We start from the raw sequence: 115343 nt of genomic DNA, 5'->3' as shown, positions 1-115343 counted from the left end.
ATAACCCAAAATGGATTCAGTCGTTAAAATTAATGGCTTTAAACGAAAGTTAATACTATGTTGATAATTAATGCAATACTGCTTTTTTTACTAGATTTTTATATTTTTTTCGCGCTCCGCGCTACAAAAATCCAGTTCGTAAAAACAAAATGGTTCACCTTTATCTGGTGGGGATACTCTATTTCCTTGCTGGTGGGTTTATTTATTTCAGCAAAATTTGATATTCCATTAATTATCCGTTCGGTCATTCTCGTTGCCTTTTTCATGACGGCGGTCTGTAAATTTATTTACGTCATTATTTTATTGATCGATGATGTCCGCCGGGGCGGCATTTGGGTTTCGCGTTTATTTAAACCTAAAAAAGAAGTCGAAACCATCGAAGAACATATTGAAGAATTGGAAGCGCCACTTCCTGAAGTGCCCAAAAAAGGGATTTCCCGTTCTGAATTTTTATTGCGGTCTGGAGTTGTTGTAGCTTCTTTGCCCTTATTGCCATTGGCTTGGGGCGTTATTTCAAGCGCATATGATTACCGTATCCGCCGCCAGAAATTAATCTTGCCTAATCTTCCATCTTCGTTTCATGGAATGACGATTGGTCAGATTTCCGATGTGCATTCAGGTTCATTTTACAACCACAAAGCCGTTTTGGGAGGTGTTGAAATGTTATTAGCCGAAAAGCCAGATGTAATTTTTTTCACCGGTGACTTAGTCAATAATGTGGCTAGCGAAATGTATGATTACCAAGATATTTTTGCGAAAGTGAATGCGCCATTGGGTGTTTATTCGACTTTGGGGAATCATGATTATGGCGATTATTACTACGGTGCAACAGATTCGCCCGAGAAACGCAAAAACTTGGAAGATCTCATAAAAACCCACAAAGCCATGGGCTGGGATTTGTTAATGGATGAAAATCGCATTTTAAAAGTTAACAATGAAGAGTTGGCGATTGTTGGTGTACAAAACTGGGGCGCAGGCCGCTTTCCTAAAAAAGGCGATTTGAAGAAGGCCCTAGTTGGTACAGAAGATCAGTCTGTGAAATTATTATTGTCGCACGACCCGACCCACTGGCGCGAACAAGTCTTAGCTACGGATGTGGATGTGATGTTCGCAGGCCACACGCATGGAATGCAATTCGGGGTTCGTGGTGAGAATTTTCAATGGAGTCCAGCTAAATTTATCTATAAGGAATGGGCTGGATTGTATGAAGAAGGAGATCAAAAACTATATGTCAACACTGGATACGGTTTTCTTGGATATCCGGGACGTGTGGGTATTCTACCTGAAATCACCATTTTCGAGTTGGTTAAGGGTTAATTCGATTTCGATTTTTCCTGAAATTCCACAGGCGTCATTCCAAATTGTTTCTGAAAATTACGGTTGAAATGCGTGGCAGAGCTGTAGCCCACGCTGTCCGAAATTTGATAGATTTTATAATCTGTTTCCAATAGAAGTGCTGCGGCTTTTTTCAGCCTCGTAATATTGATTAAATCGTTCGGTGATAAATTCGAAATGGATTTGATTTTCCGATAAAGCGTAGGCCGGCTCATGTGCAGGAGTTCAGCCAGCTTATCCACATTTAAATTCGAATTCTGGATATTTGCTAGGATTAGCTGATCGAGTTTTTCCAAAAAAGCTTGGTCAGAAGTATTTTGACCAATGCTGAGCACATGTGAAATCGGCGAATTCAAGAAATAATTCCGAACGTTTTGCCGGTTCTTTAATAGGCTGTTGATTTGCACAAGCAAAAATTCAGGAGAAAATGGTTTTTCGACGTAGGCATCTGCTCCATTTTCAATTCCTTCAATTTTAGCTTCCAAAGTATTTTTGGCCGTCAATAGAATGATCGGAATATGCGAATGTTCTAAATCAGATTTCAGCGCAGCGCAGAGCGCATAACCATCGATTTCGGGCATCATAATGTCACTGATAATCAGGTCAACCTGATGATCATTAAGCAATTCGATTACCTGCTTGCCATTTCTTGCTTTTAAAATTTCAAAATTTTCTGAAAGATCATCAGTCAAAAACTGCAATAATTCTTCATTGTCGTCTGCAATAATTAATGTGGGCTTCGATAAAGCTGTCATTTTAGTTTTTTAAGTGGAATGGTTAAGTAAAAAATATTTAAATGATTCTGACTTTCCAATAATTCTAATTTACCATTATGCAATTCGGTCAGTGATTTCGCCAATGAAAGACCCAAACCAGTTCCTTGAATATGTATATTTTGTTTCAATCTAAAAAACGGAGCAAATAAATTATTCCTCTCCGAATAAGGAATAATCAATCCGTCATTTTTTACTAAAATAATAAAATGGCTCTTTTCTTCATTTAATTTAATCACAATAGTAACTTCTTTTTGCGCATATTTGACAGCATTGGAAATTAAGTTCGTGCATATTTTATCTAAAGAATCTTCGTCGATTTCTGCAACGATTTGCTGTTCTTGTTTAAATGTCAAACGGATGCCTTTTTCTTCTGCAAGCAGTTCAAAATTTCTAATGATGTTTGAAAGAATCTGGTTGATGTTCTTCTGTTCGAAATGAAGGCCAAAACCATGAACTTCCAGCTTTGTGATATCCAGCAATTGATTGGTGAGCTCGACCAGTTTATTGGTGTTGTTGTCCATCGTGTTTAGCAATTTGCTCACACTTGGGTCTTCGCCGACACGCTGAATAACTCGTTCCAGCGGTGCTTTTATCAAGGTCAGTGGCGTTTTGATTTCATGGGTAATGTTCGTAAAAAAATCGATTTTCGCACGGTGCAATTCCTTTTCTTTCTTCTCATTGATAAGAATGATTTTTTGCCGATTTCTTGCTTTTATTTTGCGGACATAAGATTTATAAATGTAGGAAATTGCTAAAACCACTAAAAGGCAATAGACAAAGTAGGCAAATTTGCTTTTCCAAAATGGCGGGTGAATTTCTATTTCAATACGTCTTTCTACATTTTCGCCAAACTCATTTCCGGCAATTTTAACGAGGAAAGTATATTTTCCTGGCGGAACTTTTGTGAAATACGCTTTTCGGTTTGTTTTTACCTGCGTCCAGTCCTTATCAAAACCCTCCAATTTGTAAGCGTATTCAATGGATTGCGAAGCATAAAAATTTAACGCGGCAAAATCGATGCTAAAGGACGATTGATTATGGTTTAAACTGATTTTATCCGTAAAAATTATGGAGCTGTCGAGTTGAGGCGAAGATTCATGCGAAGTGCTGCTTTCGTTGTAAATTTGAAATCCCGTGATGTAAAGCGGTGTTTTAATAGAAGATTGTGCGCTGTTCAAATTTTTAGGAAGAAAACGAATCAAGCCTTTCGAAGATCCAAAGTACAGATAGCCTTCTGCATCTTTAAAAGCAGAATTGTAATTGAATTGAGTCGTCAGTAATCCATTTTCAGTGCCAAATGTTCGGGTTTGATAGGTATCGATACTCATTCTGACCAAGCCTTTAGAGGTCGTAATCCATAAGTTTTTTTGGTCATCTTCCAACATCGCCAAAGCAAAATTATTTGGAAACCCATCTTTTTTGCCGAAGCGCTTAAATTGTCCATTCGCCAACAATTGACATAAGCCACCATCCGTCGCGACCCAAATGTTTTTCTTCGAATCTTCAAATACTCGGTTCACGCGATTGCTGCTAATGCTGCCACTAAGATTAGCCTCATGTCGATATACTTTAGAAGAATTGTCTTTTTGAGAATAGCTGATCAAGCCATCTCGCCAAGTGCCTAACCAGATATTTTCATTGGAATCTTCAAAAATAGAAGTGTAAAAAATATAATCTGGCACGACGCTTAACAAGGCAAATTTGCTCGTTTTCGGAAAGTATTCGTACAAGCCACGGCCAGTCGCAATCAGGATTTTATTCTTTCGAGTTCTGTAAATGTGATAAATAAAATCACTGTGCAAAGTCGTGTTTGGGGCTTCGGAATCAAAATGTTTGATGACTTTATCTGAACCAATGGAAAGGAAATCCAAGCCACTCTGGAATGTTCCGACCAATAACGTATCACCGACAGCCAGCAAACCGTGAATGTTCGTATGCGATAATTTTGAGTTATTGTCCGAAGGATAATAATTGCTGAATTGGTTTTTCTTCGTGTTCCATTTTGTCAAACCGGCATCCTCGGTTCCGATCCAAATGTCTCCATTTTTATCTTGCGTAATCTCTCGGACAGCTGAACCTTTAATCGAATTGGTCGTATTTCGATGAAAAATCTTCTCGAAATACCCGTTCTTCGGACTGTAATAATTGACTCCTCCGAAGTAACTTCCTATCCAGATTCCGTTGTTATTGTCTTTGCAAATCGTGTACAATGCGTTATCAGAAATGCCAAAAGGATTATCTTCCTCCTTCTGGATATTCTTCACTTGGCTCGTTGATCGGTTGTAAATGTATAATCCAGATTCTGTCGCAAACCAATATTCATCGGGCGATTGCTGATTGATATCGCGGACAAAAATCGGAAAGTGATTTTTATCGTGGCTAAATAAGATTTCCGTTTTCTTAGACTGCAGGTTATGCAGCAGTACGCCAGAATTTGTTGTTCCTAAAAAAAGCTCGTCCTTTCCATTCGCATATACTTTTTCTATTGAAAGATGTCTGTTGATATTTTCGACCAGCGTGTCGCGCCTAATCAGTGTGCTTTTAGAAAATTGAAGGATTTCTTTATTTGTGGTCGTAAAAAAAACCTGCTGATTTATGACATTGCTGAGTGCTGTAACATGTTTGTTGTTTACCTCGAGCTCGGTGATTTTTTTGTTTTCTAGCGAATAATAATAGGCTGTGAGGTTTGAAATAAACCAAATATTTCCCTGAGCATCGCCTTGAATTTCTAGAATTTCTCCAAGAATCTGATCCGAAAAAATGGAGAAACTTTCGGTGAACGGATTAAAAATAAAAATGCCTTGATCGGTTCCGATCCAAATATTCTTGTTTTTATCCTCATACAAATCCCGGATCATGTTTGTCGTCAATCCATTATTCAGTTCTGGATCACTTTGAAAAGTTTTGAAAAAATAGCCGTCAAAACGGTTTAAGCCCTCTTTTGTGCCGAACCACATAAATCCACGGCTGTCCTGCATGCTGCAAAGAATGGTATTATTGGATAAACCTTGTTCTACATGATACTGATTGAAATAGTACTCTTGAGCAAAGAGAACCTGAACAGAAAGAAAGAAAAATAGACTTATAATTTTTTTGCTCGACATCTTTTTAAGGTAATGGTTAACCTATGGTTTATTTGGATTTTGATACAAAATAATAATTTATTGATACAAAATGATAATCGAATCAGAAAAAACGATTGTGATATTTGAGATGTGATACACATCTGTGCATCGCAATCAGATTTATAAACTTAAAACCACTAAAAATGAATGATGTAAGTAACTGGTGCTCACTATTGGGCTATTTTTAATTTTCATGATTTTTCGACCATTTAAATTTTGATATCCGAAATCCGATTTTCGGAACTAACTGAATAATTATAAACTCACAAACCAATAATTATGGCTTTTAAAAGAAAAAATATCGTAATCGATAGAATTCCTTTTTTGATCATACCATTAAGTTTCATTCTTTCCGTGAATACTTCATTCGCAAGAGAAACTTTCTCGGTTGTAAAAGTTGAGTCTGCACAAAATGTAATTCGAGGGAAAGTTGTCAATGCTGCTGGAGTTCCAATTTCTGGAATTACAGTGACTATTAAAGGCAGCAGCACTTCCACGGCTACAGATGATAGCGGACAATTCGAACTTACGCTTGCCCAAGCTAGTTCAATCCTTGTTTTTTCAAACATTGGATATACTACTCAAGAAATAACAGTAACAAATCAGCAATCTATTACCGTTACTTTACAGGAAAAAACAGAAGATTTAGATGAAGTTGTTGTCATCGGATATGGATCTGTCAAAAAGAAAGATTTGACAGGCGCTATTTCCGTTGTCGATCCTAAAGAAATGGCAAAAACTGGTTCTACGACAATCGGTCAATCGCTGCAAGGTCTTGCAACGGGTGTGAATGTTCGCAATACCGGCGTTGCGGGTGGCGATGCCTCAATCGAAATTCGCGGAATCGGTAGTCTAACGAATAACAATCCTTTATGGGTTGTCGATGGGTTAATTACTTCTGCAGGCGTTGATTTTAATCCAGCGGATGTAGAATCTGTTCAGATTTTAAAAGATGCTTCGGCGGCAGCGATTTATGGCTCGCGAGCAGCAAATGGAGTAATCATTGTGACAACAAAAAAAGGAAAAGAAGGCCCAGCGAAAATTGATGTCAACATCCGTGAATCCTTTGACTGGTCGCCTCGATACGATTTGATGAACGCTCAGGAATTTATCAAATACAACGACATGGCTTACCGAGAAGGAATCAAGGATGGCACATGGACTGGCGGTTTGCAAGATCATCTTGATTACGACACCGATTGGCAAGAAGAGACCATGAAAACTGCTTTGGTGCAGGATTATAATGTCGGAATTTCAGGAGGTAGTGCAAACGGAAATTATTATCTATCCGGAGGCTATCATAACAACGATGGCATTATGTATGGAAACTCGTTCAAACGCTACTCATTTCGTGTAAATACGGAAGGTAAAAAAGGTATCTTTTCTTTCGGAGAAAACATCAGTATTGCCCATACCGATAGAGATCCACTACAGACATCTTCCTACATTGATGTAATCCGTATGTTACCAACCATTCCTGTATATAACGAAAATAATCCAGGAGGTTTTGGATATGGAAATGCGAGCAATGCCCGTACGTTCGGAACAAATCCGATTGCGAAAGAAAATCTGGAACAAGCAAATACAAAAATCTACAGATTAAGGGGTAATTTTTGGGGAGAAATCAAAATCACGGATTTCTTGAAATACCGCCTTAATGCGGGTGTAGATTATATTTTTGATGAATACAGTTATTTCAGAAAAGAAGGTAACTGGTCGATGAACCAAGAATTCAGAGATGCTACCGGAAGTAAAAACAGGATTAAGGATGCCAATCATTTGATTGAAAATACCATTGACTTCAATAAAGATTTTGGACTTCATCGCATCGATGCGGTATTGGGAATGACTTATCAAGAACAGTATTGGGAAGATGTGGGCGCTCAGCGCTTGAAATTTCCGTATTTGGGAGGGGAATACATTACGGTCTTAAATGCGGGGCAAACCAATCAAACGAACTGGAATAGCATCGGTCAATATGGATTGATTTCTTATTTAGGAAGAGCGAACTACAATTACGACGATCGCTATTTGGCAACAGCTACGTTTAGACGTGATGGTACATCCAAATTGGCAGAAGCAAATCGTTGGGATAACTTTTATTCCATCTCGGGAGCGTGGAGAATCAGTAAAGAAAAATTCTTCAAAAGCACTTGGGTAAATGACTTGAAAATACGTGCGAATTATGGACAATTGGGTAATGCGGCAATTGGAAACTGGGATTATCTAGGCACAATCAATCCGAATATCATTACCATTTTTGGTCCGGATCAATCCATTGTGAACGGTGCTACGCAAGTAAGAATCGTTAACGAAGATTTGCGCTGGGAAAAAACAGAACAGATCAATGTCGGTGTAGATGCGGTAATGCTTAATAATCGACTGAGACTTGTTGGGGAATATTACCGTTCTACCACCAGCGATGTGCTTGCAGCGATGCAAATCTCGATGACCACCGGAAATCAAGGAGGTGCGCCCTTAGCAAATGTCGCAAGTTTACGAAATACGGGTATTGAGATTTCTGCAAATTGGAGAGACAACATCAATGATCTCGGATATAACATCGGTGCGAATTTCACAACAGTTCGAAATAAAATTTTGGAGTTGGGTTACGGAAATGACGTGTATTACACAGGTCAGACACGCAGTGAAGTCGGTCGTTCTTTGGGAGAATACTATTTGATCAAAACAGACGGACTATTCAGAACACAACAAGATATTGATAATTACCTAACGTCTACTGGCCAACCCATTTTTATTGATGGAAAACGCCCTCAACTTGGCGATATGCGTTACATCGATACAGACGACAACGGACAGATCAATCCAAATGACAGACAGATTTTAGGAAATCCTTGGCCTGACTTTTTATTGTCGCTTAATGTCGGTCTAAATTATAAAAACTTCGATTTCTCCATGCTTTGGAGCGGACAATTTGGAAATGATGTCTTGAATGGTGCCATGCGCCAAGGGCGTTTGTTTTCAGATAATTCAAATTACATCCGTTTTGAAAGTGGGCAAGAACCTTATCAAGAAAACCCGAATAGCGATTTCCCAAGAATCATTTATGGGGATACAAGAAACACCAAAGGCGATAGCGACATGTGGCTTGAGGATGGGTCGTATTTTCGGTTGAGAAATTTCCAATTGGGTTATACTGTTAATAGCGATTTGGTAAAGCGGTTATTTATCAACAGTGTGCGTATTTATGTGACGGGAAATAATTTGTTGACTTTTACGAAATACAAAGGCTTAGATCCTGATTTTATCAATACGAATGTATGGGACAAAGGAACAGACAATATGGCTTTTCCAAATACGCGTACCATTATGGCCGGATTACAGTTTAACTTTTAACCGTATTTATTATGAAAAGATATAGTTTAAGCATAGCCCTTGTATCGTTATTTGCGTTAATGGGTTGCAATAAAGATTTATTAAATGTCGAAAATCCAAATGAGCCAACGACTGAAACATTTTGGGTGACAGAATCCGATGCGGAAAAAGGATTGAATGCTGTGTACAGCCGTTTCTATAAAGAAGGAACTTGGATGCGCTGGTTGTCATTTCGTTATGATCTTGCATCAGACGAAGGATGGAGCAGCAGTCCCTGGACAGAATTAGCCGACTGGACAAAATTCAATTATTTCAATTATAATTTTTGGGAAGGAAACAACGTGCATTGGGAAGATGCTTATGTAAGTATTTTTAGAGCTAATCAGGTATTGAAATTTGTTCCTGAAATTCCATTCGCTGACGAGAATAAAAAGAATCAAGTCATTGGACAAGCAGAATTTTTACGTGCATTGTGGTATTTTCAAATTGTCACCTTATGGGAAAAAGCTGCTTTAGTTTTAGAGCCTGGAGATCCTGGATTTAAGCCAAGTGATGCTTCTGAAGAACAGATTTGGGCACAAATTGAAACGGACTTAAAAAGTGCAATCGATAAGCTTCCTGAAAGCTGGTCAAATGCAGATTTAGGCAGAGCTACAAAAGGAGCGGCGAAAGCATTCCTTGCAAAATCTTACATGCAACAAGGTAAATTTGACTTAGCAAAAGTTGAGTTGGACTGGTTGATTGAGAAAGAAGGTACTTTGTATGGCCTGATGGATAATTATTTAGACAACTTCACCCACCTAAACGAAAACAACAAAGAAAGTGTTTTTGAGATTCAATTTAGTGATGAAAATAAAGGCGGAACAGGAAATGATGCATCGATGGCAACAGGTTTCCAAAGAACGCAATTTTATGCACCTGACGGAATTGGATGGCAAGATGGAAAAGCGAGAAGCTGGCTGATCAACGAATACAAGAAAGAGAAAAATACAGCCGGAGATAATGATGAACGTCTGTATTACAACCTTTTTTATGCAGGAAGCGGTGCAGATTTTCCTAGCCGAGATGCCTTAGTTTACGGAAGAACTTGGCAAGCTTCTTGGGGCGATCAAGTGTACATTAGAAAATACTCAACTACTTATTTCCGTAACTATGAAGATTATTTTGCTCCAAATAATTATAGGATTATCCGTTACGCTGATATCCTTTTGATGTATGCTGAATGTATTCTAGAAACGGGCGGATCGACTACCGATGCGGCAGTTTACGTAAATAAAGTTAGACAACGATCTTCTGTAGGATTGACATCTCTTCAGAACAGTATTTACGCAAGCAGCCTAAACTCGAAAGATGCATTTATGAAAAGATTGCAAATGGAAAGAACGCTTGAACTTTGTTTCGAAGGCTGGAGATGGATTGATTTAAAAAGATGGGGTTTGCTGGATAATGCGGCAGGAATTGATGAGTTAAAATCAAGGGATGTTGACTTCAATAACTTTGTGATCGGTAAACACAACAGGCTTCCGATTCCACAAATTGAGGTGGATAACAGCGCTGGACAATTGACACAAAATCCACAGTACTAATTTAAGCGTATGAAATTGCACAGCATGGTATACCTAATCTTTATCCTCCTGCTTTCGAACTGCGGTTCGGAAGCGGGTACTGATCAACCCATCGAAGTAAAAGACACAATAAAAACCGATGTGTTTTTTGGCGATCCTTTTATTCTATTGCATGAAAATACCTATTATGCCTATGGAACAGCTGCGGAAGATGGCATAGAAGTGTTGACTTCGACTGACCTAATCAATTGGGAAAGGCCGAATACAAAATTGGCATTGAGCAAAAATGATGTTTGGGGCGATAAATGGTTTTGGGCGCCAGAAGTTTACTTTCAAAAAGGAAAATTCTACATGTATTACACAGCCGAAGAGCGGATTTGCGTAGCAACAAGTGATTCTCCTTTAGGGCCGTTCAAGCAAGAGGTTAAGGAGCCTATGATTGCGAATGAGCAATGCATTGACAATTCGCTATTTATTGACAGCGACGGAAAACCGTATCTATATTACGATCGATTTAACGATGGGTTGAATATTTGGGTCGCAGAATTGGAAGAAGATTTGGTGACCATTAAAAAAGGAACGGAAAAGAAATGCATTCACGTTTCTCAGCCTTGGGAAGAGGTTTGGCCACGCGTCAATGAAGGTTCATTTGTGATCAAGCAGGGAAATACCTACTACATGACCTATTCTGCCAATAGCTATGAAAGCCAGTCGTACGGAATAGGATTTGCGACAGCAGACCACCCGACTGGCCCATGGACTAAGTTTGAAGGAAACCCTATCTATCAAAATGTCAAAAATCTAGTGGGTGTGGGACATAGTGCTATCTTTAAAGATAAAGCCGGAAACCTGAAGAAAGTTTTTCACGCGCACAACAGCAGCACCAATATTCACCCTAGAAAAATGTATATTACTTCGGTTTCTTTTGTCAAAGAAGGCGAAAAGGAAATTATGAAGATTGATGAAAATTTCATCAGCCCGAAATTACTAATTTATTAAAAACATGATTACTTATATTGTCGCCTTCGCGCTCTGTTCGATTTCTTTATTTACTAATTGCAGTAAAAGCGCCGCTCCAGATCAACACGTTCCGGACACTTTATCTACCTTGCTTTATAAAAACCCCGTTTTTCAACCTGTGCTGGCGGATCCATCTGTTGTATTTGATGCAAAGAGCTCAAATTTCTATGCATATGGAACGCAAGACAACTGGGCAGACGGACAAGGAAGCCGCATGGTTCCGATTTTGGAATCTAAAAATTTGGTTGACTGGAAAGTGGTAGGAAGCGCTTTCAACAAAAGACCAGATTGGAAAAAAGATGGAGGAATTTGGGCTCCCGATATCAATTATGTCAATGGTGAATATTATTTGTATTATTCGCTATCGACTTGGGGTGATCCAGATCCTGCAGTAGGATTGGCGATTGCTAAAACACCGCTTGGACCATTCGAAGATCAGGGAAAATTGTTCAGCAGTCTGGAGGTCAATGTGCCTAACTCAATCGATCCTTTTTATTATGCCGAAAACAATAAACAGTATATTTTTTGGGGAAGTTTTAGCTCAGCACCAGAACAAGGCACATTTGCTATTGAATTAAATTCGGATGGCAAATCTGTAAAAAACATAAACGAAAAGACTAAAATTGCAGCTGGCGATTTCGAGGCGGTGATGATTCATAAGCGCGATGACTTTTACTATTTCTTTGGATCTAAAGGAAGCTGCTGTGAAGGTGCAAATAGCAAATACCACGTGCTGGTTGCCCGTTCGGAGAATTTATTAGGCCCTTATTTGGATAAATCGGGTAAAGATATTCGCGAACGAGGAGCCGGAACAGCATTTTTAAAAGGAAATTCTGTATTCGTGGGCACTGGTCATAATGCGAGCATTGTCACGGATAAAAATAACAAAGATTGGTTATTGTACCACGGAATCGATAAAAACCAAGGCACCTTATCGAATGGAACTTCAAGGAGAGTGCTGCTATTGGACGAAGTCCGTTGGGAAAATGGATGGCCAATTATACAAAATGGAACTTCAAGTACAGAGGCGGTTCAACGACCTGTTTTCTAATCTATTAATAAATCAATATGAAATATCTTATTAGCAACATTGTTTTTATGCTCTTGTTTAGCTCGATGTCCATCGCGCAAACGTATAAGAACCCGCTTGACATCAGTTTTGGCGACCCTTACATTTTAAAAACATCCTCTGGAAAATACTACATGTACGGAACCGGTGGAGTGAAGAATGGATTTCTTGTGTATTCTTCATCCGATTTGAAAGAATGGAAAGCTGAGGGTACTGCCTATAGCAATGAGCAGAAAAATGCTTGGGGCGAACATTCTTTTTGGGCTCCAGAAGTCTATGAAAAAGACAATAAATTTTACATGTTTTACAGTGCCCAATGGAAAGTAAATCCAACAAATGAATTGGAAAAATTTAACATTGGTGTTGCCGTTTCAGATTCGCCGACTGGTCCTTTTATCGATGTGAGCGGTGAGCCAATCTTCGATCCAGGATATCCGATTATTGACGCGAATGTATTTTGGGACAATGGCAAAGTGTATCTATATTATTCAAGATGTTGCTACAAAAATCCGGTGAAAAGCGAGATTGCAGATTGGGCAAAATGGAAAGGCATTTTCGAAGAAGTCGAAGAGAGCTGGGTCTATGTTGTTGAATTGAAAAAAGATTTTTCGGGAGTGATTGGCAAGCCGATCTTGCTATTGCAACCACCGACTCAGATGAATACAGATGAATGGGAAAGCCGTTCGGTGACTAGCAAAGAAGTTGGTCGTCGCTGGACAGAAGGTTCAGTTATTTTCAAAAAGAACGATATCTACTACATGATGTATTCGGCAAATAATTTTGATGGACAGAATTATGCAATTGGCTACGCGACTTCGTCAAGTCCTTTAGGTCCGTTTAAAAAATCAGTACACAACCCGATTTTGCAAAAAGAAGGTTTGGTTACGGGAACTGGACATAACAGCATTACGTACGATGTAGCGAATGAAAAAATGCTCTGCGTTTATCATGGAAGAACGGAAAAAACTGGACATGACCGCATGGTATTTATCGATGAAATGGAAGTTTTAGAAGATGGACGTCTGATTATTCACGGACCAAGCCATGCTGAATAAGAAGATTAAAAAAAGCAGAACATAAATTGAATTGAAATTAATGCTAAGGCTTTTATGTTCTTCTCAAAATCATTCTTATATTTATTTTAATTATCAATAATAGGCCGCACAAAAAAAATGAATAATACCTTTGATTTTACATCAAATCCCCATACACGAATAAATAGTTTAACAGGAGAAAAAATCTTAGTTTCTCCTCATCGAAATAAGCGGCCATGGCAAGGTCAGACCGAAGAAATTTCTTCCGAAGATCGCCCAGCCTATGACGAGAAATGCTATTTGTGTCCCGGAAATACAAGAGCAGATGGAACTCAAAATCCGGATTACAAAGAAAGCTTCGTTTTCGTAAATGACTTTTCAGCTTTGCTGAATGATACTAAAATCGAACATTTTGAAGAAGATGATTTATTATCTGCAACAGCAGAAAGAGGGATTTGCAAAGTAATCTCATTTACGCCTAGACACGATTTGACTCTGCCGGAAATGTCAACAGAAGCCATCAAAGCGGTGGTTGATCTTTGGCAGCAAGAATTTACAGAGTTGGCTCAAAAGGAATGGATAAAATACATTCAGATTTTTGAGAATAAAGGAAGCATCATGGGCTGCAGCAATCCGCATCCGCATGGTCAGATTTGGGCACAAAGCAGTCTTCCTGTCGAAATCGAAAAGGAAATTGCGCAGCAAGAAAATTATTTTAAAAAACACGGAACTACTTTGCTGACTGCATATTGGAAGAAAGAAGTAGAAAAGCAAGAACGTGTAGTCATTGACAACGAGCATTTCTTTGCCGTTGTTCCATTTTGGGCTAGCTGGCCTTATGAAACGCTGGTTATTTCCAAACGAGCGGTTCAGGATATCCGTCAGTTTTCGGAAGAAGAGAAGATCGATTTAGCCAAAACATTACAAGAATTAACAATCCGTTACGACAATATTTTCAAAACGTCTTTCCCTTATTCAGCCGGAATGCATCAAGCTCCGATTAATTCAGGAGATTTTTCGTCATTCCATTGGCACATGCATTTTTATCCACCGCTGTTGCGTTCTGCTTCAGTGAAAAAATTTATGGTTGGATATGAAATGCTGGCAAATCCGCAACGCGACATTACGCCGGAATTTGCGGCAGACGTACTGAGAAAGCAATCGACAACGCATTACAAAAAGGGATAATTTTACATGATTACTAAACAAAAAATCGATTCTAGGTTTCAGGAGTTATTTAATGAACAAGCAGCGCTTGTTGCTAAATCTCCAGGAAGAATCAATCTAATCGGAGAACATACAGATTACAACGAAGGTTTTGTGTTGCCTACGGCAATTGATAAAGCAATTTATGTTGGAGTTTCTAAGCGAAATGACAACCGAATTTCGCTATTTGCTGAAGACTTCAATGAAGCGCATGAAATTTCAATCGACGAATTGGCTCCAAGCGAAAAAGGCTGGCCGAATTATATTTTAGGAGTCGTCAATCAATTTGCGATTCGAGATTTGCCGATATCGGGTTTCAGCCTTTATTTGGATGGCGATGTTCCGTTGGGAGCAGGGCTGTCTTCTTCCGCTGCGGTGGAATGTGCTGTTGGATTTGCATTGAATGAATTGTTCGAACTGGGCTTAAACCGTGTAGAACTAGCGAAGATCGGTCAATTGACGGAACATACGTATGTCGGCGTGAATTGCGGTATTATGGATCAGTTTGCTTCTATCATGAGCAAATCAGGGCACGTACTGAAATTGGATTGTCGTTCGTTAGAAGTGGAATATGTTCCTTTAGAATTAGGAGAACATGAAATCGTTCTGTTGAACACCAATGTGAAGCATTCGCTAGCAGATTCGGCTTACAATAAACGCCGTGCTTCATGCGAAAAAGGCGTGGCTTTGGTCAAAGAAAAATATCCAGAGGTGAATAGTTTGAGAGATGTTTCAGTCGCACAGTTGGATGAATTGGTCGCTAAAGTTGATGCAGACGTTTACACAAAATGCAAGTTTGTCATTGAAGAAAATGAGCGTTTGATTAAAGCTTGTGATGCCTTAAAAAATGGCAACATTGACGAATTGGGCAAACAGTTGTTCGCCGCTCATGCAGCGATCAGTTCAGAATATGAAGTAAGCTGTAAGGAGCTGGACTTCTTGGTTGATTTTGCTAAGAATTTCGATGGAGTAGTTGGTGCAAGAATGATGGGTGGCGGATTCGGTGGATGCACCATTAATATTGTGAAGAAAACGGCGCTTGAGGAATACGTTAAAAGCATTGCGATAGCCTATAAAAATAAATTTGGATTCGAATTAACACCTATTTTCATTCAAGTAGGAAATGGAACAGAATTAATATAAAAACCAGTAAACCAATGATAAAAACAGCAATCAATCTTTTCTCTGTGGTTTTGATAGGCATGATGTCTTCATGTCAGAACACGGAAAAAAAACAGCAGACCAGCACGCAGGACTCTATAAGTTCAGTTAGCGCATTAGATTCAGCATCTTTTTCGGAAACAATCGATGGAAAAGCCGCAAATTTATATACCATCAAAAATTCTTCAGGAGCCGAAGTGCATTTGACAAATTTCGGTGCACGAATTGTCGGACTTCTTGTTCCGGATAAAGACGGAAAATTAACCGATGTTGTATTGGGATTTAACAAAGCTTCTTCGTACAACAATCCGGAAGAGCCATATTTCGGAACCATCGTCGGTCCTTTTGGAAATAGGATTGCCAAAGGAAAATTTACCTTGGATGGAAAAACGTATACCTTGCCAACTAACAATGGCGTAAACACATTGCATGGAGGTTTCAAAGGTGTGCATTTTGCAAACTGGGAAGCGAAAGAAGTGACTCCTCAAAAAGTAACTTTTGCGTATACTTTGCCTGACGGAAATGAAGGTTATCCAGGGAATATTTCGATGGAAGTAACGTATTCGTTCAATGACAAAAATGAATTGACGATTGATTACAAAGCGACATCGGATAAAAACACACATTTAAATTTAACAAATCATGCGTATTTCAATTTGAATGGCGAAGGCAGCGGAACAATCCTTAACCATGAGTTGAAATTATTTGCAAATGAATATACGCCTGTAGACAGTACGTTGATTCCGACAGGCGAACTTGCTCCAGTCAAAGGAACACCTTTTGATTTCACAAAAGCAAAAACAATAGGGTTGAATATTGATGATCAAGATCAACAATTAACTTATGGAAAAGGATATGACCATAATTTCGTTTTGGACAAAACGGTTGTCGAAGGTTTGAACCATGCCGTAACGATTTCAGGTGACAAATCTGGGATTGTCATGGATATTTACACTGCAGAACCAGGTATCCAATTTTACAGCGGTAATTTTATGGGCGACAAAGTAACACTTAAAAATGGGGTGAAGGATAGTTTCCGCACAGGATTCTGTTTAGAGCCTCAGCATTTTCCAGATACGCCTAACCAAACGAAATTCCCGTCTACTTTAGTGAAAGCAGGCGATACGTATTCAACAAAAAGCGTTTACAAATTTTCTGTTAAATAACCATGGAAACTAAAGATTACATTGTTTTTCTATTTTATTTTTTAATCGTAGCGGGCTACGGAATTTACATTTATTATAGAAAAAAAGCGGCGATTGTCGGATCTAAAGATTATTTCTTGGCAGAAGGATCTTTGACTTGGTGGGCTATCGGCGCATCATTAATTGCATCCAATATTTCCGCGGAGCAGTTTATCGGAATGAGCGGATCCGGCTTTAAGATTGGATTGGCCATTGCGGCTTATGAATGGATGGCTGCCGCCACATTGATTGTCGTCGCGGTCTTTTTCTTGCCGGTCTACCTGAAGAATAAAATCTTCACCATGCCCCAGTTCTTGAATGAGCGATATAACAGCACCGTTTCGTTGATTATGGCTGTTTTTTGGCTGTTGCTGTACATCGTTGTCAACTTGACTTCCATTTTATTCTTGGGTGCTTTGGCGGTGTCCAGTGTGTCAGGTCTAGATTTCCAAGTCTGTATGTTTGGTTTGGCCATTTTTGCGATCATCATTACCTTAGGCGGAATGAAAGTTATTGGATATACCGATGTTATTCAGGTGTTCTTCTTGATTTTAGGCGGTTTAGCAACGACTTATTTGGCATTGAATATGGTTTCAGACCATTTTGGTGGAGCCGGGATTTTTGATGGATTTTCTATAGTACAAGATAAAGCGTCCGATCATTTTCAGATGATTTTAAAACCTGATAATCCAAATTACATTGATTTGCCAGGCTTAAGTGTGCTCATCGGTGGTATGTGGGTTATCAATTTAAGTTATTGGGGATGTAACCAATACATCACGCAACGTGCCTTGGGAGCTGATTTAAATACGGCAAGAAGCGGTTTGCTATTTGCAGCATTTTTGAAGTTATTAATGCCAATCATTGTGGTTTTGCCAGGTATCGCAGCTTTTGTGTTGTACAATGATGGGTTGTTCCAGCAAGAAATGTTGCAGAATGGAGAACTAAATCCAGATAGAGCTTATCCGGTTTTATTAAACTTATTGCCTACTGGATTGAAAGGATTGTCATTTGCGGCGTTGACTGCAGCTGTTGTTGCTTCTTTAGCGGGTAAAGCAAATAGTGTGGCGACCATTTTTACGTTAGATATTTACAAGAAGATATTTAACACTGGGGCTTCCGAAAAAAATCAAGTCAATGTTGGTAAAATCACCATTATTGTTTCCATGATTTTGGCAGTACTAATTGCTCCTCACTTAGGTATTGATAAAAAAGGAGGTTTCCAATACATTCAAGAATATACTGGTTTCGTTTCGCCAGGAATTTTCGCCATGTTTTTACTTGGGTTCTTCTGGAAAAAAACAACTTCCAATGCGGCCTTGTTCGCAACGATCGGTGGTTTCTTGATGTCGATAATCTTTAAATTCTTACCTGGTTTTGTGGATTTATCATTTTTAGCACCTTACGGATTCTCTGTTTTAGGAAGCGAAGGTGTGTATGAGATTCCATTTATCGATCGCGTAGGTATTGTATTCTTATTATGTTTGATTGGGATGTATTTCATCAGTTTATATGACAACAAAAGAGGGGTTGTGCCTAAAGGATTGGAAATTGATGCGAAAATGTTCAAAACAACGACCAGCTTTGCGGTTGTTGCCTTATTAATTTTAGGAATTATAGCGGCATTGTACACCATTTATTGGTAGGCCACTTTTTTTATGCTTTTGAAAAGCCGATAAGCATTAGTTTATCGGCTTTTTTGGCTTTTATCTAGGGGTAATTTGCGGATGGTTTAATTTTCTTAGTGATTCTTGTAAAATTTAAAATGATTTAATCGTTTTTTATATTTAATATTGTTTTACAAGGAACCATTTTATTAAAATATAGTAATTATTCGTTTACGAAAAATCAAACTTTACTATTAATTTTATTATCATTCATCTCATTTTCTTCAATAGCGCAACAAACTATCACAGGTAAAGTAGTGGACGTTAATAATAATCCAATCGCGGGCGTGTCCGTATTGGTAAAAGGAACTAATATCGCAAGTTCAACATCCGACAAAGGAGATTTCAGAATCAGCTCTCCACAGTCAAATCAACTATTGGTGTTTTCTGCAGTCGGTTATCAGACGCAAGAAGTTGCGGCTTCGCAATCCGAGCTAAATATTGTCCTGCAAATAGCAGACAATGACCTAGAGGAAGTTATTGTTGTTGGTTTCGGAACAAGCATTAAAAAGGATTTGACGGGAAATATCGCTCGAGTAAAGGGCGATGATGTCGAGGGAATGCCTGTCGTCAACCTTACTTCTGCATTGCAAGGGAGAGCAGCGGGGGTGATGGTCGAGTCAAACAACGGAAAAGTTGGTGAAGGAGTGAAAGTGAGGGTTCGGGGCTCTGGATCATTGACAGCGTCTAGTTCACCACTCTACGTGATCGATGGAATCCCTATTGCTGATGATGGAATTTCTTCGAACGCATTAGCGGATATTAATTTCAATGATGTAGAAAGTTTTGATATTTTAAAAGATGCTTCTGCGGCAGCGATCTATGGATCGCGTGCAGCAAATGGAGTTGTTTTAATTACGACGAGAAAGGGAAGTTCGGGCAAGACAAAATTCAACTTTAGTTCCCAATTCGGTAAAAATTCTCCAACACGTCATCGAGAATTTTTGAATGCTGAACAGTATGTTAACGTGAGTTCGGTTTAAGCAGCAAGGAATAATTGTTTATCTTGTTGCTCAAACTGAATATTTAAAGAAGGCTTTTTAGGGAAAAAAGAGTATGCCGCTAAAGCTCCTAAAATATTCAACAAGAAGTTGTTTACCGAGCGATGTCTTGTGTGCTGCAATTTGCAAATATTCTTAAGTTCATCATTCACGCACTCGATGATCGCTCTTTTTCTGAGCATAATTTTATCAGTTTGGCTTAGGTTCATTCCCTTCATATTTTTTCTTGGCTTTGTTACCATTTGGACCCCATTTCCCCAAAGGATATCTGCCATTGCTTTAGAAATATAGCCTTTGTCTCCATACAGTTTTCCGAAAATATCTTTGGTCATATCCATCATATGTTTTAGATTTCTGTCGTCTACATTGCCCTTAGTAAGGTAAAATGAAAGAATATCCCCTTTGTCATTGATTATCAAATGAAGCTTGAAGCCATAAAACCAACCAATTGAACATTGTCCACGCTCGGCTACATCTTTAAAAACTTTATGCTGATGGATCCTTCTGTTATGGCACACTTTGATGTGCGTTGAATCAATGAAATTGATGCCATTGCTTTTTCCCAAACAGCGCATTTTTACAAATAACATAAACAGCATGGCACATCGGGGCTGCAGTTCTACAAAACGGTTATAAGAAGTTAGGCCGGGAAACAGATCTTTCATATGCGGCAAAGCATAATGTACATAAAAAGACTTCAGATTGGTGAACTGACCGTTATGGAACAGTACCATAAGGCTGATCATTTCGCTTTGACAAAGTCCAGTTTTACGGTTGCGCATACCTAATTTTTTGTCCTCGATTCGCTTTTCTTCCAAAATTGGCTGAATTTCTTTACAGAAATCATCCACCTTAACGAAAATTTCAATAACTTTATCTCTAAGCATGGGCTTGATTTATAATTGTAATAATTTGGTTGTCAACTAATTATATACAAAAATCAAGCCTTTTTTGTCTAAAATCCCAACTATTTTAAACTTTTTCTTATCCCGAACTCACGTTATGTTACATTAATCCGCGAGGCGGCAATAAATTCTGACCATATTGACGGAATCGATCCCACCGATCCAACGGATTACGAAGATTCTTGGTTGAAATATGTCGAAGATGAATTAACGACACTTTCAGGACATACAGATTGGCAAACCTTAGAAACAAATACAGATTGGGAATCCTTGGCCTATAACAAAGATGCTCAAACAAAAATCTTTGATTTAAATATTTCTGGAGGGAATGATAAAACACCGTTTTATACGAGTGGAAATTACACCAATCAGGACGGAATCCTAATCGGGAATTTCTATGAGCGATACAGCGGAAGATTGAATTTGGATCATCAGATTAGCGACCGATTGACGCTAGGGGTTAATTTTGGGATAAGCAAAAGCAAAGTGAAACGCTTAGGTGAAGACAATGCATTTACCACACCAATGCAGCTTGTCGCTTTAGCTCCAATATCTCCTGTCAGAGATCCGGACGGAAATCTGTACAACACCCCTGTAACTTCCTACTACAATGGACTTATTGAATTGGAAGAGGTCGATCGAGCGACTGAAAGTTTGCGGAATTTTGGAAATGCGTTTTTAGACTATAAGATTATTAAGAACTTAACTTTTCGTACGGAACTAGGAATGGATATCCAGAATCAAACGATGAATTATTGGGCAAGTCCGCTTTCTGAGTCTGGAGCGGGAATCAATGGCTACGGAGAATCCCAGTGGTATAAATCCATGAACTACAACACGAATAATTATTTTACTTATAAAAATATTTTCAACGGAGTGCATGATTTTAATGCAACATTGGGAATGTCTTTCCAAGAATACACGGAAGAGTATGTTTATGTTGCAGGACAAGACTTTCCGTCTTCATCCTTACATAATTTAGCAAGTGCTGGAGAGATAACCGATGGGGAAACAACCGCCGACAAATACAATTATCTTTCTTATTTCGCTCGGGTAAATTACAAATACAAAGATCGCTATCTTTTTAATTTAAGCGGTCGGATTGACGGTTCATCTCGCTTTGGGGTCGATAGCAAATACGGATTTTTCCCAGCGGTTTCTGCGGGATGGATTCTAAGTGAAGAAGATTTTTGGAACAGCAATTCTACATTTAGCTTTTTGAAACTTAGAGGTAGTTGGGGTTTGACAGGAAACGCTGACGGTTTCGGGAATCATGCGCATTTGGGCTTATATGAAGGTGCAAAATACAATAGCCAATCGGTACTTGTTCCTAATCAATTAGCTAATCCAGATTTAAGATGGGAGAAATCTAATCAGATCGATATAGGTATTGACTTTGGATTTTTAAATAATCGATTGACAGGAGAGCTGGATTATTATAACCGGAAAACGAAGGATTTGATCTATGATGTGCCAGTTCCGGGGACATCGGGATACGATATTCAAACCGTGAACATCGGATCAATGTCGAACGAGGGTGTCGAATTAGTTTTGAATTCGAATAACATTTCTAAAGGCTCGTTCAGGTGGTCTTCAAGTTTTAACTTGGCATACAATAAAAACAAACTAACGAAACTAGACGGTGCTACCAGTATGATTCCTGGGAATGACGGCCGGTTTATGAACTCTTTAATTTTGGGTGAGTCGATTGGGGTTTTTTATGGACCTGAGTATGCTGGGGTCGATCCTGAAAACGGCGATGCTTTATTTTACAAAGAAGATCGGACAACGACAAATGACATGGATGAAGCGGGTAATTTTATAGTGGGGGATCCAAATCCAGACTTTATCGGAGGATTCAATAATACATTTGCTTACAAAGGATTTGATTTGTCGATTTTATTACAAGGCGTTTTTGGGAACCAAATTTTGAATGGCGCTGGTGCATTTATGTCTTCAGGAAGCGATTGGTTTGACAATCAAACCATAGACCAACTAGATCGCTGGCAAGAACCTGGTGATGTAACTGATATCCCTCAATTAAGATTTTATTATGGAAATAGCGCAAGCGCTTCAAGTCGTCATATTCAAAACGGAGACTATGTCCGATTGAAGAACATTACGTTTGGATATACTTTACCGACAAAAACACTACAGAAATTAAGAATTGATAATGCTCGAATTTTTGTGTCTGGAGTGAATTTATTGACTTTTACAAAATATACTGGCTGGGATCCTGAAGTCAACTCAGATTTCAGGGATTCGAATATCAATCAAGGATCGGATTTCTATTCTGCTCCTCAGATCAAATCGTGGACAGTAGGTGTTAATATTGGATTTTAATTTTAAAGGAAAGAAATCATGAATACGAAATATATAAAAATCGCAAGTATTTTATTGCTGCTAAGCTTCTTAGCAGGCTGTGATAATAAACTCAATGTTGAACCAGAGCAAGCAATCTCTGAACCAGTAGCTTTAGATTCCGACGAAAATGTCAAAAAGGTTTTGCTGGGTGGATATGATGTTATGAGTGGTGAATTTTTCTATGGAGGGGTTTATCAGCTATTTTCGGAACTCCTGGGGCCAGCAACTGAAATTCGCTGGGAAGGCACATATAACCAGCCAAGGGAGGTCTACAACAAATCTATATTGTCCACCAATAGTTTTGTTTCGTCCTTATGGTTGACTGGCTATAAAGCGATTAATATTGCAAATAACGTTTTGAGTGCATTGGATGTAGTCAATGAGGACGATCGGACAAATATCGAAGGCCAAGCGCTATATATCCGTGGACTAATGCCTTTTGAAATGGTCAAGCTGTTCGGTAAACCCTATAGTGCGGGAAATGTATCCAGTAATTTGGGAGTGCCTATTGTCTTAAATCCAACACGGGAAATTAATGAACAAAGTTATGTTCCAAGAAGTACGGTAGAACAAGTGTATGCACAGGTTGTTCAGGATTTAACAGATGCCGAGGAAATGTTAGATAACACCAACGAGTTTGCAATAGCTCAGAAATCGGCCGCTGCAGCAATGTTGTCCCGGGTTTATTTGCAAATGGAAGATTATGAAAATGCTAGAGACGCCGCGGATCGTGCAATAGAATATGATCAGTTTCGTGTAGAAAGTTCCTATGCAAGAACATTTAATAATGGGAAAACTTCTCCTTCTGATCCAGATGTCGTCACGACTGATGGGATTTTTCAGATGCCGGTGACTGCTCAAGATGGTTCGAATTTCATGCAGATTTACTGGTCCATCACTATTTATGGAGCTCGTGCTGGCGACGTAGCTGTATTGCCTGCACATTTAAGTTTATACGATCAATCAGTCGATGCGAATGAAAATTATTTGGATAGCCGTTTAGCATTATTTTACCAAGGTGATGGGAATGAGGTCGGAAGCGGAAATTGGAGAAGTGGAAAATGGCGCTATTTATATAGCAATTTATCGATCGTTCGATTATCCGAAATGTACTTGACAAGAGCTGAATGCAATATGAGATTGAATACGTCTGTAGGAGCTGCTCCCTTAGTTGATGTTAATTATGTACGTACACAACATACTCAATCGCCTGCATTTACATCGATTACTCTTGCGCAGATTTTATTGGAAAGAAAACTGGAATTGGCGCATGAAGGCCAAGGTATTCATGACATAAAACGACAAAAGATATCCGTAGATGGTATTGCTTTCGATCATGTCAACTTGTTGCTTCCAATTCCAGAGCGAGAAATTAATGCATCGAATGGCGTGCTAGTTCAAAATTAATTATATTTAAAGCATTATTATCTTTAAATGAGGTTTATCAGCATTCTCCTATTTCTATTTGTGCAGAGTTTTTGCTTTGCGCAAGTCCAGTCTCCAGAACAGTTTCTCGGATATAAAGTTGGACAAAAAGTGACTCCAAATTGGAGAGTCCTTGACTATTACGCATACATAGCCAAGTCCTTTCCGAAAAATGTGAAAATGGAGCAATATGGTACCTCGTATGAAGGAAGACCGCTTTATGTATTTTTCATTTCTTCAGAAAAGAACATCACGGATCTGGAAAATATTCGGCTGAATAACCTTCGTTTGGCGCAGTCGCTTAAAGATCAACAGCCAAAATTGGAAGCTCCAGCTATTGTCTGGATGAGCAATAATGTGCATGGCAATGAAACTTCATCGACAGAATCTTCCATGCTGACCATCTATGCGTTGTTAAATCCTTCGGTTTCCGAAACAAAAGGTTTATTGGAAAATGTGGTTTTAGTAATGGATCCCTGTCTAAATCCTGACGGAACCGAGCGCTATAACAATTGGTACAACGGCGTAGTTGGCAAACATCCAAATTCGGTTACTTTTGCGCGTGAGCATGACGAGCCTTGGCCGGGAGGGCGATACAACCATTATTATTTTGACTTAAATAGAGATTGGGCTTGGCAAACGCAAAAAGAGAGCGAACAGCGTGTCGCATTATACAATAAATGGCTACCCCAGATTCATGTCGATTTTCACGAACAGGGAATCAATCAGCCTTATTATTTTCCACCAGCAGCAGAACCGCTTCATGAAATAATTACGCCTTGGCAACGTTCGCTTCAAACAGAAATCGGAAAGCACAACGCCGCTTATTTTGATAAGCAAGGCTGGCTTTATTTCACTGGCGAGCGCTTTGATCTGTTTTATCCTTCCTATGGAGATACTTATCCAATGTATAACGGAGCGATTGGCATGACCTATGAACAGGCTGGTAATACTTCTGCGGGTTTGAGCATTATCAAAGCTGATTTGGATACATTAACGTTGGTTGATCGTTCAATTCATCATCATGCTAGCGCAGTGAATGTTCTTGCGTATACGTCGCAACATGTTCCGAAGATTATATCAGAATTCAAAAAGTTTTTTGATGATGCTTCGGCAGGAAAACTTGCTGCCTATCAAACTTATGTTGTCAAATACAATGAAAATGACCGTTCTAAAATCATTGCGCTAAAGCAACTGTTGGATAAAAATGGCATACTTTCTTATTCTGGAAGTGGGTCAATAAAAGGGTTTGATTATGCGAGCAAAAAGGAAGTTTCTTATGCTTACACTGAAAATGATGTCTTGATTCCAGGAAATCAATCGAAAGCTTCGTTAATCAGTGTGCTCTTTGAACCAGAATCAAAATTGACAGATTCGGTTACCTACGACATTACCGCTTGGTCGCTTCCTTATGTGTATGGTCTAGATGCCATTGCATCAAAAACAAAAATTGCTTCCGATAAGCCTTACAATTTAACAAAAATCACAAATCAGGTAGCGGACAACTTTGGTTACGCATTTAAATGGAATGGGTTTTCATCCGCACAGTTAACGGCTGCTTTACTAAAAAATAAAATTGCCGTAAAATTTTCTGAAGAGCCGTTTACGATTGCTGGAGTTGAATTTCCTCGCGGTTCAATCCATGTTTTGCCAAAGGCAAATACAAGAGAAAAGGACAATAAAAAAATCATGGCGATAGCTGATTCACTGCAAGTGCAGCTATATCCGATCCGTTCTGGAATACCAGACAAAGGAAGCGATTTGGGAAGTCCAAAAGTATCAAGTATCAAAGCGCCAAACGTAGTTTTATTCACAGGAGAAACTACCCGAGCGACGAATATCGGCGAAGTTTGGCATTACTTTGATGAACAATTAAATTATCCGATAACTTTAGTGAACGTAGCTGATTTCAATCAGGTGGAATGGCCGAAAGTGGATGTCGTTATTTTGGCGAATGGCTCGTATTCTTTTTTGAAGGATTCGACGCTTTCGCAACAGTTTCAATCTTGGGTAATTGCAGGAGGAAAAGTCATTGCGATGCAAAATGCTGTTGACCAGCTGGCTTCTCAAAAATGGAGCACATTGAAAGTGGTAAAGGCAGATACGGCGAAAGTCGAGCAGAACAAAAAGTTGCTTAAATACGGCGACAGGGAACGATTGGCTTTAGTCGATTACACGGCTGGCGCAATTTTTAAACTGACATTTGACAATACGCATCCCTTGATGTTCGGTTATGAATCGTATTATACCTTGAAACAAGATGATGAACTGTATTCCTATTTCGATAAAGGAAAAGGATGGAATGTGGGTTATCTGCAAGCCAATTCAAAAGTGAGCGGTTTTGTCGGCGAGAAACTATCAAAACGCTTAAACAACGGATTGGTCTTCGCTGTGCAAGATTTAGGACGAGGGCATATAATTTATCTGAGGGATAATGTGCTGTTCAGAAATTTCTGGGAAAATGGGAAGCTGATTATGGCAAACGCTGTTTTTTTGAATTAGAGGATAGGTTTGAGACTATAGAATTAGATTTGAGAGGCTAGACTTTAGGATTATTAAAATACTAAGCCACCATGCTTTTTGAATTTTTACTTTTGAATTAACTCGAAACTGCCTGCTCAAAATCACCTATTAGATCATCGATGTGTTCGATTCCAATGGAAATCCGCAACATGCCTTTGGTAATTCCGGAAATTTGTTTCTGCTGCGCAGAATGATGGGAACCCCACATGCTCGCTGGATGAACGATCAAAGATTCTACACCGCCCAAACTAGCTGCGTTCGCAAATATTTTTAGATTCTTCAAAATGGATTGTGCCTTTTCAAATCCTTCGTTTTCTGAACCGGCCAACTCTATGCAGATCATTCCTGTGAATCCTTTCATCTGTTTTTGCGCCAAAGAATGCTGGGGATGGGATGGAAGTCCGACGTAAATAACAGATTTGACAAAGGCTTGTTGTTCTAGCCAAGTGGCAAATTGCAAAGCATTCTCATTAATCTGACGAACTCTTAGCGATAAAGTGCGTAGGCCGCGCAACAATAGCCACGAATCAAAAGGGCTTAATGAAGCGCCCAACACCAAAGATTTGCGCCATACTTTGTGGATAAAATCCTTTGTTCCGCAAACAATTCCGGCAGTCAGGTCAGAATGGCCTCCTAAATATTTTGTCGCGCTGTGAACGATTACATCAATTCCAAAATCAGCGGGATTTTGATTAATCGGAGAAGCAAAGGTGTTATCGACCATCGTGATTATAGCCTTCTCTTTCCCGAGTTTTCCGATAAATTCGAGGTCCGTCAATTCCAGATTCGGATTTGAGGGAGTTTCTATATAAATCAGTTTCGTGTTCTTCTGAATTGCTTTTTCAAAACTTTCGTTATCAACCTGATCGACAAATGAAATAGTGATGCCGTAATTAATCAGAAATTCATTGAAAAACAATTTTGCTCCTGAATAATGGGCATGCTGCGCAACAATATGGTCGCCAGCTTTCACAACGGATAAAATCGCTGCACTGATAGCTGCCATACCCGTTGCCAAAACAAGTGCATCTTCCGTCTTTTCTAAATCAGCAACTACGCTAGCGACTTGGCTGTTTGTCGGGTTTCCATGACGATGGTAAAATTCAGGAAATTTAGTTTCTGTCGCCGCTTTGATGTATTCGTCCAAATCATCCGATGCAAAATAAGTCGCGGTTTGAAAAATTGGAGTAACTACAGATTTTGTTTCATTAAATTCCTTGCCTTGGTGTATCAAGTTCGTTTCTACTTTCGCCATGTTTTTAGATTGATTTTCAAATGTAATAAATAATCTATCAATTTGGTAGATTTTTTATTGATTGATGAGCCTTTATAATTTGTGAACGGATAGTTTTTTGGCTAATAAAATTTCAATACCTTAGTAATGACAAGATTATTGACTACAATAATAAACTTTTTACTAAATTTAATCAAATCATGGAATTCTCTCGCAGAAATTTTATCCGCCTCGGCGCATTGTCTTCATTATCTTCAATTCTGTTTACAAAAGCGAGTGCGGAGTCGTTTATACAAAAAGATTCATTTAATTCAGAAAAAGATGCATTCAAACTTGGGATGGCTGGATACAGTTTTGTGAACTTTAATCTCGACGATTCTTTGAAAATGATGAAAAGAATGGATATCCGCTACTTATGCATAAAAGATTTCCATTTGCCACTAAATTCAACTGCAGAACAAGTTGCAGCATTTCATCAGAAGTTGTCTGGCGCAAATGTGACGGGCTATGCCGTGGGTCCTATTTACATGACCAAAAGCAAGACAGAAATTGATAATGCATTTGATTATGCAAAGCTTGTGGGTGTGGATTTAATTGTTGGAATTCCTAATAAAGAAGATTTGGAATACATTTCTAAAAAAACAGAAGAATACAACATTCGATATGCTTTGCACAACCACGGTCCGGAAGATAAATTATATCCAAATGCAAAGTCCATTTATGATCTGATAAACCATCTTTCTCCAAAAATGGGGATTTGTTTTGATATGGGGCACAACATGCGCGACGGGCGAGAACCTTCCGCTGATTTAAAATCTTACCACAAAAGAATTTTCGATATCCATTTGAAGAACGTCACCGAAGCGACCGAAAAGGGATCGACTTGCGAATTGGGCAGGGGAATTATCGATGTTCCGAAATTTGTTAAAACTTTACGGTCAGTAGGTTATGCAGGGAAATGCAGTTTGGAATTTGAAAAAGATATGAAAGACCCATTGGCTGGAATAGCCGAGTCAAAAGGTTATTTTCAGGGTGTCTGCGACGCAGTAAAATAAATTATAAAGGGGATACATTCATGATTTTGAAAATATCCCTTTGAAAAATCCAACCGTTAAACCATTTCTTTCAACAAATTCAGTGCATAAGTAATGCTATTTACGTTGCTTAAAGCAATGCGCAATTGTCCTTTTACCTCTTTTATATTTGAAATGGACGGATGTTTAGCAACGAATTCAAGCACTTTTCCAAACTGGTCGGATTCGTAATAGCTTGATTTGGGATTGTTCACAAAATAGCCTTTCAGCGTTTTGTTTTTGTAGGATATTTTTTCCAAACCAATCTCTTTCCCAAACCACTGCAACTTCAAGGTGTTAAACAATTCAAAAACCGGAGCTGGAATCGGTCCAAATCGATCTTGCAATGATTGCTGAAATTGTGCCAAATCCGATTCGTTCTCAAGCTTCGCAATGTCATTGTACAAATTGTAACGCTCCGAAATATTGGTGACGTATTCATCAGGAATCATCACTTCTAAATCGGTGTCAATCTGCGTAAATGAAACGTATTTTCGATTTTCATCATCTGCAAACAGCTCTCCAAATTCATCGTCTTTTAATTCTTGCACCGCCTCGTCGAGAATTTTATTGTACATTTCAAAACCTATTTCTGCGATAAATCCGGACTGCTCAGCACCTAATAAATTTCCAGAACCTCGAATATCCAAATCGCGCATAGCTACATTAAACCCTGCGCCAAGCTCTGAGAATTCTTCGATGGCCGAAAGTCTTTTGTAGGCTTCGTTCGTCAATGTAGAAAGTGGCGGACTCAACAAATAACAAAACGCTTTTTTGTTCGATCGCCCAACACGTCCGCGCATTTGATGCAAATCGCTCAAACCAAACATATGCGCATGGTTGATAATGATGGTGTTGGCGTTAGGAATATCTAGTCCTGCCTCGATAATAGTCGTAGCGACCAAGACGTCATAATCATGATTGATGAATTTGAGCATCACATCTTCAAGGTCATCACCTTCCAGTTGTCCGTGCGCAACGCCTACGCGTGCATTCGGAACTAATTTATGTATCATCGCGCCTAATTGCTCCAAATCGGCAATTCGGTTATGGATAAAGAAAACCTGTCCTCCGCGGTCGAGTTCATAACTTACGGCCTCTTGAATCAGTGTTTCGTTGAATACATGTAGCTCCGTTTGTACAGGCTGGCGATTTGGTGGAGGAGTCGAAATAATACTTAAATCTCTTGCGCCCATTAACGAGAAATGTAGCGTTCTTGGAATCGGAGTAGCCGTTAATGTTAGCGAGTCGATGTTTGCGCGCATGGCTTTCAGCTTCTCTTTGACCGTCACGCCAAATTTTTGCTCCTCATCAATAATCATCAATCCCAGATCCTTGAATTTCACATCTTTGCTGACCAAGCGGTGGGTTCCGATAATAATATCTACTTTGCCTTCGGCGAGATTTTTTAACGATTCTTTGATTTGCTTGCTGCTCTTAAATCGATTGATGTAATCCACGTTGGCAGGCAAACCTTTTAGGCGCTCGCTAAAGGTGCGGTAATGTTGTGAAGCCAAAATCGTAGTCGGCACGAGAACCGCAACTTGCTTGCTGTCAGCAACTGCTTTGAAGGCTGCGCGAATGGCAACTTCTGTTTTTCCAAAACCAACATCTCCGCAGACCAAACGATCCATCGGATGCGGCGATTCCATGTCTTTCTTGACATCATTCGTTGCTTTTTCCTGATCTGGAGTGTCTTCATAAATAAAAGAAGCTTCAAGTTCTGTCTGCAAATAGCTGTCTGGCGAAAACGAATTTCCAGTTTGCGCTTTGCGCTTCGCATACAATTTGATTAGATCGCGAGCAATATCTTTGACTTTCTTTTTGGTTGTTTTCTTTAGCTTATCCCAAGTATCTGTTCCTAATTTATTCATTTTCGGAACAGTTCCTTCCTTGCCAGAATATTTGGAAATTCGGTTCAAGGAATTGATATTGACATACAGCAAATCATTGTCTGCATAAATCAGACGAATCATTTCTTGCGTTTTCCCATTCACCTCAATCTTTTCCAAACCGGCATATTTTCCAACACCATGATCGATATGGGTTATAAAATCACCAGGCTTTAGGTCACGTAATTCTTTTAAAGTGATCGCCTGAGAGCGTTCGTAACCTTTCTTGCGTTTATATTTATAATAACGGTCGAAAATCTGATGGTCGGTGTAACAAGCTAATTTGAGTGCATCATCTCTAAACCCTTCGCGAAGCGCTCGATAAATCGGCGTAAAGGTGACGCTCTTGTCCAAATCTTCGAGAATGGTATAAATCCGTTCAATCTGTTTATTAGAATCCGAGAAAATCAGATTTTGGATCTGATTTTTTTCGTTCTCTTTAAAATTGTGGATCAGTAAATTAAAATCTTTGTTGAATGAAGGCTGCGGATGGGTGTCGAATGTAAAAACGTGATCCGCTTTGTAGAAAAATTGCTTTCCAAATTCGATAACTGGAAAATCAAAAAGCATAGCGCTTAAATTTTTGTCATCAACAAATGTAAAGCGCGGATCGATCCATTCGGGATTGTTCTTTAGTTCTTTTTCAGAAAGTGCTTTCCAAAACGTACTTGATTTTTTATAGCCCTCATTGACAATATCCAATGTGAATTGCACATCTTTAATAAAAATAACCGCATTTTTATCGCTGTATTCAAGCAACGATATGTGATTATTGCTTAAAAATTTTGCTTGAACATTTGGAACAATCGTTACGGTATGGATTTTCTTAACCGAAAGCTGGCTTTCTATTTCAAAGGTTCGAATACTTTCTATATCGTCTCCGAAAAATTCGATTCGGTAGGGAAGATCATTTGAAAACGAAAAAATATCAACGATTCCGCCACGGATAGCGAACTGTCCTGGTTCATAGACAAAATCCACCCGATCAAAATCATATTCATACAGAAATTCATTGATGAACTCAATGCTTAATTTCGTGCTCTCCGTAATTTCTAATGTGTTATTAGCTAAGTCTGTCCGATTGATTACTTTCTCAGCCAAGGCTTCTGGATAAGTAATGACAATCTTTGGAATTTCAGAGGTATGATTTAATGAGCTTAATGTTTCTGCGCGTTGCAGCACATGTGCGCTGTCCAACTGTGTAAAATCAAATGCTTTGCGATACGATGTAGGGAAAAATAAAATCTGCTTGTCTAAAATACTTTCCAAGTCACTTAGAAAATAAGAGGCATCTTCATGCGTTGGCATCACAATGATGTAAGGCCTTTCTTGCTTTTCATACAAAGCAGCCGTCAACAGTGCATCTGAAGAACCAATAAGTCCCTTTAAATGAATTTTAGGATTTTTATTGTTTAGGGTTGTTTCTAGCGCAGTGAGGTTTTTGCTTTGTTTGTATTTCTCTAGTATTTCTTGTATGCTAATCAATCCGAATTTTCTTTCTGCAAAGTTAATGAAATCTCAGATAATTCTATTGACAAGTTTGGATACTAATCAATTAACTTTTTTGATTCTGGGTGCTGTTTAATCATAATTTTCCTTAGCTCAATTACTGATCTTTGGCAAGCAAAGCCAGTTCTCTACTGTATTTCTACCCAATGAGTAAAAATTAATCAAAATTTTTTCCTTTTTGAACGTCTCTTGACTAGCAATTAATATCTTTGTTTAATTATTTGCCTCGGTAAACTTATTCTACTTATAACGAATATCAAATTGAAACTCTTTTTGCTAGTCATCATAGTTATTTTGTCTTTCGCAGAACTCTCTGCTCAAGGTATGCTTTTGCAACCAACAGAAAAACAAAAAGTCCGTTTTGAAACTGCCTTAAAGAATGAAAAGAATTTTGAAAAGGATACCACAGCATTAAGAAATTACCTGAAATCATTGATTTCCTATTCCAAGCAATATAAAGATCCTTCCTTATTGGTTGCATATCATTCCCTTTTGGGAAATGGATTTTCTAGTTTTTACGATCGGCTGAATAGACAAAGTGCAGATCATTACCTTCAGGCCATTGACCTCGCTAAAAGAAACAAGCTAAAGGAAATTCATGCTTGGACATTAATAAACTACGCCTATTATTTGTATTCTTATCGGCAAACTACGTTGGCTTTACCCGTGTTTTTGGAAGCAGCAGAAGCTTTAAATCAAATTTCGCCAGAGAATATGGTTTTTAAGGACGAAGCGTACAAGCGAATGGGCTATTTCTTTGGAACGATTGGCGATAATTCTGAAGCAATAAATTATTTAGAAATAGCGCAGAAGTATGCTGAACCCAAATCGAGCCAACTTGCCGCAATTCATGATAACATTGGTGCTTATTATCTTGAAAATAAAGACACGGTTCATGCCGTCGAATATTTTGAGCGAGCACGTGCGATTGCCGTAGAAATCAAGGATTACTTAAGGTTAGGAAAAGTGTTGGGCAATTTAGCGTTGGTTCATGAGGGCAGGGGCGAAATCGATCGAGCCTTGGTACTGGTCGAGCAAGATTTGGCTTATTCAGAAAGGTATAGTAGTGACAACAATACAATGTTTGCTCAGATTATTCAAGCGAGATTACTTGTAAAGAAAAACAGATTGGCGGACGCAAAAAAAGTTCTTCTAAAAGCAGAAGAATTTGCCGAGTCAAAAGATTATTTAGTACGGTATGTCAAAGAAATAGAGGAAATTAAATTACAGATTGCCATTAAAACCCAATCTTCAGAAGAGGAATTGCATGCCCGAAGAAAAATAAGCTTGTTGAATGATAGTTTGATTCATTTGGATGGGGATGAGGTGTTGCAACAGACAAAATGGTTAGCAGACAAAGAGAAATACAACCATTCGTTGGAACTCATGAATCAAAAATACAATCGCGAGCAAGCATTGAAAAGAGCATATGCAATTGTTGTAATTTTGTTGATTTTGATCGTGCTTTATGCCGTTTTGAATTTTAAACGGAAAATGAAAATCAGGCAACACCGCTATGAGAAAAAAGTCCTGCAGTTCCAGCTTGATAAAATAAAATCGGATGTTAAATTGGCTGAAAAAAGCGATAAGATTCTTTCTTATAAAACTTATTTATCCGAAAAAAATACGCAGATCGATGAGCTGAATAAATCGATCGAACAGATTAAATCGTCTTCTTCATTTTATATAGAAGAACAAAAAGGAGAATTGAATGCGTTGCTGACTTCGCATCTAATGACGGATGAAAACTGGATTAGTTTTAAACGTGCTTTTGAAAAAGGATATGCGCCATTTTATCATTCGCTGCTGAAAAATTATCCCGATTTAACGGAGTCAAATTTGCGGATGATAATTTTAACTAAGCTTGGTTTGTCGTCGAAAGAAATTTCCAATTTATTGGGAATTACCGCCGATGCGATTAAAAAATCCAGACAAAGGCTGAAGAAAAAAATGGGCGAAAAATGGGATTCCGTAGTAGAGCCTTTTCATCCTGAAGCTGAAGGAAAAATATAAATTTAACTTCGCAATTTGTTGTGATCTGCAAAATCAAGAATGTAATCCATAATTTCTTGATAATCAAATTGTATATCCTCGTGTAGCTTTTCGAATTTCATGACCAAATTCTTAATCCTTCCCGTCATGTATATTTTCAATTTTTCAGCAGCAAGAGAACTGTCAGGCTGAAATAATTTCGGAAATAAACTGATGCTCGTTTTGATCAGCAAAAGACGGCTTTCAAACTCTCCAATCTTGTCTTTGGTTACTTTCTCATGTTCGTTGATCACGCCGCTCGCATGACGCAAAACATAATTTAATTCTTTGAAATTAGCATAAGTCGGCGTGTTGCTTATCGTCTTTTTGGAGATATCGATCACCTTTGCCAAATACGCTTTGAGTTCTTTGACCCGATTTTCTAAATCGTATTCATCTTCTAAAAGCTGAAAATGCAATTGCTTTAATAAAAGCTTGTCCTTTCCAATCAGACGAACAAGTAATTTGTCTTTTTCTTTTTGGCTTAAGTTCAGAACTGCTTTTTTTAATTCCGGATTTTGATGTAATGACATTTTTATTTCTCGTATAATTGCTTAATGTACACAATGAAAACAAGTTTGACGAATAAATGTTCGACTTAAATATTGAGTCGAATTTTAGTTGTTAACTAAATTGAAAATATCTTAAGTTTAAGAATGTACATTAATGGAATTCGGCTAAAAATGTGCTGATTTTTTATAAATTCGACAATAAACTAAATATTGGTTAATAAACTATATGCAAAAAAAATAGGGTAAACAACTGTTAGCCATGTGCTTTCGGTCAAATCGTTTTTTGGATTTCCTGAACAAATTTCGCCTTTTTTGGTTTCGAATAAGTAAAAAATACCATTAATCATTTTAATAATACCACTGCACGAGGTAGGAATGAATTATCTTTGTATTGATGAATACGAAAATTCCCATAGTTGATTATTGTTCTTTATCCTTGGATAAAAAAGCTGTCTTTTTAGCGGAAGGATTGAACAGTTACTTGCTTCGGAATAACGATTTGGTATTTCCTCACCGGCATAATTTTTACCAGTTTGTGCTGTTTACCGGAGGCCAGGGAAATCACAGCATCGATTTCGAACATTTCGAAATTGAGTCTTGGCAAATTTATTTTATGATTCCTGGACAGATCCATACTTGGAATTTTGAAACGGATATGCAAGGATATATTTTTAATTTTAATGCAGAGCTTTTCGATACTTTTCTTTTGCGTCCAGATTATTTAACACAATTCAATTTCTTTTCGGGGGATAGCAGTAAATCCGTTTTCACGGTAAAAGAACAATTCCGATCGCAGATTCAATCAATTCTCGAACAAATCATTTTGAACAAAGACGATGCTGATTTTGCTAAAATAGCTTTGCTCTACGTTTTTTCTTTGTTGAACAAACAATTCGTTCCGAATGACGACTCGGTTTCTTCGGGTTATAGGTATACCATTTTAAAAAATTTTAATTCATTGATTGAATTAAACTACAAATCGTTGAAACTGCCAAAGGAATACGCGGAATTGTTATACATTACGCCCAATCATTTAAATGCATTGACAAAGGAGCATTTGGGCATGCCGGCCGGCGAGATTATCCGCAACAGAATTTTGCTGGAAGCGAAACGCATGCTGGTGATTAAAGAATATACGATCAGTGAAATCGCTTATGAGCTGAACTTTAATGACAACTCGTATTTCAGCAAGTTCTTTAAAAAATTAACAGGTTTTACACCCGAAGAATTTCGGAAAAATTATATAAAATAATGAAAAGTGATAATTTATTTCTCAGCGAATCTCAAGCTGCTTGGCAAGGTAAATGTCCGCGTTGCCGTACAGGAGCTATGTTTACAGGTTCAATGTATGCATTGAAATCACAAAAAATGAATGTAAAATGTCCTCATTGTTCTTACAAATACGAAAAGGAGCCCGGATATTTTTATGTGGCGATGTTTGTGAGTTACGCATTAAATGTTGCGGAATTAATTACGGTATCTGTTGCAACTTATCTATTGACCGGAAATCTTGATTCTCCTTGGCTGTACTTAATCGTCTGTCTTGTAACAGCTTTTCTGCTTGCTCCGTTTAACTATCGGTATTCAAGAATCATTTTGATGTATTGGCTCACTCCAGGATTAAGTTTTAATCCAAAATATGCGCAGGAGCGAATGTAGGATAAGAAAAGGGCAGCTGCAAAATTAACTCAGCTGCCATTTTAAATTCTTAAGAGATTGGATTTTTATCCAAATATTGCTCCCACTTCCAAGAGCTTAACATCATTTCATCAAGGCCCAATGTTGCTTTCCAGCCAAGCTGTTCAGAAGATTTTGTGACATCTCCCCAAACTTGAATAACATCCCCTTCACGTCGCGGTCCGAACTCATAATTTAATTTTTTTCCGGATGCATTTTCAAACGCCTTAATCGCTTCCAAAACCGAATAGCCATTTCCAGTTCCAACATTGAACACATCGTAATTGCCGTTCGGATTTCCTTTTTCCAACAATTGAATAGCTGCTACGTGCGCTTTTGCTAAATCCACGACATGGATGTAATCGCGAACGCATGAACCGTCAACTGTATCATAATCATTTCCAAAAACCGTCAATTTTTCGCGTTTGCCGATTGCTGTCTGCGTGATAAAAGGCAATAAATTTTGAGGAACACCAATCGGCAATTCGCCAATCAATGCCGTTTCATGTGCGCCGACTGGGTTGAAGTAGCGCAAAGCGATGATGTTATAATTTTTCGCAACAGCAGCTGTTTCTTCTAAAATTTCTTCCGCAATTTGTTTGGTATTGCCATAGGGCGAAGTCGCTTTTTTTACGGGCGCAGATTCCGAAACCGGAAGCACATCTGGTTCTCCATACACTGTACAGCTTGAAGAAAAGACAAAGTTTACGGCTTTTTCTTTATAGGCATCCAACAGATTGATCAATGAGAAGAAATTATTCCGATAATATTTAAGCGGTTTTTGAACTGATTCACCCACGGCTTTCGAAGCTGCGAAATGGATGACGCCAGTAACATCGCTGTTGTTCTTTACGAATTCATTGACTTTCTCTTCATCACAAAGATCGAATTGATGGAATTCTGGTTTAACCCCAATTATTTTTTCGATCTGATCTAAGATCCCAATCGAAGAATTGGATAGGTTATCAATAATAACAGGTGTGTAACCTGCATTGTGAAGTTCAACGACTGTATGCGAGCCGATATATCCTGTTCCTCCGGTAACTACTATTTTGCTCATTATGATTCTTTGAAATGTGTTTTCTCTGCGTTAATTAATTTTTCTAAAGGAAGCGTTTCGAAATAGGCGATTGTTTTTTCCAACCCTTCTTTTCTCGAAACTTTTGGTTCCCAATTTAGTATTTCTTGTGCCCTGCTGATCGATGGCCTTCGTTGTTTCGGATCATCCACGGGTAGATTTTTATACACTATTTTCGAACGGCTATTTGTTAAATGCAAGATTTCTTTAGCCAATTCTTCAATGGTCATCTCATCTGGATTTCCAATGTTTATCGGCAGATGATAGTCCGTGTGCAGTAACTTGAACAGACCTTCAATCTGATCATCTACATAGCAGAATGAACGGGTCTGCGAGCCATTGCCAAAAATGGTTATGTCTTCTTGCATTAAGGCTTGCCCAACAAATGTCGGTAAGGCTCTGCCGTCAAAAAGCCGCATTTTAGGGCCATAAGTGTTGAAAATCCGAGCGATTCGAGTGTCAAGCTTATGGTAAGTATGGTAAGCCATCGTAATGGCTTCTTGAAAGCGTTTCGCCTCATCATACACGCCACGAGGACCTACTGGATTTACATTTCCCCAATAATCTTCATCTTGCGGAGAAACCAATGGATCGCCATACACTTCCGAAGTCGAAGCGACTAATATGCGAGCTTGTTTATCTTTCGCCAGTCCAAGAAGATTATGTGTTCCTAATGAGCCTACTTTTAATGTTTGAATCGGGATTTTTAGGTAATCTATTGGGCTTGCCGGCGAAGCAAAATGTAAAATATAATCTAAATCATTGCTGACATGAACGAATTTTGAAACATCGTGATTATAAAACTCAAAATTTTCTTTTCCGAAGAGATGTTCGATGTTCTCTAACTGCCCGGTTATCAGATTGTCCATCGCTAATACATGATATCCTTCGGAAATAAATCGATTACAGAGGTGTGAGCCAAGAAAGCCTGCCGCTCCAGTAATTAAGATTCTTTTTTTCGTCAGAATATTCACTTTTGATGCTAATGGATAAAGTTTAATATCTTTGACGAATATAAGGATAATTTGCCAACATGCGTTTAATCTATGACTTAGGAATATTACTTTACGGCATCATTTTAAGGATGATTTCCCCATTTCACCGCAAAGCGAAGTTATGGGTGACAGGCCGGAAAAATGTATTTGACCAGATAGAACAAACGATTCCAAAAGGCGATAAACCGATTTGGTTTCATTTTGCATCCCTTGGTGAATTTGAACAGGGACGTTCCGTCATCGAGCTAATAAAAGAGAAATATCCCCAAGAAAAAATTTTACTTACTTTTTTCTCGCCATCGGGATATGAGATCAGGAAGAACTTTGCGCTGGCAGATTATGTTTTTTATTTGCCCGAGGACACGCAGAAGAATGCTCAAAAATTTATAGAATTTATCGAGCCTAGGTTTGTAGTTTTTACGAAATACGAATACTGGTATCATTATTTCAATCAATTGAAAAAATCGGGAATCCCGTTGTTAATGATTTCTGCGATTTTCAGAAACGACCAAGTTTTCTTTAAGTCGTATGGAGGTTTTTTTAGAAAGATTTTGAAAAATGTTACCTATTTCTTCATCCAGAATAACCACAGCACATATCTGCTAAAATCTATCGATATCCTGAATGCTGGCTTAGCTGGCGATACTCGATTTGATCGGGTCGCTGCATTATCAAAAAAACAGCCGAATCTGATTGTTGTCCAAAAATTCATAGGAAAGCAGCAGGTTCTTGTCGGGGGAAGCACCTGGCCTAAAGATGAAGAATTTATAAAATCCATCAGTGAGCGATATAGTTTATGGAAATTTATTCTCGCACCGCATGAAATCGATGTGGAACATATCGAATCTATCACAAGACTTTTTCCGAAGAGCATTCAATATTCTAAAATAATGGATTATTCGGATGAAGAAATCCGCGCAGCTCAGGTATTGATTATTGATAGCATTGGATTGTTGTCTTCGCTGTATTATTATGCAGATCTGACTTATATCGGAGGCGGATTTGGTGCAGGAATACACAATACGTTGGAAGCGGCTACTTATGGAAAACCCATTTTATTTGGGCCGAAGTATGAAAAATTTCAAGAAGCTATCGATTTGGTCGAGTTAGGTGCAGGTTTCCCATTCACAAAAGAAAAGGAGCTTATGGAAATCGTGCAGGCACTTCAAGATCAAGAAAAGAGAAAAATCGCTGGCGATTCTGCGGCAGATTATGTGCAACAACGGAGAGGGGCGACTCAAATCATCATGAAATACATCGAGACCGAAAATCTAATTTAGTCGTTGATGATTATTTGTCAAATAGTTTTTGAATCGATTTTTGGTTAAGCCTGGTCGTTTTTACCGATAAACCAACTGTAGGTCCATCAAAGTAATGAATGGTAACGCCTTTCCCTCCGATCAAAGAATCAAATTCAAGAAATAATTTTCCTGTAGTAATGTCTACCATGATGCCTTCTCTTGGCATTTTTTCAAATCCTTTTTGAATGATAGCGTATAAATTTTCAACATCATCTTTTGAGTTTAAATAGAACATGCCTCTATCCATCGTTTCATTTTCTGACCTTGGTACTTCATAAAGAAACTTAAACCGGCCATTTTCTAATTCGAATAGCTCGATAAATGCTCTTCCTAATGTGCCGGATCGCCCAACACTCCGTGACACCTGATCAATTTCCCTAACCTGACTGTAAGCGGCGGAACTAATGGAAAGTAGAAATAAAAGAAAAATTAGGTTTCTCATAAAATGAAAATTTACTAAACCTAAAAATATGAATTTAAAGCGATAGGAGGTTTTGTGAAAGGAAATTTTTTGGAATTAAAAGTAAAAAAATAAGCAAGAACGTTGGGTTCTTGCTTATTTAAAAATTGCCGTTTATTGTTTATCTATCGAGGAAGAAGGTTCCTGCTTCCGCTAGACCAGGCTGTTTTTGGTTATCGTGGCCTGCTTTAGGTATTATTTTAAAATATCGGAACGATATCGGATCCGCTAAATCAAAATATTGATACACGCGGTCAACGGCTACAGGGCCGAAAAGACCAGCAGTTCGCCAAGTCACATTGTCATCGCTCACTTGAACTTCCAGTTCCCGTATTTTACGATCTCCATTTTTCTGGGCGAACATAAAGCCGTTTACTTTTAACATCTCCTTCATGTCAATGGTGACCCAATGATTCGGGTAGTCCGTTGCGTTGTTCGAAAAGCGAGCAATCCAAAATGTAGCATCATTGTTGTCAATTAGCGAGATTGCAGATCGGTTATTGTTTGGTTCTTCAGAACTGAATCCAGCAATTGACCAAGTTGTTCTAGGGTATAGCGTACGGACTTCGATGTAATCCAAAGGATCAAGTTCAACTTCGGTAGCAAAAAAGGTATCTATCGCCAACGAACTCGGTCTGTATTGGGTTCTGTATTTTAAGGTGCTTCCTTCTTTAAAATTTGGAATTGGCGTCTCATTGATGTTTGCATTCGTGAAAACCTGAGCAGAATCGCCAGCTACTGTTAGATACGATACAACAGTACCTAACAATGTGGAATCTGCTGATTCAGCAAACCAGTTTAATACAATTTGATTATTCGCGTCACGACTAACGTTATTGAGTATACGGTTGTTTAAATTCGCACTATAGTTGGCGCCATAAACCCGTCCGAATATTTCTGAGCGCATGGACTGGCTTCCTTGTGCATCAAACGTGCGTATTTCAAAGGTATAGATGCCTTCGTCAATATTCGGAATGATTACTTCTTTGTAATTAGCAATATCCTCTGACGAAATGTTAGCTTCGAAACTCTTGTCTGCCCCCCAAGAGATGCGCATCTTAACTACACGAGAATCTGTGCTGATCAGTGCGCGAATGGCGGCGCGATTATGTCCGGGTTTGAATGAGATGGAATCTGCTCTTCCTGGATAAATCTTCTCTGCATTTTCCAAGTAGTCTCGATAATGATGGTCAATTGCTGTACAGCTAGCTACGAGCATGACCGTCAACATCAATAGAACTACGGATATGTTTTTCCTGTTAAATTTCATGTTTATAGTGATATAGTGATCATAATAATGTTAAATGCCTCTAGTCGACTTTAATTTGGACTACCAAAGAAAGTCAGTTCTCCAAGGGCAACATCCGAATTTCCGCCCCAAGTATCCAATGTTCTCCAGCGCCAATATCTGTAAGGCTCTTCTTGGTATTCCACATTGAATTCTTCACCAGCCCGGGCATAATTTATGTCGTCAGAGGTAAATTCATTCAATGGCAATCCGGAAGGCTTGATGGATGTGTACGTTCCAAGTTGCGTCCATGACTCCCAGCTTCCGTCAGGATTTGGTGAGTTGGAACCCCATAATTCAAACACTTTCGGATGGTTAAATCGATATTCATGGTTTAATCTTGAGTACATTACAAATCGGCTTAACGTAGCTGCTACGCCCATGTCAAATGTAAAATGTTGCGGTATTCCTGTTCCTGGAGCCGTATGAAAAATTGTTGCAGATACACGATCGTTGCCATCCCAAAGAACTGGCGTTGAGTGATAGCCGGTGTGTGCTAAATAGGTGTCTGTTGGCAGATTGTATGCTTTAAACAAAGATTTGGTCATCATCACTTCGAATATGGGCAGAAACGTACGAACCAATGTGTCCGAACGGTTATTCCATCGGTCTGTAATGTATATGCCAAACTCCCTTTCTTCTGCAGGAAATCCTCTAACATTAAAAGCCCCAGCAGATAAACGGGTGTAATAATCGCGAGCCATTTCCCAGTTCCCTTGATCATTTTTCGCTAATACGTGAATGACGATAGGAGCTTCAGTTTCATTTTCAAAGCGCAGCTGAATGCCTCCGAACGTTGAGCTTAGATTTTCATCCGCCATTAATGTTTCTAGGGTTTTTAAATAGGGCGGCGTTAAAGCAGTAATTGTGATGCTTTTAGGGTCGGATTCTACTTCGCCAACACCAACTGCAATAAGATCCACTTTATATTCACCTGCTGTGGCAAAGCCATCTACTGTGATGGTGTTTTTATAGATTGAGGCCTTGTTTTCGCGAACACTTCCATCGCCTAATGTGTAGACTGCTTTGATGTACCTAAGATCGCTGCTATTTGGAAGTTCATAGGTAATAATTGCTCCCCCGGCAATACTTTTTACTTCATAGGCCGTAAGTGGATTCGGCTTCTCGCCCGATCTCGAAGGTGCGGGTTGCAGATCATCAGAACAGCTAAAGAGCAGTAAGCAGACGATGCTCCAGCTCATTGCGTGTATATATGTTTTTAAAGAATTCATAAAAAATGTCGTTTATGTGTTAAATTAGAATTACATTGATTTACCATAATGGAGATTGCAATAACTTATCATTTCTGCGCAATTCATTAATGCTAATTGGCCAAAAATAATCGCGTAAAGTAAATGTCCGGTTATACATCACCACGCGGCGATAATAGGTTTGAGGCGTTGATTGCCTGAAATCCCATCCATAAATCGGAGTGTTTAATTCTACTTGTGCGGTTTTCCATCTTCTCAAATCCCAAAAACGTTGTGATTCAAAAGCCATTTCAATCGTACGTTCACGACGAATAATATCTCTTAAGCCTTCTTGCGTATTTGGTTTGTCGGGAAAAATCGAATAGTCAGACCAAGATTCGATAACACCTTTTAAACCGCTTCTGGCACGGATCGCATCTAAATAGAAGAAAATCTCATCGCCAGGGCCAAATAGCTCATTTAAAGCTTCAGCATACAGTAGGTATAAGTTTCCTAAGCGCATCATGCTATACGGATAGTTGTATGAAGTGAAATTATTTGCCTCACCTACCAAATTGTAATAACTCACTAGTTTTTTAGGTGTATATCCAGTCCCTGAATAGCGTGTAGGAGAATTCGTCGCAGCAGCATTTCCGCCTGGTCTAGCATTTATATTGAAGGCTAAATTATCGTTATTATGGCTGCTCATAAAATATCGGCCGCCATCAAATGATAACGATGCATAAAAGCGATCTTCGCGATCGAAATGCAAGCCAACTGTCGTATGGCCCGGAATCAAGTTGTACTGGTATGGAGATTCGCCTAAAGGCACGTCGCGAAGGTCAAATCGTTTCGAATAATCCCAGCTAAAATCCTCCTCTATTGGCACCCCATTCTTAGAGTAAAATTTCAAGGCCATATTTAATGTCGGAGCCATGTACCCTCCCATAGATTGATTCGAGATACGTGCTGGATCAATACTTCTAGGCATAAAGGCCAGTCCTTGATGCGATTGATTTGCTGTACTTCTGTTGTTGATCCAGATTGCTTCAGAATTATTTGTCCTTTCTGTGATTGCTTGACGTAGGCTCATCTGGAAAATCGTGCTTTGTTGCGGAGCAACAATCATCGTAGTGGATGGGTTCCATTTGTACAATGATTTTCCTGCAGCGTGCGCCACATCGATAGCCTCTTTACAAGCATCCGCCGCCAATTGCCATTTTTGAACACTGAACGTTGCGTTGAATAATGGCTGTCCGGTCGCATTGTTGTATCCCGGATAGTCTGTGTTTCCGTTGAACAATGGACTCGCTGCGGCGATTAGAATTTCCGCTTTCATGGCTTTCGCTACAATTTGCGTAATGCGTCCATTCTCTTGAGCCGGAAGCATGACGTCTTCCATCAATGCTGGAATTGCTTCGTCTATTTTGCCAACGATGTAGGCAAAAACATCGTCAATAGGCTGTCTTTCATAATTTACGTTATCGGGATCCTCAAAAATAGGAATGTTTTCTTCCACGATTGGAATAGGTCCATACATGCGCATTAAATAATAATGATAATACGCCTTTAAGAATTTAACTTCCGCTGCCCAACGATCTTTTTCTATTTGATCCATGTCAGGAACTCGTTGTATATTTTCTAAAAAGATGTTACACTCGCGAATACCCCTCCATAGTTGTGTACCTCCAGCATTCCCATCCCAATAATTAAGCAGTGGACTGTTCGCATTTTGACTGCCCATTGCGATGTACCAGTTTGGGAAATCTCCTTGCGAAAAATTGGTAGTCGAATTCAGCCAAAACTCATCTCCTGCTAACAACGCAGGGTTCGCCTCCATGACATTTCCGCCAGGAATCCAGCTGTAGCAGGTGAACAGAAAACGTTCTGCCATCGTTCGCATTGAAAATGCCTGATCTAATTCGGCCACATTATCTGGAACGATATCCATAAATTTATTGCAGCCAGAAAAAAATAGCACTCCTGTTAAAATCACTGTATTTATAATCTTTTTCATTTCAATATCTTTTTGTGTAATCAGTGTTTTGTCAATTAAAGGGTCATTAGAATACCAAGATTAAATACCTTTTGTAATGGGTACCTTAATCCCGCACCGCCCATTTCGGGATCCCACAAATCGAAAGAGCTGAAATTGAATAAATTGCTTCCAGTGGCATAGATTCTAAACCTTTCGATTTTAAATCTGCGTGTGAAATTGTCGTTCAATGTGTAGGCAAGCTCGACTTGTTTAAGTCTTAAAAATGCGCCGTTTCGCATCCAATACGTACTTGTTTGGGTATTGTTTTCGAGCGGGTTTTGGCTTAAACGTGGCCACATCGCATAAATGTCGCGGTTGTCTTCTGACCAATGGCTATCCGCCCAGGCCTGCAAAACTGCATTTGGCGCTGTCATGCTCCCAAAAGGAGCAGAGCCACTGTTGAGAGCATCGCCAGCCGTTGCATTGATGTGCATCGACGTTCTCGACATGCCACTGAAAAAGAATGAAAAATCAAATTGTTTAATCCCTGTAGTTAGTCCGAATCCGAAATTGATTTGAGGTGTTGTTGGATAACCGATAGGGACGATGTCATTTGCGTTCACAACTCCATCACCATTGACATCCAAGTACTTGATGTCTCCGCCCATAAGCACTCCAGCAAAGGATTGCTGCGGGCTATTGAATACTTCTTCATCATCAATAAACAGTCTTTCTGCGATATACCCTCTGCGTTGCGTAGCATCAAGACCGATAAGGCTTAAATATTCATGATCATAATTAGGCTCTTCGAAATACAAGTATTCACCTTTGGCAAATGTGAATGTTCCTCTTCCTTGAAACCATAAATTGCTGTTTACAGTATGCATGTACGTTAACTCACCATCAAATCCCTGGCTCTTGTATTTACCAAGATTGGCGTGAACTGGTGCGGCCAATCCCATTGTAGATGGCAGCGATGCCCTGGATTGTACAACATTGCTACGGATCTGTCTGAAAACATCACCCGTAAAACTCAGCCTTCCGTTGAATAATCCGAGGTCAACTCCTAGGTTGGTTTGCTGAGAAATTTCCCAGGATACATACGGATTTGCATATCGATTAATCGAAATACCATTTCTTTCATAGTTTTCACTTCCTGTACTCACCCCGAAATTAAATCTCCGATTATTGTCGCTCAGGTTAACTTCTGATAAGTAGAAGAAACGCGTTCCGTGGATGTTGTCATTTCCAACTAAACCGTGAGTCAAGCGCAACCTCGCTGTGCTTAAGACATCTTTGATCGGTTCCATAAACTTTTCATTGTGAATTGTCCATGCAACACCAGCAGAAGGGAAGAATCCCCAACGGTGGTTTTCAGCAAAAACTTCTGAACCATTGTACCCAAAAGTAAATTGGGCATGGTAGCGATTGTCATACACATAGGTGAAGTTTCCTGAGAAACTGGCATTTCTATACGGCAATGTTGATAGCAAGGAACTTGATTGACCTGTCGGCAAGGTGATTCGGTTTCTTATCGTCGAAATCAACATACCTGTAACGGAATGTTTATCATTGAAAGTCCTATTGTAATTTATGGCATTCTCCATGTAAAACAGCGATTCTTGACCACGTCCATTATCGCTATAATCCAAATATTCTGTACCGCCCAATGGATTTAGATTCAAAAAGGAATAACTTCCGGTGGCAGGATCGATGGATCCAGGCGTGTAGTAGAATGGATTGTATTGTCTTCTGTACTCCATGTATGCGTTGCGGGAAGCATTCGCCAATCCGCGATAGCTAAAGCCTTCTACCCACTTAGAAAAATCTTGCTTAAGCTCAACCTGAACTTGCATATTGCTTTGCGACCATTCGGAATATCCTCTAACAATTTGTGCATATGGATTTAAGAAAAGATTTCCGCTTCCATCATCATAATTTCCGAACATCGGATGGCTGATGTACGATTGTTGTGGTCCCGGTTGGTAAATCGGCTGGAACAATGCAGGATTTGCACGTAATGCATTTCGGAAAGATGAACTTCCTCCTTCTGGCGGGCCGCTGTAGTTTCGGTAATTTGCAACGGTACGAACCATCAACTGTGTAGAATTAGTTACATTGATGTTGATGTTGCTTCGAAGGTTATATACTTTAAAGTCAACGTTGTTGTTGAAATTGTTGATTGGATTGACACGGATCAAACCGTCATCTTGCGTTAAGTTTCCACTGACGAGGTAGTTTGCAACCTGACCGCCACCTGAAATATTCAAGTTATAGTTTTGTGTATGCGTATTTGGTTTGGTAACCTCGTTTAACCAGTTCACCGATGGGTACATAATCGGATCCGTTCCGGCCGCTGTCATCGCTATTTTTTCTTCAGAATATAAGGTCAATGCCAAAGGGTCGCGAGTCAAAATGGCTTCGTTGTGCATTTTCATAAAAGTCACAGGATCTGCGATTTTCGGCATTTGTGTCGGCGTCGATATCCGTTGTTCTGCTCTGAACGTAATTTTCGGACGTCCGTCTTTTCCCATTTTAGTTGTTACTAAGATAACGCCATTCGCTCCGCGAGATCCATATACAGCTGAAGCCGTCGCATCTCTCAAAATGGAAAAACTAGCAATATCATCGACAGGAATCCGTGCTAAATCATCGGATGTTACTTCCATGTTATCGATCAAGATCAATGGTCTGCTGTTGACACCGAACGTTCCAATTCCACGGATGAAAAAGTCTGCATTATCTAGTCCAGGTTCTCCACTACGTTGAAAAGAAATTACGCCGGCAACTCTTCCTTGCAATGCACCAGTAAGGTTACTGCTTGGCAAACGAAGTTCTTCCGGATTAATAGAAGATACAGATCCAATCAAATCTGTTTTACGTTGTCGTTGTCCAAATGCAGTTACTACAGTTTCTTCTACTAAATTTTCGGATTCGACCAATACGACATCAATAACTTCTTGAGTCGAAACTGTGATTTCCTGGCTTAAATATCCTACCAAACTAAATACGAGTGTAGAATTCGCGGGAACTCTCAGTATATAACGGCCATTTAAATCGGTCGCAGTTCCTATGGTTGACTTCCCTTTTACGGTGACGGAAGCGCCTGTTAATATGTTTCCTTTGTCGTCTTTGATTATACCTCTGACTTCACGATCTTGTTGTAAAATAATATTCTTTAATGCATACGCGGTTGATGCGGAGGCATTCACTTGGTAGGCGCAACATATTGTGAAGAATAATAGAAGATGAATTATTTTCCACAGAAATGAATTCTTGTCAACATGTGCGCTATTCTGTATCGAACTATAGGTTTTATACATTGAATCTAATTTGTTATGGTTTAAAATTGGTTTGTTGAGTGGCTTACCCAATGTAATCCAACATGTACCTTGGGCTGGTTATTCCCTTGGATTTTGTTTATCTAGTAAGTGTGTAAATTTTATAGCATGATCATAATTCCTTTCATGGTGTGTTGATTTTGTTGTTTGCTTACAGTCTGAAAAAAGGAAAACGGGTCGGTATTACTGCTATAGCAAGATGTTCTATTTGTAAAACTTTGTGCTTAGCGGGACTAGAGAGTTACTCCAAAGAGGGTCTAATCCGATCGGTTCACCGGGTTAACTTATTTAGCTGTTAGACTTGCGTCTAGCCGGCTATTTTCCGTTTAATATTTTTGAATTACTGTAGGTTATTTTGTTTATAATATAGTTTTTACATAATCCTGACATCAAATTTCTTTATTGTACTTAAGAAAAAAATACACGTATGTTTCAATAAGTTGCAAAATCGTATCAATTATGGGCGTTTTTCGTGCAAAATGGAAAATTTGAGCTCGGATTGAAAATTTCTAAACGCTTTTTTTGGATTATTTTATTTTTAATCATTAAGATAAAATCATGCTTTAATATTTTGAATTTAACCCTCATTTAATCATTAATAAATAAGCCTATCTTGGTCAAATTGGAAGTTTTTGAATGATTTGAACTATTTTTGGTATTTTTTGAACAAATTTTGAAATTAATTTCAAATTAATTTAACTATACGAAAACGATGTAATTTTACCCAAAAAATAAGGTTTCTGAAAAGCAAATTTGAGCGAATTTTAAGGCCTTTTTTTACCTAAAATTAGAGTTGTTTTTACTCCTGTCGACCTGTTGTTTGGGAGGCTCAGGTTGAGGATCTTATAACGTTTTGTTTTCTATGCTATCCGCATATTCTTTTGGGCTGATTCCAAATTGTTTTTGGAAATTTCTTGTGAAGTGCGATGATGAATTAAAACCCACTAAAGCTGAAATTTCATAAATCTTAAATTCGCGGTCAATCAATAGTTCGGTTGCTCTTTTTAAGCGGGTGATATTAATTAATTCGTTTGGCGAAAGATTTGAAATTGCTTTTATCTTGCGGTACAAAGTAGGTCGGCTCATGTGCATGCTGTCAGCCAGCATATCCACACATAAACCTTGCTCCGATAAATTATCCATAATCAAGCTATTTAGTTTTTGAAGAAAAACCTGATCAGCTTTATTGAAAGCCATGCTTTGCAAAGGAGTTTCTGGTGATTTGCTGTAGTGTTCGCGCACATGATGGCGGTTGCGAAGCAGGCTGCTAATTTGAGCCTGCAAGTAGGTTGGAGAAAATGGTTTTTCTATATACGCGTCTGCACCATGGTTTAATCCCTCAATCTTATATTGCAGATTGATTTTAGCCGTCAGTAGAATAAAGGGAATATGGCAGTGGCTCACACTCTCTTTTAGCCGAGCGCAAAGCTCATAGCCATCGACATAAGGCATCATGACATCACTGACAATTAAGTCAACCATGTTCTCCTGTAGATAATCGATCGCTTCTTGGCCGTTTGTAACCTTGATAACCTCATAGTTTTCGCTTAAATCATCAGCAAGTAAATCAAGTATTTCCTGATTGTCATCAGCAACGAGTACGGTGGGATGTTTTTCCGGAGAATTATTCATGCTTAGCTTAGGTGTTGATAAAGTAGTATTGGAAAACGTATGGATTCCAAAGGTAATTTAATAAAGCAAAATAAAAATAATTTTACTTGATACAAAATAACTGTAAATTGAGATAATTTAACGACATTATTTTCAACTAAGACTTTAATTTAGCGTATCTGATTTAGATCCAGTTAAATTCTGTTCAAATAAATAAACCGCAAAAATGATTTATAAAATCGGCCTACTCTGTTTGCTTAGCATTTTCTTTACTGATGTCAATGGACAAGATAAGAAGAGATTGAATGTCTTATTCGTATTAGTGGATGATTTAAGACCTTCTATTGGTGCATTTGGAGACAGCCTTTCGGTCACACCAAACCTCGATCAACTAGCGAAGAGTTCACATGTTTTCGAACGGGCTTATACGAATCAAGCTGTCTGCGTAGCTTCCAGATATAATTTGCTGCTAGGAGCAAGGTCTACATCCACTGGCTTATATGATTTTGGAAGGGCATTTAGGGATTTTTATCCACAAGCTACAACACTTCCGGAGTATTTCAAAAAGGAAGGCTATCATACGGAAGCGATTGGAAAGGTGTTTCATGTAGGGCATAACACCTACAACGATGAACAGTCTTGGTCAGTACCGCATTTTCATGAAAAGGTTATTGAATATGCCGATAAATCAACACATTCTTCTACCCGTGAAGAAGCTTTGTTTGCGAATGTCTCTTGGGCAGAAGCAAATCAGTTGCCTAAAGGTGCGGCTTATGAATCGCCAGATGTTTCAGATGATACTTACGCAGACGGACGGGTCGCTAATCGAGCGATGCAGCGGTTAGAAGAATTAAAAAATACAGGTGAATCTTTTTTTATGGCCGTAGGCTTTGCTAGGCCACATCTCCCGTTTTCGGTTCCGAAGAAGTATTGGGATTTGTACAATGAGCAAGATTTTGACAATGTCGATAGGACAACGAACCCAGATTTGGCGCCAAAATTTGCAACAAAGCGCGATGAGGAAATTTCACAATATGCAGGAATTCCATTGTCAGCAACTGTCGATCCTTTTCCGGACTCGTTGGCGATGAAATTAAGGCATGGCTATTATGCCGGTGTCTCTTATGTTGATGCGCAGATCGGAAAAGTAATCCAAAAACTGCAAGAAACAGGCTTGGACAGCAATACCATCGTGGTTCTTTGGGGAGATCACGGTTATTTGTTGGGAGAAATGGGCATGTGGACAAAGCACGTGAACTACGAGATAGCCAACCGGATTCCATTGATCATTCATCATCCTGATCATAACAATGGTGTTAAGACAAAGGAATTTATTGAAACAGTCGATTTGTTTCCAACCTTGGCGGCGCTATGCGGCTTAAAAACTCCAGAAGTTCAACAGCCTTTAGACGGCGTGAGTTTTGAACCTATGTTTTCTTCTGGAAAACAGGATATCCGAGAATATGTTTATCATTGTTTTCCTCGCGGAGGAATGCTTGGAGAGGCCATTCGTGACAAAAACTTTCGTATGGTTCGCTGGACGCCAATGCGAGCTGATAGAGAAGTGGTTTATGAGCTGTATGAATACAGCAACGGACTAGTTGAAACAAAGAATATTTGGAGCGAAGACCATCCTGAATTTATCCGCCTAAAGGCCATCTTAGAAAGCCATCCAGCGGCAGCCTCGATGCGGCCTGAGAGTAAGCCGCGAAAAGCAAGCTTATAGGTTTTGGTATAAATTAAAAGTCCATTTTGTCAACTAGAAAGAGTTCTGAAGCTACATGATCGGCAACTAATTTGCCTTGCTGAGTTAGTATAATATGCTGATTGGATTTTTCTGCGTCTCCTTTTTCGATAAAAGGCTGAATTTCTTTTTCCAAATAATCTTTAGTGTGCGATCCAAATTCTGCCTGTACTTTATCTAAATCAATGCCCCACATCGTTCTTAGCGAAGTCATAATGTATTCGTTAATGCGGTCTTCCGTTGACAAAGCTTCTGTTTCGATGTTCAATGATTTCTCTTCGACACCCGCTATGTATTTGGCATTATTGGCTACATTCCAAGATCTGGAAGTCCCATTAAAGGAATGTGCAGAAGGGCCTATGCCTAAATAATGTTTCCCTCTCCAATAATTGGTATTATGTTTCGCGTACATGCCAGGTTTGGCGAAGTTGGATATTTCATAATGTTGGAATCCATTCGCTATCAGCTTCTCCATTAATAGCGTAAATTGATCCGCGCTCTGCAGTTCATCCATTGCGGGCGTTTTTCCTTTTTTTATAAATTGATCCAAAGCGGTTTTGCTTTCGACCGTCATTGCATAGGACGAAATGTGGGGGATTTGAAAGTCAATCAATTTCTGGATATTCGACAGCCATTTTTCGTCGGTCAATAAAGGAAATCCATAAATCAAATCGCTTGTAATGTTTTCAAATCCCGCATCCTGCACACGTTTTATCGCGGCATCTGCTTCTTGCGCATCATGAGCACGATTCATCCAGCGTAGATCTTCTTCAAAAAACGATTGTATGCCAATACTGAACCGATTGATTTCAGTGCCTTTTAAATCAGCGACTTTTTGTTTTGTCAAATCGTCTGGATTTGCTTCGATTGTTATTTCTGCATCGCTGGCGATTTCGTAGTGCTGTTCAACTTGACCGATTAACCTGGCAATTTCGCTTGCGCTAAGCAATGATGGCGTTCCGCCGCCAAAATAAATGGAACGAACGGTTTTGTCTTCTAAATAGGAAGCCCTGACTTTCAGCTCATTTTCCAAAGCGACAAGCATTTCATCTTTATATTTCAACGAAGTTGAAAAATGAAAATCACAATAGTGACAAGCTTGTTTGCAAAAAGGAATATGGAAATAAAGCATGGGTGCAAATATAACTATAGATAAATTATGATAGATATAATAAGATTGATAATAAAATACTGTTGCAAGTAATTTAATTTGATTATCAATTGGGTATTGTGTTAGCTACTCTAATGAAAAATTTTGGAAAAAATCGAATGCAAACTCTGAAAGAGCAAAAGGAAATACTCCAAGGTATTATAAGTTTGAAGGTCGATTGAATCATTCGATTTCAAATTCAAAAATCTCTGTCTATTGTACAGAATTGAAGGAGTATAATGCTGTAATTAATAAGAAAGGATTTTTCTTAAAAAATATTTGTTGATTTTTTTTTGGATTGCTGTTAATATTCTAACAATCGTCCAAGCTCAGGATGCTTTAGATGCGTTGGGTGACCACCACAATGTCGAAATAGAATTTCATGCGAATCGATTGATTGGGATTAGCCAGAGCCTCAATGGGAATTTTGAACAGGCCATAGCCTATTCGAAAAAAATCTACAAAATTGCCGATAGCATCAACAATAAGGCTTATTTACATTCTGCATTGATTAATTTGGATGCTTCTCAGGCCAATATTTTTGATAACACTAGATCCGAAAAAGATAAACTCCTATCGGAAGGCTACTTAGCAGAATTGCTGGATTTGGCGAAATTCCACAGCAAAGAAATTGGTTACTATAAATTAGCAATCATCTATATCAATGCCTCTGACTATTATTCCTACTATAATCCACAAGCTCCAAATGCAGATTCTCTGGCAATGCATTACCTTAATTTGGCTTATGAAACCGTTGAACATTTGGCAGAGAAAAATCATATACTAGCACATATTTATTCTGTCCACACCAATATTCTTCGAGATAAAAATCCTGCCGAAGCGGAAAAAATCCTAAAAAAATCAATTGAACTGCTGAAGAATGTAAAGCCCGCAAATAATAAGTTACTGAGCAATTCTTACCGTCGGTTGGCAAGATTTTACGCTGGCCGGGGGGATTTTAAAGGTGCGTACGATCTGATGCAGGAATGCCTTACACAGCTTTTAACGGGTTTTAATGAGGAATCCAAACAAGAGATTTTGAATCTTACAGCGATTTATGAGATTGGTAAGAAAAACGAAGACATAAAAGTTTTAGAAGAGAAAACGGCTTTGCAAAGAAACAGAAATGTCATCTTGTCGATAGCAATTGGGTTTGCGATCGCAACGGCTTTGTTTATTTACTTTTACTATAAGAGCAAACGCGATAATCTTGAATTGGAGAAGCGTAACATTGCGCAGCAACTTCATCTGAAAAATGAAGAAAATGAAAAGATGCTCTTGCAGAAAGAAGTCTTAGAATTGAAGCAAGAGAAAGCGCATAACATCAATTTGATGCATATTATGCAGCTGAATCATAAAGATCAGCTCTTGCAAGAGATTTCGAGCAAGATTGAACCTGAAGAAGCCAAAAAGTTTAACAACTTGCTAAAAAACAATAACCAGGTCGACAAGCAATTTGATGAGGCAAAAAATGCAATCGAAAAAGTCCACCCTTCCTTCTATAAATATTTGATGAAAATGTCGAATTACGAACTGACAGAAATCGATCTGAAATACTGTTCATACATTTACTTAAAGTTTGATAGTGCTGAAATTTCTTCTCATCTGAATGTAGAACGCAAGTCAGTCCGTATGGCAAAATATAGAATAAAGAAAAAATTAGGGTTGGATAAGGAAGTCGATCTAACGGAATTTTTACGAAACCTTAAGTTTTAAGGTGCTATTGAAAATTAGATGCTGAATAAGTTATGTGTTACTTATTCAGAATCCAATTTTTTAAGTTCATCATAATTTACGTTCAGCTTCTTTAAAAGCCGAACGTAAATTAAACGGTAAATATATTTTGCGAACATGATGAACAGCACTGCAATAATGGCGAATGCAATGAACATGCAAACCTCTTTAAAAACGAGGAAGGAAGTTACTTCTTTGGCTTTCTGTATATCCATGCTGATTTCTTCAACAGATACAATAAAGAAAACAACTGCAAAATAGTAAATGTTAAACTTAATATAAGCCTCTACATTTTTTCTTGTTCTAATAATATTCTCTAATAATACTTTTGTTGAATCAGTGTTTTTTATCGCAAGATAACTCTTGAAAAACTGATAGATAAAAAAGATAACTACAGGGTAAAAAACTAGCAGTGAAGCTAATTCAAAATTTAAAAAGAAATTGGAATACTCCTTCTCGGGGGAGGGTAAAAGATTTAACGATAAGCCAAAAGCCAATTCGATTAAACTGATTATAAATATCCATTTTACGATAGAAGACGAACTTTTGTGAGACATTTTCTTAATCTCCTCGCTATTCACCTTCGGAAAATCGCTGTTCTTTTGCCAGTGTTTTTTTAACAAATCTAACTCGTCCATTATGCTTCTCCTTTCTGACTTAACATGACTTTTAATTTCGTTTTAATCCGGTTCATCTTTACCCGTGCATTCACTTCGCTGATTCCTAGTGTTTCGGCAATTTCACCATAATCTTTATCTTCCAAGTACATATACACCAGGGCTTTTTCAATATCATTTAGGTTTCTGACAGCAGCATACAAGCTTTTTAGTTGCTCTTCTTCATGCATGTCATATTCTTCATAACGCAACCGCTCAAAAGATTCATTCCAATCAACGGTTGAAATTTTTCTCTTTTTAGTTCTGAAGAGAGAAATCGCCGTATTTAACGAAACTCGATACGCCCAAGTTGAAAATTTTGAATCTCCTTTGAATTTAGGGAATGAATGCCATAATTGAATGACCATTTCCTGAAACATGTCTTTATGTGTTTCTTCATCCTTCGCATACAGCTTGCAGATTTTGTGGAGAATGTTTTGATTCTCCTCCAGTAAAAACACAAATTCTTGTTCCAGCTTTTGGTGCATTGTTTAATTAGTCGAACACAAAGGTAATTTGTTACAGGCAGAATTCTATTTTTTTAAAATGGTTTGAAGACAATTTTAGTAAATTCGTGCAATGGCAAAATCAAAATCAGCTTACTTCTGTCAAAATTGTGGCTATGAATCGCCGAAGTGGCTCGGACAATGTCCTTCCTGCAAACAATGGAATACTTTTGTTGAAGAAGTCGTCGAGAAAGTGAGTTCGAAAGTGCCCGAATGGCGAAGCTCAACAACGACCACAACTAAGCGCGCCAACAAAGCGGCCGTCATTCATGAAATTGTCTATCAAGATGAACAGCGATTGGCAACGCCCGACGCAGAATTCAATCGCGTTTTAGGCGGCGGAATTGTTCCTGGTTCATTGGTGTTAATCGGCGGAGAACCTGGTATTGGAAAATCAACCTTAATGTTGCAGTTGGCTTTGACCATTCCAAAAATTAGAACATTATATATTTCCGGGGAGGAAAGCGAGCAGCAACTGAAAATGCGTGCAGAAAGGTTGGTTCAAAATTCAAACGCCAATTGTTTTATTTTAACTGAAACATCCACGCAAAATATATTTAAACAACTGGAAGTTATCCAGCCTGACTTGGTAATTATCGATTCTATCCAAACTTTGCATTCGGCACAGATCGAATCGGCTCCCGGTTCTGTTTCGCAAGTTAGAGAATGTACCGCCGAATTATTGCGCTTCGCGAAAGAAACAAGCACACCTGTTTTTATCGTGGGCCATATAACCAAAGACGGCGCAATAGCTGGCCCCAAAGTATTGGAACATATGGTCGATACTGTTATGCAGTTCGAAGGCGACCGTCATCATGTCTACCGTATTTTGCGTGCCGTGAAAAACCGTTTTGGTTCTTCTTCGGAATTAGGAATTTATGAAATGCAGGGGTCTGGACTTCGCGAAGTATCGAATCCTTCTGAAATCATGCTGTCACAGCGCGATGAGCCTGTTAGTGGCGTTGCCATCGCATCGATGCTGGAAGGTGTTCGTCCCTTAATGATTGAAGTGCAGGCATTGGTCAGCAATTCAGCTTTTGGAACTCCGCAACGTACTTCCACAGGTTTTGATACAAAACGGTTAAGCATGTTATTGGCGGTTTTGGAAAAACGATTTGGCTTTCGCTTGAGTGCGCAAGACGTGTTTTTAAATATTGCGGGTGGCTTGCGGGTTGAGGATCCTGCAATTGATTTAGCCGTTGTTGCGGCCATAATTTCTTCTCAGCAAGATATTCCTTTGCCAAATACCTATACCTTTGCTGGAGAAGTCGGTCTTTCGGGAGAAATTCGGGCGGTAAACCGCATTGACCAACGCATTGCCGAAGCTGAAAAGCTAGGTTTCCAATCCATCTTTATTTCCAAATACAACACAAAAGGTCTTGATGTTAAAAAGTATGACATTGCGATACGGCCTGTAGCTAAATTGGAAGATTTATTTTCTGCGCTATTTGGATAAAAAAAACCCTTAAACTCTAAACCCAATACAATGAATTTTTCTACACTGAAAGAAATTTTTACTAAACTATTTTTGTGCAGCATCTGCATCCTGTCGTTTGGATATAGCCAAGCGCAACAGTTAACGGAGAAAGTGAATGTTTTCCTTGGCTCTTCTGGAGACCACGGTCAGTTGTCGCCAGCGGCTTCTTCGCCTTTTCATCAATTGAGCATTGCGCCGCAGACTTATCCAAATTTGCACATGGGCTATGAGCATTATGCGAAAGAAATTTTAGGCTTTACGCATAACCGTTTTGAAGGTGTAGGATGTCAGGGAAGCGGAGGGTTAATTTTCGTAAAACCTTATTTAACAAATCCAGAAGAAAAATTAGTTAAAGAAACAGAAATAGCCGGTCCAGGATTTTATGAAATTGGATTGAGAGAAAACATGCAGGCAAAATTTGCTGTGGACGGCAATTTCGGGACGCATGAATATTTTTTTCCAAAAGGTAAAAAAGGTTTGTTGATTGATTTCGAACATTCGTTCAACCGTGCATTCGTGTCGAATGAATACGAGATTTCTCCTGACGGAATCATTTTGGGAAAGATTAGGTCAAAAACCACATGCCATGTTGGTGTGTACACCATTTATTATGCAATCTCAATTCCAAATGCCGAGCTGAAAAAATCAGGAAATCGGATTGAAGTTATCCTGTCGGAAAATCAAGAGAAAGCCGAGCTAAAAATCGCATTCTCTTCAGTAGATAAATCCTACGCATTAGCAACGCTCACTGAAAATTCAAAACTTGACTATGCTCAGGTGAAATCGAAATCAACGCTTATTTGGGAAAATTTCTTGTCCCATATTGTCGTTAAAGGCGATCCTGAGCGCGAAAATCTATTTTACTCCTTGCTTTATCGAACTTTGCAATCACCGTATCAGACTTCAGAACCAGACGGCAATTACCGTGGCACGGATGGACAGATTCATCAAACCAAGGGAAAACGCTATCATGGATGGGCGATTTGGGATAACTATAAAACGCAGCTTCCCTTATTGGAACTAGCCTATCCTTCGCTCTATCAAGATGTGGTTTCTTCCATTTCTGATTTGTATAAGTATGGCAAATATGATTTCGCGGGACAGAATGAGCCTGCAAATTCAGTACGAACCGAACATGCTGCGGTCGTTTTGCTGGACGCAAAGAAGAAAGGATACGATATCGATTTTAAGTCCATCCGTGATTCATTGATAAGAGATACAGCAAGATTTGACTGGGCGAAGCCCGATAAATATTTGGAAGCAGCTTACGATATGTGGGCGATGGGAAATTTATTTCCTGCCGGAGAATCCGAAAATTATTTTTCTAAATCAAAGACCTATGCTTCGATTTGGAACAAAGAATTTAAAGACCTTACGCGTTCTGATGTTGATCGAATGTCTGCCAGAAATATGTACCAGGGAACCATTAGGCAATATCGCTGGAATGTCCCATTTGATATGGAAGGGTTGCGAAATTTGATTGGCGGCAAAGATGCGCTGAGCGAACAATTGGATGAGTTTTTTGATAAGCAGTATTTTAACCGTGCGAATGAGCCTGATATTCAATCGCCGGTGCTTTATTATGCAAGTTCAAAACCTTGGCGATACCAATCCTTAGTTCAGGAATTGGCGGTCGATACGGTGATTCAATATTATTTTAATGACAACAGTAGGGGAATCGGTCCGCATATCGACCGAATTTATAAAAACGAACCGAAAGCATTTGTTCGGACAATGGATGATGATGCTGGCGCAATGTCGGCTTGGTTTATCCTTACCTCAATAGGCTTGCATCAGCCTTTAATCGGCGAGCCGATTTATTACCTGAATGTTCCTCTCTTTGAAGAGATTACCATTCAATACGAAAAGAAGCCATTGCACATTGTCGTTAAGAATTTTGACTCACAGCACCGCTACATAAAAAGTGTGAAATGGAATGGAAAAGATTTACGGCGGGTTTGGATGAAGCGCGAAGAGCTCGCAAAAGGTGGAGAATTAATTATTGAAGCTTCTCCGCAACCGACAGATTATGGGGCTGACTCCATCTGGATTTCATCCATGAAGTAAAATCCGAATTTATGAGACAAAGAAAATGGGGCAGAAATTAATTGTGCCCAATTTTCTTTGTCCTTTATTTTTTCTCCTATAAAAGCTCTCGCAGCTTGGCTCTTAATTCTTCGCCATGTACATTTCGCGCGACGATAATGCCCTTAGGATCGACCAAAATATTTTGTGGAATTGATTTTACACCGTAAACTTGACCGGCTGCATTTCCCCAGCTCTGCAAATCAGAGATGTGCTTCCAATCTAATTTATAATTCTTAACTGCTTTTTCCCAAGGAGCAAATTCTCTGTCGAAGGAAACACCTAAAATATCAAAGTTTTTATCTTTAAATTCATTGTATGTCACAAGCAGATCTGGAATCGCTCGAATACAGTCTGGACACCAGCTCGCCCAAAAATCAATCAGCACATATTTTCCTTGTAAATCTGAAAGTGAATAGGGCTCGCCCTTCAAATCAAACTGTGTAATGCCAGGCGCTTTTTTACCTACTGAAGTTCTTTCTAACGTCTTGATGTATCGTTCGAACACTTTCCCTTCGTCCGATTTTCGAACAGATTTATCCAGCCCTTTAAACAAGCTATTCAATTCTTTGTAATCGGGCGTGTAGCCCCCGACTTTCTGAATGATTTTTAATGTTTCGGTTTTATCTGGATTCGCTTTCACCTGCTTGATTAATTCCTCTTTTGTTTGAGCAAATAATAAGATAGGGAGTAGAAATAACGTTGCTAAAAATATTTTTTTCATGTAATTACAAATTAATCTAGTCAAAGATAAAATAACCTATTATTTTAGTAGACTTAAAAAACGCAAAATGACAAATGTATTTCAAAAGTTACGCATTTTCTCCAAACTTCCCGACACGCAGGCAAGCATATTCTCCATTATGTCTGAATGCGCGGCAAAAGAAAATGCAATCAATTTGTCACAAGGATTTCCTGATTTTGATTGCGATCCAAAATTAATCAGTTTCGTCAATCAATACATGACGGCTGGGAATAATCAATATGCTCCAATGGCCGGCCTCTTATCATTGAGAGAAACCATTGCAGAAAAAGTTAATTTTCTCTATCAAAAGCCAATCAATCCGGATTTAGAGATTACGATTACCGCTGGTGGAACTCAAGCAATATTTACGACCATTGCGGCAGTAATTCAAACGGGAGATGAAGTCATTATTTTCGAACCCGCTTACGATTCCTATCGTCCAACCATTGAGCTGTTTGGAGGAAAAGTTGTTGCCGTGAAACTTAAAAGCCCTGAATTTAAGATTGATTGGGAGGAAGTAAAATCGCTGTTTTCTGAAAGAACAAAGTTGATGATTATTAACAATCCCAATAACCCTTCCGGGAAATGTTTGACTAAAGAAGATGTTTTGAAATTAGAAGATTTGGTAGAACAGTCCAATTGCTTGATTTTAAGCGATGAAGTCTATGAACATTTAGTTTTTGATGGAAGAAAACACCTTTCCCTGCTATCATCCACACGATTGGCCCATCGCACTTTCGTGATTGCTTCGTTCGGTAAATTGATTCATGCGACTGGCTGGAAAATCGGTTATGTTATCGCGCCAACAGAATTGATGATCGAATTTAGGAAAGTACATCAATTTTTGGTTTTTAGTGTAAATACCCCAATTCAATACGCGATAAATGATTATCTAAAAGATAGAAATGTATATCTGCAATTAAATGATTTTTTTCAAAAGAAAAGAGATTTTCTGTTAGAAGGTTTAAGCGGTTCACGATTGAAAGCAATCGTTCCCGAGGGCACTTATTTCTTGCTTGCTGATTACTCTGATTTGAGCGAGGAAAAAGAATTAACTTTCGCTAAAAGAATAACTTCTGAATACAAAGTAGCAACGATTCCGGTTTCAGCATTTTATAAGGACAGCCTTGACCAACAGGTAGTACGATTGTGTTTTGCCAAAAAACAAGAAACGTTGGAAAAGGCGATAGAAAACCTGATTAGAATCAAATAAAAAGTTGAATATGCAAACGATTGAGTGAATGAATCCTGAATTTAATTGATTTTAATCACTTGAAAATTGAAAAAGCATAGCTTTTATTTCTAAATTTGTTTCTCACTTTTTAATCAATAATCAAATTATCCTACCAATGGCAAGATTAAATTTATTGGAAGAAACTCGTTTCGAGAAGATACCGGTACAAGTTTATCCCAATCAAGAAGTCGCTTCAATCGGTGTTGCAAAAAGAATAGCGAATGTTATTAGAGAAAAGCAAGAGAAAGGCGAAACCGCAGTTCTTGGTTTAGCAACAGGCGCGACTCCTGTAAAGGTGTACAAAGAATTGGTTCGTCTGCACAAAGAAGAGAACCTGAGTTTTCGGAATGTGGTAACTTTTAATTTGGATGAGTATTATCCGATGTTGCCAACTGCCGACCAAAGTTATGTCACTTTTATGAACAAGCACTTGTTCGATATGATTGACATTCCTAAAGAAAATATCAATATTCCTGACGGGACTGTTCCCGTCGAAAAAGTGCAGGAATATTGTGAAGGCTATGAGCAAAAAATTTCGAATCTTGGCGGCTTAGACATTCAGATCTTGGGAATTGGACGTACGGGACACATCGGTTTCAATGAGCCGGGTTCTGCTCCAAATTCAGGGACGCGTCTAGTTACCCTAGATGACTTGACTCGTCGAGATGCGTCACGTGATTTCGGTGGTAAAGAAAATGTGCCGACAAAAGCCCTAACAATGGGTGTGGGGACTATTTTCAAAGCCAAAGAAATTATTTTAATGGCATGGAATGAGAAGAAGGCGGAAATTGTAAAAAAGGCTGTAGAAGGTGAAATATCTTCAGATATCCCGGCTACGTATCTACAATTATCAGACCGTGCCGAATTCATTTTAGATCAAGACGCCGCTTCGGCATTAACACGATATAATACGCCTTGGCTCGCTAAGGATGTTGTCTGGACGGATGATTTAGCTAAAAAAGCAGTAGTTTGGTTGTCTTTGGAATTGCAGAAAGCGATTTTGAAATTAACTGATGACGACTACAACAACCACGGTATGGCTCAGTTGGTAACAGAGAAGGGGCCTGCTTATGGTATCAATATTCGAGTTTTCAATGAATTGCAGCGTACGATTACAGGCTGGCCAGGTGGAAAGCCGAATGTAGACGACTCAAACAGACCTGAAAGAGCCGAGCCTGCACGCAAAGATGTAATTTTGTTTTCTCCACATCCGGATGATGATGTCATCTCGATGGGCGGAACATTTATTCGCTTAGCGGATCAAGGCCATAATGTGCACGTTGCTTACCAGACCTCAGGAAATACAGCCGTTTGGGATGATGATGTATTAAGGTATTTAGAATTTGTTGGAGATTTCGCGGTTGCGATCGATGACGATAAAGGTTTGGTTAGAAAAGTTTACTCAGAGGCGCGTGAGTTTTTCAAAACCAAAAAACCAAATCAAGTAGATCCAGAAATCGTTCGCACTATAAAAGGTCTAATTCGAAAAGGAGAAGCTATTGCAGGAGCGAGATTCGTAGGTTTGCCAGATGAAAACATTCATTTCCAAAATTTGCCTTTCTATGATCGCGGTAAATTCTCGAAAGATGTAAGCTATGAAGATGATATTCTTCAAACTATGGAATTGTTGCGCGCTGTAAAACCACAGCAAGTTTTTGCTGCAGGAGATTTTGCAGATCCGCACGGAACACATAAAGTATGTTTTGATATTATTCTAAGTGCTTTATTGCGTTTGAGAGAAACTGACGAATGGACAAAAGATTGCTGGTTATGGTTGTATCGCGGTGCATGGCACGAATATCCAATTCATGAAATTGAAATGGCAGTGCCACTTTCACCACAGGAAGTAAAACGTAAACGTTTGGCTATTTTCAAGCACCAGTCTCAAAAAGATCTTCCGGTTTTCCCAGGAGATGATCCAAGAGAATTCTGGGTAAGAGCTGAAGACCGTACGAGCGATACCGCTGCCTTGTACCATAAATTGGGGTTAGCCAATTACGAAGCTATTGAAGCTTTCGTACGCTGGAAATTTTAAGTAATTTAATACACTCTTATAAAAATCCATCTAGAGAAATTTAGATGGATTTTTTCGTTTTTAACATTCCTAATAGTTAAATGATGAAATTTTATTAAAATTAGATTGCTGTTTGTTTATTTTGTATATTTATCTAAAGAATAGACCTTTAATTCATTTTATAAACTAAATATAACACCATGAGAACATCATCCAAAAATGTTCTGATTCGTGTAATTTTTCTAGCTCTAGGGATTTTACTCGCTAATCAGGAGGCCTTTGCACAGCAAATTGTGTTATCGGGCAAAGTTTTAAATGAAGCATCACAGCCTCTCGCTGGAGCTTCTATCTTACTAAAAAATACTACGCAATCTACATCGTCGAACGAACAAGGAGAGTTCGAATTCAGAAATTTACAGCCAGGTAATTATATTGTCCAAGTGACTTACGTTGGCTATTTAACTCAAGAAAAATCAATTGTCTTGACCAGCGCCTCCGAAAGAATTTCCTTCAGTCTAGTTCCAGATGATGAAGCAATTGAGGAAGTGGTTATTATTGGTTATGCAGGTGTTAAGTCTAAAGATTTAACAGGGGCGGTAACCAAATTAAATGCAGAAGATTTTAATCGAGGAAATTACACATCACCTGATCAATTGATTCAAGGTAAAGTCTCTGGCGTCCAAATGTTAAATAATTCAGGACAGCCTGGCGGAGCAACAACTGTACAGATTCGTGGTAATTCTGCCATTACAGGTTCTGGACAGCCTTTATATGTAGTCGACGGGGTTGCTTTGGACGGCAATACTGCTCGACCATCCTCCAGTGGCGGGATTGGTACTAGTCCTTCAGGAAATCCCTTGACTTTCCTAAATCCGAATGATATTGAATCGATGGAAGTACTGAAAGATGCTTCTGCGACAGCAATCTACGGATCAAGAGCGGCTTATGGAGTAGTTTTGATTACGACGAAGAGAGGAAAATCAGGTGATTTGAAACTTGACGTTAATTTATCTTCAGGACTTGCCTCCATTATGAAAAGAGTCGACGTCCTAAATGCGGATCAATACAGAGAAATGTTGAATCGATATTCATTGACAGCAGGCGATTTCGGCACAAGCGTCGATGCGCTAGGTGAAATTCTTCAAGTAGCTCCAAGTATAAATGCGGATCTAGCGTTTTCCGGGGGAAATGAAAATGCTAGATACCGAGCATCTGCTGGCTATCAAAATCAAGATGGAATCATAAAACAGACCAACTTCGAAAAATTTGCTGGATCTTTTAACGGAAATTTTAAAATGCTGGAAAGTAAAAGATTAGGTTTGGATATTGGATTAATAGGAACCCAAACCAAAGAGGACATTGCTCCGATAACTACTGATGCAGGATTTACAGGAAGTTTAATAGGGCAAGCTCTTATGTGGAATCCAACCGAACAGATGTATAATTCAGATGGGTCGCCTTATGTGTTAGCTGGGTCAACTATCATTAATCCAGTAGCTATGTTGGAAGCCTATGATGACAAAGCTACAGTGAGTACTTTGTTAGCTAATTTATCACCTTATTATAAGTTTAACGATTGGCTAGAATATCGTTTCTTAGGTTCCGTAAAATATAGCAATGGTGTTCGAAGAGCTTCAACTAGAAGCTGGTTGAATTTAGACGGTATTCAAGCTAAACCTGAAGAGGGAACAAAAGGTGGCTACGCTAGTTATGCAAATAACGAAACAGTCACTTCTCAATTGACGCATACCCTGACTTTTGATAAAGAAATTGCCTCTGGTCTAAATTTAAATGCCGTGGTTGGTTTTGAGTACATGAGCTTTAGCAATAAAGGGATGTTATATACTGGACGGAATTACGGTGATATTGACTTAGATTATACAGATGTGTTGGAGGCGGGAGACGTATCTACAAGAACTATTTCGTCATTCAATGATCCAACGACCGAATTGCAATCCTATTTTTTAAGGGCGATATTCAATTACCAATCCAAGTATTTGTTAACTGCTACTTTTCGCCGAGATGGATCGACTAAGTTTGGAGAGAACAACAAATACGGAAATTTTCCATCGTTCTCAGCAGCGTGGAATATCTCGGACGAAAGCTTTTTGAGCGATAATTCAATTATTAGCAATTTAAAATTGAGAGCTGGCTGGGGTATTACAGGTAACCAAGAATTTCCAGCAGGGGCATCATATGATCAATATAGTATAGGAACAGACGGTGCACTAACAGCGATTAGCAATGCCAATCCAAATTTGAAATGGCAAAGCGATCAACAAACAAACATCGGTCTTGACTTCGGTTTTTTTAACGATAGGCTTACAGGAACAGTCGATTATTTTCATAAGAGAACAACAGATTTGCTATACCCAGTCATTCCATATTATCCGAATGCGCCAGGTTCGTCAGTTATTTGGATGAATTTAGATGGGGAGATAGAAAATAAGGGTGTAGAAATTGCCTTAAATGGCAAGTTGATTCAGCGCGAGAATTTGAGATGGAATGCTGGAGTTAATTTTACATTCTTGGACAACATGGTCACAAAATTGGCAGGGATTTATAAGACTGGCGTGCTAAGCGGTCAAGGGATGTCAAATTCGAACGTAGAAATTATTCAAGAGGGATTGCCGATGTTTGCTATGGTTACCCGCGAATTTTTAGGTTTTGATGATGAAGGGTTTTCTATGTATACAGATGATGGATATACCCTTTATTATTTAGGAAATCCAAATCCAGATGCGATTTATGGATTCAATACTGATTTAAGCTATAAAAAATTCAGCTTTGTCGCAAATTTTAATGGGATGCTTGGCAGAGATATTTATAATAACACAGCCAATTCTGTAACTCCAATTACGAACCTTGGCTCAAGGAACATTTCTCTGGCGCTATATGAGAGTTCAGAAATGGAGTCTTTAAGCAATCCAATAACCTCTTCTTCACGTTACATTGAAGATGGTTCTTATTTGAAATTGGCAAATGCAAGCATTAGCTATCGATTAGGTAATGTAGGAAAAAACATTAAAAATTTGAATGTGTCATTGACGGGAACAAATCTATTTGTGATTACAAAATATACAGGTTTTGATCCTGAAATAAACACCGAGAGAGGATTGGGAGAATTGCCATCGTTGGGTATTGATTACATTGGTTATCCATCATCTAGGACATTCAGTTTAGGTTTTAACTTTTCATTATAAACTAGAAATCATGAAAAATTATATAATAAAGTATGTATTGATCGCAAGCATTCTGTTTGCAGGGTGTTCGGATTTAGTAGAAGAGCTTAAAGGAGAGACAAGCCGCGGATCAATTGGCGAAAGTGATATGGACGCTTTAATGGAAGGGATGTATGTTACATTGAGGTCTCCATATCAAGGTATGGGCGCTTGGTGGGCATTGCAACAAGCGACTTCGGACGAAACTATCACCCCAACCCGAGCTGGGGACTGGGATGATAATGGAGCATGGAGAGCGTTGTTTTTGCACAAATGGCAAATTGATCATGGTACTATAGAGAACGTATATAAAGTATTAAATTCGGTTAGTTACGCCGCCACGGATATTTTGGGTTATTCGCCTACCACACAACAAGAAGCAGAAGCTCGCTTCGTTAGAGCATTTGTACAATTTGATATTTTAGATGGATGGGGGCAAGTACCTTATCGAGATGCTGGCGAGGACATCACCTTGATGTCTCGGGTAAGACAAGCGCCTGAACAAATTGATTACCTGATTGCTGAATTAGATGAGATTACATCAAATCTGCCAACTAATTCAAATAAATTAGCTAATCAAGATGCAGCAAAAATGCTAAAAATGAAAATTTATTTAAATAAGGGTGCTATTCTAAGCCGTGACAATCCAACATTCGATAATGGGGACATGGCTCAAGTAATTACCCTTGCTAATGAGATTATTGCCACAAATAAATACAGTTTGGAAGCCAACTATTTTGATAATTTCGCGGTTGATAATGGGTCATCTTCAGAATTGATTTTTGTCTCAGATAATGTTGGTGGAACAAATGCGGGAAGTTTACAAAGCATGTGGAGAGTTACCACGCACTATAATATGAATCCCTCCGGATGGAATGGATTTGCGACTTTGTCTGATTTTTATGATAAGTTTGAAAGCACAGACCAGAGACGTGGCGGTCCTTATCCCGGCATGACAGAAGTCGGAGGGGTGAATATGGGCTTCTTAATCGGTCAGCAATATGATCAAAATGGGGTAGCTTTAAAGGATAGAAGGGGAAATAATTTAAGTTTCACCCGAGAGGTAAGTTTAATAGAACGCGGAAATAATTTAGAAGTTACCGGCATTCGAGTCATGAAATACGAGCCAGATTATGTGAATCTTAGCAATGAATTGCCAGATAATGAATGGGTATTCTATCGATATTCGGATGTGTTGTTGATGAAGGCCGAAGCTTTATTGCGTCAAGGAAACGCGGCCGAAGCTTTAATTTTAGTAAATCAAGTAAGGACTGCGCGAGGAGCCTCTCTTTTGGCGGCAATCACATTAGATGGTTTGCTGGATGAGTTGGGACGAGAGTTTTTCTGGGAAGCTCACCGTCGGACAGATTTAATCCGTTTTGGTAAATATCTTTTGGAATGGCAAGAAAAGCCTGCTGACGACGACAATCGGGCTTTGTGGTTCCCAATCCCTCAAAGCCAAATAGGAAATACAAACTACATTCAGAATCCTGGATATTAGATTTAAATAAATTCAAAAGATTAGAGTGATAAATCTCCAGGCATAAGAATAGCCTGGAGATTTTTTTATTAGCTATTCGTTATAGAATATTTGTAATCCCAGACTCGGCAATTGCAACCACACCCTCGTGGGCTAACAAAAAGGTATAGCGCAATGAGTTGGGGATAAATCCAAAATATTTTTTGAATGCTGTTGTGAAGTGCGTAGAATGTTTGTATCCTGTCATTCGGGCAACGTCCGCAACGCGTAGATTTCCAGTTAGGATTAAATCTTTCGCATAACCCATTTTCTTATCTGTACTGTATTGCTGGATGGTTTTGTTGAAATATTGCTTAAAGTACGTTTTTAAGTACTGTTCATTTGTCCCCACTTCTTTAGCCAATTCGCTAATGCTGTAGCTTTTTGTTAAATCGCTGTCGATAAGCTTCTTTGCAGACATGATTTTATCATAATGACTTTTATGAGGAATCACCTCATGATTTTCATTCTCTACATGCAGAATTTCTATCTGACGGATCAATAATTCTAAAATGATAGCTTCAGTTTTTAATTTATCCAGGCTGATGTTTTCATCCAATTCGAATAAATTGGAAAGCAATAGGCTGACGCGATTATCTTGCTTTGTTAGGAATCCATTTATAAATCGAAAAGGCTCTTGCAATGTTTTTTCATGGAACGCTTCGAAGTGAAGCGGTGATATACAGATAAATACAAGCCGATTGCTTTGGCATGTGCTGGGAATCAAAATTTTGGAGTTCGATTTTACGTGATGTAAAATATTTTCTCCTTTATTTAAGAGAAATTTCTTTTCATTTAATTGATACGTAGTCGTGTCGCACTGTTCATCAGCCAGAATATTCACATAACAATCCTCCGAAAAAGTGTGCTCTACATGCTTTTTACCAACAATAATAAGGTATTGAAGATCGTGCTTTAACTCTTTCAGAGCGGGATAATTTTTGTTTTCTGAATTTAGACAATTTTCGGAATATGAAATATTTTTTTCTGATTGCGTCATTTTCTTATTTAGAATAATTCTATTTTTGCACCATAATGTTTATTTAGACTTGTTCTAAAAAACTATCAAAGTTAAAAGTATTAATCTATATAATGAAATATTTATCCTTAAGTATAATTATTTTTCTAAATATCTTACAGTCTTTTGCTCAAACAGGAAATTTAAAAGGAATCATTCAAGATAAAAATTCAAACCCAATATCCCATGCTACGGTTACAATAAAATCGTTGAACTTAAATAATGTAACTGCCGCGAACGGGATTTACGAATTTAAAAACTTGCCCTATGGCGAGTATGAAGTTTCAGTTTCCTCAGTTGAAATCGAATCTAAAATCCTTAAAATAAATCTTAACCAAAAAAATAAACATACCAATATTGTAATTGATTTAAAGGGGGATGTTTCCATAGATGAAGTTTTGGTAAATCGCAACACGAATAAAGTTGAGATGGAAACTAGTGGGTTTGCCGTGACAGTGATCGAAACGAAAGAAGCTTCTTTGCGAAACTTAACTACAAATGAATTGCTAGACCGCTCAGTAGGAGTCCGCGTTCGTCAAAATGGAGGCGTAGGCTCACAAGTGGAATACAACTTGAACGGTTTGTCAGGAAGCGCAATCGGTATATTTTTAGATGGAATAGAGGTTTCTACTTACGGTTCATCATTCAATTTGAATAATATTCCTCCAGCGATGATTGAGCGTATCGAGGTTTATAAAGGTGTATTGCCTTCTCATTTGACTGGAGATTATGTTGGCGGAGCCATCAACGTCGTCATGAAAAAGGATGTTTCGCAAAACAATGCAAACGTTGCGGTTTCTTATGGCTCATTTAATACGATCAATGCGGATGCAAGCGTATCTGCCCGTGAAAAAAAATCAGGACTTTCCTTTAGGGGTTCAGGATTTTATACCTACACGGATAATGACTATGAGATGTGGGGTAAGTTCTCAAAATTCACAGATAGAAATGGAATTCTTACAAGGGATTTCAAAGCTAGAAGATTCAATAATACATACAAAGCGATAGGTGGCCGTTTCGAAGCGGGATTTACAGATGTTAAATGGGCTGATCAGTTTTTTGTAGGATACAATTTATCCAATACTTACAGTGAAATTCCTCATGGGACAACCACTTCTTATCCATTTGTTGGGCGTTTTGCCGAATATGATGCACATGTCTTTAGCTTAAACTACATTAAAAGAAATCTTTTTGTTGAAGGGCTATCGCTAAATATTAATGCTGTTCAAAGTAGTAGAAGGACATATATTCAAGATACTGTTACGACATTGTACAACTGGGATGGTAATCCAGTTGTATTGCACACAGATTATATGATTGAAAATGGTCTGGATCCAATTGTAATTAAGTCCCCATTTGGCGCACAGCAAGGCTTGCCAACTATATCTCAGACCGATCGAAAAATATTAAATACGCGGTCAAATTTATCGTACACCTTGTTTCCCGGTCATCGTATTTCAGTGAATCATAAATTGGAAAGTACGGACAGAGATGATGTAAACTTATTGAAGCCTGTAAATAAGGATTTAAAAGTCGTGACTCATGTGATGAAAAACATTCTATCCGCAAATTACGAAGCTCAAACTTTTAAAAATAAATTGAGGACGAATGTTCTGCTTAAATATACAGCCAATAGTACCAAGCAAACCGATCCTAGGGCAACTTTTAATTCTGACGGATCCTATCAGCTAAATCCTGAAACGAAAAAAACCTTTAATGATAATTTCGGATATGGAGCCACTATCTCTTATAATATTCTTCCAAAATTATTCATAATTACTTCTATGGAAAATGGTTATATCATGCCTACCGAAGAACAGATGTATGGAAATTTGGAAACGAATGTTTTGCCAAATTTAAATCTTCAGCCAGAACAAAACATAAACTATAATCTAGGATTTCGGTATGCAAGTTTAGAGAAAGGACGTCATAAAGTTTCATTTTATGGAAGTGCATTTTGGAGAAATGGGATTAACAAAATAACACGACAAACAGTTGATAGCATAGTAACTGATACTGATTTGGATATTCCTGCGGCCGCATTTGTGAATTTGGGTAAAACACAATCTAGAGGTGTTGAAGCAGAAATTGTCTATGTATTCGGAGATAGATTGAACGCTATTGTTAACTTTTCGAAATTCAACGCCCTTTATAAGCGCGAATTTGACGAGAACGGTAATCCTGATGACCGACATAATCTGCAAATTCCAAATGAACCATTTTTCACCATTAACGCGAATGTTCAGTATAGATTTGACAATTTGATCCAGAAAAAGTCTGTCACCAACTTTTATTATTCAACGGGATATGTAGGCGCGTATGATATTGCGTGGCATCCTTCTGAGCAAGGATATACGCCGGCTCAATTTTCCCACGATTTAGGTGCTAGTTATCGTTTTCCATCAGGGAAATTAATCGCGAGTGTCGATGCAAAAAACATATTTAACGAAACTTTGTACGATAATTTCGGTGTTCAAAAACCAGGTAGAGGAATTTATTTTAAACTCAATTATACAATAGGTAAATTTTAGATAGAATTAATAACATGAAAAAAAATCTTTTAACAAGAGGAGTTCTTTTAGGAACGATGATCACATCTTTAGTTTTAGGAAGTTGTGATAAGGGTACTGACTCAGGGGGCGATACCCCGCCAGTTGACGACGGAACAAGATGGATTACTTTGACAGCTGCATTAAAGCTAACAAATGACGGTGACGGAAACGGTGGAACGTTGGCCTATGCAATTAATCATGATCAAGCTATTGATCCAAACTATGAATTGGATATTTTTCCTGTGGGCAAAGCCTTGAAACTAGAATCACCACGTACTTCTAGAGTTCAATCATCGGCAGATGGGAAATATCTATATGATATCCAATACACAGGAGCTGATGGTGGTATTTTTACCAAATTTAAAGTTAATGGACAGGAGAAATATGTTAGAGAAGGAAACGAAGTAAATACTTCTATTATTTTAGGAACATCTCCTCGCTGGGTAAAATCTGCCGAAGGTGTTGGTGTCGGTGTGACTATCGCTGCGGATACAGCGGCCTATACTGGGACTTTTCCTTCAGCAACGTTTACATCAATTAAATCTACTGCAAAGGTTGCTATCTTAAACTTGGACAATCCAAGCATCATAAATACTGCTGAATTTGTTGTGCCGTTTACAGCTGAGCAATTAGCACAAGGGTATTCGATCGGAAGGATTGATGTTCCAATTATCAACCAAGCGAAAGATAAGGTATACATCGGAGCTAACATTTCCAAAGTGAATCCAGCTGGAACACCTACTAGAAATGCAGATGGTTTAATTTCATGGCCTAGTGATGCGGCGAATATTGCTGGTACGGTTACTCTTGTCTTAGACTACCCTTCTTTGAGAAATCCAAAGGTAATCTGGTCTACTCAAAGTAAATATGGAAACAACGGGTATAGAACAATGATCCAATATTTAGGTGATGATGGAAATGTTTATCAAGCAACTGGAGTTAATACAACTGGTTATCCACATATCCTTAGAATTGACAAAACCACGAACGACTATGATAATACATTTTTATTCGATTTGTCTAAAGCTCTAGGAGTGAATGGTCTTGCCGGAATCAAAGCTTGGAGATATTTGAAAGATAATAAAGGTATTGTAATGTATGATATCGACAAAAAAGGAGGTTATTTAGCTTTAATTGACTTAAATGCTAAAACAGCTACAAAAATCCCAACTGATAACGAAGCAAATTTAAATTTCGATCAACATCAAAGTATTGCCGTTTCTGGTGATTACGTTTATATTCCATTGACAGCAGTAAGTCAACCTGGTAATGTATATGTAATTAACTGGAAAACAGGAGCAATTACAAAAGGTGCAAAATTAACAAACGGTACAGGTCATCGTTACATCGGCGCGTACTAGTATCGAAGCAATCGATGGTTATGAACCTAATTTAACAAAAATGGCGAGCTCTACAGCTCGCCATTTTTATGTAATAGGACAAAAAACTTATTTATCATCCTTTGTAACCACTCTTCCAACGATCATTTCGAATATCGCGACTACAATTGCAAACCAAACTGCTGTCCAGAATCCGTCAATGTCAAACTTTGACCCCATGATTTTGTCGCTCAACATAATCATTAATACCGTAATAATAAACGATACTAATCCAAAAGTTAGCCAATTTAACGGGAATGTGAATAATCGAAGAATACCACCTACGACCGAATTCACAAATCCAATAACCAAACCTGTAATGATTGCCCACCAAAAGTTCTCTACATGAGCGCCTGAAATAAGATAACACGCTGCCGCTACGATAAGCCCTGTAACTAATAAATTGATAATAAATCTCATTGCAATAACTTTTTAAGTTTCTAAATAATTGTTTCCAGAACTCTTTCAAAAAAAATGCCAAATCTATCACAATAATAAACATAAAGCGATATTTCATCCAATGATCAAATCCTATTTTAATGCACTATATGTTCTTGTTTTTGGTGATAGCCTTCTATTTTTTGTCCGATAAAAAATTAATTTTATTATGCTAGCATAGAAATAATAGCTATCTTCATACTTCAATTGTAAACAAATTAGATTAACGATAATGAAAAAATTATTATTCACATGCTGTGCTATATTGATGTCAGTGGCATTATTTGCACAAGGAAGCGATCCGGTTCTTGGAAAATGGCAAAATTCAAGTGCGGAAGGACGTATCGAGATTTTCAAAAAAGGAGATAAGTATTATGGGAAATTGTATTGGATAAAGGACGCAACGAAAAAGGATTCAAAAAATCCGGATGAAAAACTGCGTAGCCGAAATATCCAAGGATTAGAGATCCTCACCAATTTCTCAAAAAAGGGAAATTCATTTGAGGGGGGTAAAATTTATGACCCAAAAAATGGAAAAACCTACAGTTGTCAAATGACGCTCAACGGAGATAAGCTGGAAGTTCGCGGATACATCGGCATCAGCCTTATTGGACGAACGGAAGTGTTTACAAGGATTAAATAAATGGTTAGTTTAAGGTTTGGTTTTTCCAAACCTTTTTTGTTGAAATGAATGCTGTTTTTGACGAACTTCTTTAAGCTTTTAGAAAAAGAAATGTAACTTTAATTTTTATTCAACAGCAAAAACAAATACTATGTATAGCACATTAAAATCGGCATTAGCAAAAGAACTAGATTCAATAAAAAGTGCAGGATTATATAAACAAGAGCGAATTATTACCACTCCTCAGTCGGCGGAAATAAAAGTAAGTACTGGTCAAGAAGTGCTTAATTTCTGCGCCAATAATTATTTAGGCTTATCCTCACATCCAAAAGTTATTCAGGCCGCGAAAGATGCGATAGACAAGCATGGATACGGAATGTCTTCGGTCCGTTTTATTTGCGGTACGCAAGATATCCATAAAGATCTAGAAGCTAAGCTTTCTTCTTTTTTGGGTACAGAAGACACCATTTTATATGCTGCGGCGTTTGATGCGAATGGTGGTGTTTTCGAACCTCTGTTTGGCGCTGAAGATGCTATCATTTCAGATGAGTTGAATCATGCTTCGATTATTGATGGTGTGCGTTTATGTAAAGCACAGCGTTTCCGATACAAGAATGCCGATATGGCTGATTTAGAAGCGCAGTTAATCGCAGCTTCGGGAGCAAAACACAAAATTATAGTTACTGATGGCGCATTTTCCATGGACGGTTCGGTTGCTCCGTTGGACAAGATTTGTGATTTAGCGGACAAGTATGATGCATTGGTGATGATCGATGAGTCGCACTGTACTGGATTTATCGGAAAGACAGGCCGTGGAACACATGAGCTTTTTAATGTAATCGATCGCGTGGATATTATCACTGGTACCTTAGGAAAAGCTTTAGGTGGGGCTTCTGGTGGTTTTACGTCTGGAAAAAAAGAAATCATCGATATGCTGCGCCAACGCTCTCGACCTTATTTATTTAGCAATACATTAGCGCCTGCTATAACAGGAGCTTCGATTTCGGTGCTGGACATGTTAAGCGAAACAACGGATTTGAGAGATAAATTGGAATCCAACACCAGTTATTTCAGAGAGAAAATGACAGAAGCTGGATTTGATATCAAACCAGGATTTCATCCGATCGTTCCAGTAATGTTATATGATGCAAATATTGCGCAAGATTTCGCATCCAAAATGTTGGAAGAAGGAATCTATGTCATTGGGTTTTATTATCCGGTCGTGCCTCAAGGAAAAGCTCGTATCCGCGTTCAGATTTCTGCAGGCCATGAATTAGAACATTTGGATAAAGCCATTGCCGCATTTACCAAAGTCGGAAAAGAGCTAGGTGTGATTGCTTAAATTTGCATTTTCTTTTTTGTTAATAAATTTTCTAAAAATTATTTTTTATCTTGGTGTAGCAGATTGGCTGTGAGTTCGTTTATTAGTAATAAACTAAAAATATTATGAAAAACTTACTTTTAATCATTGTGCTCACCTGTTTTTATTCTTGTGGCAAAAATGACATTGAAGAGTTGCCGTTAGGCGTTGATTTGCAGCTAACGGCAACTGATGAAGCTCAAGTGATTCAAACTAATCAATTCACTTCGGCATTATTTCAAGAAGCAACGAAAACTTAAAGAACACGGATAATGCGATGTTGTCTCCTTTTGGAGCAGGCATGGTGATGGGCATGGTATACAACGGCGCTGTCGGCGATACAAAGGATGCGATAGCTAAGGTATTTCGTTATGATCAAGTTGCTGCGGAGGATTTGAATGCATTCTATCAGCGCTTGATTGAAGGGCTTCCGAAGGTAGATCCTCAAACAAAACTTCATTTGGCAAATTCTATTTGGTATAATCAGAATTATTCTATTTTGCCTGAATTTTTAGCTGTTAATCAGCAGTATTACAATGCCGAGGTGCAGGGCTTGGATTTTGGAGATTCTCAATCCAAAGATTTAATAAATGATTGGGTTAAAAATCAGACTAATGATAAAATAGATAAGATCATTGATAAGACATCTGAAGATGACCTAGCCTTTTTAATCAATGCTATTTATTTTAAAGGAGATTGGGAACAAAAATTTGAGAAATCAAACACGGGAAAATTAGATTTTTATACGGCATCTGGTGAAACAGTTCAATCTGACTTTATGAAAATCAACCATTCGTATAATGTGATAAGTCAATATGGGTTGATAGCTGTTGAATTGCCGTATTCTAACAAGAAGTTTAGTATGGTTTTAATTAAGCCTTCCGACTCTGAGTCAGCCCATTGGACAAATGCTGATCTATCAACCTATATTGAGAATATGGAACACGATGCTGGAAGGTATACCATGACAACAATGGACCTGTCGATCCCGAAATTTAAATTCGCATATTCAAGAAACTTGATCCCAGATTTAACAAATTTTGGTATGGGTGTCGCATTCAATTCTTATGCAAACTTTTCAGGAATTTTTGATCTTCCGACTCAAATAACCAAATTTCAACAAAAAACGTTCGTCGAAGTAGATGAAGAAGGAACAGAAGCAGCTGCAGTTACTGCTATTGGTATTGGCGTTACTAGTAATCTACCGCCGGTATTACAAATGAAATTTGATAAGCCGTTTGTGTTTTTAATTAAAGAGAACAAGACAAATCTGATTTTGTTTATGGGCAAAGTAAATAATCCTTTGTCGACGGATTCGACATATTAAATACCCCCAAAACAAGACAATATAGTTAACAATTATGTAGTTAACAAAATAATAATCAGGAAATATAAAAAATTAAGGTGCAAAATTCATATCTTTGCACCTTAATTTTTATAAGAACATTGCTGGATGCAAAATATTAGAAATATAGCGATTATCGCTCACGTCGATCACGGGAAAACTACGTTGGTAGACAAGATCTTACACTTTACGAATCTTTTTAGAGACAATGATGGTACAGGTGATTTAATTTTAGATAACAACGATCTAGAACGTGAACGCGGTATTACGATCGTGGCTAAAAACGTTTCTGTTCAATACAAAGGTGTGAAAATCAACGTTATTGATACTCCTGGTCACGCCGATTTCGGTGGTGAGGTAGAGCGTGTCTTGAAAATGGCCGATGGTGTTGTTTTGTTGGTTGATGCGTTTGAAGGTCCGATGCCACAAACTAGATTTGTAACTCAAAAAGCGCTTGCTTTAGGTTTGAAGCCTTTAGTAGTAGTAAATAAAGTTGATAAAGAGAATTGCCGTCCTGACGAAGTTTACGAAAATGTATTTGATTTATTCTTTAGCTTAGATGCGACTGAAGAGCAATTAGCATTTCCAGTATTGTACGGTTCTTCTAAAAATGGTTGGATGTCAACAGACTGGAAAGAGCCTAAAGAAGATGTATCTGAATTATTAGATGCAATTATTGATCATTTCCCTCCTTCACCATTTGTGGAAGGAACTTTACAAATGCAAATCACGTCATTGGATTATTCTACATTCGTAGGACGTATCGCAATTGGCCGTGTTGCTCGCGGAACGATTAAAGAAGGTCAGCCGATCTCTTTGATGAAACGTGATGGTAAAGTGGTCAAATCACGCGTGAAAGAACTGCATACATTCGAAGGTTTAGGCCGTCGCCGTGTACAAGAAGTTGCTTGTGGTGATATCTGTGCGGTTGTAGGAATTGAAGGATTTGATATCGGTGATACAATTGCTGATTTTGATAATCCTGAACAATTAGAAGTTATCCACATTGACGAGCCTACGATGAACATGTTGTTTACGATTAATAACTCGCCTTTCTTTGGTAAAGAAGGTAAATTAGTTACTTCTCGTCACATTCATGACCGTCTTCAAAAAGAATTAGAGAAAAACCTAGCATTGCGTGTTGTTCCTACAGAATCACCTGATGCCTGGTTAGTATATGGCCGTGGTATTCTGCATTTATCTGTATTGATCGAGACAATGCGTCGCGAAGGATACGAATTGCAAGTAGGACAGCCTCAAGTTATTTTAAAAGAAATCGATGGCAAGAAATGCGAACCAGTAGAGGTATTGGTTGTTGACGTTCCTGCTGAAGTTTCTGGTAAAGTAATCGAATTGGTAACTCAACGTAAAGGTGAGTTGTTGATTATGGAGACTAAAGGTGAAATGCAACACTTAGAATTCGAAATTCCTTCTCGTGGTATTATCGGTTTGCGTAATAATGTTTTGACTGCAACAGCAGGTGAAGCGGTTATGGCACACAGATTAAAAGGTTACGAGCCTTGGAAAGGAACAATTCCTGGACGTCTTCACGGTGTATTGATTTCATTAGATAAAGGTACAACTACAGCTTATTCTATCGATAAATTGCAAGATCGCGGACGTTTCTTCGTTGATCCAGGTGTTGATATCTATGAAGGACAAATCTTAGGTGAGCATATCCGCGATAATGATTTAACGATCAATATTACGAAAGGAAAACAACTAACAAACATGCGTGCTTCTGGTACGGATGATAACACAAGAATTGCTCCAGCGATTAAATTCTCATTAGAAGAAAGCATGGAATACATCCAAGCAGATGAGTACATCGAGGTTACTCCTCTAAGCACTCGTTTACGTAAAATTTACCTAACAGAAAATGAGCGTAAAGTAAATGCTAAAAAATTCCAATAAGCGAATTAATTTATATAAGATAAAGCCCTTGATTTTTTGATCAGGGGCTTTTTTTGTTTTGGAAATGTTGACTACAAAGTTATATTCCCTAGGGGGAAAGTATAGCGGAAAAAGTTGACTCTGTGTCTTTAGTGCCTACTCTGTGTCTTTTGTGGACTCTTAAACTTTAGAAAGGTGGAACACAAAAGACACAAAGAACCACAAAGTCTTGGTGTCTTTTGATCCTGAAAGTCTTTCCGAATTTTTTACTTTTGAATTTTTACTTTTTACTTTGCAATTTTTACTTTTGAATTTTTCACATCACCTTCCTCAGCCATTTCAACACCGACTTTGTCTTGTCCGTGTAGGGAAACCAAAAGAATTTTGACATAGGCATAAATCGTGCTTCGGCAATCGCTCGTTCATGAGAGAAGGATTTAAAACCATACCAGCCCAAAGACTGTCCGATTCCAGAATTATTCACTCCGCCAAAAGGCAGATTGGGATGCAAAATATGAACCATTGCATCATTTACACAGGTTCCTCCTGCTGTGGTGTTTCGGATTACATGTTTTATATAATTGGCATCTTTGCTGAAAATATACAAGGCCAAAGGCTTCTCTTTACTATTGACTAAATTCAATCCTTCATTGATTTGCTCTACGTAGATAATGGGTAGAATTGGCCCAAAAATTTCTTCTTGCATCAATTTATTTTGCTGGGAAACATTTCTGATTACGGTTGGTGAAATGTAGCGCTCTTTGCTATCCGAGATTCCTCCAGCAATCAAATGCGCACCAATTGCTCGAGCGTCATTCAAGCCTTCTACCAATCTGTCAAACTGCTTGTCATTGATTATTCTCGCGAAATCAGGTGAATCTTTTGGGTTTTCTCCAAATGCACGCACCAATTCTTCTTTAAATGTGTGTTCGATTTCATTTTGAATTTGTTTGTCGACAATTAAATAATCAGGAGCGATGCAGGTTTGTCCAGCATTCACAAATTTTGCCCAGATAATATTTTTAACCACTTGCTTAACATTGACATTTTTGTCAATAAATACAGGAGATTTTCCGCCTAATTCCAATGTAATATCCGACAAATTCTTTGAGGCGGCGGCCATAACAATTTTTCCAACTTCAGAAGAACCCGTAAAATGGATATGGTCAAATTTTAGCGAAAGTAAATGCGTCGTTTCTTCCTTCGCTCCGTTGACAACGAAAACATGTTCTTCCTTGAAAATTTCTTTAAGGATGGATGCTATCACTTCATTCACATGTGGCGAATATTCAGATAGTTTTAGGATAACCGTATTGCCTGCGGCAATGCTGCTCGCTAAATGTGAAATGGGCAGTTGAAATGGATAATTCCAAGGTGTAATAATCACTGAGTTTCCTTTGGGCTCGTAATGCAGGTAAGGTTTTATGGAAAAGAAAGAAAGCGGTTTGCTGACTTTTTGGTTTCGCATCCATTTCGCCAAGTTTTTAATGATTTCTTTGATTTCAAAAGATGCTGCAAAAATCTCCGTAATATCCGTCTCAATTGGACTTTTCCTAAAATCCAAGAATAAGGCTTGTTTAATTTGTTCCGAATTATTTTCTATGCTTCTCAATAATTTTTTCAAAAGCTTGATGCGGTCTTCTGCCAATGACTGTTTTAAAACAGATTTATAAGCCAGCTGCTTTTCATAAACTTCGTTTATTGATTCAATGGGAGTAGTTTTCATGGTTCTCGGTATAAATAAACATGCTTAAGCGAATTTACTTAACTATTCTTATAAAAAACAAAGCTGCCAATAGGTTTTATCGACAGCTCGTTATGCATATAAATTGTAATTCTTTATTTTTTGACTTTTACCTCGCTTGCGCTGTAGGTATCATTGTCAGATTGATAGATTTTAAATTGCACGTCGCAATCTTCAGGCACATAAATGACTATCGGCAACCGGCCGTTATAGTTCACGATTTGTGATTCGGAAGGAATGAACTTGGTTACTTTCGTTGCGTCAGCACAAGCCATCATAGTGCTTCTAACAGCTCCGTTAGTTTTAAATTGGTAGTAATTAAATCCCCAGCCTTCCAATTCTTTCGACTTCAATTCTCCCGCTAAGCCATGCGAGTTGCAAACGTCTACTTCTAAATATTTCCCGACAGTAAATTCGATTTTCTTCTCGCTGTCTTTTTCCGAATGCGGAACATCAATAACCATTTGTTTGTAACCAACTTCTGGTTTTGGGAAGATGGATAAATCCTGTCTATAATTTACAGTTTGTGCCATGCCGTGAAGAGTTGCGAGACAAATAACTAAAGTTAATGTGATGGTTTGAAAGGTATTTTTCATGTTGTATGATTTAGTTTAAGGATGAAGAAATAATACCTTATCAGCTCGTTTGGAGACAAGGTATTACTTTATAGAATGAAATTACTTATTAAGGTTTAAATTCGCAAAGTTTTGATGGCTCTAATTTTTGAATCAACGCTCTTGCCAAAATCCTATTCGGGTCAATCAATGGCAATCCGGCATATTCCTTTTCTTTTAATGCCAAAGGAAGTTCTGATGAACCCAAAATAATTGCTTGTGCACCTTGATGTTTCAATTGTGAAACGGAAGCCACTAAATCTTCTCGTGCACGATTGGTGACAGAAATTACCGCTTTCAGTCCGTACGTTTCATCATAAATCGCAGCATGGATTTTTTGTTGCCATTCTTCATCAGGTTCAACAGCAGTTAATCCTAAACTTTCTAAAATTAATTTATAGATGCGCGTATTGCGTGTTCCGGTCGTACTCAGAATTCCGACAGCAATTTCTCCGTAATGCTCTTTAATGAATCGGGCAGTTTCTTCAATCAGATTCAGTAAAGTAACTTGCGAACCATTGACCAATAATTCCTCTTGTATGACATCAAAAATCCGTGGCGCATGAGCCGTATGGTTTGGAATCCCAGCAACAGTTACCCCAGATTTTTCCAATTCTAAAATAATTGACGCAATGGCATATCCAGGATTCATTTCTTCCTGCCCAACCAAATACGCTGTCCGGTCGACAATTCTGTTCGGCTGTGAAGATAGGATTAAAGGCAGGTGGTCTTGGTCCTTAACCGCTATCGTTTCCTCAATTATTTTTTTTACGACATCTAATCCAGCTAATGGACCGACGCCTCCAACTATTCCAATCATTTCTTTATCCTTTAATGTTCGTTTTTTTCATTTTCTTGGATGGATGAAAAACTGAATAATGCTATTCAAAAATAAAGCCACAGTAAAATAGCCAAACTAATTTATGAGGATAAAAAATTAGGATTTTACACTTGCGTTGTAATCTTCTGCCAAGCGGTCCATTCGTTTCTTAATGGATACATCCGTTCGATAATCAGCAATGCGGTCTATCGCTTTCTTTTCAATATCCACATGCGTGTCAGATTCATAGTCATGCACCGTTCGCTGATTTTCAATCGCTTTATCGTAGGAATCTCGTCCGCTCATCAGCTTCACAAAAACTGGCAAGCATTCAAAAAAGATAAATAGCAAAGCGATAAAATTTACGGCATATTCAACGGATTTGTTAATCGTGCCATCGGGCCTGTTTTGTAAATTTCCTAACGCCGAATTTCGGTCGGCAAAACCTGCTACATTTACTGCGCTATCAAGCGATTTATCCGAGAGTATTTTTTGGTCGAGCAATCCTTCATTTGCTTTCCGAGTCAAGAGTTGAGATTCTTTGAGTTGAATTCTGCTTCGCAATGTGTCTAAATAAACGGATTGTTTATTCAACGCTTCTTCCTTCATTTTCGCATAGGGGCCGTATCCCATCACGCCGGAAGTTTGGTCTGTTTTGGTGCCAAATATCTCGTGATTTAATTGCACCCGTTCAGTCTTAATGCTAGTTTCTAATGAATCAGCTTGCGTTTTCAAAGCATTCAACTGACCGTATTCGACGACATATTTATTTTCAAAAGTCCGATTCAGTGTGTCGATTTTTGCGCGCTGTTGCTGTAGATATTCTGTGCGTAAGTATTCTCTGATTTCTTTGTCAAAAATCTTCAATTCCAACGGCCTCGAAATAACAATACCGATAATAATGGCTAAAATGATACGAGGAAGAGCCTGGAAAAACTGTTTACCGCCACTGTTGGATTTGTTAATGCTTAACACAATATAGCGGTCCAAATTGAAAATTGCCAATCCCCAGATTATGCCAAACAGCATGGAGTAGAAGACCGCATATTCACCGCCACTAAACACAAAATACATCGCATATCCGCCGGCTAACGTAGCAAACAGCCCAGTGAAAAAAATAGTAGCGCCTATGCTCACATATTTGCTATGTTCTTCTGGATAACGATTTAAAGTTTCTTGGTGAACACCAGTACACCACCAGAAAAATTTTTTCAACTCGTTCATTATCAAATTTACAGATTAGTCGATGCATTTTAATATATGTTACAAAATTTCAGCACTATTTTTTACAATCTTATTGTGACAAGCCCATTCTCAACTATTGAGTAAATAATCACTAACTTTGCAAAAAAAATAAAATTGCAAATCTCTAAAACGGCAGAAATGAATAAAAAAAATTTCTTACCTTTTTGCATTATCATCGCTTCTACAATCGTTGGCTGTGATAACAAACAAAAAGATACTGAAACAGACAATCCTCTTTTATTAGCGTATGAAACGCCATTCAATGTTCCCCCATTTGATAAAATAAAAGACGAACATTTTAGACCGGCTTTTGAAAAAGCCTTGGAAAAACATTCTTTAGAAGTTGATTCCATTGTGAACAACGAAGATGAACCTACTTTTGAAAATACAATCGTCGCTTTGGAAAATGCAGGTTCGTTGTTGACCAACGTTTCTACCGTATTTTTTAATTTGAATTCAGCGAATACAAATGATACGATTCAAGCGATTGCAAAAGATTTAGCACCCGTGTTATCTGCGCATAGCGATGAGATTTCTTTGAATGCAAAGTTATTTGCTCGCGTGAAAAGTGTTTATGATAAGAAAGGAAGCTTAGGCTTAGATGCAGAAGATATTAAATTGTTGGATGAAACTTATAAAAGCTTCGTTCGCTCAGGAGCAAATTTGTCTGATGCAGACAAAGAAAAGTTAAAGAAAATCAATTCTGAACTTTCTGTTTTGACTACAGCTTTCGGACAGAATTTATTGGCTGAAAATAATGCTTTTGAATTGGTTGTTGAGAAAGAAGAAGATTTAGCAGGATTGCCTAGCGGCCTAAAAGCAGCCGCTGCAGAAACCGCGAAAGCTAAAGGTAAAGAAGGAAAATGGGTTTTTACCTTGCAAAATCCTTCGGTAATGCCTTTCTTGCAATATGCTGAAAATCGCGAATTGCGCAAGCAAATCTGGGAAGCTTACCAATTGAAAGGTAACCATGATAATGATTTAGACAATAAAGAATCCGTTCTGAAAATTTCAAATTTGCGTTTAGAAAAAGCGAAATTATTAGGCTACTCGTCACATGCGGCTTATGTTTTGGAAGAATCGATGGCCGAAAATCCGGCAAACGTATATGCTTTGTTAAATAAATTATGGGCGCCAGCCATTGCGAAAGCAAAAGCTGAAGAAGCAGACATCAAAAAAGAAATCGTAGCTGAAGGAAAAGACTTTGACGTGGCGCCATACGATTGGAGATACTATTCAGAAAAAATCCGTGTGAAACGTTTTGCATTGAATGAGGAAGAAATCAAACCTTATTTCAGTTTGACAGACGTTCGCGAAGGTGCATTTCAGACAGCGAATAAGCTTTGGGGATTAACATTCGTTGCCTTAAACAATGTTCCTGTGTATCACCCTGAAGTGGAAGTGTATGAGGTAAAAGATAAAGATGGTTCGCATTTAGGTATTTTATACGCAGACTTTTTTCCGCGTGATTCAAAACGTTCTGGTGCGTGGATGACTTCTTATCGCAAACAAGGTATGCATGAGGGACAACGTGTTGCTCCAGTAATCTCAATCGTTTGTAATTTCACTAAACCGGTTGGCGACCAACCAGCACTTTTGACCTTTGACGAGTCAAGCACATTGTTCCACGAATTCGGACATGCTTTACACGGTTTATTGTCGAATGTAAAATACAGAAGTTTGTCTGGAACTTCGGTTTCCAGGGATTTCGTTGAATTGCCTTCACAAGTAATGGAGAATTGGGCTGAAGATCCAGAAGTTTTGAAAACATATGCTAAGCACTACCAAACGAAAGAAGCTATTCCTGATTCGTTGATTACAAAAATGCAAAATGCGGGTACGTTTGATCAAGGTTTTGCGACAACAGAATATTTAGCGGCCTCGTTGTTGGATATGAATTACCACACGGCGACGAAACCGATTACAGGTGATGTGAATGCTTTCGAACAAAATGCAATGAAGAGAATTGGATTAATTGATGCAATTATTCCGAGATACAGAAGCAGTTATTTCCAACACATTTTCGCTGGTGGTTACTCTGCTGGTTATTACGCTTATATTTGGGCAGAAGTATTGGATGCGGATGCATTTGCTGCTTTCAAAGAAAAAGGCTTGTATGACCAAGGAACAGCCGCTGCTTTCAGAAAGAATATTTTGGAAAAAGGCGGAACAGGGAATCCAGCTGAAATGTACCGTCAATTTAGAGGTGCAGATCCAGATCCAATCCATTTAATGAAAAAAAGAGGGTTGAACTAAGTTCTCTCCAATATAAATGCAAAAGCGAGGCGATTATTTCACCTCGCTTTTTTTGTGCTTATTAGTTTGGCGTAAGAAATTTTTAAAAATAAATTGCTTTGAGCTATTCATCATTTGAAACATATTATTTATATTTGGTCTAAATAAAAATTATATTCTATGTGTCAATCCATTATTCTTAGCTCCAACGGGAATACAGTTATCACGTACTGTAAGAAATGCCGCAATCATTACATTTGGCAAAATTCATTTTTATTATCCTTCAACACTCCCCAATTTCAAGAGTTTGTTGATGGAATCCGTGCTAAAATCGGAAAGGAAGAATATTTTTTATTTCCTGATGGAGAATCAAGAGTATTGTTGAACACACCTGTTTTTGAAATCACATTTACCTTTTCTTTTGATGAGTGGCGCGATTTCACGAATACCCTTGAAGAAGCGAGATACATGCGTGAAGTGCATGAACTCATTCATTAGTTAGATTCCTGCAGAATTAAATTGAAGATCATACAGCTTCTTATAATAGCCTTCGATGGCTAGGAGCTGCTGATGCGAACCCATTTCTTTGATTTCGCCTTTGTCTAAGACAATAATCTTATCGGCTTTCTGAATTGTCGACAGCCGGTGAGCAATGACAATCGCCGTTCTGCCTTCCATTAGATTTTCTATTGCAGATTGAATCAATACTTCCGTTTCTGTATCAATGGATGAAGTGGCTTCATCCAGAATCAAAATCTTAGGGTCGTGCACAAGGGCGCGGATGAACGAAATCAATTGAGCTTGTCCAGAAGACAATGTTGCTCCACGTTCCTGAACTTCGTAATCAAAACCTCCAGGAAGGCGCATAATAAAATCATAAGCGCCAACTTGCTTCGCTGCATCAATAATCGATTCTTTAGAAATTTCTTGATTGTTCAAGTTGATGTTATTGATGACGCTGTCTGAAAACAGAAATACGTCTTGCAATACAGTTGAAATCGTCTGTCTTAAAAAATTCAGATCATATTCGCGGATATCGACACCGTCCAATAGAATAGTCCCCTTTTGAATCTCATAAAACCGGCTTAGGATATTGATAATCGATGATTTTCCAGCGCCAGTCGCACCGACCAAAGCCAATGTTTCTCCAGCCTCAGCTTTAAAACTAACATCTTTCAATACCCAATTTTCATCATTATAAGCAAACCAAACATGCTGAAATTCGATTTCGCCACGGACGGTTTCAGGTTTGTAAGTTCCATTATTTGGAGTAAATTCATTGGTATCCAACACATCAAAAATGCGTTCGGCCGAAACCATTCCCATCTGCAGTGTGTTGAATTTATCGATCAATTCTCGGATAGGCCTAAATATCATGTTGATATACATAATAAAGGCAACAACAACTCCTGGAGAAATCTTATCGCCCAAGATCTGTTTCGATCCATACCAAACCAATAAACCTAAAGAAATGGCCATAATGATTTCCAAGACAGGGAAAAATATCGAGAAATACCAGTTGGCGCGGATATTCGCATCGCGGTGTTCTTTGTTAATGGCTTTGAATTTTCGCAATTCTTGGTCTTCGCGAGCAAAATATTGGATAATTCCCATTCCGGAAATATGCTCCTGAAGAAAGGTATTTAAATTGGAAACCCACAAACGGACAGATTGAAAAGCCGATTTCATTGCTTCCTTGAAGATGTAGGTAGCGACAATCATCAGAGGCATCGGAATCAAGACAATCAAAGTCAATTGCCAATCCGTATACAGCATGACGCCTAAAATCACGACCAATTGAAGTAAATCTCCGATAATCTGAATCAGTCCTTCAGAAAAAATATTGGCAATGGTTTCTAAGTCCGAAATCGTTCTTGTGATTAAACGGCCGATAGGGGTATTGTCAAAATATTTTAGCCTTAAATTCGTAATGTGATTGAAAATCTGGATACGTATATCGCGAATAACGGATTGCCCAAGTGTATTTGTCGTAAGCGTATGGTAATAGCGGATAACCGTCTGTCCAATTAACAAAGCCATCATCGCAATCAGCATTTTATTCAGGCCTGAATAATCTCCGGAAAGAATGTACCTATCCAGCGTATGTTCGATAAGCAAAGGCAAGGCAGGAGCAACCGCTGCTAACAAAATAGTCAACACGACAGAAATCCAAAAAATTCCTTTGTAAGGACTGATGTATTTGGCTAAGCGACTTAATAATTTGCTATCGTAAGCTTTTCCTGCTATATTTTCTTGTTTCAATTTTCGTTTTCTTCTATGTAAGGATACTTAATTTTGGTTAAATATAAACCATGCGCTGGTACTGAAGCACCTGCTTCCGACCTGTTTTGGCTTTTTAGCACGTCGTCCACATACTCGATTGGCTTATTTTTAACCCCAATTTCCAATAATGTTCCAACAATCGCACGCACCATGTTTCTTAAAAAGCGATTTGCGGTAACGTGAAAAATCAAACCATTATTTTCCAAAACCCATTCTGCTCGGGTAATCGTACAAATATTGGTAAAAACTTGCGTGTTTGATTTGCTAAAACAGCTAAAATCTTTCGTGCCCAATAAATGTTCGGCCGCCTCATTCATTCGCTCAACTTTTGGAAAATCTCTCAAAAGCCAAGATAGATTGTTTAAGAATGGATTTTTGTCAAAATGAATATGGTATTCGTAAGAACGTGATGTGGCATCAAATCGAGCATGCGCATCTAGCTGAACAGCGAGAATATTTTGCACGCTAATATCATGCGGCAACAAGGAATTCATCGAATGCAAAAAGCGTTTTTTATCGACCGACAAATCCAATTTCTCCGTATCAAAATGAGCAAACAACTGCTTCGCATGAACGCCTGTATCAGTTCTTCCGGCACCTATGGTTTCGATGGGCTGCCTTAAAATGGTCTGTAGAACTTCGTTGATTTTTTCCTGGACGGAAATGGCATTATGCTGCACCTGCCAACCATGATAGTTCGTTCCATTATAGGCCAATTCTAAAAAATAGCGTTGCTTTACCGATTCCACAGTGCAAATGTAAGGATTTGAAAACTTTGAATATTAAATAAAATAGGTTGGATAACAAATTTGATATTCACCTGTTTTTAACGGTAGACAAATTGCTATTTTAGTACATAATGGTATATTTGTTAGACTTAACTATAGTTTTATGATACAACGTGTGCAAACGATATGGCTTTTATTAGCTAGTGTAATGCTTTTTGGACTTTTCATTTTTCCTTATGTCAACTACATTGATTTAGTTGGATTAGGTAAAAAATTATATGTGACGGGTGCATATACCGCGGTAAATGGAGTGCCTGTAAAACAAGAATCTTTTCTTTTACAAACCATTGCTACCGTTTTGTTAGCTGCATTTCCTTTGTTTATTATCTTTAAATACAAAGACAGAAAACTGCAAATCCGTTTGATTTTTCTGGAGATTGTTTTGATTTTCTTAATGGCGATTTGGCTATACGTTTCTTCGAGCCAGACGTTGTCAATGACTTCTCAGTACCTTGGTGCAAATAATATCGGAATCGGCTTTTTCCTATTGCCTATTGCTATCATCTTTTTGTCGATGGCTCTGGGAGCAATCCGAAAAGATGAGAAACTAATTAAATCAGCAGAACGTTTACGATAAGTATGGAAACAGCAACAAATCTACAACTTGTCGAATCGTATATTGAAGCGTACAACCGCTTTGATGTGTTGGGAATGATTGAAAATTTCAGTGATGAAATCCATTTTCAAAACATTGTCGACGACCAAATCAATTTGTCCTTATTAGGAATCGGTGCTTTTCGCGAGCAAGCATTGCAGGCGACAGAATTATTTTCGGAAAGAAATCAACGGATTTTGGAAATTTCCGAACAAGAAGACAGCATTGAAGTGACCATCGAATATACAGGTGTTTTGAAAATCGATTTGCCAAATGGCGTCAAAGAAGGCGAAACCATCCAATTGCAAGGAAAATCTATTTTTGAATTTCACGATAACCAAATTGTTTCATTAAAAGACATCAGTTAAATCATGAAGAAGTTAATTACCATTTTTTTCTTTTTGGTTCTTACTGCCGGAGTCGGCAAAGTTGCTGCGCAGACAGAGGAACGTGTGCCTTTGGAAATCGACGATTTGCAGATTGATGTCAAATCAGTGAAAGTTGACAGCAAAACTGATACAGCAGTTATCGAGTTGTTTTTGATTTCGCTTGGAAGAAATCCAAGGGAATTCAAGCTGAATGTTTTTGGTACACAAGTAATCGACGAGAAGAGTAATTCAAATTTTATTACGACGATTAAATTTGGCCGTGTGCTGGTCAGTCTAGCTGACCGCCAGAATTACCTACATTATTTGCTTCAACCTGATATGCCTGTACTGCTGTCGATTAAAGTCGCGAATTGGTCAAAAACGAATAAAACCAAGCCCGCCCAAGTGAAACTCGTTTTCGAAGATAGCAAGGAGGTTGGGAAGTTTATTGAGCAGTTAGTTGTATTGGAAGAAAAGCCCCAACTTTAACATTTTTTCACAACGAAGCCTTTTATAATTAATTTTAAATTTTTGTAATTTTATTGTAGTTGTACCAGCAACTTAAGGCTACTATTATGAAAATCGATTCAAATTTTAATCAGGTTAGCTATAATCTTCATGAGTCTTGGTATGGAAAACAATTTCCTTCGGATGATGAAAAGTTGCGAAAAATTATTTCCATCAAAAATTATGGAGGTTCCATTAATGCTTGGTTGCAAAACATATTTTTTGATTGTCTCAATCCCATCCTTTCTAGTACAGAACAACAACGCTGGCTGACGTTAGGGGATGCCTATGGTGCCGATGCCAATTACATTCTTCAGAAAACTTCGCATGATGTTGTGGCGACCGATTTAAATACAGATATCCTAGCCATTGCGCAACAAGAAGAATTAATCAAAGAATATCGTGCTGAGAATGCGGAGAAACTATCGTTTTCGGATAATGAATTTGACTATGTCTTATGCAAAGAATCTTACCATCATTTTCCTCGGCCTTATGCGGCTTTGTACGAAATGATTCGCGTTGCGAAAAAGGCAATCGTCATTATCGAACCTCAAGACCCAATTCTAAAAATGCCTTTGTTGCTGGCTTTGTCGAATTTTCTTTCGCTGTTTAATGTTAATCTAATCAATAAAATCTGGAAGAATCGCTTCTCCTACGAGCCAGTAGGAAATTTTGTCTACAAAGCTTCGGAGCGCGAATTTGAGAAGTTTACTGCTGGGATGGCTTTGCCAATGCTGGCAATAAAAAAACTGAATCCGAATTTTTATTTCCCGAATTCTGAAAATGAAAAAGCGGATAATTCAAATAAAAAATTTAGAATTATCCGCTTGAAAAAAAATATCTTGGATTTCGGATGTAGACTAGGTCTTTTTCCTAGTCAGACCCTGAGCGCTATTGTTTTTAAAGAAATCCCCTCTGAAGAGGTCGTCAATGCTTTAAAAAAGAATCGCTACAGCATAATTGAGATTCCTAAAAATCCCTATGCTTAACTTATCGTGAATAGCGGATTTGCTGACGGTCCATCATAGCCATTTGGCCTTTCATCATTTTAATCTGCTCGTCTAGCAATTTGTTTTTATCTGCTTTTTTCGCTTCGCTCAATAATTTTTCTGCTTCACGTTTATTGCGTTTCGCCATTGCCACGCCAGCCAAACTTAATTTTGCTAAAGCAATGTTATGGTCCATGTGAAGACCTAAACTTAAAGCCTTTTTGAAATATTTCTCAGCTTGTAATGGAGCGCGCTGTGATTCGATTAATCCCAAAAGCATGTTGTAATACCCATGTTGCGCAGGAGTAAGCTCTTTTTCGTAATTCTTAATTTTCTTAAGCCACACTTCTGCTTTCGCCATGTTTTCTTTGCGCAAGAACCATTGAGCGATTAACATTTTTTCATTGAAAAATACAGTTACCCACGCCAATAATACGATTAGAATTGCCAAAATTCCCCAACCCCAATGTCCAAACCAAAACAAAGCAACTGTTCCAACGGTTAATAGACTACACAGTATTATTCGAACTAAATTTGACATATTTATTTACTTTTTATCTTTAAAATCTAAATGAATTACAAATATCGTTAATTTGTGCGCTATTACAACTTGTTATAGTTAATTTGACAAGACATTTGCAAAAATATGGGAAATAGATATCACGAAAGTTGGGAGGAAATCCTCAAAAAGCAATTTGACCAACCCTACATGCAGGCATTATCGACCTTTGTCCAAAATGAACGGAAGGCTAATTTGGTTTTTCCTCCTTCTAATTTGGTCTTCAATGCGTTTAATTTAACTCCATTCGATGAAATCAAAGTGGTTATTTTGGGACAAGACCCCTACCACAACGATGGGCAGGCACATGGCCTGTCGTTTTCGGTTCCCGATGGAATGCAGATACCGCCTTCCTTGAGAAATATGTATTTAGAATTAAGTACGGATATTCCAAACTTTAAATCTCCAGCTAGTGGGAACTTAACGAAATGGGCCGAGCAAGGTGTATTATTATTGAACGCAACGCTAACTGTTCAGGCACATCAAGCGGGTTCGCACCAAAAGAAAGGCTGGGAAACTTTTACGGACCAGGTGATTAAAGAGATTTCTAACCGATTGGAAAATGTAGTATTCTTACTTTGGGGAAGTTACGCGATTAATAAAAGTGCACTGATTGATGCGAATAAGCATTTGATTTTAACGAGTGTTCACCCATCTCCATTATCAGCATACCGTGGGTTTTTAGGCTCCAAGCATTTCTCCCAAGCAAATGCCTATTTGCTTAAAAATGGAAAGAAAGCAATTGACTGGCAGATTTAAGCGTACATTTCTGCAAATTCTTTTTGCGGATTTTGGATATCTGTAGCCTGTTCAAGATGGTTAATTTTGATTTTTTTGTCATTTTGCATAACATGCGTGAATAACAAATTACTGTCGTACGTAATTTCAAAAGGCAAATCGAAATCCAAATGCTGTGCTGGTTTGCCTAAAACAGTATATTCAAGTTGTCCAGAACTTGTATATCGGCTGATTTCAATCAAGCTATTTTTGACTAATTTCCAAACATACCATGCTCCATCACCGACACCGCCTAAATAAGTTGCGTTTCCAGTAATGTTTTCGGGTTTTGATGAAAAATTCATCGCGCCGATAATCAAATCATTGGGCAATAAATCCGATTTCCGCTGAATGACATTATCCGAAACTTGTTTTAACAAAAATCCGAAAGACTGCCAACGCGACATTCTGAAATATTTTAATCCTTGTTCTGGCGAATACGAATAAATCATCCGATTATCCACAGCATTCACCACATTGCTAATCGGACTAGCTTTAAAAGTTTCCGGGAAGTTTATGCCATGCAAATGATGGTACTTTTTCGACGCATACATGAGCGTGCGCGTGATAAAGCGACTGCAATTGTTGTTGTTTTTTGCGACAGCACCGTAAGGGTATGTGCCTCTGACGACCCATCCATCGCAATACGATTTGGCAATTGCAAAATTTAAATTCGTAGCAATAGAGAAAAACAATTGGCCTTCGCCATACATAGCGCCTTTTAGGTCTTCAAAATGAGCGACGATTTCTTCTACGTTTGAAATCGCGTTGTCGTCAATTTTTGCCTTGACGGCAATTTCCAATCGGGGGTCCGAATCTTTTGACCGCGCGCGTCCATATCCGCGAGGAGTAATGTATCGGCCAAAATCATAAAATAACAATTCACCACTTAAATGATTTACAAGGACAATTCCGGTATGTCCGACTTTAAAGTTTAAATTTTTAACGAAACCAATTTTTTTGAAAAACATCATCCATTTTTCATCACCGCGAATTGTTGCGTCTGGCCAAGTTAAAATAAATGCAAAATCATTGTATGTGTAATTGTTTTTATCCATTCTTTAGTATTAGTAAGCCAGTGGCACAATGGGTTCTTTCTTGCTGGTAGACATAATCATCATCGTTTGAAATGTTTTTACAAATGGAATTTTAGAAATCTTTTCCATAATAACAGCTTCGTACGCCTTAATATCTTTCACGTAAACTTTTAAAATAAAATCGCAGTTGCCCGTCACGTGATGACATTCCGTTACCTCTGGAATTGATTTTACAGCTTCAACAAATTCTGGAATCGCATTGTGTGTATGGAAATCCAATGAAATCTGGATGAATGATTTGATGCCCAAACCTAATTTTTCCTCGTCTACAAAAGCATGGTAGCTTTTAATGAACCCTGAATTCTCTAATTTCCGAACTCTTTCTAATGTCGGAGCAGGAGATAGTCCAATACTTGATGCTAATTGAAGATTTGTAATTCTTCCATTTTCTTGTAAAAGCTTTAATATTTTTAAATCAATTTTGTCAGGTTGGAAAGGCATTTTAAATAGATTATATTTCTTTAATTGTAAATATACAAAATTATATTTGGCGAGATAGTAAAAATTTGCATACAAAATCTATCGTTGCAGGCTATGATAGTCTACTTATTTTATAGATTTTATTTATCATTCCCAGTGGTTTTACTCAAAATTCTATGTAAAAATTATAGATAGGTCATATTCATGTTGAAATCCAAAACTTCTGTGAATATGAACGTAGTTCTTCCGCATAATTGCTTAATAAATCGTAGCTTTGTAACCTTATAGGTGATTTGTGAAATTGAATTAAGGGAAACAGTAAAATGAGTACCAAAGACGACGAATTATTAAAAGAGCTAGAGCTCGAAGAGTATAAATACGGTTTTACGACGGATATTGAAATGGATATTGCGCCCAAAGGGCTCAATGAAGATACCGTGCGTTTGATTTCTGCTAAGAAAAATGAACCAGCTTGGTTGCTAGAATGGCGATTAAAAGCGTTCAGACATTTCTTAACGATGAAAATGCCGACTTGGCAAAATTTTGAAAATCCAACGATTGATTTTCAAGAATTATCTTATTATGCTGCGCCAAAAGCGAAGAAGCAGTTAGATAGCTTGGATGAAGTTGACCCAGAATTGCTGTCAACTTTTGCAAAGTTGGGAATTCCTTTGGACGAGCAAAAAATATTAGCGGGTGTAGTTGCGGTGGATGCAGTATTTGATTCTGTTTCTGTAAAAACAACATTCCGTGAAAAGCTGAAAGAAAAAGGAGTAATCTTTTGTTCTTTCGGAGAAGCTGTTCAAGAATATCCTGACTTAGTTAAAGAATATTTAGGAACAGTAGTTCCTCAAACGGATAACATCTATGCGGCGTTGAATTCGGCTGTATTTTCCGATGGTTCATTTGTTTACATTCCGAAAGGTGTTCATTGCCCAATGGAATTGTCAACTTATTTTAGAATCAATGCGCAAAATACAGGACAATTTGAGCGTACGTTGATTATCGCGGATGAAGGTTCTTATGTTTCTTATTTAGAAGGATGTACAGCGCCGATGCGTGATGAAAATCAACTGCATGCGGCTGTTGTTGAGCTGATTGCACAAAAAGATGCGGAAATAAAATATTCAACCGTTCAAAACTGGTATCCAGGTGATAAAGATGGAATCGGTGGTATTTTCAATTTCGTAACGAAACGCGGAATCTGTAAAGGAGATAACAGCAAGATTTCTTGGACACAAGTTGAAACGGGTTCGGCGATTACTTGGAAATATCCGGGCGTAATCTTGAAAGGCGATAATTCAGTTGGTGAATTTTATTCGGTAGCGATGACGCGCAATAAGCAGGTCGCAGATACAGGAACTAAGATGATTCACTTAGGTAAAAACACCAAATCAAAAATCGTTTCTAAAGGAATTTCTGCAGGAACAAGCCACAATTCATACCGCGGTTTAGTAAAGATTGGTGCAAATGCATCCAATTCAAGGAACTTTACGCAGTGTGATTCTTTGTTGATTGGTGACCGTTGTGGAGCGCATACTTTTCCATACATTGAGAATAAAAGCAAATCTGCAAAATTAGAACACGAAGCGACGACTTCGAAAATTGGAGAAGACCAAGTGTTTTATTTGAACCAGCGCGGAATCGATTCTGAAAAAGCAGTTGGATTAATCGTCAATGGCTACGCCAAAGAAGTATTGAATCAATTGCCGATGGAATTTGCGGTTGAAGCTCAGAAATTGTTGGCGATTTCGTTAGAAGGTTCTGTAGGATAGTCAATCATTCCGGCAGGATAAATTAGTTTATTAAAGTAAAAACAGAAATATAGAATCGCTAGAATAGATTCTAAAATTTTCAAAATCATAAAAATGTTAAGCATTAAAAATTTACATGCTTCTGTTGAAGACAAAGCAATATTAAAAGGATTAAATCTGGAAGTGAAAGCTGGTGAAGTGCACGCAATCATGGGTCCAAACGGTGCTGGTAAAAGTACCTTAGGAAATGTGTTGGCTGGTCGCGACTCCTACGAAGTAACTGATGGAATTGCATTATTGGACGGTGTCGATTTATTAGACCTTTCGCCGGAAGATAGAGCTAGAGAAGGTTTGTTTTTAGCTTTTCAATATCCTGTAGAAATTCCTGGAGTTTCTAATATTAACTTTTTGAAAACTGCGGTTAACGATATTCGTGAATATAGAGGACTTCCTCCAATGGAAGCGAAAGAGTTTCTTAAAACGGTAAAAGAAAAGCAAAAATTAGTTGAATTTTCGGCTAATCTGGCTAACCGTTCATTGAACGAAGGATTTTCCGGAGGAGAGAAAAAACGCAATGAAATCTTTCAATTGGCGATGCTGAATCCGAAATTGTCTATTTTGGATGAAACAGATTCAGGCTTAGATATTGATGCATTGCGCATCGTTGCAAATGGTGTGAATGAATTGCGTTCTTCAGAAAATGCTTTTGTTGTGATTACTCACTACCAACGTTTGCTGGATTACATCGTTCCTGATTTTGTGCACGTATTATACGATGGGAAAATCGTTAAAACAGGCACTAAAGAATTGGCTTTGGAGTTAGAAGAAAAAGGATACGATTGGTTAAAAGATTTAGATACGCAAACCGTATAATCGAAGAAAGGAATTTTGATGGACGGATTGATAACAGATAACATGAGTACACTAGTAGCAGATTCTTTATTTTCGCAGTTGACACAAACTTTCAAAAATTTAGAAACTGTTCAAGAGCCAGCGACATTGACCGCCTTGCGTCAATCCGCTTTTGAACGTTTTGAAAAAGAAGGTTTTCCGACTGTAAAACATGAAGATTGGAAATACACAAACATACAGCCTTTAGTAAATAAACCTTATTTATTGAATGAAGATGTGGATGTGGCTAATTTAGATTTAAGTCAGGCTGACATCCCGAATTTAGATGCGCACCGTATTGTTCTTGTAAATGGGCAGTATGTTTTGGCATTTTCAAGTTTGGAAGAAGAAATCGGCCTTACAATAAAACCGATTGAAGAGGCTTGGCAAGAAGCTGGCTTTGAACGTCATTTTGCACAGCATGCAGATAAGACAGATAACGTATTGGTTGCTTTAAATACAGCTTTGTACACGTCAGGTATTTATTTGGGCGTTGCGAAGAATAAAGTGATTTCAAAACCTATCCAATTAATCCATGTAGCGACGGGAGGTCAGGATTTCTTTTCTCAAACAAGAAATCTGATTGTTTTGGAGCAAAATGCTGAAGTAGAAATTATTGAATCTTTTGTCACGTTAGCCAATACAGCTAAAAATCTGCACAACAAGGTCACTGAAATTGTGCTGGAAGAGAATGCAAAAATGCAACATTACTATTTGCAGTTAGGCTCTTCAGAAAGCAGTTACATTAACCATACAGAAGTTTATCAGAAGAAGCATAGTTTGTACAATAATTACAACTGTACATTTCCTGGAGCTTCGTTCGTTCGCAATAACATCAATGTGCGTTTGGATGCAGAGCAGGTTGAATCACATTTATATGGAATCAATTTGACTGCAGGAAATCAATTAGTCGACAATCACACAATTGTTGACCACATGAAACCGCATTGCGAATCCTACGAATGGTACAAGAATATTCCTCAAGAAAATTCGACAGCAGTCTTTAACGGTAAAATATTTGTCCGTGAAGATGCACAGAAAACTAATGCTTTTCAACAGAATAACAACATGTTGATTGGTGACAAGGCGACTGTGTACACAAAACCGCAATTGGAAATTTTTGCGGATGACGTGAAATGTTCGCATGGATGTACGATGGGGCAGTTTGATGATGAAGCCTTATTCTATTTGCGTGCAAGAGGAATTGGTGAAGAGTCGGCTCGCATCTTATTGGTACATGCCTTTGCATTTGATGTCACTTCTCGTTTCTCCAATGAAACTGTACGCAAGTATGTCGAAGAATTAGTCGCTAAGGGATTAGAATCTTAAGTTTTTCTCAATAAATATTAATCCATAATTTGATTCATAGTCAGATTATGGATTTTTTGTTTTCACAGCAATTTCTTGAGATTTTAGTTTCAAGAAATCCTTTCTGAAAATTTGCTTAAAAAGCATTTTCCACAGCCAATTATTTCAAAATATTAAAATTAACTAAATTAGTTTTCACCAAAATTAATTTCATAAAACATTGATTTTCAGTTTTATAGATAGATATATTTTTGTAATATTGTATACTATTCATTTTATAAACTGAAGCGCTATGAAACCTTTAATTTATTTAGCGATTATTCTGATTATCGCTTACGCGTCCCTGAGAATTGGTCAATTTAATGTGGGGATTCTGACAGACATCGTTGGAATATGTATGTTTATTGTGCTAGTCATCATTGTTAGCTATTGGATTTTTTCTTCAGTGAAAGATCTTAATAAGCCAACAGATTAGCCTTTAGTCATAAACAATAAATGCCAAGCGAAGCGTCTGGCATTGAATAAAATATAGAAGAAAAATTATGCGTTGTAGTGTGATTTTACTTCTTCTAAAACTTGGTCTTCACTAAGTTGTGAATCCGTTCCCAATTTAATGGAGAGGTTCTTGTATTGTGGAGTATCCAACAAATGATTTCTCAATTCTTCTTGAAAATTTCCTGGTCCAGTGATGTAGAGTTCTGTGCTGTTCGTAATTACTTTCTCTATCTCTTTATAGAATTTTCCTCTGTTGGTTTTCTCAGCATTATTGGCTGCATTTTCACTCGAATTTCCTATTTGTACATCTGATTTGATGGTATCAATAACTTTAAAATCAGAGATGTCTTGTGCATCATGATTCGATACAACGATTGCTTTTCTGCCGTCAATCCAAAGTCCAGCTACTTTTTTATTTACCATAATTGTATTCTTTTTTTAGTATAACACATGAACTTCGATATTGTTGGGAAAATTTTAAATCTACAGCTTGCTGAAATCAATTTCAATCGAGGCTGGATAAAGCCGATTGCTGTCATAAAATAAGGCACAGCTTTCGATGATGTTCTTGCTATCAAGTTTTACCTTTCCTGAAAACACCTTTTTTTCATTGACATACAAGGTTACTTTCTTATTCAGGTCTACTAAGTTTTCATCTAAGTAAAACAGCAGCTTTCCTTTCGTTATCGCACCTTTTTCGTTTGTTATTTTGTTTAGGGTGTTAGCATTCATTCGGATGCTGTTCGTTGTGCTGTCGATGGCAAACTCAAATAATGCGCGGTCAATATCCGTTGTTTTATCAATGTTTACGTGTTCCTTAATGGCAAGGTTATAAAATCCGGTTCGGTAACGGTCGTGCATTGGGAAATTTACCCAGCTCACTTCTCTCGGATTGGTAATTCTTGTATGTTGAATTAACCAAGGTGTGGTTAATGTATAATCGATGGCGTGCCCCTTTCCTTTTTGCAAATCAACTTGATGAATAAATTTCCCTGGATAAGCATTGGATAAACTATCAAAAATAGTTTTTACTTGCTTAGTGATTTTATTTCTGTCAAACATAAAATCTTTTTCACCAGTCTGTAGGTTGAAAGCAGTATTTCTAAAGTTCAAAGGAGGAGTATTAACTAACGGTTCACCCCCTGCCATTGGCCCAGCTCCAGCTAAATAATCTGCATAGAATGCGCCCAATCGCTGGCTTCCGTATCCGCCTTCTGAAATCCCAACAAAATACATTTTGTTGGGATTGATGTCATCATTTAAAAATGCCAAACGGAAAAGTTTTTCCCAAGCTTTTTGTTCCGGAATAAACCACCAACGATATCTTTTTTCATTTGGAATCCGCGGAATGTAGTAGAGCGATGGAGCGTCTGCATAGATTTTCGACCAAGCAATTGTCGCTGCCCATTCTTTCTCTTTCGGGCCCGATCCGTGGATATTAATAAATAGAGGATATCCATTTGCTGGCTTTTTTCCTTTGCTTCCGTAATAGAACGGCATGGGGTCTTCATCAACCAATGGCCATTCGTATGCAATAGAATCCGACAATGGAAGAATGGCTGGTAATTTTATTTCTTGGAAATTAGAGTTTGCTTCTTTCCAAGCCGACCAAACTGATTTGCGCGAATCTTCTAGATCTTTTATTTTGATATTTTTTTTAGGAATTTTATTTCCGTAAACTTCGCTGGTTTGCAGTGATCTCAAAAAATATTCGGATAAGTCTTGGGTTTGGGCTTTGGACAGAGTAAAAGCACCGATAAAAATACAGAACAATAGAAGCTGCCTATTCATAAATTTAGTTAGTAAAATTTTCAATTAATATTTTTTTTACAAGTTAATTTGCGATGCAAACATACTTATTTGAATCAATAAATTGGAAACGATGTTGTAATAAATTTATTAAGCTTTTATCGCGTCGACACAGTTCATTCCGTCAATCGCGGCAGACACAATTCCACCGGCATAACCAGCGCCTTCGCCACAAGGAAATAAACCTTCGACTTGTGGATGCTGAAAGGTTTCTTTGTTTCTCGGGATCCGAATAGGGGAGGAAGTTCTTGATTCTACGCCGACAAGAATGGCTTCGTTCGTATAGTAGCCTGTCATTTTTTTGCCGAACAAAGGCAATGCGCCTTTTAAAGCTTGATAAACGAAATCTGGCAACACGTCTTTTAATTCTACGCTTGTTGTTCCAGGTTTATAGGAGTTTTCAGGAAGTGTGGCTGATGTTGTATTGTTCACAAAATCGACCATGCGCTGCGCAGGAGCGACTAGATTTCCTCCGCCAAATTCATACGCTTGCTGTTCGACCGAGCGCTGAAAATCTAGCAGGGCAAATGGATTTGTCAATGAATTAGGAACATCTTCTAAGTTGATTTGGATAACCGTACCTGAATTAGCGTGCGGATTATTGCGTTTCGACGGTGACCAGCCATTGACCACAATTTCATTCTGGTCTGTTGCACAAGGAGCAATAATTCCACCCGGACACATGCAGAAAGAAAAGACGCCTCGGTTATCAACCTGTTCGACCAAATTGTAATAAGCTGGAGGTAAATTGTCATGCCTTACAGCACAGTGGTATTGTGCTTGGTCGATAATTTCCTGAGGATGTTCTATCCGAACTCCAAGCGCAAAGGGTTTGGCTTCCAATAGCCAATTGTTTCTTTTGAATAAAGTAAAAATATCGCGAGCAGAATGACCTGTTGCCACAATGACATTTGACGCATTGAAAATTTGCCCGTCTGCGGTTTTGATTCCAGAAACTTTTCCAAAGCTGACCAAGATATCATCCACGCGCGTGTCAAAATGAACTTCCCCTCCATGTTCCACAATGCTGTTTCGCATGTCTTCAATGATATGTGGCAATTTATTCGTGCCGATATGCGGCCTTGCATCGACTAAGATGTCTTCGGTTGCTCCATATTCCACAAAGATTTCCAAGACTTTTTGCACATTCCCTCTTTTGTCTGAACGTGTGTATAATTTTCCATCAGAATAAGTTCCTGCACCGCCTTCTCCAAAACAATAGTTAGACTCAGGATTGACAAAACCTTCGCGGTTTATTTTTGCCAAATCTCTCCGCCTTTCTTGAACAGATTTTCCGCGTTCGATGACAATGGGCTTTAGCCCGCGTTCCAAACATCGGTAAGCAGCAAATAAACCCGCAGGGCCAGCGCCGATAATAATTACCGGCTGGGCATTTTCGAGCGATTTGAAAGATTTCGAAAAGATTACTGGGCTTGGATCGTCGTCTATAAAAAATACAGCACGGATTCTATACAGCACTTGTTTGCCGCGAGCATCAATTGACCTCTTGCGGATTTTAAAGCCCTTGATGCGGTTTTCATTGATTTTTAAATTCTTCACGCCCAATTGCAGGATGTGCTCTTGATCCTCAATAAACTCAGGTAAAACGGCTAATTCAATTTCTTTCTGCATATCTGTCATGCTGCGTTTTTATCGCAGAACCTGACAAAGTTAATGATTGTAGCTAAATTACGACGATTTAAAATACTTGGTATGTGCTTTGTGCTAATCCATTTTATAAAACTATTTATTACTTTTATAAAGAAATTAGATTAATTACACACATGAAAAGATTATTAACGGTATTTGTAGGTTTAATAACAGCCTTATCATTTAGCTCTTGTGGTTATAATACCATGGTTTCAAAAGATGAAAATGTCAAAGGAAAATGGGCGCAAGTTGAGAATGCGTACCAACGCAGAGCGGATTTAATTCCTAATTTGGTGGCTACCGTCAAAGGAGCTGCTAACCATGAAGAAAGTACATTGACAGCTGTTGTGGAAGCTCGTGCTAAAGCGACACAAGTAACTGTAGATCCTTCAAATTTATCAGAAGAAGAAATTGCAAACTATCAGCAAACTCAAGATGCACTTTCGCAATCGATTGGACGTTTGTTAGTGAGTGTTGAAGCTTATCCGGATTTAAAAGCCAATAGCAATTTCCAAGAACTTCAAGCGCAATTAGAAGGTACTGAAAATAGAATCTCCGTAGAGCGCAGAGCATATAATGAAGCGGTTCAAGATTATAACACAACGGTTCGCAGTTTCCCGAATAACATCATGGCCGGTATGTTCGGATTTAAGGCTAAAGGAACGTTCACAGCTACTGAAGGAGCTGATAAGGCACCGACAGTTTCGTTTTAACGAAGAATATAAATTAAAAATCATCAAGATGAATGCGGGTTTTTAATTATCCCCATTCATCTTTTTTTTATACACGATATGGAGAATTTTTCATCTGAAGACCAAGACCGCGTTGTTCAGGCCATTAGTTTAGCAGAGAGCAAGATTTCTGGAGAAATTAGGCTGGTTGTTGAACGCAAGTTGCACGGCATGAGCGCCATCGAGCAAGCGCAGCATTATTTTGAAAAATTGGGTATGACCAATACGATTCTACGAAATGGTGTCTTGCTCTACATCGCAACTGAAGACCATGAGTTTGCGATTATAGGCGATGCTGGAATCAATCAGAGAGTTCCGGATAATTTCTGGGAGGAAACTAAACAAGAGATGACCGATTTCTTTCGAAAAGGTGAGCTCGCGAATGGCTTGATTTGGGGAATTACGCACGCAGCTGAACAATTGGTGAAATTTTTTCCTTCAAGAGCAGATGATATCAATGAGCTTCCTGATGATATTTATTTTGGGAACAACTAAAAAACAAACATGCAAATTTTTAAATTAGTCCATAGTAAGTTTCTTTTAATAACGCTTTTTTTATCGGTTTTACTGTTCGCTAATCCGACTATAGCGCAAGATTTTCCAGCGGTTCCAAACCGTTTGGTGACAGATTATACCAATACATTGAGCGCTTCAGAAATTGATGCGCTGGAGCGTAAGTTATTGGCTTTTGAAGATACGACTTCAACACAGATTGCTGTTGTGTTGATGAATTCTACAGGAGATTATGAGATTGCAGATTATGCGGATAGGTTAGCGAAACAATGGGCGATTGGAAGTGCTAAATACAACAATGGAATATTGCTCCTAGCTGCAATTGGTGATCGAGCTGTCACTATCCGTACCGGATATGGGATTGAGGGTGCTGTGCCTGATGTGGTTGCTTATCGGATTATCGAGAATGAAATTAAACCAGCTTTTCGGAACAACGATTATTATGGCGGTTTGGATAAAGCGACTTCTGCATTGATTGCGCACACGAAAGGAGAATACAACGCAGAACCTAAGCAACAGAATCGTGGAAGTGGCGGTGGTGGAGTTGGTACAGTCGTTGTTGTAATTATTATCTTCATTATCATTTCCTTGATTTCCAAAGGAGGCGGTGGCGGAGGAAAAGGTGGCAAAGTCGTTGGCGGCCGAGGTTCTTCAGATTTATGGTGGTGGACATTGATGAATTCTGGTGGTGGTGGCTCTCGCGGCGGAGGTGGCGGATTTGGCGGCGGCTTCGGTGGAGGCGGCGGCGGAGGTTTCGGTGGCTTCGGCGGAGGTGGCTTTGGCGGTGGCGGAGCTAGCGGAAGATGGTAGTTTTTAGACTCATTAGCTGCGTCTAATTCCTTAGCATGACCATTCTATAGTAGAAATTTTACATAAAAAAAATAAAATATCTTGTATATTTAACAACTTAAAAAAATTAACGATAAATTACAAAATGAAAAAAACAGCCATTTTTTTAATCTATACATTACCTTTTTTTCTTTTTGCTCAAGAAGGGTTTACTCTTAGGGGAGATATTAAAAGTTTGCCTTCCAATGCAAAAGTATTTTTGCAATACGTGAAGAACGGAACGCGGATTTTGGATTCTGCGGAAGTTCATCATGGAAGATTTACATTCAATGGAAATGTACCTGTGCCGGTTCAAGGAACACTGGTGTTGGCTCCGAATGGTGAATCGATCAGGCAGCTGAAATCTCCGGAAAGAAATTCTGTATTCCTTTCTAAAGGAACTTCGACGCTAAGAGGTGCTGATTTTTCTTCAGCAATCGCTACTGGAACGACCGCTAGTAGAGATTTCAACATCTACAATGCAGGTTTGAAACCTTTGCAAGAACGCTACAAAGCATTGAATGAAGAATATGCTGCAGCAAGCGAAGAAACTAGAAAATCACCTGAATTTATGCAGTCTTTGCAAGCAAGGGCGCAGGTGATCGATGATGAAGAAACGATAGTAAAACAAAGCTTTGTCGAAAGCAAGCCAAATAGCTATATTACGTTGAATATTTTGGATGAGATGGCTGATGCAACGAACATCAACGATTTTATTATCCCGAATTTCGAACGCATGTCTCCTGATTTAAGGTCCTCGACAAAAGGGAAGTTACTGGCTGAGAAAATTGGTCAATTCCAAAGCGTAGCAACGGGTGCAATAGCTCCAGATTTTGTGATGCAAGATACTGCTGGAAATAACATTTCACTTTCTTCACTAAAAGGAAAATACGTGCTAATCGATTTTTGGGCGAGCTGGTGCGGACCTTGCCGTGCAGAAAATCCGAATGTCGTAAGTGCTTACAATAAGTTCAAAGACAAGAACTTTACGGTTTATGGTGTTTCTCTAGATTTTCCTGGTAAAAAAGAAAACTGGATGAAAGCAATCCATGATGACAAGTTAGAGCAGTGGCCTCATGTGTCGGATTTGCAAGGATGGAAATCTTTAGTGGTTCCTTTGTATTCGATTAGAGGGATACCTCAAAACTTTTTGTTAGATCCTGAAGGTAGAATCATCGCTTCCAATCTAAGAGGAAAAGCCTTAGAAGATAAACTTGCCGAAGTTATTAAATAAAATTTCAGCCAAAAAATTTAGAAAGCCTTATCGGAAACGATAAGGCTTTTTTTGTTTCTATTGTTTCTCTTTCCGAAACTCTCCAGTTTTTTAAAGTTCTTATTCGAAATCTCTTAAGTGTATAAAATTTTACAGAATAATTAATAACCTTAAATTAATAAATATTTCGATAATTAATATAAATGTAATACCTTTATCATTGATACTTATAGGTAATTATAGAAATAATGAAAAACATACTTATTCAATTTTGGATGTTGCTTCCAATCCTATTTTTTGGACAAAGTGACTTCCAGATTTCAGGTGAAATCCAGTCTCTGAATGAGGGACAGTTCGTGTATTTAATCCAAAATGCTAAAGTAGACTCTGCGAAAGTCTCTGACAAGAAATTTGTTTTTAACGGAAAAGTGGAAGAGCCGACACTTGCTTACTTAAATACGGAAAAATCTTCTAAAAATGTGAAGGGTTTTTATGTTAGTGAAGAGAATATAAAAATTGTAGGAGATGATTTTACAGATTTCAGTATTGAGGGAAGCCAAATAAATAAGGATTATGAATCCTATACAAAATCTTTGGATTCAATAAAACAGAATATTGCTGTGATAAAAGCGGGTTTTGATGCGATGACTGAAGCTGAGCAGAAAGATCCCGAAACACTGAAAAAAATGGGCGAACAGCTGAATGAGGCATTTCAAGATCAGATGAATGTGCGAAAAAACTTTATGGCATCTCGTCCGAAAAGTATGTATTCCTTGATGATTTTAAAATCGATGACGGGAGCTTCAACGCTGGATAATTTCGCGATTCCAACATTTAATACTTTTGATGAATCTGTTAAAAATAGCACGATGGGCAAAAATTATCTGCTGTATACGGAAACGATTAGAGGATTATCCATAGGTTCACAGATGCCAGACTTTTCTTTGCCTGATACCTTGAGAAACCTGATCGCGTTAAATTCGCTGAGAGGAAATTATGTGTTGGTAGATTTCTGGGCGAGCTGGTGTGGCCCTTGCCGTAAAGAAAACCCATTTATTGTGGAGGCATACAATTTATACAAAGCCAAAAATTTCACTGTATTCAGTGTATCGTTTGATTACCCTGCTAAAAAGGCGGAATGGATGCAAGCTATTCATAAAGACAAGTTAACTCAATGGTACCATGTCTCAGAATTGACTGGTTTTAAAACAGAAATTGCTAGAATTGCGAATATCAAATCCATTCCAGTAAACTACTTGATTGATCCCGAAGGAAAAATAATTGCATCTAACCTAAGAGGCGAGGAATTGCTTATTAAAATGAAAGAAATCCTTAACTAATAGATTACGTCCCTATGAAAACTATCGTAATTTTCTTAACGCTATTTATTTCGTTAAATTCATTTTCACAAGAAAAATTTACAATATCAGGACGGGTGCAATCGATACCCTTTAACACAATTCTTTATTTATCTTATAAAATCAATGGCAAAACACAGCAGGATTCTATAAAGATTTTGCAGGACCAAAATTTTCAATTTACAGGAGAAATTGCTTTGCCAGTTTTGGCAAAATTGTCTACCAGCCAAGATGAACATAGCAATATATTAACCGCTGCTGAACAGATTTCATTTTATTTGGCAGATGGGCAAGCTAACATTGTGGGAGAGACCCTGCAGAATGCATCTGTGGAAGTCACGAATCCAATCGCCAAGGATTATGAAGCGTATAAGCTAATGGAAAGACCGATAAGAGATAGTCTTGAGCTTCTGGTATTGTCTATAAAAACGAATGTAGCTTCTCAGAAGGATCCAATGAAGTATATTCAAGAGGTTAAAGAGAAAATCTTAAATACTGAGCTGGATAGAAAGAATTTAAAATATACATTCATAAAAGAATATCCTAAAAGTTATGTTTCATTTGATTTTTTAAACGAACTTGTTAGTTATGATAATTTGAATGAATTGGGATTTACGGCTTTCAATGCGTTTCCAGATGAGATAAAGAGCAGTGAAAAAGGAAAAGAATTAGCTGCAAAAATGGAATTGTTGAAACCTTTTTCAAATGGTTCTGTTGCTCCGGAATTTTCACTGCCCGATACTTTAGGAAATCAAGTTGCTTTATCCTCTTTCAAAGGGAAGTATGTTTTTATTGACTTTTGGGCAAGCTGGTGTTTACCATGCCGGTTTGAGAATCCCAATGTAATTGCTGCATACAACAAGTACAAAGATAAAAACTTTACCGTTTTGGGTATTTCCATCGACGAAGCAAAAGACAAAGAGAAATGGCTGAAAGCAATCAAAGATGACAAAGTACAGCAATGGCAACACGTGAGCGATTTAATAGGTTGGAAATCTCCAGTGGCTACTTTGTATAAAATCCAAGCGATACCAAGAAATTTTTTGATTGACCCTGACGGCAAAATTGTTGGTTCCGATTTAAGGGGTCCAGCATTAAATGAGCGGTTAGAAAAAATTTTAAATTAAATGTGAATTCTAAAATAAAGGAAGGCAATGGGTTTGATTTCACTGCCTTCCTTTGTTAATGTAAAGTTTGTCTATTTCGATTGCCGATTGAGATTTTTAATTTCTATATTTGAGGCAATCTTGAAAAATATAATTCTATATACCTTATCTGCTTTGATTATTTGTCAGACATTTATGTCGACGATCATTCTGACAGGTTTTTATATCAACCGAGATTACATTGCTAAAAATCAATGCGAAAACCGATTTGCAAATTCTAGTTGCAAAGGACAATGTGTACTCATGAAAAAACTGCGTGAGAAAGAAGAAAAAGAACAAAAGAATGCAGAATCAAAAATAAAAGAGGTGCAGCTTTTTGTTTATCAAACAGACATTTTTCAACAGCATTCAATAAGTTCTGAAATAGTCGATTCTCGTTCGGTTCCTTCTGAATTTTTAGTAAAAACCTATTCCAATAACTTTCTTCAATCCATCTTTCGGCCTCCGATTGCATAATTCGTTTTTAATAATTCATTCTTCGAAGAAGAATGAAAGCTTTGGTTGAATATGCGATTCGCGTATTCAAATCGAACTCACTTTAAAATTTTAATTATCGAATACAAGTTAAAGCTTTAAGCCTCTAATGGTTTTTTTCTTTGACGAATAGGCTATGAAGAAATTCACTTCGGTATTGCTTTTAGTTGCGCTAACGTTTCAATGTCTTTCGACCTTGGCTGTGCTCAATTGGTTTGAATTCAACAAAGAGTTTATCGTTAAAAACTTATGTGAAAACCGATTCCGCCCGGCGATGCATTGCAATGGTCAATGTATTTTAATGAAGAAATTGAAGGCGATGGATACAGAAAAAGAGCATGACAAATCAACAACTGATTCAAAGAGGACTACCTCAAAAGTTGACATTCCTCTATTTGTGTTGGCTGAAGATTTAATATTTCATTCGTTGCCTAATCTGCAACAAGAATTGATGACCGATATTAACGTATTGTATGTTTATCAATTCTCGCTTATCCCATTTCACCCTCCAAAAGTTTAAGGTAATTTTTATTAATCACAAAATAAAAGCATCACAATTACATGGTGCTTTAGTTAAACACGTATTCTAAAATTTACACTTATAACAATAAAATCATGTCAAAAATTAATTTTAATAACATAGCAATTCTTCTTTTTTTAACATTCACACTAGCTTCTTGTAAGAAAAATGATGTAGAAATAGATGAAAATAAGATGGGCGATTTCTCGGTAGAGTTTCAAAATATCATGGGTGGCGAAACCTTTAAATTGGATTGGGAATATAAAAATGCGAAAAACGAACCTTTCAAAGTTTCTACATTGAACTATTTCATCAGCAACATCAAACTTAAAAATGCCAATGGCGAAACTTATGTTGTTCCGGCCGAAGAGAGTTATTTTCTCGTAAAAGCAGATGACTTGTCTTCAAGATTTACGAATGTAAAAGTGCCCGAAGGAGATTATACCGAACTTTCTTTCATTCTTGGAGTAGATAGCTTGCGCAATACGATGAATGTTGAAGATCGAAAAGGTGTTTTATCGTTCGATCCAGACGCAGGACACAGCGGAGGCGGCATGTATTGGGGATGGAATAGCGGTTATATCTTTTTTAAATACGAAGGCACATGTCAATTGATTTCTGATGACCAGAATGGTGACCCTACAGGTAAAAAGCAGTTCAAATACCATATTGGCGGATTTGGTGGCTACAGTTCGCCAACTATCAATAACATTAAAGAAATTACGCTTAATTTATCCAATGCTGGAAACGCTCAAGTGAGGGAAGGGTTTCGAAGCAATGCGCACTTGTTTGTCGATATTTCAAAAGTTTTTAATGGGCCAAATGTCATTAGCATTGTGGAACATCCGAATGTGATGTTCAGTGAATTTAGCCAAAATATTGCCAATAATTTCCCATCGATGTTTTCGCACGACCATACCGAAAATTTCGTGAAATCTTCGGAAGAACTAGACTAAACCTCTATGAAAAAAATTATCGTTTTTCTAAGTTTACTCTTTTTGGTTTGGGCGTGCAAAAAAGCAGATGAGGTTTTGCCAGATACATTCTTGGGCTTTGTTAGGCCGTCCAATTTTCCAGAGCCGCAATATGATTTAAGCAGGAATGGCATAACTCAAGCAGGATTTGAATTGGGCAAAAGATTGTTCTATGAAGGAAGGCTTTCCCGAAACAATACCATTTCCTGCGGAAGCTGCCATATTCAGTCAGCCGCATTTACGCATCATGGCCATGATGTGAGCCATGGGATTGATGACCGTTTGGGCACAAGAAATCCGCAGCCAATTATGAATATGGCTTGGGATAAAGAATTCTTTTGGGAAGGCGGCGTATTTGATTTAGATTTGGCAGCAGTGCGAGCGATTACGAGCGAGGTGGAAATGGATGAAACCGTTCCAAACGTGCTTCTAAAATTAAGAGCGCACCCAGAATATCCTAGCCTTTTCGAAAAGGCTTTCGGTACACCTGAAATTACCGATGAACGTTTTTTCAAAGCTTTGTCTCAATTTATGCTAATGGCCATCAGCGACCAATCAAAATACGATAAGGTCATGCGGAATGAAAGTGGCTTTGCTTTCAGCGATGAAGAGAAAGCTGGTTATTTATTTTTTCAGAATAAATGCTCGAGCTGTCATTCCGAACCATTTTTTAAAGATAAAATTTATCGCAATAATGGTTTGAAGCCTAGTGTAATCAACGACCTCGGTCGGTATGAAATTACGTTGAATCCGTTGGACAAATACAAATTTAAGGTGCCAAGCCTTCGCAATTGGCAGTACACGAGTCCTTACATGCATGATGGGCGGTTTTTGACAATCGAGAGAGTGTTGGAACATTATCGAAATGGAATGGTAGATTCTGAAACCTTAGACCCAATATTTAGAAATCCTGACGGTTCAATTGGCATTGCAATGACCGATGCGGAAGTTGCTAATCTGATTGCTTTCCTAAAAACGTTAAACGACAAGGAATTTGTCACGAATCCATTATTAAGCGAACCGACAATCGGTTCGAGCACGACTATAAATTAATTTCAACATGAAAAAAATAAAATCCGTTATCCTTATTCTATGTTTGTTTTCACTTCCCATAAGTACGTTTGCTTGCGACATTTGCGGCTGCGGTGTCGGAACGTACTACTTAGGCATACTTCCAGAGTTTAATAAACGCTTTGTCGGTTTGCGGTATCAGCATAAAAGCCTGCAGACGCACCTTGGCCCTCAAGGCGAACGAACCGCCATAACTGCAGACGAGACTTACCAGAGCATGGAAGTTTGGGGCGCATGGAATTTCGGAACACGCTGGAGAGCAATGGCTATTCTTCCCTACAACTTTAATCAGCGTCAGATTACCGGTGCGAATGAAACGGGTCGCAAGCAAGGACTAGGTGATATCGCATTAATGGGCTACTACAAAGTGTTCGAAAACATGAATGCCACATCGTCCAATAAAATCTTCGTTCATTCCTTATGGGCTGGAGCAGGAATTAAAGTTCCAACCGGAAAATATGACCCTTCAGAACAAGATGACGCAGAGCAAAATTCACCTAATAATTTTCAATTGGGAACCGCAAGTACAGATTTTACACTGAATGCCATTTATGATGTGCGTATTATGGATTTGGGCTTAAATATCAATGCGAGTTATAAGATGAATACAGAGAACAAACATGAGTATCGATACGGCAATAAATTTAGCACAAATGCAATTGCCTATTATAAATTTAATATTGACGATAAAGTTCGGATTTCACCTAATGCTGGCGCAATGTATGAAACGCAGACCAAAGATGTGATATTCTCGCGATTTGATGTTGCACAATCGGGAGGCAATTCAATTACCGGATTAGTTGGAGCAGAAGTAAATGTGAATGCTATTTCTTTCGGAGGAAATTTTCAAGCACCTATTCAACAGGATTTAGCTTCAGGCAGAGCCAAAGCAGGGAACAGGTTTTTGCTGCATGTTTCTTACTCTTTTTAGAGCGAATGAAACTTCAATAAACAACAAATGCTTCAGGTTATCCTGAAGCATTTGTCTTTTTTATACATACAATTTATAAAGAAAGTATTTCTACAATTCTTGTCAAATCCGTATTGATTTTATTAATATGCTTGATTGCTTTACTAAATGGAGTAAAAGTCACGTTTCCAGAGATTAAACCTGCCATTTCGCCTCTTCTGCCTTCCAATAGTCCCTCTACTGCTCCGACGCCTAAACGACTAGCTAAGACTCTGTCCATACACGATGGCTTTCCGCCACGTTGAATATGCCCTAAAATAGAAACACGGACATCATAGTTCGGGAAATTCGATTTAATTTTGTCAGCGACAACTAAGCCACCTTCCTTATCCCCTTCGGCAACGATAATGATTCGAGAAGATTTGTTTTTACGGCTTTTATCTAGGCGTTTCATGATTGCATCGTAATCAACCTCCAATTCAGGAATAAGGACAGCTTCTGCACCGGTACTGATTCCAGAACGTAGAGCAATTAGACCAGAATCTCTTCCCATTACTTCAATAATGAAAACTCGGTCGTGTGATTCTGCGGTATCTCTAATTTTATCCACTGCGTCAACAACAGTGTTGATTGCTGTGTCATACCCGATGGTAAAGTCAGTTCCTGCTAAATCATTATCAATCGTTCCTGGCATTCCAATAATCGGAATATCAAATTCCTCGATAAATTTTGCCGCTCCCGTGAATGTTCCATCACCACCAATAACGACTAACGCATCGATATTTAGGCTTTTTACATTCTCATACGCTTTTTTACGGCCTTCATACGTTTTAAATTCTTCGCTTCTGGCAGTCTTTAAAATTGTACCGCCGCGTTGAATTATGTTGGCTACGGATTTTGCGTCCATAGAAATAATGTCCCCAGAAACTAATCCATCATAACCGTGTCTGATTCCAAAAACATTCAAACCGTGATAGATTCCCGTACGAACAACAGCGCGAATACCGGCATTCATACCTGGCGCGTCACCTCCTGAAGTTAATACAGCTATATTTTTTATTGTACTCATAGTTTTCAAATATACCGATTCAAATGCTTAAATTAATTACCTTAATGTAAAGTTAATTAATTCGCTGCTCGAAATGCGTCAATTCCTTCTTGTAAATAGCTCGCATAACTATCGATATCGTAATCTGCACCTTTTGGTTTGATTAAAACATTGCCATCCGTATCGACGATAACGTATAGGGGTTGAGAGTTGCTGTTGAACTTAGAAGCTTGGAAATCGCTGAATTTTCCGCCAATGGTTTTGATGTTTTTTCCGCTGTATTCCGACTTGTATTTTTCGTCTTCGGCAAGCTCGGTTTTATCATCCACAAATAATTCAGCCATGATAAATTCTGTCTTTAGCAAGTTCGCAACTTTCGGGTCAGTCCAGACATTCGCCTCCATCTTACGGCAGTTCACACAGTTCCAGCCGGTGAAATCAATTAAAACAGGCTTGTTTGCAACCTTTGCGGCAGCTAAAGCTTCATCGTAATCGTAGTACGGCTCGAAACCTTTTGGCGTTCCGCGTTCATGAAAGATAGAATAGTATTTTCTGTCTTTTGCTGTCGGGTCGTGTTTAGCTGCGCTTCCGAAATTTCCAACGGTTAAGTCGAAATCTTGAGTAGCGCTCGGTGGCAAAAATGCAGAAATTGATTTTAATGGCGCTCCCCAAAGTCCGGGAACCATGTAGACGACGAATGAAAATACGATTACTGAAAACGCTAATCTCGGAACTGATAAAAAATTAACTGTGCTGTCATGAGCAAATTTGATTTTGCCCAAAAGATAAACCCCTAATAAGGCAAAAATAACAATCCATAAGGATAAAAATACTTCCCGATCAAGCCAGTTCCAGTGGTAAGCCAAGTCGACATTGCTCAAGAATTTTAAAGCAAATGCTAATTCCAAAAATCCTAAAACTACCTTTACGCTGTTCAGCCATCCGCCCGATTTTGGCAATGATTTCAACATCGAAGGAAACATGGCGAATAGTATAAAAGGAATTGCTAAAGCGATTGAAAAGCCCAGCATACCAATTGCAGGGCCTAAGCGCTCTCCTTTAGATGCCGCCTCAACCAGCAAGGTTCCGATAATCGGCCCTGTACACGAAAAGGAAACCAACACCAAACTGAAGGACATGAAAAACATGCCTACAAATCCGCCTTTATCTGATTTGGCATCTATCTTATTGACAAATGAACTTGGCAAAGTAATTTCGAAAGCACCGAAAAAGGATGCAGCAAATACGAGCAAGAGCAAGAAGAATAAGAAATTGAAAATTCCGTTTGTGGAGAGCGCATTTAGCGCATCCGAACCAAATGTGATCGAAATCAACATCCCTAATGCGACATAAATGACGATAATAAATAGCCCGTAGAGTAAGGCTTGGGACACGGCTTGCGCTCTGCTTCCTGATTTTTTAGTGAAAAAACTAACCGTTAAAGGCACCATTGGAAAAATGCAGGGCATTATGAAAGCCGCAAATCCGCCTAGTAGTCCGGCAATGAAAATTCCCCAAAGCGATCTTTTTTCTTCGGTATCCGTAACAGAAACTGCTTTTTGAGTTTCGGTCGCGCTGGCTGTATCTTTAGAAACCGTGTCTGTCCCATCTGAAAAAACCAAGTCATCGGGAACTTCCGAAATTTCCTCTGAATTCTCCTGGCTGCTTCCGTCTGTAAATTCCAAGTCATCATAAGAAACCAATGTGTCCTGCACGGCACTAAAACTCGTATAACTGAAAAAAAGAAAAATGAAGCTAAGTATAAAACGGTTATAATTTTTCATAATTAAAAATTGCAATGCAAAAATAAAAAAAAAGGCAGTAAAAAACTGCCCTTAAAGTCTTGAAGAATATAGAATTATTTGATGTTAACCGTGAAAGCATATTCATCAGGAGGCAAGCATCTTTCGGCATCACAAGCCATAAATTCAACTGTTCCTGAAACAGCAGCTTTTCCAGCGTTTAATTTAACTTTTTGTTGGAAAACAACTTCTTTGCTAAAATAGGGAACATTCATTTTGAACACATCCTCATATTTTGTTTTAGCTTTCGGCTCAATGGTTTTACCATTTAAGGCGAAATCTTTTGAAGCTTTGTATTTAAATGACGTAGCGATTGGTCCGCCATCACCAACTGTTTGCGAATAAATATGCCATCCATCTTCAATTGTTGCCTTTATGTACACAGTTGCTTCTGTGCTGCTAAATTTTTTAAATGCAACTTCCCATTTTACAGGATTGTATATTTGTGCGAATGAGGCAGTAATAGAGAAAATGAATACTGCAATAACTAAATTTAGTTTTTTCATTTTAATTGTTTTCTAATTTTTTAAAATCACGCTAATGTATAAGACATTTTCGATTTAAAAAAGTTTAATTGAAAATTATTTTTTATTATTAATTAATAAAGTAATTTTTCTGTTATTTTAGATAAGATATATCTTTTAAGTCGTATTTCTTTATTTCATTGTTTACCAGCACCTGTAGGAATCCATCTTCTTCCACTTGGATAATTTTCCCTTCTAGTATTTCATTTCCTACTTGGTAAGAGCAAAGTTGGTCTTTTTGAAACAAAAAAGCGTTATAATCGTGTAAAATTCCTTCTGCATCGTTTTTTAATCTGTTGTAATTCTTTCGAATAATGCCAATCAGTGCTTGGCAAATGTTTAATACTGAATAATTTTCATCCGCATGCGTTGCTAATTTTAGCGATGTAGCTTTTGATTGTATGCTCTCCACAAAATGCGTTTGATTAATATTCATTCCGATGCCCACAATGGAGTGTTTGAGCTGCTGATGTTGCAGGCTATTTTCGATTAAAATTCCCGCTATTTTTTTTTCAGAAACGTAAATATCATTCGGCCATTTTATCCGAACTGTTGCTGTAATTGGCAAAAGCAATTCGTAAACGCTCAGGCTAATGCAAGCTGAAAGTAAAAATTGCTTATGGATTGGCAAAAAATCTGGATAGAGCAAAAGGCTAAATGTTAGATTCTCGCCTGCTGCGGATTGCCATATATTGCCTCTGAGCC

General features: G+C 38.2%; 92 protein-coding genes (2 of these 92 only partly in view). 56 read left to right on the top strand and 36 right to left on the bottom strand.

All coding sequences use genetic code 11. The features are described from left to right. Both hemH and C4F49_RS02445 read left to right on the top strand, forming a co-directional pair. On the top strand, nucleotides 1–53 hold the end of the coding sequence (hemH, locus tag C4F49_RS02450) for a ferrochelatase (protein ID WP_196934271.1). Its footprint begins 979 nt before the window's first position; only the last 53 of its 1032 coding nucleotides appear in the window; its start codon lies off the left edge, out of view; the stop codon is at nucleotides 51–53. A gap of 4 nt (nucleotides 54–57) precedes the next feature. After that, on the top strand, nucleotides 58–1317 hold the full coding sequence (locus C4F49_RS02445; RefSeq protein WP_196934270.1) for a metallophosphoesterase: 1260 nt from the start codon (nucleotides 58–60) through the stop codon (nucleotides 1315–1317). Here C4F49_RS02445 and C4F49_RS02440 read toward each other — a convergent pair. Both C4F49_RS02440 and C4F49_RS02435 read right to left on the bottom strand, forming a co-directional pair. Beyond that, entirely contained in the window at nucleotides 1314–2090 is a 777-nt protein-coding gene (locus C4F49_RS02440) for a response regulator (RefSeq protein WP_196934269.1), read from the bottom strand. The genes C4F49_RS02445 and C4F49_RS02440 overlap by 4 nt on opposite strands. Beyond that, nucleotides 2087–5215 (bottom strand): ligand-binding sensor domain-containing protein, encoded by a 3129-nt coding sequence (locus C4F49_RS02435; RefSeq protein ID WP_196934268.1) that lies wholly within the window; start codon nucleotides 5213–5215, stop codon nucleotides 2087–2089. Before C4F49_RS02435 ends, C4F49_RS02440 begins: the two co-directional genes overlap by 4 nt. A gap of 300 nt (nucleotides 5216–5515) precedes the next feature. On the opposite strand from C4F49_RS02435, the gene C4F49_RS02430 reads away from it, so the two are divergent. From C4F49_RS02430 to C4F49_RS02385, 10 genes are all read left to right on the top strand, one after another. After that, nucleotides 5516–8593 (top strand): SusC/RagA family TonB-linked outer membrane protein, encoded by a 3078-nt coding sequence (locus C4F49_RS02430; RefSeq protein WP_196934267.1) that lies wholly within the window; start codon nucleotides 5516–5518, stop codon nucleotides 8591–8593. Nucleotides 8594–8604: 11 nt separating this feature from the next. Further along, on the top strand, nucleotides 8605–10158 hold the full coding sequence (locus C4F49_RS02425; protein WP_196934266.1) for a RagB/SusD family nutrient uptake outer membrane protein: 1554 nt from the start codon (nucleotides 8605–8607) through the stop codon (nucleotides 10156–10158). Nucleotides 10159–10167: 9 nt separating this feature from the next. Next, nucleotides 10168–11136, top strand: coding sequence for a glycoside hydrolase family 43 protein (locus tag C4F49_RS02420; RefSeq protein WP_231388179.1), 969 nt, complete (start codon nucleotides 10168–10170; stop codon nucleotides 11134–11136). A gap of 4 nt (nucleotides 11137–11140) precedes the next feature. Next, on the top strand, nucleotides 11141–12208 hold the full coding sequence (locus tag C4F49_RS02415; protein WP_196934265.1) for a family 43 glycosylhydrolase: 1068 nt from the start codon (nucleotides 11141–11143) through the stop codon (nucleotides 12206–12208). Nucleotides 12209–12225: 17 nt separating this feature from the next. Next, nucleotides 12226–13281, top strand: coding sequence for a glycoside hydrolase family 43 protein (locus tag C4F49_RS02410; protein ID WP_196934264.1), 1056 nt, complete (start codon nucleotides 12226–12228; stop codon nucleotides 13279–13281). 117 nt (nucleotides 13282–13398) lie between these two features. Further along, on the top strand, nucleotides 13399–14448 hold the full coding sequence (locus C4F49_RS02405; protein WP_196934263.1) for a UDP-glucose--hexose-1-phosphate uridylyltransferase: 1050 nt from the start codon (nucleotides 13399–13401) through the stop codon (nucleotides 14446–14448). A 6-nt stretch (nucleotides 14449–14454) separates the two neighbouring features. Next, nucleotides 14455–15609: a galactokinase gene (locus tag C4F49_RS02400; protein ID WP_196934262.1), complete on the top strand. Its 1155-nt coding sequence runs from the start codon at nucleotides 14455–14457 to the stop codon at nucleotides 15607–15609. A gap of 14 nt (nucleotides 15610–15623) precedes the next feature. Next, nucleotides 15624–16793 (top strand): aldose epimerase family protein, encoded by a 1170-nt coding sequence (locus C4F49_RS02395; RefSeq protein ID WP_196934261.1) that lies wholly within the window; start codon nucleotides 15624–15626, stop codon nucleotides 16791–16793. Between the two features lie 2 nt (nucleotides 16794–16795). Next, complete coding sequence (locus tag C4F49_RS02390) at nucleotides 16796–18457, top strand: sodium:solute symporter family transporter (RefSeq protein ID WP_196934260.1); 1662 nt, start codon at nucleotides 16796–16798, stop codon at nucleotides 18455–18457. 137 nt (nucleotides 18458–18594) lie between these two features. Then, entirely contained in the window at nucleotides 18595–19461 is an 867-nt protein-coding gene (locus C4F49_RS02385) for a TonB-dependent receptor plug domain-containing protein (protein WP_336244659.1), read from the top strand. On the opposite strand, the gene C4F49_RS02380 is transcribed toward C4F49_RS02385, so the two are convergent. Continuing rightward, the gene (locus tag C4F49_RS02380) at nucleotides 19458–20366 is read right to left on the bottom strand and encodes an IS982 family transposase (protein WP_196934258.1); all 909 of its coding nucleotides are present in this window, start codon (nucleotides 20364–20366) and stop codon (nucleotides 19458–19460) included. The genes C4F49_RS02385 and C4F49_RS02380 overlap by 4 nt on opposite strands. A gap of 99 nt (nucleotides 20367–20465) precedes the next feature. Between C4F49_RS02380 and C4F49_RS02375 the strand changes: the two genes are divergently transcribed. Genes C4F49_RS02375 through C4F49_RS02365 form a run of 3 tightly spaced genes read left to right on the top strand, consistent with a single transcriptional unit; the run spans nucleotide 20466 to nucleotide 26675 of the window. Then, the gene (locus C4F49_RS02375; RefSeq protein ID WP_336244658.1) at nucleotides 20466–22727 is read left to right on the top strand and encodes a SusC/RagA family TonB-linked outer membrane protein; all 2262 of its coding nucleotides are present in this window, start codon (nucleotides 20466–20468) and stop codon (nucleotides 22725–22727) included. An 18-nt stretch (nucleotides 22728–22745) separates the two neighbouring features. After that, a complete protein-coding gene (locus tag C4F49_RS02370; RefSeq protein WP_196934256.1) occupies nucleotides 22746–24155 on the top strand; it encodes a RagB/SusD family nutrient uptake outer membrane protein in 1410 nt (469 codons plus the stop codon). A gap of 27 nt (nucleotides 24156–24182) precedes the next feature. Beyond that, nucleotides 24183–26675 carry a M14 metallopeptidase family protein gene (locus C4F49_RS02365; RefSeq protein WP_196934255.1) on the top strand — a complete coding sequence of 831 codons (2493 nt, stop codon included), beginning with the start codon at nucleotides 24183–24185 and terminating at the stop codon, nucleotides 26673–26675. Nucleotides 26676–26772: 97 nt separating this feature from the next. On the opposite strand, the gene C4F49_RS02360 is transcribed toward C4F49_RS02365, so the two are convergent. Then, on the bottom strand, nucleotides 26773–27951 hold the full coding sequence (locus C4F49_RS02360; RefSeq protein ID WP_196934254.1) for a trans-sulfuration enzyme family protein: 1179 nt from the start codon (nucleotides 27949–27951) through the stop codon (nucleotides 26773–26775). 179 nt (nucleotides 27952–28130) lie between these two features. Here C4F49_RS02360 and C4F49_RS02355 point away from each other — a divergent pair, with 179 nt between their 5' ends. After that, complete coding sequence (locus tag C4F49_RS02355) at nucleotides 28131–28985, top strand: sugar phosphate isomerase/epimerase family protein (protein WP_196934253.1); 855 nt, start codon at nucleotides 28131–28133, stop codon at nucleotides 28983–28985. A gap of 56 nt (nucleotides 28986–29041) precedes the next feature. Here C4F49_RS02355 and mfd read toward each other — a convergent pair whose 3' ends face one another. Next, nucleotides 29042–32377 (bottom strand): transcription-repair coupling factor, encoded by a 3336-nt coding sequence (gene mfd / locus C4F49_RS02350; RefSeq protein ID WP_196934404.1) that lies wholly within the window; start codon nucleotides 32375–32377, stop codon nucleotides 29042–29044. A 300-nt stretch (nucleotides 32378–32677) separates the two neighbouring features. On the opposite strand from mfd, the gene C4F49_RS02345 reads away from it, so the two are divergent. Next, nucleotides 32678–34417, top strand: a complete 1740-nt coding sequence (locus C4F49_RS02345) for a tetratricopeptide repeat protein (protein ID WP_196934251.1) — start codon at nucleotides 32678–32680, stop codon at nucleotides 34415–34417. A gap of 2 nt (nucleotides 34418–34419) precedes the next feature. Here the strand turns inward: C4F49_RS02345 and C4F49_RS02340 are convergent, their stop codons facing one another. Further along, nucleotides 34420–34968, bottom strand: a complete 549-nt coding sequence (locus C4F49_RS02340) for a hypothetical protein (RefSeq protein WP_196934249.1) — start codon at nucleotides 34966–34968, stop codon at nucleotides 34420–34422. Nucleotides 34969–35341: 373 nt separating this feature from the next. Here C4F49_RS02340 and C4F49_RS02335 point away from each other — a divergent pair, with 373 nt between their 5' ends. Then, nucleotides 35342–36199 carry an AraC family transcriptional regulator gene (locus C4F49_RS02335; RefSeq protein WP_196934247.1) on the top strand — a complete coding sequence of 286 codons (858 nt, stop codon included), beginning with the start codon at nucleotides 35342–35344 and terminating at the stop codon, nucleotides 36197–36199. Further along, the gene (locus tag C4F49_RS02330) at nucleotides 36199–36606 is read left to right on the top strand and encodes a DUF983 domain-containing protein (protein ID WP_196934245.1); all 408 of its coding nucleotides are present in this window, start codon (nucleotides 36199–36201) and stop codon (nucleotides 36604–36606) included. The genes C4F49_RS02335 and C4F49_RS02330 overlap by 1 nt, the downstream gene beginning before the upstream one ends. A gap of 49 nt (nucleotides 36607–36655) precedes the next feature. On the opposite strand, the gene galE is transcribed toward C4F49_RS02330, so the two are convergent. Together galE and C4F49_RS02320 are read right to left on the bottom strand one after the other, a co-directional pair. After that, nucleotides 36656–37684, bottom strand: a complete 1029-nt coding sequence (galE, locus tag C4F49_RS02325) for a UDP-glucose 4-epimerase GalE (protein WP_196934244.1) — start codon at nucleotides 37682–37684, stop codon at nucleotides 36656–36658. Further along, on the bottom strand, nucleotides 37684–38667 hold the full coding sequence (locus C4F49_RS02320) for a UDP-glucuronic acid decarboxylase family protein (protein WP_196934403.1): 984 nt from the start codon (nucleotides 38665–38667) through the stop codon (nucleotides 37684–37686). Before C4F49_RS02320 ends, galE begins: the two co-directional genes overlap by 1 nt. A gap of 68 nt (nucleotides 38668–38735) precedes the next feature. Here C4F49_RS02320 and C4F49_RS02315 point away from each other — a divergent pair, with 68 nt between their 5' ends. Further along, entirely contained in the window at nucleotides 38736–39977 is a 1242-nt protein-coding gene (locus C4F49_RS02315; RefSeq protein ID WP_196934242.1) for a 3-deoxy-D-manno-octulosonic acid transferase, read from the top strand. Between the two features lie 10 nt (nucleotides 39978–39987). Here C4F49_RS02315 and C4F49_RS02310 read toward each other — a convergent pair whose 3' ends face one another. The 6 genes from C4F49_RS02310 to C4F49_RS02285 form a co-directional block, all read right to left on the bottom strand. Further along, complete coding sequence (locus tag C4F49_RS02310) at nucleotides 39988–40440, bottom strand: hypothetical protein (RefSeq protein WP_196934240.1); 453 nt, start codon at nucleotides 40438–40440, stop codon at nucleotides 39988–39990. Nucleotides 40441–40579: 139 nt separating this feature from the next. After that, nucleotides 40580–41728: a DUF4998 domain-containing protein gene (locus C4F49_RS02305; RefSeq protein WP_196934239.1), complete on the bottom strand. Its 1149-nt coding sequence runs from the start codon at nucleotides 41726–41728 to the stop codon at nucleotides 40580–40582. Nucleotides 41729–41778: 50 nt separating this feature from the next. After that, nucleotides 41779–42978 (bottom strand): DUF5000 domain-containing lipoprotein, encoded by a 1200-nt coding sequence (locus C4F49_RS02300; RefSeq protein WP_196934238.1) that lies wholly within the window; start codon nucleotides 42976–42978, stop codon nucleotides 41779–41781. A 40-nt stretch (nucleotides 42979–43018) separates the two neighbouring features. Beyond that, entirely contained in the window at nucleotides 43019–44953 is a 1935-nt protein-coding gene (locus C4F49_RS02295; protein ID WP_196934237.1) for a RagB/SusD family nutrient uptake outer membrane protein, read from the bottom strand. A 35-nt stretch (nucleotides 44954–44988) separates the two neighbouring features. After that, nucleotides 44989–48237: a SusC/RagA family TonB-linked outer membrane protein gene (locus C4F49_RS02290; RefSeq protein ID WP_196934236.1), complete on the bottom strand. Its 3249-nt coding sequence runs from the start codon at nucleotides 48235–48237 to the stop codon at nucleotides 44989–44991. Nucleotides 48238–49098: 861 nt separating this feature from the next. Further along, complete coding sequence (locus tag C4F49_RS02285) at nucleotides 49099–49887, bottom strand: response regulator transcription factor (protein ID WP_196934235.1); 789 nt, start codon at nucleotides 49885–49887, stop codon at nucleotides 49099–49101. Between the two features lie 205 nt (nucleotides 49888–50092). Between C4F49_RS02285 and C4F49_RS02280 the strand changes: the two genes are divergently transcribed. Further along, nucleotides 50093–51592, top strand: a complete 1500-nt coding sequence (locus tag C4F49_RS02280; RefSeq protein WP_196934234.1) for a sulfatase — start codon at nucleotides 50093–50095, stop codon at nucleotides 51590–51592. A gap of 13 nt (nucleotides 51593–51605) precedes the next feature. Here C4F49_RS02280 and hemW read toward each other — a convergent pair whose 3' ends face one another. Then, nucleotides 51606–52742, bottom strand: a complete 1137-nt coding sequence (hemW, locus tag C4F49_RS02275) for a radical SAM family heme chaperone HemW (RefSeq protein WP_196934233.1) — start codon at nucleotides 52740–52742, stop codon at nucleotides 51606–51608. Between the two features lie 300 nt (nucleotides 52743–53042). Between hemW and C4F49_RS02270 the strand changes: the two genes are divergently transcribed. Then, nucleotides 53043–54476, top strand: a complete 1434-nt coding sequence (locus C4F49_RS02270) for a hypothetical protein (RefSeq protein ID WP_196934229.1) — start codon at nucleotides 53043–53045, stop codon at nucleotides 54474–54476. Between the two features lie 41 nt (nucleotides 54477–54517). Here C4F49_RS02270 and C4F49_RS02265 read toward each other — a convergent pair whose 3' ends face one another. Together C4F49_RS02265 and C4F49_RS02260 are read right to left on the bottom strand one after the other, a co-directional pair. Beyond that, on the bottom strand, nucleotides 54518–55132 hold the full coding sequence (locus C4F49_RS02265; protein WP_196934227.1) for a hypothetical protein: 615 nt from the start codon (nucleotides 55130–55132) through the stop codon (nucleotides 54518–54520). Next, nucleotides 55132–55638, bottom strand: a complete 507-nt coding sequence (locus tag C4F49_RS02260) for an RNA polymerase sigma factor (RefSeq protein WP_196934225.1) — start codon at nucleotides 55636–55638, stop codon at nucleotides 55132–55134. The genes C4F49_RS02265 and C4F49_RS02260 overlap by 1 nt, the downstream gene beginning before the upstream one ends. A gap of 91 nt (nucleotides 55639–55729) precedes the next feature. Here C4F49_RS02260 and radA point away from each other — a divergent pair, with 91 nt between their 5' ends. Further along, nucleotides 55730–57112: a DNA repair protein RadA gene (gene radA / locus C4F49_RS02255; protein ID WP_196934223.1), complete on the top strand. Its 1383-nt coding sequence runs from the start codon at nucleotides 55730–55732 to the stop codon at nucleotides 57110–57112. A 30-nt stretch (nucleotides 57113–57142) separates the two neighbouring features. Further along, a complete protein-coding gene (locus C4F49_RS02250) occupies nucleotides 57143–59200 on the top strand; it encodes a glycoside hydrolase domain-containing protein (RefSeq protein ID WP_196934221.1) in 2058 nt (685 codons plus the stop codon). Between the two features lie 76 nt (nucleotides 59201–59276). Here C4F49_RS02250 and C4F49_RS02245 read toward each other — a convergent pair whose 3' ends face one another. Continuing rightward, the gene (locus C4F49_RS02245; protein ID WP_196934219.1) at nucleotides 59277–59942 is read right to left on the bottom strand and encodes a TlpA family protein disulfide reductase; all 666 of its coding nucleotides are present in this window, start codon (nucleotides 59940–59942) and stop codon (nucleotides 59277–59279) included. Nucleotides 59943–60009: 67 nt separating this feature from the next. Here C4F49_RS02245 and C4F49_RS02240 point away from each other — a divergent pair, with 67 nt between their 5' ends. From C4F49_RS02240 to C4F49_RS02225, 4 genes are all read left to right on the top strand, one after another. Continuing rightward, nucleotides 60010–61176: a methionine aminotransferase gene (locus tag C4F49_RS02240; protein ID WP_196934217.1), complete on the top strand. Its 1167-nt coding sequence runs from the start codon at nucleotides 60010–60012 to the stop codon at nucleotides 61174–61176. A gap of 136 nt (nucleotides 61177–61312) precedes the next feature. Next, entirely contained in the window at nucleotides 61313–63232 is a 1920-nt protein-coding gene (gene nagB / locus C4F49_RS02235; protein WP_196934215.1) for a glucosamine-6-phosphate deaminase, read from the top strand. A gap of 179 nt (nucleotides 63233–63411) precedes the next feature. Beyond that, nucleotides 63412–66414, top strand: coding sequence for a SusC/RagA family TonB-linked outer membrane protein (locus C4F49_RS02230; protein ID WP_196934213.1), 3003 nt, complete (start codon nucleotides 63412–63414; stop codon nucleotides 66412–66414). A gap of 10 nt (nucleotides 66415–66424) precedes the next feature. Next, nucleotides 66425–67933, top strand: coding sequence for a RagB/SusD family nutrient uptake outer membrane protein (locus C4F49_RS02225; RefSeq protein ID WP_196934211.1), 1509 nt, complete (start codon nucleotides 66425–66427; stop codon nucleotides 67931–67933). Nucleotides 67934–68012: 79 nt separating this feature from the next. On the opposite strand, the gene C4F49_RS02220 is transcribed toward C4F49_RS02225, so the two are convergent. After that, nucleotides 68013–68951 carry a helix-turn-helix transcriptional regulator gene (locus C4F49_RS02220; RefSeq protein ID WP_196934209.1) on the bottom strand — a complete coding sequence of 313 codons (939 nt, stop codon included), beginning with the start codon at nucleotides 68949–68951 and terminating at the stop codon, nucleotides 68013–68015. Between the two features lie 92 nt (nucleotides 68952–69043). On the opposite strand from C4F49_RS02220, the gene C4F49_RS02215 reads away from it, so the two are divergent. Together C4F49_RS02215 and C4F49_RS02210 are read left to right on the top strand one after the other, a co-directional pair. Continuing rightward, on the top strand, nucleotides 69044–71500 hold the full coding sequence (locus C4F49_RS02215) for a TonB-dependent receptor (RefSeq protein ID WP_196934207.1): 2457 nt from the start codon (nucleotides 69044–69046) through the stop codon (nucleotides 71498–71500). Nucleotides 71501–71514: 14 nt separating this feature from the next. After that, nucleotides 71515–72882 (top strand): hypothetical protein, encoded by a 1368-nt coding sequence (locus tag C4F49_RS02210; RefSeq protein ID WP_196934206.1) that lies wholly within the window; start codon nucleotides 71515–71517, stop codon nucleotides 72880–72882. A gap of 87 nt (nucleotides 72883–72969) precedes the next feature. On the opposite strand, the gene C4F49_RS02205 is transcribed toward C4F49_RS02210, so the two are convergent. Then, nucleotides 72970–73320 (bottom strand): phage holin family protein, encoded by a 351-nt coding sequence (locus tag C4F49_RS02205; protein ID WP_196934205.1) that lies wholly within the window; start codon nucleotides 73318–73320, stop codon nucleotides 72970–72972. A gap of 250 nt (nucleotides 73321–73570) precedes the next feature. Between C4F49_RS02205 and C4F49_RS02200 the strand changes: the two genes are divergently transcribed. The 5 genes from C4F49_RS02200 (at nucleotide 73571) to typA (ending at nucleotide 78579) form a co-directional block, all read left to right on the top strand. Continuing rightward, nucleotides 73571–73981: a DUF2147 domain-containing protein gene (locus C4F49_RS02200; RefSeq protein WP_196934204.1), complete on the top strand. Its 411-nt coding sequence runs from the start codon at nucleotides 73571–73573 to the stop codon at nucleotides 73979–73981. Nucleotides 73982–74111: 130 nt separating this feature from the next. After that, nucleotides 74112–75302: a glycine C-acetyltransferase gene (gene kbl / locus C4F49_RS02195; RefSeq protein ID WP_196934203.1), complete on the top strand. Its 1191-nt coding sequence runs from the start codon at nucleotides 74112–74114 to the stop codon at nucleotides 75300–75302. A 104-nt stretch (nucleotides 75303–75406) separates the two neighbouring features. Further along, on the top strand, nucleotides 75407–75580 hold the full coding sequence (locus C4F49_RS02190) for a hypothetical protein (RefSeq protein WP_196934202.1): 174 nt from the start codon (nucleotides 75407–75409) through the stop codon (nucleotides 75578–75580). Nucleotides 75581–75597: 17 nt separating this feature from the next. Continuing rightward, the gene (locus tag C4F49_RS02185) at nucleotides 75598–76647 is read left to right on the top strand and encodes a serpin family protein (RefSeq protein ID WP_196934201.1); all 1050 of its coding nucleotides are present in this window, start codon (nucleotides 75598–75600) and stop codon (nucleotides 76645–76647) included. Nucleotides 76648–76773: 126 nt separating this feature from the next. Beyond that, nucleotides 76774–78579, top strand: coding sequence for a translational GTPase TypA (gene typA / locus C4F49_RS02180; protein ID WP_196934200.1), 1806 nt, complete (start codon nucleotides 76774–76776; stop codon nucleotides 78577–78579). A 295-nt stretch (nucleotides 78580–78874) separates the two neighbouring features. Here typA and C4F49_RS02175 read toward each other — a convergent pair whose 3' ends face one another. From C4F49_RS02175 to C4F49_RS02160, 4 genes are all read right to left on the bottom strand, one after another. Next, entirely contained in the window at nucleotides 78875–80284 is a 1410-nt protein-coding gene (locus C4F49_RS02175) for an aldehyde dehydrogenase family protein (protein ID WP_196934199.1), read from the bottom strand. Between the two features lie 113 nt (nucleotides 80285–80397). Then, nucleotides 80398–80898 carry an ecotin family protein gene (locus C4F49_RS02170; protein ID WP_196934197.1) on the bottom strand — a complete coding sequence of 167 codons (501 nt, stop codon included), beginning with the start codon at nucleotides 80896–80898 and terminating at the stop codon, nucleotides 80398–80400. 88 nt (nucleotides 80899–80986) lie between these two features. After that, entirely contained in the window at nucleotides 80987–81736 is a 750-nt protein-coding gene (locus C4F49_RS02165; protein WP_196934195.1) for an aspartate/glutamate racemase family protein, read from the bottom strand. 117 nt (nucleotides 81737–81853) lie between these two features. Beyond that, nucleotides 81854–82960 carry a DUF4407 domain-containing protein gene (locus C4F49_RS02160; protein WP_196934193.1) on the bottom strand — a complete coding sequence of 369 codons (1107 nt, stop codon included), beginning with the start codon at nucleotides 82958–82960 and terminating at the stop codon, nucleotides 81854–81856. 159 nt (nucleotides 82961–83119) lie between these two features. Between C4F49_RS02160 and C4F49_RS02155 the strand changes: the two genes are divergently transcribed. Next, nucleotides 83120–85237 (top strand): M3 family metallopeptidase, encoded by a 2118-nt coding sequence (locus C4F49_RS02155; protein ID WP_196934189.1) that lies wholly within the window; start codon nucleotides 83120–83122, stop codon nucleotides 85235–85237. Nucleotides 85238–85396: 159 nt separating this feature from the next. Next, complete coding sequence (locus tag C4F49_RS02150) at nucleotides 85397–85714, top strand: hypothetical protein (RefSeq protein ID WP_196934187.1); 318 nt, start codon at nucleotides 85397–85399, stop codon at nucleotides 85712–85714. Here the strand turns inward: C4F49_RS02150 and C4F49_RS02145 are convergent, their stop codons facing one another. Together C4F49_RS02145 and truA are read right to left on the bottom strand one after the other, a co-directional pair. Continuing rightward, nucleotides 85715–87478, bottom strand: coding sequence for an ABC transporter ATP-binding protein (locus C4F49_RS02145; RefSeq protein ID WP_196934186.1), 1764 nt, complete (start codon nucleotides 87476–87478; stop codon nucleotides 85715–85717). Beyond that, nucleotides 87475–88248 (bottom strand): tRNA pseudouridine(38-40) synthase TruA, encoded by a 774-nt coding sequence (truA, locus tag C4F49_RS02140; RefSeq protein ID WP_196934184.1) that lies wholly within the window; start codon nucleotides 88246–88248, stop codon nucleotides 87475–87477. The genes C4F49_RS02145 and truA overlap by 4 nt, the downstream gene beginning before the upstream one ends. A gap of 142 nt (nucleotides 88249–88390) precedes the next feature. Between truA and C4F49_RS02135 the strand changes: the two genes are divergently transcribed. The 4 genes from C4F49_RS02135 (at nucleotide 88391) to C4F49_RS02120 (ending at nucleotide 90746) form a co-directional block, all read left to right on the top strand. Further along, nucleotides 88391–88864 carry a DUF4293 domain-containing protein gene (locus tag C4F49_RS02135; protein WP_196934182.1) on the top strand — a complete coding sequence of 158 codons (474 nt, stop codon included), beginning with the start codon at nucleotides 88391–88393 and terminating at the stop codon, nucleotides 88862–88864. Between the two features lie 2 nt (nucleotides 88865–88866). Then, a complete protein-coding gene (locus C4F49_RS02130; protein WP_196934180.1) occupies nucleotides 88867–89250 on the top strand; it encodes a nuclear transport factor 2 family protein in 384 nt (127 codons plus the stop codon). Nucleotides 89251–89253: 3 nt separating this feature from the next. Then, entirely contained in the window at nucleotides 89254–89739 is a 486-nt protein-coding gene (locus tag C4F49_RS02125) for a hypothetical protein (protein WP_231388178.1), read from the top strand. A gap of 86 nt (nucleotides 89740–89825) precedes the next feature. After that, complete coding sequence (locus C4F49_RS02120; RefSeq protein WP_196934178.1) at nucleotides 89826–90746, top strand: class I SAM-dependent methyltransferase; 921 nt, start codon at nucleotides 89826–89828, stop codon at nucleotides 90744–90746. Nucleotide 90747: 1 nt separating this feature from the next. On the opposite strand, the gene C4F49_RS02115 is transcribed toward C4F49_RS02120, so the two are convergent. Continuing rightward, on the bottom strand, nucleotides 90748–91287 hold the full coding sequence (locus C4F49_RS02115; RefSeq protein ID WP_196934176.1) for a tetratricopeptide repeat protein: 540 nt from the start codon (nucleotides 91285–91287) through the stop codon (nucleotides 90748–90750). 105 nt (nucleotides 91288–91392) lie between these two features. On the opposite strand from C4F49_RS02115, the gene ung reads away from it, so the two are divergent. Next, entirely contained in the window at nucleotides 91393–92064 is a 672-nt protein-coding gene (ung, locus tag C4F49_RS02110; RefSeq protein ID WP_196934174.1) for a uracil-DNA glycosylase, read from the top strand. Here the strand turns inward: ung and C4F49_RS02105 are convergent. Together C4F49_RS02105 and C4F49_RS02100 are read right to left on the bottom strand one after the other, a co-directional pair. Continuing rightward, nucleotides 92061–93140 (bottom strand): DUF6695 family protein, encoded by a 1080-nt coding sequence (locus tag C4F49_RS02105; protein ID WP_196934172.1) that lies wholly within the window; start codon nucleotides 93138–93140, stop codon nucleotides 92061–92063. The two genes, ung and C4F49_RS02105, sit on opposite strands and share 4 nt — an antisense overlap. Nucleotides 93141–93149: 9 nt before the next feature. Continuing rightward, entirely contained in the window at nucleotides 93150–93620 is a 471-nt protein-coding gene (locus tag C4F49_RS02100; RefSeq protein ID WP_196934170.1) for an Lrp/AsnC family transcriptional regulator, read from the bottom strand. Nucleotides 93621–93922: 302 nt separating this feature from the next. Between C4F49_RS02100 and sufB the strand changes: the two genes are divergently transcribed. The 3 genes from sufB to sufD all read left to right on the top strand — a co-directional run bounded on the left by sufB (nucleotide 93923) and on the right by sufD (nucleotide 97573). Further along, nucleotides 93923–95374, top strand: a complete 1452-nt coding sequence (gene sufB / locus C4F49_RS02095) for a Fe-S cluster assembly protein SufB (RefSeq protein ID WP_196934169.1) — start codon at nucleotides 93923–93925, stop codon at nucleotides 95372–95374. 93 nt (nucleotides 95375–95467) lie between these two features. After that, nucleotides 95468–96226, top strand: a complete 759-nt coding sequence (sufC, locus tag C4F49_RS02090; RefSeq protein WP_336244657.1) for a Fe-S cluster assembly ATPase SufC — start codon at nucleotides 95468–95470, stop codon at nucleotides 96224–96226. Between the two features lie 42 nt (nucleotides 96227–96268). Beyond that, on the top strand, nucleotides 96269–97573 hold the full coding sequence (gene sufD / locus C4F49_RS02085; RefSeq protein WP_231388177.1) for a Fe-S cluster assembly protein SufD: 1305 nt from the start codon (nucleotides 96269–96271) through the stop codon (nucleotides 97571–97573). A gap of 519 nt (nucleotides 97574–98092) precedes the next feature. On the opposite strand, the gene C4F49_RS02080 is transcribed toward sufD, so the two are convergent. The 3 genes from C4F49_RS02080 to C4F49_RS02070 form a co-directional block, all read right to left on the bottom strand. Further along, the gene (locus tag C4F49_RS02080) at nucleotides 98093–98470 is read right to left on the bottom strand and encodes a hypothetical protein (RefSeq protein WP_196934167.1); all 378 of its coding nucleotides are present in this window, start codon (nucleotides 98468–98470) and stop codon (nucleotides 98093–98095) included. A 60-nt stretch (nucleotides 98471–98530) separates the two neighbouring features. Further along, nucleotides 98531–99751 carry an alpha/beta hydrolase family protein gene (locus C4F49_RS02075; protein WP_231388176.1) on the bottom strand — a complete coding sequence of 407 codons (1221 nt, stop codon included), beginning with the start codon at nucleotides 99749–99751 and terminating at the stop codon, nucleotides 98531–98533. Between the two features lie 195 nt (nucleotides 99752–99946). Beyond that, complete coding sequence (locus tag C4F49_RS02070) at nucleotides 99947–101488, bottom strand: NAD(P)/FAD-dependent oxidoreductase (protein WP_196934165.1); 1542 nt, start codon at nucleotides 101486–101488, stop codon at nucleotides 99947–99949. Nucleotides 101489–101640: 152 nt separating this feature from the next. Here C4F49_RS02070 and C4F49_RS02065 point away from each other — a divergent pair, with 152 nt between their 5' ends. The 11 genes from C4F49_RS02065 to C4F49_RS02015 all read left to right on the top strand — a co-directional run bounded on the left by C4F49_RS02065 (nucleotide 101641) and on the right by C4F49_RS02015 (nucleotide 111285). Next, nucleotides 101641–102219: a LemA family protein gene (locus C4F49_RS02065; protein WP_196934164.1), complete on the top strand. Its 579-nt coding sequence runs from the start codon at nucleotides 101641–101643 to the stop codon at nucleotides 102217–102219. A gap of 78 nt (nucleotides 102220–102297) precedes the next feature. Further along, nucleotides 102298–102732 (top strand): TPM domain-containing protein, encoded by a 435-nt coding sequence (locus tag C4F49_RS02060; RefSeq protein WP_196934163.1) that lies wholly within the window; start codon nucleotides 102298–102300, stop codon nucleotides 102730–102732. Nucleotides 102733–102741: 9 nt separating this feature from the next. Next, nucleotides 102742–103560: a TPM domain-containing protein gene (locus C4F49_RS02055; RefSeq protein ID WP_196934162.1), complete on the top strand. Its 819-nt coding sequence runs from the start codon at nucleotides 102742–102744 to the stop codon at nucleotides 103558–103560. A 124-nt stretch (nucleotides 103561–103684) separates the two neighbouring features. Then, nucleotides 103685–104812: a TlpA disulfide reductase family protein gene (locus tag C4F49_RS02050; protein WP_196934160.1), complete on the top strand. Its 1128-nt coding sequence runs from the start codon at nucleotides 103685–103687 to the stop codon at nucleotides 104810–104812. Between the two features lie 227 nt (nucleotides 104813–105039). Beyond that, a complete protein-coding gene (locus C4F49_RS02045) occupies nucleotides 105040–106131 on the top strand; it encodes a TlpA disulfide reductase family protein (RefSeq protein WP_196934159.1) in 1092 nt (363 codons plus the stop codon). Nucleotides 106132–106145: 14 nt separating this feature from the next. After that, entirely contained in the window at nucleotides 106146–107276 is a 1131-nt protein-coding gene (locus tag C4F49_RS02040) for a TlpA disulfide reductase family protein (protein WP_196934158.1), read from the top strand. Between the two features lie 174 nt (nucleotides 107277–107450). Further along, a complete protein-coding gene (locus C4F49_RS02035) occupies nucleotides 107451–107771 on the top strand; it encodes a hypothetical protein (protein ID WP_196934157.1) in 321 nt (106 codons plus the stop codon). A gap of 154 nt (nucleotides 107772–107925) precedes the next feature. After that, nucleotides 107926–108309, top strand: a complete 384-nt coding sequence (locus C4F49_RS02030; RefSeq protein WP_196934156.1) for a hypothetical protein — start codon at nucleotides 107926–107928, stop codon at nucleotides 108307–108309. Nucleotides 108310–108404: 95 nt separating this feature from the next. Beyond that, entirely contained in the window at nucleotides 108405–109265 is an 861-nt protein-coding gene (locus tag C4F49_RS02025; RefSeq protein WP_196934155.1) for an MbnP family protein, read from the top strand. A 6-nt stretch (nucleotides 109266–109271) separates the two neighbouring features. After that, nucleotides 109272–110336, top strand: coding sequence for a cytochrome-c peroxidase (locus C4F49_RS02020; protein WP_196934154.1), 1065 nt, complete (start codon nucleotides 109272–109274; stop codon nucleotides 110334–110336). A gap of 7 nt (nucleotides 110337–110343) precedes the next feature. Further along, nucleotides 110344–111285, top strand: a complete 942-nt coding sequence (locus C4F49_RS02015) for a transporter family protein (RefSeq protein ID WP_196934153.1) — start codon at nucleotides 110344–110346, stop codon at nucleotides 111283–111285. A gap of 73 nt (nucleotides 111286–111358) precedes the next feature. Here the strand turns inward: C4F49_RS02015 and pfkA are convergent, their stop codons facing one another. The 4 genes from pfkA to C4F49_RS01995 all read right to left on the bottom strand — a co-directional run. Next, nucleotides 111359–112333 (bottom strand): 6-phosphofructokinase, encoded by a 975-nt coding sequence (gene pfkA, locus C4F49_RS02010; RefSeq protein WP_196934152.1) that lies wholly within the window; start codon nucleotides 112331–112333, stop codon nucleotides 111359–111361. Between the two features lie 56 nt (nucleotides 112334–112389). Next, nucleotides 112390–114096 carry a protein-disulfide reductase DsbD family protein gene (locus tag C4F49_RS02005; RefSeq protein ID WP_196934151.1) on the bottom strand — a complete coding sequence of 569 codons (1707 nt, stop codon included), beginning with the start codon at nucleotides 114094–114096 and terminating at the stop codon, nucleotides 112390–112392. A gap of 74 nt (nucleotides 114097–114170) precedes the next feature. Continuing rightward, nucleotides 114171–114620 carry a protein-disulfide reductase DsbD domain-containing protein gene (locus C4F49_RS02000; RefSeq protein ID WP_196934150.1) on the bottom strand — a complete coding sequence of 150 codons (450 nt, stop codon included), beginning with the start codon at nucleotides 114618–114620 and terminating at the stop codon, nucleotides 114171–114173. 112 nt (nucleotides 114621–114732) lie between these two features. Next, nucleotides 114733–115343 carry the 3' portion of a biotin--[acetyl-CoA-carboxylase] ligase gene (locus C4F49_RS01995; protein WP_196934149.1) on the bottom strand. The gene runs 160 nt beyond the window's last position, so only the last 611 of its 771 coding nucleotides appear in the window; the start codon falls outside the window, past its right edge; the stop codon is at nucleotides 114733–114735.

It is taken from the genome of Sphingobacterium hungaricum, from assembly GCF_015210005.1.
In the GTDB taxonomy this organism is placed as follows: domain Bacteria; phylum Bacteroidota; class Bacteroidia; order Sphingobacteriales; family Sphingobacteriaceae; genus Sphingobacterium; species Sphingobacterium hungaricum.
The sequence above is the reverse complement of the archived record's forward strand: the minus strand, read 5'-3'. Positions and strand labels throughout refer to the sequence as shown.

Excerpts from the sequence above, each read along its gene's own strand:
- C4F49_RS02445 (WP_196934270.1), top strand. The coding sequence starts at position 58 with ATGTTGATAATTAATGCAATACTGCTTTTTTTACTAGATTTTTATATT.
- C4F49_RS02440 (WP_196934269.1), bottom strand. The coding sequence starts at position 2,090 with ATGACAGCTTTATCGAAGCCCACATTAATTATTGCAGACGACAATGAA.
- C4F49_RS02435 (WP_196934268.1), bottom strand. The coding sequence starts at position 5,215 with ATGTCGAGCAAAAAAATTATAAGTCTATTTTTCTTTCTTTCTGTTCAG.
- C4F49_RS02430 (WP_196934267.1), top strand. The coding sequence starts at position 5,516 with ATGGCTTTTAAAAGAAAAAATATCGTAATCGATAGAATTCCTTTTTTG.
- C4F49_RS02425 (WP_196934266.1), top strand. The coding sequence starts at position 8,605 with ATGAAAAGATATAGTTTAAGCATAGCCCTTGTATCGTTATTTGCGTTA.
- C4F49_RS02420 (WP_231388179.1), top strand. The coding sequence starts at position 10,168 with ATGAAATTGCACAGCATGGTATACCTAATCTTTATCCTCCTGCTTTCG.
- C4F49_RS02415 (WP_196934265.1), top strand. The coding sequence starts at position 11,141 with ATGATTACTTATATTGTCGCCTTCGCGCTCTGTTCGATTTCTTTATTT.
- C4F49_RS02410 (WP_196934264.1), top strand. The coding sequence starts at position 12,226 with ATGAAATATCTTATTAGCAACATTGTTTTTATGCTCTTGTTTAGCTCG.
- C4F49_RS02405 (WP_196934263.1), top strand. The coding sequence starts at position 13,399 with ATGAATAATACCTTTGATTTTACATCAAATCCCCATACACGAATAAAT.
- C4F49_RS02400 (WP_196934262.1), top strand. The coding sequence starts at position 14,455 with ATGATTACTAAACAAAAAATCGATTCTAGGTTTCAGGAGTTATTTAAT.
- C4F49_RS02395 (WP_196934261.1), top strand. The coding sequence starts at position 15,624 with ATGATAAAAACAGCAATCAATCTTTTCTCTGTGGTTTTGATAGGCATG.
- C4F49_RS02390 (WP_196934260.1), top strand. The coding sequence starts at position 16,796 with ATGGAAACTAAAGATTACATTGTTTTTCTATTTTATTTTTTAATCGTA.
- C4F49_RS02380 (WP_196934258.1), bottom strand. The coding sequence starts at position 20,366 with ATGCTTAGAGATAAAGTTATTGAAATTTTCGTTAAGGTGGATGATTTC.
- C4F49_RS02370 (WP_196934256.1), top strand. The coding sequence starts at position 22,746 with ATGAATACGAAATATATAAAAATCGCAAGTATTTTATTGCTGCTAAGC.
- C4F49_RS02365 (WP_196934255.1), top strand. The coding sequence starts at position 24,183 with ATGAGGTTTATCAGCATTCTCCTATTTCTATTTGTGCAGAGTTTTTGC.
- C4F49_RS02360 (WP_196934254.1), bottom strand. The coding sequence starts at position 27,951 with ATGGCGAAAGTAGAAACGAACTTGATACACCAAGGCAAGGAATTTAAT.
- C4F49_RS02355 (WP_196934253.1), top strand. The coding sequence starts at position 28,131 with ATGGAATTCTCTCGCAGAAATTTTATCCGCCTCGGCGCATTGTCTTCA.
- C4F49_RS02340 (WP_196934249.1), bottom strand. The coding sequence starts at position 34,968 with ATGTCATTACATCAAAATCCGGAATTAAAAAAAGCAGTTCTGAACTTA.
- C4F49_RS02335 (WP_196934247.1), top strand. The coding sequence starts at position 35,342 with ATGAATACGAAAATTCCCATAGTTGATTATTGTTCTTTATCCTTGGAT.
- C4F49_RS02330 (WP_196934245.1), top strand. The coding sequence starts at position 36,199 with ATGAAAAGTGATAATTTATTTCTCAGCGAATCTCAAGCTGCTTGGCAA.
- galE (WP_196934244.1), bottom strand. The coding sequence starts at position 37,684 with ATGAGCAAAATAGTAGTTACCGGAGGAACAGGATATATCGGCTCGCAT.
- C4F49_RS02315 (WP_196934242.1), top strand. The coding sequence starts at position 38,736 with ATGCGTTTAATCTATGACTTAGGAATATTACTTTACGGCATCATTTTA.
- C4F49_RS02310 (WP_196934240.1), bottom strand. The coding sequence starts at position 40,440 with ATGAGAAACCTAATTTTTCTTTTATTTCTACTTTCCATTAGTTCCGCC.
- C4F49_RS02305 (WP_196934239.1), bottom strand. The coding sequence starts at position 41,728 with ATGAAATTTAACAGGAAAAACATATCCGTAGTTCTATTGATGTTGACG.
- C4F49_RS02300 (WP_196934238.1), bottom strand. The coding sequence starts at position 42,978 with ATGAATTCTTTAAAAACATATATACACGCAATGAGCTGGAGCATCGTC.
- C4F49_RS02295 (WP_196934237.1), bottom strand. The coding sequence starts at position 44,953 with ATGAAAAAGATTATAAATACAGTGATTTTAACAGGAGTGCTATTTTTT.
- C4F49_RS02290 (WP_196934236.1), bottom strand. The coding sequence starts at position 48,237 with ATGTATAAAACCTATAGTTCGATACAGAATAGCGCACATGTTGACAAG.
- C4F49_RS02285 (WP_196934235.1), bottom strand. The coding sequence starts at position 49,887 with ATGAATAATTCTCCGGAAAAACATCCCACCGTACTCGTTGCTGATGAC.
- C4F49_RS02280 (WP_196934234.1), top strand. The coding sequence starts at position 50,093 with ATGATTTATAAAATCGGCCTACTCTGTTTGCTTAGCATTTTCTTTACT.
- hemW (WP_196934233.1), bottom strand. The coding sequence starts at position 52,742 with ATGCTTTATTTCCATATTCCTTTTTGCAAACAAGCTTGTCACTATTGT.
- C4F49_RS02265 (WP_196934227.1), bottom strand. The coding sequence starts at position 55,132 with ATGGACGAGTTAGATTTGTTAAAAAAACACTGGCAAAAGAACAGCGAT.
- C4F49_RS02260 (WP_196934225.1), bottom strand. The coding sequence starts at position 55,638 with ATGCACCAAAAGCTGGAACAAGAATTTGTGTTTTTACTGGAGGAGAAT.
- radA (WP_196934223.1), top strand. The coding sequence starts at position 55,730 with ATGGCAAAATCAAAATCAGCTTACTTCTGTCAAAATTGTGGCTATGAA.
- C4F49_RS02250 (WP_196934221.1), top strand. The coding sequence starts at position 57,143 with ATGAATTTTTCTACACTGAAAGAAATTTTTACTAAACTATTTTTGTGC.
- C4F49_RS02245 (WP_196934219.1), bottom strand. The coding sequence starts at position 59,942 with ATGAAAAAAATATTTTTAGCAACGTTATTTCTACTCCCTATCTTATTA.
- C4F49_RS02240 (WP_196934217.1), top strand. The coding sequence starts at position 60,010 with ATGACAAATGTATTTCAAAAGTTACGCATTTTCTCCAAACTTCCCGAC.
- nagB (WP_196934215.1), top strand. The coding sequence starts at position 61,313 with ATGGCAAGATTAAATTTATTGGAAGAAACTCGTTTCGAGAAGATACCG.
- C4F49_RS02230 (WP_196934213.1), top strand. The coding sequence starts at position 63,412 with ATGAGAACATCATCCAAAAATGTTCTGATTCGTGTAATTTTTCTAGCT.
- C4F49_RS02225 (WP_196934211.1), top strand. The coding sequence starts at position 66,425 with ATGAAAAATTATATAATAAAGTATGTATTGATCGCAAGCATTCTGTTT.
- C4F49_RS02220 (WP_196934209.1), bottom strand. The coding sequence starts at position 68,951 with ATGACGCAATCAGAAAAAAATATTTCATATTCCGAAAATTGTCTAAAT.
- C4F49_RS02215 (WP_196934207.1), top strand. The coding sequence starts at position 69,044 with ATGAAATATTTATCCTTAAGTATAATTATTTTTCTAAATATCTTACAG.
- C4F49_RS02210 (WP_196934206.1), top strand. The coding sequence starts at position 71,515 with ATGAAAAAAAATCTTTTAACAAGAGGAGTTCTTTTAGGAACGATGATC.
- C4F49_RS02205 (WP_196934205.1), bottom strand. The coding sequence starts at position 73,320 with ATGAGATTTATTATCAATTTATTAGTTACAGGGCTTATCGTAGCGGCA.
- C4F49_RS02200 (WP_196934204.1), top strand. The coding sequence starts at position 73,571 with ATGAAAAAATTATTATTCACATGCTGTGCTATATTGATGTCAGTGGCA.
- kbl (WP_196934203.1), top strand. The coding sequence starts at position 74,112 with ATGTATAGCACATTAAAATCGGCATTAGCAAAAGAACTAGATTCAATA.
- C4F49_RS02190 (WP_196934202.1), top strand. The coding sequence starts at position 75,407 with ATGAAAAACTTACTTTTAATCATTGTGCTCACCTGTTTTTATTCTTGT.
- C4F49_RS02185 (WP_196934201.1), top strand. The coding sequence starts at position 75,598 with ATGTTGTCTCCTTTTGGAGCAGGCATGGTGATGGGCATGGTATACAAC.
- typA (WP_196934200.1), top strand. The coding sequence starts at position 76,774 with ATGCAAAATATTAGAAATATAGCGATTATCGCTCACGTCGATCACGGG.
- C4F49_RS02175 (WP_196934199.1), bottom strand. The coding sequence starts at position 80,284 with ATGAAAACTACTCCCATTGAATCAATAAACGAAGTTTATGAAAAGCAG.
- C4F49_RS02170 (WP_196934197.1), bottom strand. The coding sequence starts at position 80,898 with ATGAAAAATACCTTTCAAACCATCACATTAACTTTAGTTATTTGTCTC.
- C4F49_RS02165 (WP_196934195.1), bottom strand. The coding sequence starts at position 81,736 with ATGATTGGAATAGTTGGAGGCGTCGGTCCATTAGCTGGATTAGATGTC.
- C4F49_RS02160 (WP_196934193.1), bottom strand. The coding sequence starts at position 82,960 with ATGAACGAGTTGAAAAAATTTTTCTGGTGGTGTACTGGTGTTCACCAA.
- C4F49_RS02155 (WP_196934189.1), top strand. The coding sequence starts at position 83,120 with ATGAATAAAAAAAATTTCTTACCTTTTTGCATTATCATCGCTTCTACA.
- C4F49_RS02150 (WP_196934187.1), top strand. The coding sequence starts at position 85,397 with ATGTGTCAATCCATTATTCTTAGCTCCAACGGGAATACAGTTATCACG.
- C4F49_RS02135 (WP_196934182.1), top strand. The coding sequence starts at position 88,391 with ATGATACAACGTGTGCAAACGATATGGCTTTTATTAGCTAGTGTAATG.
- C4F49_RS02130 (WP_196934180.1), top strand. The coding sequence starts at position 88,867 with ATGGAAACAGCAACAAATCTACAACTTGTCGAATCGTATATTGAAGCG.
- C4F49_RS02125 (WP_231388178.1), top strand. The coding sequence starts at position 89,254 with ATGAAGAAGTTAATTACCATTTTTTTCTTTTTGGTTCTTACTGCCGGA.
- C4F49_RS02120 (WP_196934178.1), top strand. The coding sequence starts at position 89,826 with ATGAAAATCGATTCAAATTTTAATCAGGTTAGCTATAATCTTCATGAG.
- C4F49_RS02115 (WP_196934176.1), bottom strand. The coding sequence starts at position 91,287 with ATGTCAAATTTAGTTCGAATAATACTGTGTAGTCTATTAACCGTTGGA.
- ung (WP_196934174.1), top strand. The coding sequence starts at position 91,393 with ATGGGAAATAGATATCACGAAAGTTGGGAGGAAATCCTCAAAAAGCAA.
- C4F49_RS02105 (WP_196934172.1), bottom strand. The coding sequence starts at position 93,140 with ATGGATAAAAACAATTACACATACAATGATTTTGCATTTATTTTAACT.
- C4F49_RS02100 (WP_196934170.1), bottom strand. The coding sequence starts at position 93,620 with ATGCCTTTCCAACCTGACAAAATTGATTTAAAAATATTAAAGCTTTTA.
- sufB (WP_196934169.1), top strand. The coding sequence starts at position 93,923 with ATGAGTACCAAAGACGACGAATTATTAAAAGAGCTAGAGCTCGAAGAG.
- sufC (WP_336244657.1), top strand. The coding sequence starts at position 95,468 with ATGTTAAGCATTAAAAATTTACATGCTTCTGTTGAAGACAAAGCAATA.
- sufD (WP_231388177.1), top strand. The coding sequence starts at position 96,269 with ATGAGTACACTAGTAGCAGATTCTTTATTTTCGCAGTTGACACAAACT.
- C4F49_RS02080 (WP_196934167.1), bottom strand. The coding sequence starts at position 98,470 with ATGGTAAATAAAAAAGTAGCTGGACTTTGGATTGACGGCAGAAAAGCA.
- C4F49_RS02070 (WP_196934165.1), bottom strand. The coding sequence starts at position 101,488 with ATGCAGAAAGAAATTGAATTAGCCGTTTTACCTGAGTTTATTGAGGAT.
- C4F49_RS02065 (WP_196934164.1), top strand. The coding sequence starts at position 101,641 with ATGAAAAGATTATTAACGGTATTTGTAGGTTTAATAACAGCCTTATCA.
- C4F49_RS02060 (WP_196934163.1), top strand. The coding sequence starts at position 102,298 with ATGGAGAATTTTTCATCTGAAGACCAAGACCGCGTTGTTCAGGCCATT.
- C4F49_RS02055 (WP_196934162.1), top strand. The coding sequence starts at position 102,742 with ATGCAAATTTTTAAATTAGTCCATAGTAAGTTTCTTTTAATAACGCTT.
- C4F49_RS02050 (WP_196934160.1), top strand. The coding sequence starts at position 103,685 with ATGAAAAAAACAGCCATTTTTTTAATCTATACATTACCTTTTTTTCTT.
- C4F49_RS02045 (WP_196934159.1), top strand. The coding sequence starts at position 105,040 with ATGAAAAACATACTTATTCAATTTTGGATGTTGCTTCCAATCCTATTT.
- C4F49_RS02040 (WP_196934158.1), top strand. The coding sequence starts at position 106,146 with ATGAAAACTATCGTAATTTTCTTAACGCTATTTATTTCGTTAAATTCA.
- C4F49_RS02035 (WP_196934157.1), top strand. The coding sequence starts at position 107,451 with ATGTCGACGATCATTCTGACAGGTTTTTATATCAACCGAGATTACATT.
- C4F49_RS02030 (WP_196934156.1), top strand. The coding sequence starts at position 107,926 with ATGAAGAAATTCACTTCGGTATTGCTTTTAGTTGCGCTAACGTTTCAA.
- C4F49_RS02025 (WP_196934155.1), top strand. The coding sequence starts at position 108,405 with ATGTCAAAAATTAATTTTAATAACATAGCAATTCTTCTTTTTTTAACA.
- C4F49_RS02020 (WP_196934154.1), top strand. The coding sequence starts at position 109,272 with ATGAAAAAAATTATCGTTTTTCTAAGTTTACTCTTTTTGGTTTGGGCG.
- C4F49_RS02015 (WP_196934153.1), top strand. The coding sequence starts at position 110,344 with ATGAAAAAAATAAAATCCGTTATCCTTATTCTATGTTTGTTTTCACTT.
- pfkA (WP_196934152.1), bottom strand. The coding sequence starts at position 112,333 with ATGAGTACAATAAAAAATATAGCTGTATTAACTTCAGGAGGTGACGCG.
- C4F49_RS02005 (WP_196934151.1), bottom strand. The coding sequence starts at position 114,096 with ATGAAAAATTATAACCGTTTTATACTTAGCTTCATTTTTCTTTTTTTC.
- C4F49_RS02000 (WP_196934150.1), bottom strand. The coding sequence starts at position 114,620 with ATGAAAAAACTAAATTTAGTTATTGCAGTATTCATTTTCTCTATTACT.